This window comes from Aerococcaceae bacterium DSM 111021, from assembly GCA_020112395.1.
Lineage (GTDB): Bacteria > Bacillota > Bacilli > Lactobacillales > Aerococcaceae > Ruoffia.
On the sequence record JACCEK010000003.1, the window covers coordinates 1 to 115,343 of the forward strand.

Genomic DNA, 115,343 nt, shown 5'->3' on the forward strand with positions numbered 1-115,343 from the left:
ACAATGTGTGGTGATGGTAGCAAGAAGGATACACCTGTTCCCATGCCGAACACAGCAGTTAAGCTTCTTAGCGCCGATGGTAGTTGGACTTTTGGTCCTGTGAGAGTAGGTCGTTGCCATGCATTGTATGTTATTCCGCAATAGCTCAGCTGGTAGAGCGCATGACTGTTAATCATGATGTCGTAGGTTCGAGCCCTACTTGCGGAGTAGGTTAAATCGGAGAGTTGTCCGAGATGGCCGAAGGAGCACGATTGGAAATCGTGTGGGCATTTAAAAAGTGTCTCAAGGGTTCGAATCCCTTACTCTCCGTTTGAAAATATGATATACTTATGGTCCGTTGGTCAAGTGGTTAAGACACCGCCCTTTCACGGCGGTATCACGGGTTCGAATCCCGTACGGATCATTAACAATTTAATAACATGGAGGATTAGCTCAGCTGGGAGAGCGTCTGCCTTACAAGCAGAATGTCGGCGGTTCGATCCCGTCATCCTCCATTAGTATCATGGTCCGGTGGTGTAGGGGTTAACATGCCTGCCTGTCACGCAGGAGATCGCGGGTTCAAATCCCGTCCGGACCGTATATTAAATTGTTATAATGGCTTGGTAGCTCAGTTGGTAGAGCACTTGATTGAAGCTCAAGGTGTCGGCGGTTCGATTCCGTCCCAAGCCATCCATGGTGGGGTAGCGAAGTGGCTAAACGCGGCGGACTGTAAATCCGCTCCTTCGGGTTCGGGAGTTCGAATCTCTCCCCCACCATTGTATTATTAATGGGGAATTTTATAATGTCATCCTTTAATAGGGGCATAGTTTAACGGTAGAACTACGGTCTCCAAAACCGTCAATGTGGGTTCGATTCCTACTGCCCCTGTTTAATTAATACTATGATGGCGATTGTGGCGAAGTGGTTAACGCATCGGTTTGTGGATCCGACATTCGTGGGTTCGATTCCCATCAGTCGCCTATATATTTTAAAATATAGGTTAGAAATATATTATTATTGGGGTATAGCCAAGCGGTAAGGCAACAGACTTTGACTCTGTTACGCGTTGGTTCGAATCCAGCTACCCCAGTTCTGAAAGTACCATTATTTTAATGGTACTATTTTCTTTAACAATGGCGGTATAGCCAAGTGGTAAGGCACGAGTCTGCAAAACTCTGATCGCCGGTTCAAATCCGACTACCGCCTTTACTTAATATTATCGCGGGGTGGAGAAGTTGGCATCTCGTCGGGCTCATAACCCGAAGGTCGTAGGTTCGAGTCCTACCCCCGCAATTTTTAATTACATAATTAAACTAGAGACAATTACTTTATGCCGGTATGGCGGAATTGGCAGACGCGTTGGACTCAAAATCCAATGTCCTTTACGGGACGTGTCGGTTCGACCCCGACTACCGGTATTAACAGAATGTTGTTACATCAACGTTAAAGCACTTACCTATGCCTAGTAAGTGCTTTTTTTGTGCAGTTTTATATATTGAAGACTAATTACATTCCATGAATTAAGAAGAAAAAATTATTTTACTCAATTATGGTATGATTAAGAATGTACTTATTAAATTTAGAAAGTTGGATTGATGTGTAGTGGTAAAAGATTTTAAACAAATTCCGGTACAACAAAGCAAGTATCCCGGAACTAATAAGGTGACACTAATCCTATTAGGCTTAGTAACAGGGTTATTTAGTGGATTAATAGCGGTTGCTTATAGATATGTTCTAGCGGAGTTAGATACATTTCGCGATAGTATCTATGCAATGCCTTTATCATTTAATTATTTGTGGGTATTTTTATTAGCACTTATATTTAGTATTATCATAGTTTATTTATTAAAGTGGGCACCTTTGTCTGGGGGATCTGGAATCCCTCAAATTCGTGGTGAGTTATTAGGGAGAGTATCCATGAATCCTGGACCAACTCTTATTAGTAAGTTCCTTGGAGGTTCCATGGCTAACCTCATAGGGTTAAGTCTTGGACGTGAAGGCCCATCCATCCAATTAGGTGGTGTTATGGGTAAAATCGTGGGTAAATTATTTAAAACGGATAAGTTAACGACTAACTACTTAATAACAGCAGGAGCGAGTGCGGGTTTGTCTGCTGCTTTTAATGCACCAATAGCGGGTACTTTATTTACATTAGAGGAAGTATATGGATCATTCTCACATTACTTATTGTTACCAAGTATCGTTGCAAGTATTACAGCAAATTTTGTATCTTTTACACTTTCAGGTAAAATTCATTCATTTTCATTTAGTGTTTCTCAAACAATTGAGATGAAAGATATTGGCTGGGTAGTGTTAGTCGGTCTGTTTTCCGGTGTGGTTGGAATTTTATTCAATCGTATTATGGAGTGGACACGGCGTTTTTTTGTTTGGACACGTCTAAAACCTATCTATTTAATACCGATTATCTTTTTGCTGACAGTAATCGTTGGTATTTTTCAACCTGATTTACTTGGAGGAGGGCACCATTTAGTTGAACACATGGTTGCAGCGCCAATTAGTGTAAGTATGTTAGGTTTCTTACTAATTGGTAAGTTGATATTCACGAGTATATCGTATAATAGTGGTGTTCAAGGTGGTATTTTCTTACCTGTTTTAGTGCTTGGAGCGATATCTGGGCTGTTAGTTTTTCATTTGAGCGGTTTAGAAGCGGTTTATATGGTGAATTTTATTATATTAGGCATGGGGGCAGTAATGACATCGGTTGTTAGAGCACCTATTATGTCTATTGTCTTAGTGTTGGAGATGACTGGGTCATTTACTCATTTAATTATGTTATCATTCGCTTCAATTATTGCTTTTATTGTGGGAGAAACAAGCCAGACGGAGCCTATATATGTAACTTTATATAACAACTTGATGAATAAAATACACCCTAAAACAGAGGAAAAAAGCGAATTAATTGTATCTTACTTTACAATAGAGCCTGAAAGTCCTCTTGTAAACACGACACTTTCACAACTTGATTTTCCAACGAATTTACTCATTGCCGAAATTGAACGGGATGACGTCGTTATACTTCCAAAAGCAGATGATCAAATTAATACACTGGATACTTTATTAGTACTTCACAATGCTGTTGACACTGAACGGGTATTCGATTATTTTACGCATACAGGCCAATAAATATTAATATTCTATATTAAAGTGAAGAAATACTGTATAATAGTATAGATAAATTAGAGTTTTGTTTACTTATTGAATGAGTAATCTATATTAAGGAGTAATATGTATGACAACAGTAAAGGTAAGAGACTTAAAGAAAAGTTTCGGAACGAATGAAGTTTTAAAATCAATTAATTTAGATGTCGCTTCTGGTGAAGTGGTATGTATCATTGGACCATCAGGTTCAGGTAAATCAACATTACTACGATGTTTAAATCGCCTTGAAGAAATTAATGGCGGAACAATTGATATTAATGGAATTGATATTAGCAGTAAAAGTGTAGACATCAATAAAGTTCGTGAAAACATCGGTATGGTATTCCAACACTTTAATTTATTCCCACACTTAACAGTGAAAGAAAATATTACACTGTCTCCAGGGGAATTAAAAAAATTAAGTAAAGAAGAAGCGAATACTAAAGCAAGTGAATTGTTACACCAAGTAGGGTTAGCGGATAAAGAGGATGCTTATCCAAGCTCATTATCTGGTGGTCAAAAACAACGTGTGGCGATGGCGCGAGCTTTAGCAATGGATCCAGATATCATGCTTTTCGATGAGCCAACTTCTGCATTAGACCCTGAGATGGTTGGAGAAGTGTTAAATGTTATGAAGGATTTAGCTACTCAAGGTATGACCATGGTTGTTGTAACTCATGAGATGGGCTTTGCCAGAGAAGTTGGTGACCGTGTTGTGTTTATGGATGGTGGTTATATTGTGGAAGAAGATATTCCAGATAATATTTTTACTAATCCAAAAGAGCCTCGTACTAAAGCATTTTTAGACAAAGTATTATAACATTACACACTTATTCTATGTGTCTTCTCTTTTTTTAAGGGAAGGCTTTTTGTTTTTCAGTATATAGATATGTATATATTTGTTAGGCTATCTACAATTTTACATCTAAAATATATTTTAGATACTATTAAATATATTTATGTTAGATTTAATTACACAGAATGACACAAATAGGTTGCGAAACAAGCCCTATTTCGCGTATAATTGGTATTGTTAAAATAATATGAGAGAAGCCTCATTCAATATTAAAATTAAGGAAAGTTGGAGTGAAACATGAAATTTTTAAAATGGTTATCTTTGAGTTTAATTGTTATGTTAACCACACTCGTTACTACACCGGTAATGAGTACAATTGTACAAGCTCAAGACGATAATGAACCTTACATTATCGCTACAGATACAACATTTGCACCGTTTGAGTATCAAGATGAGAATGGTGATTTTGTTGGGATTGATATGGACTTGTTAGCGGCAATTGCCGAAGATCAAGGATTTGAATATGAGATTCGAGCACTTGGTTTCAATGCTGCTTTACAAGCCGTTGAGAGTGGTCAAGTTGATGGTATGATTGCTGGAATGGGAATCACTGAAGAACGTCAAGAAACGTTTGATTTTTCAGATCCATATTACGAAGCAGGTGTTCAATTCGCAGTATTAGAAGATAGCGATATTGAGAAATTGGAAGATTTAGAAGGACACAACGTTGCTGTTAAGACAGGAACAACTGGAATGGCAGCAGCTGAAGCAGTTGCTGATGAGTATGGTTTTACTATCTCAACCTTTGAAGATTCGGTTAATATGTATGAAGACTTAAATGCTGGTAACTCAGTAGCGGTAATTGAAGATTACCCTGTAATGGCTTATGCTGCTGAAACGGGTGGGATTCCATTACGTTTCATTGGTGAACAGATGGAAGTAACTGATTACGGCTTTGCTGTTCGTAGTGGTGAGAATCCAGAATTGATTGAGATGTTTAATGATGGGTTAGAAAATGTTCGAGAATCTGGTGAGTTTGATGAAATAATTAGTACTCACTTAGGTGACCTTGATACGACAAATCAAGAAGCAAATTCAAATAATGACGAAGAGTCTGATGAAGAGGTCGTTGTTGCTGATCCTGACACAACATATGTGATTGGTACCGATACAACATTCGCGCCGTTTGAATTCCAAGATGAGAATGGTGATTTTGTTGGAATTGATATGGATTTATTAGAAGCCATTGCCCAAGATCAAGGTTTCGATTATGAACTACGTCCACTTGGCTTTAATGCTGCATTACAAGCATTAGAAGCGAATCAAATTGATGGAATGATTGCTGGAATGAGTATTACAGATGAGCGACGTGAGAGTTTCGATTTCTCAGAAACGTATTTCTCAGCTGGAGTACAATTCGCAGTATTAGAAGATAATGACATAGAATCACTTGAAGATCTTGATGGAGAGAATGTTGCTGTTAAGACAGGAACTCAAGGGATGGCAGTGGCAGAGTCAGTTGCAGATGAGTACGGATTCTCAATTACGACATTTGAAGACTCTGTCAATATGTATGAAGATTTACAAACTGGTAATTCAGCCGCAGTGATTGAAGACTATCCAGTTATGGCTTATGCTGCTGAAACAGGAGGCATTCCACTTCGCTTTATTGGTGAACAGATGGAAGTTGCTGATTATGGATTTGCAGTTCAAAAAGATGAAAATAGTGATTTGTTAGCATTGTTCGACCAAGGTTTAAATAACTTAAAAGATTCTGGGGAATATGATGAGATTATTGCTACTTATTTAGGCGATACATCAATCGATTCTTCCCAAGATTCAGCAGATGCAGTTGTTGCTGATCCAGACCGTACTTATATTATCGGAACCGATACAACATTCGCGCCGTTTGAATTCCAAGATGAGAATGGTGATTTTGTTGGAATTGATATGGATTTATTAGAAGCAATTGCCGAAGATCAAGGCTTCAATTATGAGATTCGTCCACTTGGCTTTAATGCTGCATTACAAGCATTAGAAGCGAATCAAATTGATGGAATGATTGCTGGAATGAGTATTACAGATGAGCGACGCGAGAGTTTCGATTTCTCAGAAACGTATTTCTCAGCTGGAGTACAATTCGCAGTATTAGAAGATAATGACATAGAATCACTTGAAGATCTTGATGGAGAGAATGTTGCTGTTAAGACAGGAACTCAAGGGATGGCAGTGGCAGAGTCAGTTGCAGATGAGTACGGATTCTCAATTACGACATTTGAAGACTCTGTCAATATGTATGAAGATTTACAAACTGGTAATTCAGCCGCAGTGATTGAAGACTATCCAGTTATGGCTTATGCTGCTGAAACAGGAGGCATTCCACTTCGCTTTATTGGTGAACAGATGGAAGTTGCTGATTATGGTTTTGCTGTTTCAGCAGGCCAAAATAGTGAATTGCTTGCTTTGTTTGACCAAGGATTAAGTAATGTCCAAGCGTCAGGTGAGTATGAGACAATCATTTCGACTTATTTAGGTGAAAATGAAACGGCGAATGAAGAATCTAATTCTAATGGTGGATTCTTTGGCTTAATCGAACAAAATGGGCGCGCTCTACTTAGCGGACTTTGGACTACATTGTGGATCACACTAGTTTCATTCGCAATTGCAGCTGTCATTGGAATTATCGTTGGTTTAATGCGTACGTCAGGTAATATTATTTTATCTTTCATTGCGCAAGTATATATTGATTTAATGCGTGGTACACCGATGATTGTACTTTCATTCTTTGTATACTTCGGTATTCCTCAATTAACAGGATGGCAGTTTGGAGCAGTAGCAGCGGGTATTACAACATTAAGTATTAATGCGGCGGCTTATATTGCAGAGATTGTGCGAGGTGGTATCAATGCTGTTGATGAAGGACAGAATGAAGCAGCTCGAAGTTTAGGGTTAAATAATGGGATGACGATGCGTCGAATTATCTTACCTCAAGCATTCAGAATTATGATTCCATCATTCATTAATCAGTTCGTTATTACGCTGAAAGATACGTCGATCTTATCGGTAATTGGATTAGTAGAATTAACTCAAACAGGTCGAATCATTATTGCTCGTACGTACCAATCAGGGGCTATGTGGTTGATTGTTGGTTTAATGTATATTATCTTAATTACAATCTTAACTAAGATTTCTAATAGACTTGAAAAGGATGTGTAACCAATGGCAGAGGTAAAAGTAAAAGGGTTAAAGAAAAGCTTTGGGAATAATGAAGTTTTAAAAGGCATTGACTTGCATGTAAACTCAGGTGAAGTAGTATGTATTATTGGGCCATCTGGTTCAGGTAAATCTACGTTATTACGTTGTCTGAACCGTTTGGAAGAGATTAACGGTGGAGAAGTGAACATCAATGGCGTAAATATTAGTGTTAAAGAAACAGATATTAACGTTGTTCGCAAAAATATCGGAATGGTTTTCCAACATTTTAATTTATTCCCGCACTTAAGTGTTAAAGAGAATATTACTTTAGCACCGGTTGAATTAAAATTATTAACTAAAGCAGAAGCGAACGAAAAAGCACTTGCCTTATTAAACCAAGTTGGTTTGGATGATAAAGCAGATGCGTATCCAAGTTCGTTATCTGGTGGGCAAAAACAACGTGTGGCAATCGCACGTGCATTAGCAATGGATCCAGATATTATGTTATTCGATGAGCCTACGTCAGCACTTGACCCTGAGATGGTTGGGGACGTATTAAACGTAATGAAAGATTTAGCAGCTCAAGGTATGACCATGGTAGTTGTAACACATGAGATGGGCTTCGCTCGTGAAGTTGGAGACCGTGTTATCTTTATGGATGGTGGGTATGTTGTTGAAGAAGATCTTCCTTCAGTACTATTCACTGATCCTAAAGAAGAACGTACTAAATCCTTCTTAGATAAAGTATTAGTATAATCTATTAGTAAGTAAGGTAGCTTTCGAGCTACCTTTTTTAATTGAAAAGACTTAACGATTATTCACAAAAAATGTTGACCAATTAGTCAAATATACTTGTTGTTTAAGCGATTCTCAACTACAATATATCATGATATAAAGGAGCGATTGAATATGAAAAGTAGTGTAGAAAATGTAATGAGTTATAAAGATATAAATATACCTGAGGAGAAGTTAACGATTGAAATCCCATCTTGGGATGCAGTAGCCCAACCGTTAGTTGACCAGGCCCGTAGACAATATGAAGAGATGATTGGTGAACCTGTCGATGAATTGACTAACGAAATGGTCGAAGCCTTAACATTACCAGGTGTCCAAACGATTCACCAATTAAAACAAACTGGAATGGACGTGTATCAACGTAACCAAACACAGTTACAGTTTTATAATGAAGTTCTTCCATTTGTCTTAAATTATTATGCAGAGAACTCGAACGTTGTATTGAACAGTTCAGAACGCGACGCTTATGTTTCTGATTACCTAGTTCAAGTAAATGCTTATGCAGATCAATATAATATGCCATTAGAGCAATATGGTCGAGAGCAATTAAAGTTAGAAGGTAATATAAAGGAGCAACTAGAGAAACGTGCTGAAGAAGATTTTATCTTTAAAGTGATTGCTCATCGTGTTTTTGAAAACCAAGGTGGACGTCTAGATGAATCAGCTTATGAACAATTCATTCATCGTAATGTCGTTCAACAAGGAGCGGACGAAATCGAATTAAGAGAAAAATTCCCATACCAATCATTCAAAGAAATGATGCCTGAAATGTCATTATCACAAGACATTTTTGAACATTTTAGCAAATTAATTAAGTTTAAGATTAATCCAGATTCAATTTTACGCGTATAAGAATATTAATTAGATACTATTTAAGAGCTTGTAATAGTGCTAATATGGAATTAAATGTAAATAAGAAAGGAGGGTTGTATTGGAAAAAGAAAAAATTAAGCGTTACGGTATTATTGGTGGTATTGCAATGGGTGCTGTCATTTTATTGTACGTCATCTTTTCCTCATTTTGGCAACCCTTAATGAATCAATCTGCAAGTTCTTTGTCGAATCAATTCAGTCAAGCCGAAGAGATTACACCTGCCGAACTTGTTGCAGAACATCGTTATGACAAACTGCACTTACAACCGACTGCGAGTATATTAATTGAGAGTTTAAAATCTTCTGTAGTGAATGTAGGGGTAGCAAACCGTACAGAGACACCGTTATTAACAGAAGTTGCTGAGAATGATCAAGAGCTGATACCGGAAGAAGAATTACCGGAGATAGTCCCTTGGTTTTATTTTAGTCCGAATGTGGCTGTTGTCTCACCAACATCATATGCAAACCAAGAACGGTTGTTAGAAAAAGAGAGTCTTAATGATTTTGCTTGGTATGCATATAATGATACGGAGTTATTATACCGTAATGAAAAACCTTATACTGGTTGGTATAACTTACCTGGTGAGGGTTGGTTTTACTTTCTAGAAGGAGCACAACAAGATATTGGCTTTACGATGGATGAAGCGTCAGAGCTGATAGCGCATCGTAATTTACTGTTAACTTTAGTTCCAATAGATGATGTCGACTTCTTCTTTATTGAGCGTCCGTATGAGTATACGCATATGAGCGAAGTGACACCAGTTGATTATAATATTCTTTATAAAGCAACCGATTCGATTATTCTTACTGCTCCACCAAAAACTCAGGAATCTACGATGATAACGACAACCGAAGGGTTCTATGATATGCCGATGGAAGTTGTCGAAGAGTATAGTACATTTGGTGAAGAGTGGTTGCATGTTTATATCGGTTATGAAGAATTAGGTTGGGTTAAAAAGGACGATACATCTCAAGATTATGTAGAAACTTATTATAGTGAACGTGAACTACTTGATACAATGGAAGCAGTGATTTGGGAAGAGATTGGAATGATTAATGCGAACGTTGGGGCATCATTCATTAATAATGAAACGATGGCTCAAGTAGATATTAATAATCAACAGTTCTTTCCAGCTAGTACCCAAAAAATTTATGTGCTAGGTGAAGTTTACCATCAGTATAAGACCGGAGAATTAACACCTGACACATATGTTACGATGACTGACTGGGATAAAGTGCCTGGTGCAGGTATCATCCAAGGTCAACCAAGCGGAAGTATGTATACTGTGAATGAGTTAGTTGATCTTGTGACTATTTATAGTGATAATACAGCAGCGAATATGTTAATTGATGTTGTAGGTGGAGGATACATTATTAACCCGCATATCCATCAATTAGGGTTATACGAAACATATGTAAATGGTAAGTATTATAGTGATGATACTTACTTTACAACCACACCTCATGATGCAGCACGTTACTTTGCGTTATTATATAATAACCAAGTCAATGGTGCACCTTGGGATGAGATGTTAATCAATAAGTTAACGATGAATACGCATAATTTTTTACGTCAGTATATTCCTTATTCGACAAGTTCTTGGAATAAGTCTGGGCTAGGTGAAACAGAACAAAATGATATTGCAACCTTTGTGACACCATATGGGTCATACTCTCTTGCAGTTTATACTGCTTATCCAGGGGATTATGATGCGATTTCAGATCAATTAGGACGCTTATCTCTACGCGTACATGACCTGTTTAATGAGTTAAGATCGCAATTATGGATCACTGTTGAATAATGTAGGATGATATCAAGCAAGTGCCTTTAAGGTGCTTGCTTGTTTTTTGCATGGACGGGCATTTAATCCTAACGCATGAAGAATAGCCTTTTGATAATTTTTATATTGACAATGAACTCACTGATTCTTCATTTTCTTACGAAAGTCTAATGCTTGATATCGCCTTTAAGAAAACGGTTTGATATAATAGATTAAATCGAAAAGAAGGAAGTGATACCGTGAATCAACGTGAGAGTATATTGAAATTAATTGAACAAAATAGCCGGTTGGAGCCAAGTGAAATCGCTACGATGCTTGACTTAGAAGAAAATATCGTTGTAAAAATGATAAATGAATTAGAAGAAGAAAAAGTAATTATTGGATACCATACTTTGATTAACTGGGATAAGACTGAAGACGAACATGTCTCAGCCATGATAGAAGTTAAAGTAAGCCCGCAAAGAGGGCAAGGTTTTGATCGAGTTGCGAATTTAATCTATAATTTTCCAGAAGTGGAAGCAATGTACTTAATGTCGGGCGGATATGATTTTTCAATTGAATTGAAAAAAGCACCGATGAAAGAAATAGCACGTTTTGTAACGAGTAAATTATCAGTTATTGATGAAGTGCAGTCTACAGCAACGCATGTTATTTTGAAAAAATATAAAGATCACGGAACATTATTTGAGAATGATGATGAAGATCGTAGGATGGCGGTTTCTTTATGAGAGATTTCGTGAATGAACACGTTAAAAAAATAAAGCCTTCTGGTATTCGCCGTTTTTTTGATATAGCGAATGAAATGGATAATGTTATATCATTAGGAGTGGGAGAGCCAGATTTTGATACCCCTTGGCATATTCGCGATGAAGCGCGCGAGGCATTAAGTCGAGGGAAAACCTTTTATACAGCTAATGCTGGATTGATTGAATTGCGAGAAGAAATTGTCGCAAGACTAACTAAAAAACATGGCTTAACTTACGATCCTAAAGAAGAAGTTTTAGTAACAATTGGGGGAAGTGAAGCGATTGATATGGCACTTCGTGCGACAGTTTGTGCAGGAGACGAAGTGATTTATTTAGAGCCGGGGTATGTATCCTATCTGCCTTGTATAGAGTTATCAGGTGGCGTGCCTGTTCCAATAGCACTCAAGGAAGAGAATCAGTTTCGATTAACACCTGAAGAATTGGAAGATGCTATAACGGATAAGACTAAGATTGTTATAATGAATTTTCCGAATAATCCAACGGGTGCAATTTTGGAACAAAGTGATATCGAGGCTTTATCAAAGGTTATTATTAAGCATGATTTACTTCTCATCACGGATGAAATTTATGATGATTTGACTTATACTGGCAGTGCGCACGTGACACTTGCAGGTGAACCTGGGATGAAAGAGCGTACGATATATATTAACGGCTTCTCTAAAACGTATGCGATGACTGGTTGGCGACTTGGTTATTGTTGCGGGCCACAGAGCATCATGGAACAGATGATTAAGATTCACCAGTTCACTATTATGGCTGCACCGACAATTAGTCAATATGCAGGAATCGAAGCGTTAAAAAATGGTGATGAATCTGTGGAAGAAATGCGACAAAGTTATAATCAACGTCGACGTTATCTTTTAAAGGAGCTTCATCGAATTGGCTTAAGCTGTTTTGAACCGTTGGGGGCTTTTTACATCTTTCCTAATATTCAGGAATTCAATCTGACTTCTGATGATTTTGCGACACAACTTTTATTGGAAGAACGTTTAGCTGTCATACCAGGCTCTGCTTTCGGAGAAAGTGGGGAAGGATTCATTCGGATTTCTTACGCTTATTCAATTCAAGAGTTAAAAGTAGCGATTGGACGGTTAGAACAATTTATTCTGAGATTAAGAGAGAAAGCATACTACGGTGTGCAGTAATAAAAAAAGCCTGTTATGAGATAGAAAAATCATCATAACAAGCTTTATTTTAAATAATAATATATGCTTTTAGTTTGGATAACGTAACGGCATGAAATGAATAAAATTATATTCAATTTTATGACACTTGTAATAAGTATTTAGAAAGACTAGTAAGTGCATATGTTATTAAGTTGTTAAGTCAATCCTTGAATGACATTGATAGCTTTTTCATTTGTTAAGCTGTAGAATATTTTTGTGCCTTTACGATTATAATCAACTAACCCAACTTGTCTCATTTTACTAATATGTTGAGAAACTGTTGACTGTGGCAATGATAAAGCATCTTGAATGGCACCAACATTCATAACACCATTTTGTAATAAGGTTACAGCGATATTATAACGAATAGGATGTGCAAGCACCTTTAAGATATTGACAGTGTCGTTAATGTTACTTGTATTAATATTATTTTTTTTCATTTGTTTACCGCCTTTCAGATAGAATAAAACTCACTATTTTATTTTAGCATTTTTTCAACCTATTACAATATATTATATATTAAACTTTACATTAATTTCATTATAATATGTTAATATTCATAACATGAATATATGTTTATTGAAGTAACAAACTTATCAAAAATAGTTAGATGGAGGATTTTATGACTAAACAAAACGGACCATTACCAACACGTGATTTATTGAAAAAAGAAGAGACTTGGGATTTATCTTTACTTTATGCAACCCAAGAAGAGTACGAGACTGCTAAAGAATTATTTAAAGATCGAGTTGAGGCGTTCAATACGAATTATAAAGGTAACTTAACGAGTGTTGGTAGCATATTAAGCGCGTTAAGCGAGTATGAAGTAATCAATTCAGAATTGAGTAGAATTGGTCACTACGGCTTTTTAGGCTATGAAGTAGACAAGCTTGATTCAAATAATGAATCCAATGCTGTCAAATTAGGTCAGTTGAGCGAGTGGGCAGGGGTGAGATTATCTTTCTTCAACTCTGAATTCGCGAACTTATCTGATGAGATGTTAAATGAATTAACTGTTACTGAAGAAGGTCAAAAGTATAAAGGCTATATTGATCTAATTAAATATAATAAGCCAACCATGCTAGATCCGATTATTGAGGAGACATTGAGTAGCTTATCGGGTTCACTTTACAATCATAGCGATATGTATAGTGCTGTGAAATTTCAAGATATGGTTTTCCCAGACTTTGAAGTAGCTTCAGAGACATATAGTAATTCTTTTGCTGGATTTGAGCAGGACTTTGAAGGGCATATGAATAAAGAAATACGTCACGCTGCTTGGGAATCATTCCATCAAGGGTTAAGCAATCATCAACACACAGTTGCAGCCAACTATATTAATCATGTGCAAACTGAGAAGAAGATGGCTAGTTTACGTGGATTCGATTCAGTTTTTGAGTACTTATTGCACGATCAACAGATTACGCGTAAAAGTTACAATTTAATTATTGATACATTAACAACTGAGCTTGCACCAGTCTTTAGACGTTATGCTCGCTTATTGAAAGAAGAGCAAGGGCTCGATAAAGTGACGTTAGCTGATATTAAGATGCCTTTCTCAAAAGCTGAGCCGATGACAGTCAGTATTGAAGAAAGTCGTGAGATGATTGAATCGGCTTTATCAGTTCTTGGTGAGGAATATATGGGGTATGTGAAGCAGTCCTTTGATGAGCGCTGGATAGATTATCCAATGAACCAAACCAAATCTACGGGTGGTTTCTGTGCCACTGTTGCGGATGGACCTTCTTATATATTGCTTAACTGGACTGGTTTATTAAGTGAAGTCCTTGTATTGGCTCATGAATTAGGTCACGCGGGCCATTTCCAATATATTAATAAAAATCAATTGAGCATTACACCAGAACCTAGTTTATATTTCATCGAAGCGCCATCTACAGCGAATGAAGTTGTGATGTGCCAGTATTTATTGAACCAACCGATTGAGGATGATGCGAAACGTGCTTTAATTGCTGAATTTGTGACGCGTACTTATTTCCATAATATGGTGACTCATTTATTAGAAGCGGATTTTCAACGTAAAGTATATGAAGCCGTTGACAATGAAGAAGTACTGAATGCACCTCGCTTAAATGCTTTCTTCAAAGAATCATTGGAGAACTTCTGGGGAGATGCTGTTGAAATTAATGACGGCGCAGAATTAACATGGATGCGTCAACCGCATTATTACATGGGCTTATATTCATACACATATTCAGCAGGGTTAACAATCGGGACCCAAGTTGGTCAAAAGATTGCAGCAGGAGATCAAGAAGCGGTTGAAGCTTGGTTAGATAATTTAGCAGCGGGAGGAACAAAAGATGCTCTTGAATTAGCATCAGCTGTTGATGTTGATATGTCTGAAGCATCAGCTATTCACCAAGCCATTCAATTTGTAGATGAATTATTGGATCAAATCGAAGAGCTTGCTTAAGTTACAGTTGTGTTACAAAAATGGAGTTATGCAACAAAAGAGTTAAGGGTCATTAACAGATGGCCTTTAGCTCTTTCTTTATATTTGAACTTGAGTTAATATATCATAAGTCATCAAATATGATATTTAATTATTTTAAATATAAAGGGGTATTACATAAATGAGAAAATCACTAAAACTTGTGGCAGCTACAATTGCAGTTTCTGCTTCATCAATGGCGATCAATAGTGCTGAAGCACAAGTCATCGGTGATAACGAAGCATCAGGGACTTGGACCGAGCGTTCAATCGTAGATGTTGCCGATTCAATAAATAAAGAAATTTCTGAAACAGGTAAATATACAATTCAATGGGGAGATACTTTATCAGTTATCGCAGAAGCATTAGGGCTATCTGTTGAAGAAGTAACAGTATTAAACCAACTTGAAAATCCTGACTTAATTATTGCAGGATCAACATTAGCATTTAATGAAGAGCACCATCAAGTGACTTTCGCTAATGAAGATACAGGTGAAGAAGTGACTTACTCAACTGAGACTGGTGAAGAAGTTGAACCAGCAGCAGTTGTTGAAGAAGTTGAAGCAGTAGAAGAAACTGCTCCAGTAACTGAAGATGGATACGTTCTAAACACAGTTGAAGAATGGATTGTCCCTGAAGTTGAAGCCGCTGAAACAACGGAAGAATTATCTGATTATGCATCTGAAACAGCAGAAGTTTCTTACCCAGAAAGTTTAATCACTTGGGAAGATGCAATTGCTGAAGAAGAAGTAGTTGCTGAAGATTTAATCGTTGAAGAAGCACCAGCTGAAGATTTAGCAGTTGAAGAGCCAGTTATCGAAGAAGTTCCTGTAGTAGAGGAAGAAATCGTTGAAGCTCCAGTGGTTGAAGAAGCACCGATTGTTGATGCTATTGTAGAAGAAGCACCAATCGTTGAAGAAGTTGAACAACCAACTTACGAAACTGATTTAACCGTCCCAGAAGAAACTCAGCCATGGGAAGTAGTAGAAGAAGAACCAGTTTACGAAGAACCTGCAGTAGTGGAACCTGAGATTGTTGAACCTGTTTATGAAGAACCGGTAGTTGAGGAACCTGTTTATGAAGAGCCTGTAGTTGAAGCTCCAGCAACTGGTGCAGTAGATTACTACTCAGCTAGCTTAGGATCAATGCCAGAAAACGCGCATTTATCTGAATCTGAATTAGCAGCTAAGTTGGAAATCCGTCGTCGTGAAAGTACTCATAACTATGATGTATATAGTGTATCAGGTAACCATTATGGTGCTTACCAAATGTTAGACTCATACTTCAGTACTTACGGATATGGTGACACATCACCAGCCAGTCAAGAAGCAGCAGCAAACGGCTACGTTGCATCACGTTACGGTAGTTGGCAAGCAGCTTTAGCTCACCATAACAATAACAACTGGTACTAAAATTTAATATTAATTAATAAGTCGAGGTAACGAGTGATAGTTATCTCGACTTTTTTGTGTATTTGTAAATATAATGTCAATGATGCCTGAGATAATTTGGATAAGCACGAAAGTGGCATCCAACTTTTCGCGCCAAATGAAATTAGGTTTGACCACCAACTAAATAGATAGCGTTTATATTTTATAAATTAATGTTTGTCTTTTAGCTTGAGATAATGCTAGAATATTTTTAGATATAAGACAAAGGAGATTTTTGAATGAATCACAAAACGGTTATGGAATTTCATGGAGGATTAGATACGATTGGGGGTAATATTATCTCGTTAGAGTATAATGGCTATCGTATTATTACTGATTTTGGAGCGGTTGTTGGTGTAGATATCGACGAGCTTTCTTATAATAAAAATACACAAGCATTATATACCGAAAGTAAATTACCGAAAATCGAAGGTCTATACAGAGAAGAAGCATTGGAAGAAAATTCTGCTTTGAGTTACGAATCATCGGATTTAAAGACAATTGTGTTAATTTCACATTTACATTTAGATCATGTAGGAAGCTTGGCTCACTTGCACCCAGATATTCCCGTGTATGCAACAGAGACAGCAGTAGATTTGTATCATTCACTGAACAAGCATCATTTTTTACCCGACTATCCGGTTAATTGGACTCCAGTGAAAACAGATGAAACATTTAAGCATGGTGAATTCTCACTAACGTTCCATTTAAGTGATCATGACACAGAAGGTGCAGCAAGTATCTTTATTCAAGCACCTGATGTGAAGATAATTTATTCAGGAGACTTGAGATTAAGTGGCTTCCATCCCGAAAGAGTCATGGATACAACTATTAAAGCTAAAGCGTTTCAACCGGACATCTTATTGTTAGAAGGAACGACATATAGCTTCAACGAAGCGATTCAACCGTCTCAACTAGATAAAGCTTTAAAACCATTCATTGAACCATTGTATAGTAAGACTGAATTTGGTTTAATGAGAGATGTCCGCTCTTTAATCGAAGGGTCTGACCAATTAGTAGCTTTCAATGGCTATCCACAAAATATTGAACGTGTGGTTCAACTTGCACATGTATTTAATGAATATAAGCGGACTTTAGTACTGCAAGCAAGTCTTTATAATCTAGCTCACGAATACATTAAAGACTTAGACTACGTTGCGCCATTAGCGACTGAAGAATCAAGTTTTGGAATCACTTTCCAACAAATTCAAGCTAATCCAGAGCAGTTTGCGATTCAAATTGATGAGTATACTTACGAGCAATTATATACTTTACCAAAAGGTATTTTACTGCACTCTAATGGGGTGCCGTTGGGTACATTCATGGAAGGTTACGAAACTTACATCAGAGGATTACACGACAATGGATGGCGTATCATTGATGCTGGTGTATCAGGGCATGCGTCTAAAGAAGATTTATTAGCTATAGCTTATACAATCAATGCGAAAGTAACGGTTCCTTGGCATACGAAACTTCCACAGCTTTACAGTGAAGCACTTGAAGCCTACGGTGTTACGACTTGGCTACCAGAATATAGAAAACAATATTCAGTCGATTCAATAGAAAGTAAAGCAATATAGAGGAGAAATGTAATGAGTCAACAAATTGTACGTTTAATTGTAACGAGTGATACGCATGGTCATTGGTTGAACCGACCAGAGAATCCAAATGCTTCCTTGTTCAATACAGCAACATGTATTCAAAATTTAAAAGAAAAAGAGTCAGATGTGACGTTGACAATTGATTTAGGGGATTTTATCCAAGGGTCTTCATTCGCTACTTATTTAAGTCAAGAACGTAAAGAAGGCAATGTGATTGCAAGAGCGATGAATGCGATTGGCTTTGATTACCAGTTGATTGGGAATCATGAATTTAACTTTGGACAAGATTACCGTGATGAAATTATTCAAGCCTTGGACGCGAAGTTATTAGTCAGCAATATTATTGACGAAAAAACGAACAAGCCATTCCTTGGCGAACCTTACGATATTATTGAGAAAAATGGAATTAAAATCGGGATTGTTGGTGTCACAACATCTTATATTCCAAACTGGGAATTGCCAGCTCATTATGAAGGGCTACGCTTCGATGATGCGTTTGAAACAGCGAAGTACTATGTTGACGTTGTACGTGACCAAGTGGATCTCGTTATTCTAGCTTATCATGGTGGATTTGAACGTGACCTTGTCAGCAATGATCCTTTAGAAGAATTAACAAAAGAAAATCAAGGTTCAGAGATGCTAGCAGGAATTGAAGGTGTAGACGTCTTACTAACCGGACACCAGCACCGTGAACTAAATCAACAAGTGGACCAAACCTATGTGATTCAACCAGGTTCAGTCGGTGAGATAGTCGCTGAAGTGGAGATCACATTAGATGACGACAAACAAGTCTCATTCATGAACGGGACACTCCATAATACGGATCACTGTAAGGCTGACGATACATTAAGAGAAGTGATGCAACCAGAGATTACTGAAGGGAACACTTGGTTGAATACAGTACTCGGAGTGGCACCTTTAAATCAAGTGGCGAATAATCCATTGGAAGCACGTATTAAAGGCCATCCATTTATTGAATTTTTAAATCAAATTCAATTTGATGAAACGGGTGCAGATTTTAGTTCGGTTGCTTTAGTCAATGATGCGTTCGTGAATTTCCATGGTGAGATTACGAATGAAGTGTTACTAAAGAGCTATCCCTTCTATAATTTAATCGCAAAAGTAAATGTGATGGGTAAAGATTTATATGAAGTGATGGAGTTTAACTTAGAATATCTTATTGTTAATAATCAGAATCAAATTGATGTGAACCCAGAGTATATCCAACCAAAACCAAAACATTATAACTTTGATGTCTACAGTGGAATGACAACAACGGTTGATATCACTCAACCTGTAGGCCGACGCGTTAAAAGTATTATCAATGACCAAACTGGGGAATTGATTGACGAGCAAGCAACTTATAGTGTGGCCTTATCTCAATATAGAGCTGTAGGTGGGGGAGACTTTAAGTGGTACGGCAAAGAAAAAATTGAGTCCATCTCAACAATTGACATTGCTACAATAATGAAAGAGGCACTGAAAGATTACTCAGAAGATAGATGGAATCAAATTAATTCAGACTATCAACATGTCACTTGGCAGCCCGAATTAAAACTAGCTGACATGAGTAACGCATTAGAATAATTAGAATACAATTATTTTTTATTGAATTTACATAAAATTTACAGTAGCTTGGTATACTGAAATAACTTGATAAGAATGAGGTGTAAGTGTGCAAGTAAGATTTGAAGATGTAACGCTTAAATTTGGTGACAAAACGGTATTAGATAAGATTAATTTCACATTACCTAGTAGTGAGCTAATATCATTTTTAGGCCCAAGTGGTAGTGGGAAGTCAACAACGTTGTATTTAATTTCTGGTTTATTAGACGCTACTGAAGGAAAGATTTATTTCGATGATGTAGATGTAACGAATTTAGACCCTGTAAAACGTGGTGTCGGTTTAGTTTTCCAAAACTATGCGCTTTATCCACATCTAACTGTATTAGAAAATATTATGTTTCCATTAAAGATGGCAAAAATGAATAAAAAAGAACGCCGCCGCATCGCAACAGAAATGGCTGAATTGACTAAGATCGGGGATCAATTAGATAAATATCCGCGTCAATTATCTGGTGGACAACAGCAACGTGTAGCTATTAGTCGTGCTTTAGCAAAATCACCATCGATTTTATTGATGGATGAGCCGTTAAGCAACTTGGACGCACGTTTACGAATTGAGATGCGTGAAGAAATTCGCCGTATCCAAAAAGAGACAGGTGTAACGACTGTATTTGTAACGCATGATCAAGAAGAAGCGTTAAGTATTGCCGATCACGTTATGGTATTAGACGATGGTGAAATCCAACAAATGACAGACCCTGTTACTTTATACGAAGATCCTAAAAATATATTTATTGCTAAATTCATAGGTTCACCAATTATAAATGTATTTGGAAAAGAATCTAGTAGTATCAACAAGAATCACAGATACTATAAAAAAGATTGGTTCCAATTTGGAATCCGCCCAGAGCATTTAGTAGTAGGTGACGAAGAGAATCACTTGCTAAGTTCAACTGTTGAGCGCATTGAACGCGTCGGTAAAGATATCACTATACATCTAATTAATGGATTGGAAAAATTCATTGTCTCTGATGTAGATGTTGAAGGAATGAGTGTAGGAGATACACTGTACTTTGATGCGGATGAAGCCCATGCCCTATATTTTGATATAGAAGGGAATCGCCTGGAAGGCAGGGATATTGAATGAATAAGAAAGCAACAGGAAAAAGTACATTAGTTTCATTACTTTATTTAGCACCTGCGTTGATTTTTATTGGAATTTTTACAATTTATCCTATATTTAAATCCATTGATATGAGTTTCTATACAGACTTTAATATTTTCACGGGTGAAATTAAAGCGCGTGGAATGGAAAATTATCAAGAGTTGTTAACTGATCCTGAATTCTTCGAAGCATTAAAGAATACAGCAATCTATGTTATTGGTGTGGTGCCAGCATCGATTATTATCTCGATGTTTATTGCCGTATTATTGAATTCGGTACCTAAATTCCAAGGGTTCTTCCGATCAGTCTATTTCTTACCATTTGTTACGAGTACGGTTGCTATATCCGTTGTTTGGAGTTGGTTATACCATTCTAGGTATGGGCTGATTAACTATATTCTAGGAATTTTTGGCGTAGATGCTATCAATTGGTTAGGAGATCCAGATAATGCGATGTTGTCTGTGATAATTATGGCCATTTGGAAAGGCTTAGGTTTTAACATTCTACTTCTGCTAGTTGGTTTAAATAATATAAGTGATAATTATTATAAAGCAGCAAAAGTAGATGGCGCCGGAGTGTGGGCAAGATTTACTAATATTACAATTCCACTCTTAAGACCAACATTATTCTTATTATCTGTTGTTGGAACAATCAATTCATTCAAAGTATTTGATGAAGTATTTGCGCTATTCAATGGGCGCCCTGGACCTGCTGGTTCAGCGACAACAGTTGTTTATTACTTATTTAGAAAATTCTACGAACAATTCAACTATGGTGTCGCAGCCGCGTCAGGTATTGTCTTATTCCTGATTGTTTTAGGTATTACAATCATTCAATACCTTGGTAATCGATACTTTGAGAAGCGAGGTGGGTAATCGTGAAGAAATTCTTACAATTATTTTCAATCTATTTAGTGCTTTTTATAGGCGGTCTTTTAATGGTGTTACCATTCTTTTGGATGGTTTCAACAAGTTTGAAGTCCGCTGGAGAAGCCATTGCGATGCCACCATCTTGGTTGCCTAGCAATTGGCTATTCTCAAACTATGAAGAAGCGCTTGCTGCAGCACCTTTTGCCCGTTACTTTTTAAACAGTGTGATCGTAACTGTCGCATCCACTGCGGGTGAATTATTTACTAGCATACTGGCAGCCTTTGCCTTTGCTAAACTTAAATTTTGGGGTAAAGATTTAATATTTTTAATATTGCTAGCTACTATGATGGTTCCAGGTGAGTTGATGACCATCCCAAACTTTGTTACTTTGGCTAATTGGGATTTAGTTAATACATACTGGGCATTAATTATCCCTTGGTTGGCGAGTGTATTCTCGATCTTTACTCTGAAGCAATCGTTTGAATCTATACCGGATGCATTGTATTATTCTGCTAAAATAGATGGAAGTAGTGATTGGCGTTTCCTTTGGGAAATGATGGTTCCACTCTCTCAATCATCTGTCGTTGCAGTGATTATTCTGAAGGTTATCGGAAGCTGGAACTCATTCATGTGGCCACTGATTGTGACGAATGATACGAATCTCCGTACGTTACCTGTCGGACTTCAAGCATTCACAACGGAAGCTGGAACTAAATTTGAGTTACTAATGGCTGCTTCAACGATTGTTATTGTCCCTATGGTTATCATCTATCTATTGTTGCAACGTTACATTATTCAAGGTATCTCGAACTCTGGACTAAAAGGTTAGTCGATAAGTATACATCCTCAGGAGGGAATTATTTAATGAAGAAATTTAAATTAGCGATTGCTGCTTTAGCGGCATCAATGTCAGTTAATGTGTTTTCACCATTAACAGCACAAGCACAAGAAGAGCCAGTAGAAATCTCGTTCTGGCATGCAATGAATGGTCCACACCAAGACATGATTACTGAATTAGTTGAAGGATTCAATGGTTCACAAGACCAATACGTTGTTGTTGAACAAAACCAAGGCGACTACAGTAGTTTACAACAAAGTATTATGGCATCTGGTGTTTCAGGTGACTTACCAACAATGTCTCAATTAACAAACTCTAATACCCCTGATTTTCGTGAGCAAGGGTTATTAACTTCATTAGACGCTTACTTAACAGATGAAAATGGCTGGACTGATGAATTAAAAGATGGAATCTTTGAAGGTTTCATGACGGGTGTGACTTATGATGATGGTATCTATGCGATCCCATTCTCAAAATCAGTTCGTTTAATGTTTGTTAACCAAGACTTATTAGACGAAGTTGAAGCGGAAATTCCAACAACTTGGGCAGAAGTCCAAGCGTTAGGTGAAGCAATGGATGAAGCTGGACTTGAAGAAGAAGCCATGGGATTAGAAAACTCTATCTCTATGGAAGTTGAAACAATGGCCCGTCAAAACGGTGCTACTTGGGTTGCTGATGATTTATCAGAAGTAGAAATCGCTTCTGAAACAGCGATTGAACCTGTTCAATTTGTTAAAGACTTAATTGATAACGGACACGCTCGCCAAGCTGGTGAAGATGGATTCATGTCTGGACCATTCTCACAAGGTGCAAGTGCTTTATACATCGGTTCTTCAGCAGGATTACCACACGTATTACCTGGAATTGAAGAGAACGGAATTAACCTGACTACAGCTGAGCTTCCAGTATTCAACGATGGTGAAAAGTTAACTTTATTCGCTGGTAATGATTTAGGTGTGTTTGAATCAGCTTCAGAAGAAGAGCGCGCGGGTGCAGCAGCATTCTTAGCTTACTTATTAGAAGGCGAAAATACTGCTAAATGGGCAATTGGAACAGGTTACTTACCAATCACTCAAGCAGGACTAGATTCTGACTTATGGCAAGATTACTTAGCTGAAAACCCACTTGTAGAAGCGGCTTCAACAGAGTTAGACTACGGTCAATCTCAAGTTCCTTATGTAGGATCTTCAGAAGTATTTAGCGAAATCGAATTAGCTATCGAAAACATCATGATTAATGATGCGGATATCCAAGCAGAGATGCAAGGGATTGAAGACTTAGTAAAAGGTCATATCGGCGTAGAGTAATCTACTAACCGCAACAATAGAATAGATAACAAATGCACCTACTTTTTTAAAGTGGGTGTTTTTTTATTCAACGTATATGCATCAGATGAATTTTAAGATAAGTGGTTTCACCATATGTGCATTTTTTCAATATTGAAAAAAGATATGGCTATATTTATGTTTATTTCTGCTATAATAAGTCAATAAATCGTATGATGACTTAACAAGGAGAAAATTATGAAAAAAGAAAAAATATTTTACGGTTGGTGGATAGTGATTGCGATATTAACAAACGTCGCGTTATTAGGACCAGCTGCAGTTGCACTTGCGAACCTTTTCCAAACAGCAGTAACAACAGAGTTCGGAATTACTAATAGTGCCTTTGCGATTAATAATATGATTGTTTTAGGAATCGGGATATTCATATCGCCGATCGTGTCAAAATACTTAGCAGGACCTCACTTCAAAAAAACGTATTTAATGGGTATAGCTTCATATATTATTGGATTAGTAGGATATAGTATTTCACAGAATATTTACATGTTTTATTTCTTCTCATTGTTTATAGGTATTGGCTTTATTACGTCTACAATGATTCCTGCGAGTCTTTTAATTAACAATTGGTTTGTTGAAAAAAGAGGATTAGCATTAAGTATTGCACTTTCAGGTCTAGGTGTAGGTGGGTTTGTTTTAAGTCCAGTTATTACAATTTTAATTACGAATATTCAATGGCGAATGACTTACTTAATCTATGCCATTACGATTGCTGTAGTGGTTATACCTATTACAATTTTTCTATTAAAGTTCAAACCAGAAGACATAGGCTTACAAGCTTTAGGAGCAGAAGAGGCTAATTCAAAAACTAACTCTGGTGAAAATGTAAATGATGGCAAAGTATCATTATCTGTTAAAGATTCAAAGACAAAACTCTTCTTTATCGCCTTAATTGGTGGATCATTAATTATCGGACTCGTTAATAATGGTGGATTAGGACAGTTCCCACCCTCAATTACAATCCAACATGGTCCGGTATTTTCATCAATTATTGTATCATTGTATTCAATTGTTGGTATTGCAGGTAAACTAATTTTAGGGCAAGTGACAGATAAATATGGTGTTCGAGTGAGTGTCATTTACACAACAATTGGTATTGCGATAGCATATTCATTGATGATGTTCTCAGATGTACAATTAAACGTATATCTAATGGCAATCTTCTTTGGAATTTCAAACGCGAATGCAACAGTTCTGGCACCATTACTTACGAACTCTATATTCCCGGCAAAAGAGTACTCAGGTGCATTTGGGTTTGTTCAATCGGGTCAACAATTAGGTATGGCCATTGGGTCACTAGCAGTAGCAGGAATTGCTGATGCTAGTGGAGGTTATACAGCTTCATGGCTTGTTATGGCAATCCTTGGGTTAGCAGGAGGCTTATCGTGGTTAGTAGCCATCTCTAATTCTAAAAAGTATGTTAAATAATTAATAAAAACTTCGAAACTCGATTAAGTGAGTTTCGAAGTTTTTTTGTATATATTTGTATGTACAAAAAAACCTCCGAAGCTCTTGATAGAGCTTTAGAGGCATAAAATTAAAATGAAGCCATGACAATAAAGTTCAGGATGAATAATCCCATTGAAATCCATAGAATCGGGTGAACATCTTTCGCTTCGCCTTTAACAATCTTAACGAGCCCATAAGTAATGAATCCTGCTGCAATCCCGTTAGAGATTGAGTAAGCAAGTCCCATAAACACTGAAGTAAAGAAGGCTGGAACGGCTACTGAGAAATCAGACCATTCGATATCAGCAAAGCTTGAAACCATTAAGATACCAACAATTATTAATGCTGGAGCTGTTGCAGCAGCTGGAACAATACTAATAACAGGCGCTAGGAATGCAGCAAGGATGAAACAAATAGCAGTCGCAACTGAAGTTAATCCAGTACGTCCACCCGCTCCAATACCAGCAGCTGACTCAACGAACGTCGTTGTGTTTGATGTACCAAAGATAGCACCAAAGACTGTACCTACTGAATCGGCGAATAATGCACGGTCCATCTTAGATGTAATACCTGTTGAATCTTCTAATTCTTTAATATCTTTATCTGTGAAGATTCCAGTACGACGGCCAGTACCAATGAATGTACCAATTGTGTCGAACACATCCGCTAAACTAAATGCAAAAATCGTCATAATAACAACAGGCAGTTTAGTAATATCTGAGAATAGGGATGGTAGCCCGGCTGATGTAAAGATAACTAAAAAGGTTTCTTTAAATTCAACGAAAGCAGCGCCTAATGTATTTTGAGAAAAATCAATTGTTGATAAATCAACTAAACCAAAGACCATTGATAATAAAGTCGTTGCAATAATACCAATTAGAATCGCGCCTTGTACATTCAAGATCATTAAAGCGATTGTAATGAATAGACCAAAGACAACAATTAGGACAGTTGGTTGAGTTAAATCAACTAACTCAGGTAAAATACCTCCACTTGTTACAACGGATTCAACGACACCGTTGATTTCTGATCCGCCAGGTTGTCCGTTTACCGAAACGATGTTTGTCACATCAGAAGTAAATTGTAATAGACCTGCGTTTTTTATACCTAAGTAACCAATAAATACACCGATACCAGCAGAAATAGCATGCTGTAAAAACTCTGGAATCGCTAGAATTAACATTTTTCGTACTTTTGTAACGGTAATTAAAACGTTAATCAATCCACAGATAAATACCATTGATAAAGCTTCTTGCCAAGTAAAACCTAAGGCAAAGACAACTGTATAGGTAAAGAAAGCATTTAAGCCCATACCTGGCGCAAGTGCGTAAGGGACATTTGCGAATAGTCCAATAAATAATGTCGAGATAGCTGATGCAAATAATGTCGCTAGAAACACTGCCTGAGATGGCATTCCAGATAATGCTAAAATACTAGGGTTAACAAACACAATGTAAGACATTGCTAAGAAAGTTGTAATACCTGCCACAATTTCTGTTGAAAAAGTTGTGTTATGTTCTTCCAACTTAAAAAAACGATTTAAAGCGTTCATTTTCTTCCTCCTAAAATATGTATATTACGCAAGTTAGTATATCAACTGCGTCAAGATATTCATAGACTGAAACAAACGTTTAGTGGTTATTAATACTTCAATGTTCGTGTTTTTTAATTTGTATGGATATGCGACTGAGAATTGAGTACAATAGTAGTCTGCCTATTATTCAACGAATAATAACTCAATGTATAGGTGAGTCATTATATACTGATTCACAACTATGATATAATATTTTATATAAAGGAAGAAGGTGACTTGGCATGACAAAAGATAATGCCTTTGTAATTGGAGATATACATGGCATGTACCATTCGTTAGAGGTCATGTTATCTCATTGGCGCCGAGAAGATGAGCAATTAATATTGATTGGTGATTATATTGATCGAGGTCCTAATTCAGATTCTGTGCTTAAGACGGTAAGAGAGTTACAAAGTGAGCACGGTGCAATTCTTATAAGAGGGAATCATGAGCAGTTATTCCTAAATTACTTACTTAACCCAAAAAAAGATTGGAAACTATACAAACAAAACGGCGGAGCGACAACTATTTCTCAGCTATTGAAACTCAACGTAGAGGAAGTTGAAGAAGGAGATCCTGAGGAAGTGGCTCAAAGCCTGCTTTCTCAAGAGCCATGGCTTGTCAGTTGGCTAGAAAGTTTAGTGTATTACACAACTTTTGGGAATCATATTATTGTTCACGCAGGTGTTGATTTTAGCAAATCAGATTGGCGTTTTACATCTTTACATGATTTCTTATGGATCCGTGAGGGCTTCCATTTTGAAAAAAATACGACAGGCCGTAATATCATCTTTGGACATACGCCTGTGCAAACATTACACGATACAGTCGAACCCTGGAAGCGCGATGGTAAATGGGGGATAGACGGTGGGAATGTCTATGGTGGAAGTTTGATTGGATTACGAATAGATAAAGAAAATGTCAATGACGTCATAGTACTTAGATAGGAGATATTGAATGGCAACAGTTATCGAAGCAACAGATTTAATTAAACAAATTAGTCAAGAAACAAAAATTAAACCAAATCAAGTTCAATCTGTATTGAATTTACTTAACGAGGGGAATACGATTCCGTTTATTGCTCGTTACCGTAAAGAGGTTACAGGATCATTGGATGAGGTGCAAATTCATGATATCGAGCAGAAATATACTTACGCTAAACAACTTGGTGAGCGTAAAGAAGAAGTCGTTCGATTAATCGCTGAACAAGAGAAGTTAACTGATGAGATCCAACGCAATGTTATGAAATCAACGACTCTACAACAAGTAGAAGATTTATACCGTCCTTTTAAACAACAGCGTCGTACTAAAGCGATGACTGCCAAAGAGAATGGGCTAGAGCCATTGGCGAAGTGGTTATTATCAACTCAAGCAACTGACTTAACACCAGAAGCAGAAGCTGAAAATTATATTAATGAAGAAGTCAAAACGGCTAAAGACGCCCTTTTAGGTGCGCATGAAATTCTAGCTCAAGACGTGTCCGATAACGCACAATACCGTGAATTTATCCGTAAATATACACGCTATAATGCGAAAATCGTAACATCTTTAAAAGACGAAACAATTGACGAAAACAAAGTATATCAACAATATTATGAATATAATGAGCCTTTAACATCATTGATGTCTCATCGTACTTTAGCGATTAACCGTGCGGAAAAAGAAGGCGTAATAAGCGTTAAGATTCAAACAGATGCAGAACCAGTCATTAATTATATGTCGAAACGCTTCATTCCAGAAGGACTGAATGACAGTAAGAAAGAGCTTGTTCAATTAGCAGTTGAAGATGCGTATAAACGTTTCATCGGACCTTCGATTGAACGTGAGATGCGTAATGAAGCAAGTGAAGTTGCTGGACAACAAGCGATTAAAGTCTTTGGTGAAAACTTACGTAATCTATTGTTACAACCACCTTTAAAAGGTCGTGTAGTAATGGGATTTGACCCAGCATACCGTACGGGTTGCAAGTTAGCGATTATCAATGAAACGGGTCGTGTACTTGACAAAGGTGTCATCTATCCTCACAAACCCGCTTCAGCTCAAAAGCGTCAAGCAGCAGCAGGGGAACTATTAGACTTTATTCGCAAATACGATATCGATATTATCGCGATTGGTAATGGTACCGCAAGTCGTGAATCAGAGCAATTTGTCTCTGACATCATCAGCGAAAATAACTTGAAGACGCAATTTATCGTTATTAATGAAGCAGGGGCATCTGTATATAGTGCAAGCGCAATTGCACGTCAAGAGTTCCCGGACTTCGCAGTGGAAGAACGGAGTGCTGTATCCATTGCACGTCGACTTCAAGATCCAATCGCTGAATTAATTAAGATAGATCCAAAATCAATGGGTGTGGGGCAATATCAACATGACGTGAGTCAGAAAGAGTTAACTCAACAATTAGACTTTGTTGTTAATATTACCGTCAACCAAGTTGGTGTGGACATTAACACAGCAAGTATCCAATTACTTGAACATGTATCTGGTCTAACAGCAGCAACTGCCAAGAACGTGATTGCTTTACGTGATGAGCTAGGTCATTTCTCTAGTCGTGAACAGATTAAAGATGTGAAACGATTAGGGCCTAAGACTTATGAACAAGCCGTTGGTTTCATTCGTATATTAGGTGGCGAAAATCCATTAGACCAAACTAGTATTCACCCGGAAAGTTATAAGATTGCTTTAGATATATTAGACCAAGCTGGCGTGAATGTGAATGATGTTGGAAGTGATGAAGCAATTGAAACACTGAAGACATTGAAAGCAAGCGACTTGGCGAGTCAGTACGACTTAGGAGTTGAGTCTATCTCAGACATCCTTGACGGTTTAATGCACCCAACAGCAGATGTTCGTGATGGTCAAGACGCGCCCGTACTACGCGCTGATGTATTATCGATGGAAGACTTGAGCGAAGGAATGCAACTACAAGGTGTCGTGCGTAACGTTGTCGACTTTGGAGCTTTCGTTGATATTGGTGTTAAACAAGACGGATTGATTCATATCTCAAAACTATCGAAAAAATTCATCAAACATCCTTCAGATGCTGTATCAGTAGGAGATATAGTAGAGGTTGAAGTAATTTCAATCGAACGAGACAAAGGTCGAATTGGATTGAAACGACTGTTTGATAAGTAATACGAAGAAACAGCACTAGAGATCCTAGTGCTGTTTTTATTTGTGGTAATTTTAATAATGGTGGTAGGGATAATTGTAGAATTAAATTGGTCTTGCCTCTCATATGAAAACTCATATGCTTGTTAAGGGCCTCTTGCCTCTCATATGAAAACCCATACGCTTGTTATCGGCATCTCGCGACTTATCGATACCTCATTTGGCGTGAATTTAACTAGCATACCCCAAATCTGCGCGTGCATGATTAGGCAATTAAATCAAAAAAAGACTCAATCTTGTTAGGATTGAGCCTGTATTAATTATGATGCGATCGATGGGATTTGAACCCACACATCCATAAGGACACTAGCCCCTCAAGCTAGCGCGTCTGCCATTCCGCCACGATCGCAAATTCGAATGAATCGAACAAAGATTATAATAGCATATGTTGAGAGAGTTTTCAATCATATGAAAGTGTGGTAATCTCAAAGTTATTCAACCATTCTTAAGGAGTGGTTGTTTTTTTGTTAGAGGCAATTAATTGTTATACAGTTCCTATCTGTTATAATTTATTCATAAACAACACATTCAGAAAGGATGAATCAAATGCAAAACTCACTATTATATCCAATTAATAATGTAACGCGTCGAAAGGAAAGTTTAGACGGTTTATGGCAATTTAAATTTGATCCGGAAGATGAAGGGGAGATTCAGGGGTGGAAAGACGGCTTAAAAGAAAGCATCGATATGCCTGTCCCATCAAGTTTCAATGATTTTTTTACAGATAAAAAGTCACGCGATTACACAGGAACTTTTTGGTATGAGACAGAATTCTATGCTAAAGCTGAAGAAGACTCTGACATGATCCTTCGATTTGGTAGTGCGACTCATCATGCAGAAGTCTACGTTAACGGAGTGAATGTTGGGGAACATCGTGGTGGCTTCCTTCCATTTGAATTAAATATTAATGGAGCAGTGAAGCTGAACGCCAAAAATATATTAGTTGTTAAGATGAATAATATTCTCTCTCGCACATCTTTACCAGCAGGAATTACGGATACATTAGCGAGTGGGCGAATGATTACAAAGCCGTTTTTTGATTTCTTTAACTATGCTGGGATTCAAAGAAGCGTTCATTTAATGACTGTGCCAAAGAATCGGATTTTAGACTTTGATTTGACTTATAAGTTGAGTGACAATCAAGCAGAGGTTAACTATAAAGTAAAGACGGTTAATGATGCGAATGAGACAATACGCCTTGAATTATATGATGAAGATAAGCAATTGGTGGCAGAAGCATCAGGTAGTCAAGGTGCTTTAACGGTTGATAATCCAACTCTGTGGAAAGTATTAGACAGCTATTTATACCGACTTGTGATTCGAATTCAAGAAGGCGACTCAATCATAGATGAATATGAGCAAGAAATTGGAATTAGAACAGTTGAGATTGACGGAATTAATATCTTAATAAACGGTCAACCAGTCTATCTGAAAGGATACGGTAAGCATGAAGATGCAGATATTATTGGACGTGGATTTAGTTACGCTATGAATAAACGCGATTTCGAGTTAATGAAATGGTCTGGTGCAAACTCATTCAGAACAGCTCACTATCCTTATGCTGAAGAAGTCTATCAGATGGCTGACCGCGAAGGCTTCTTAGTAATCGATGAAGTTGCTGCGGTAGGATTCTTAGAAAGTATTGTAAACTTTTTAGCTGCATCGCAAGGGACTGATGTCGATTTCTTTGAGTCGCATCCTAACTTAGATGAACTACAGCGTCATCATATTGAAGATATTCATGATTTAATCTTACGAGATAAAAATCATCCAAGTGTGATTGCATGGAGTTTATTGAACGAGCCAAGTACAACGACTGATACTGCTAATGAGTATTTCGGTCCATTATTTGCAGCTGCGCATGAATATGACCCAGAACAACGTCCACGTACTTTTGCCTTAGTGATGTTCTCAACACCAGATACTTGCAAATGCTATCACCATGCGGATTTCATTAGTATGAACCGTTACTATGGTTGGTATGTTAAAGGCGGTTCTGAGTTTGAAGATGCTGAAGTGTTATTCCGTCAAGAAATGGATGCCTGGGTAGAATTAGATTTAAACAAGCCATTTGTCTTTACTGAATACGGTACAGATAATTATATTGGTGAGTCAAAACTTCCATCTGTTATGTGGGCAGAGCAATATGAAGACGAGTATCTAGATATGTATCACCGAGTTTTTGATGATTACGATATGATTCAAGGTGAACAAATTTGGAACTTTGCTGATTTTCAAACAGTTGAAGGGCTGATGCGAGTAAATGGTAACAAAAAAGGAATCTTTACTCGCCAACGTCAACCAAAACGTGTTGCATATAAATTGAAAGAACGCTGGGAAAGAATTTAAGTAGTTTTAACCTAACGGCATCCTATCTATTTGGATGCCGTTATTTGAATTTATGAATTTTATGTTATAAATCTGTGTAGAATATTCACTAAGATTGAAATGTAAGCGTTTTAGTTATATGATTAGTATGTAGAGAAGAACAAGGATTTATAATTGAAAGGGGTGGGAAAGATGAGAAAAGCAAAATTATTAATGGTTCCACTAGCAATGTTGACACTTGCTGGTGCAATGAACACAAGTATTGGAACCGTTATGGCACAGGCAGACGAAGATTACAGCACAGGAACCGTTATTACTCATACGGTGAGACCAGGTGAATATCTAAATAAGATTGCGAACGACTACGGTGTGACGGCTAATGAATTAAGACTATGGAACCACTTAACAAGTGACCTCTTACAAATTGGTCAACAGTTGAAGATTATACCTTATACTGAAACACCACCTCCATCAGGAACAGTTCATACAGTCAAAGCTGGGGATACATTATGGCGAATCGCTAGTATTTACGGTGTAACAGTGAATCAATTGAAACAGTGGAACAATTTAACTTCTGATTTCCTATACATCGGAATGCAACTTCACGTAACAGTTCAAGATACGACACCACCACCATCTAACGGTATAACATATACAGTAAGATCTGGTGATACACTATGGAGTATCGCGAATCGTTATGGCGTTTCAGTGAATCAATTGAAAGATTGGAACAATTTGACAAGTGACTTCTTATCAATTGGCATGCAATTAAACATTAGAGGTGGAGATAACCCGCCACCATCACAAGGAACAGTTCACCATGTTCAACCAGGTGATACATTATGGAATATCGCTTACCGATATGGTCGATCAGTAAATCAATTAAAGGCATGGAACAATTTAACATCTGATTACATCTATATCGGCACATACTTAAGAGTCTCACAACCATAATAAAATTCTAACAGCGTCAAATACATGTGTATTTGACGTTTTTTTATTCAATTATTCCCATACCCTAAACATGAAACCAGCACCGACAATTTGTCAGTGCTGGTTTCAAACAACTAAATAAACGTCCGCTTTTTAATCTCACGCCAGATAACTGAACCTTTCGTCACTAGCATAATAATCAACATAATTAATCCAAGTCCAAAGGAGATCAGTGAAGGAAGATTATATTGAATCCAACCTAATAATAGAAACACAATAGGGATTAAACTCAATATTTCTGCCGCAACCCAATATAGAACATAATCACCCGGCTTCATACGGGTTAACCTTGAGGTAATTGACATACTAATTAAGGTAGAACTACAAATAATTGGGACCGCATAAGTCAAAGACCAGCCCGACCAGCCAATAGTGTAGTCTAAGTAAATACACATCAAAGATAAGATAACCAACAGATAAAGCAAACTTTTAGCTATATTGCGACGCTTACGAAGTAAAGTTAAAACGGCTAGCCACATCGTAATGATGCCAAAAATGGCACCTTGAAACCACTGAATCCGACCTTGATAAAGCAATCCAAGACCTAAAATAACAGCAACCACGACAAAAGACAGTATGATTAGAAACTGAGTAATATACTTACGATTGAATTGAAGGGGAACATCTGGCATTGAACTTGATGTAATTGGTATATCTGTATCAAGAGGCGTATCGCAAAGTGGACATTTGTCCCAATCGCCTTTAACTTGAACGTGACACTCTGGACATTTACGCATCATGATGACCTCCTAATTCTTCCTTAGTGACTTTATTAACAGTCATAGTCACGGGAATACCTTGGTCATTCAAGTGTCTAACATAATGGCGATAGATGTCCATCTCAATAAAAGGAGACGTAAACGACATCGTGAGTATATCATTATGACTAATAGCACAAAATTGAGGGCGCACCGCAATAGTATGAAAGTATACTTGATGAATCATCGGATCAACCAAATCAGGAAAACTAACTAACCCGAGATTGGATATCGCGAACGTGAGTTTTCGATTATTTAAGAAATTAACAAATTTTAAACCTAAATCTTTGATGGGTCGTAAAATAATTCGACTGATAGGGTGATACTCATAATGAATCAGCTGGCTTAGCCAACCTTCAAGTCTATCCTTTTCTAATTGGGGATCGAGTTGAGCCTTTAATTCTTCACAAATCGCTTCTAAAGAATTATCCCCATTCTCTTTGTAAGTATATTCTAACCGTGTCACCGCAAAGAAATTACGCGCGGACGTTGAAGGAAAGAATTGGCGTAAATTAACGGGTACGGATACAGCCATTGTCTCATTCCCTTGAAAATCCGTAGCCGCTTTACGAATAGATTCCATAAAGACAGCTGTAAGGTAAATAGTCAAAGAGACGTTCATTGATTTAGACTTCTTTAAAATGTCTTTAACTGGCATATCTAATTCGATAATTCGAGGGCGATAATCTGACGTATACGTTCCTTTATATCGGTAGACCTTGCTACTAGGTTTTATATCTCGTTCAACGGCTGGAAACAAGAAGTTCTTAGCTTTCGCACCAACCATTGTGACCCCACGTAGAGCAGATTGAGCGGCTTTCGAGAAGTTAAGTTGGTCTTTCCGTCTAAAGTGCCGTTCAAAACTGTCTTCGCTCGATTGGTCATGTATATAAGTTGAGACATCTACATCCTCATCCTTTAATTCAGGATGCTTCAAACTAATATATTCAGTTAATAAGTCTTGAAAGAACCACATTGCGCCTGTTCCATCGGATAATACATGGAATACTTCCAGGCTAACCCGCTTCTTCCAATACATTACACGAAACAATAAATTCCTGCGATCGAAGAAATATAAAGGACGACACGGCGTATTAGTATCCGCCTCAACTTTAGGCTTTAAGTCACTTTCTTCTAAGTAATACCAGAAGAAGCCACGACGCAACACACTGTGATAAAGTAAATTCTCTTCAAATACTTTATTTAAGGCTTGTTGCAATAAGTCAGGATCGACTGTATCTGTTACTTCAGCACTAATTCTGAATACTTTGCTGTCGCGGTTAGACATCGCCGCTAGAAATATATTGGAAGCATTGTCTAAGCGAACCCATTTTTTTCGTTGATTAACGTTCTGATTCTCCACGTATGTCACTTCCTCTCAAGCGATTCTCTAGATAATCTTTGATTAATAAGTACGTTGTATCAATAATATCTTCATTCAATGGAGCGAAAAGAAAGTTGTGCACAGTATCTTTAGCCCGCATAATATCTACCTTGTTGCCTGCTTCAAGTAGCATATACCCATAGACTTCACCTTCATCACGTAAAGGATCAAACTCAGAAGATATAATTAATGTGTCAGGTTGATTTGAGAAATCCTCGGCCATTAACGGGGCGATGTATTTGGCTTGTCTCTCATCTATATTGGGTTCATACATCTCCATATATTCCTGCATCTTCTTAGCAGTCAGCCCGTAGTCATATCCATTCTCCTCAACACTATCAAAAGGTGATTCATCATCATGACGCCAATACGTGACAGGGTTAATCAATATTTGTTTATAAGGTAATGGCTTGCCTTCGTTGCGTAGGCGCAAAGAAACAGCAGCAGCTAGATTACCACCGGCTGAATTCCCAACGATAATAATATTTCGGGCACCCTTAATACCAGTTAAATCAGGGCGTGATAATAATAGCTGAGCTACATGATAACAATCATCAAACCCAGCAGGGTAGGGATGCTCAGGTGCTTTTAAGTAATCAACCGATAACACAATGCGCCCCGTCTCATCTGCCATCCGGCGACAGTCCTTAGTATACGTATCAATATTACCTAAGACCCATCCACCGCCGTGGAAAAACAATAACAAATCATTGCTCGTTTGTTTCTTAGGACGGAAGATTCGAATTGGGATCTCATGCGACTGGTCTGCGGAATAGATCTTACGGTCTAAGTAATGGAATCGTGTCTTAGAAGGCGAGACAAATACTTTCTGTAGTTGACGCACAAATATGTAAGAATCCTGCATATTAATAGAAGGAGACGATAATAATTTTAAGGCAAAGCGTTTAAGTGTATTCATAATAATTCCTCATACTATATAGTTTTCTTAAGTGTGTCGTATATCGAGGAAAGTGTCAAGTTGTAAGTGAGAAAGAAAAGAGAGATAGAACGTATTAAAAATATGAATTAAATAGACGGAGATAGCCTGAAAGTTTTATTCGTAATATAGAATAGCTTAAGTTGGTAGGATGAGTTCGCTGATTCTATCAATATTTTTTGAAAATTACTGATTGATAATATAATATGGACAAAAATTAAAAATTTGTAATCAGCAATGTTAATATTATTTGCATCGTTACACTACATTGGTGTAGACCTCATAAAACATATAAAAACTGAAGGCAAACAACTGAACAACACTACTTAGAGGTTTATGAAACTTAAAAGAGATAAGTGGCATCTTTATTAGTAGATTAAAAAATGAGATGTTAGTTTTTAAACTTTGTTGTGTATTGATTATGCAAAAATAAAATTGAATGAGGCATGGCTTAGTGATGTGTTTTCGATAACATTGAAAACTAGTCATATTCAACCCGTCTCACTTCTATCTCCAACTTTATGCTGTTAGTATAATAGTACAAAGGAGGAGTAAATTATGGTAAGAAAAGTAATTGAAAATCAAAACGAGAAGGCAATCGAGACGTTGGCACGTATTTCTGTGAAGGACGACTTAGCAGAGTTCAAAAGTGCATTCAAAGAGAAGTATCAAAGTGACTGGGATACAATTATAGAGACTTTGAGAAGTGAAGAGCATGAAGATGGCTTAACAGCTTCAGAACACTTCTTAGAAGAATTGTTCAAAGAGAACCGTCGACAAATTGATGGATAGTAATTGAATGAAAAAACTCCACATTGAATTGGGAGTTTTTTTCATATTTTTTTATAACTAGATAATACATAATTTATAAATTATGTGTTATCTAGCTTCTTCATATTATCCAGAACAGGACTATCTTTTAACTCCAAGCCTACATGGGTATGCCCCCAACAATGCTTATTTTCAGTACGTTCTATATTACCATTTGAATGGATTACGCGACTACGTAGTAATACGGATAGGGGACAGAGTTGAAATTCATCCGACTTAATTGGCACAGTGCCAATGTCACAATACACGTTTAAATCATAGTTGACTAATATATATTTTTTGATTATTTCTTCCCATAATGGTAGTTCAATTTTAATTTTTTGGTCGTGGATTTCAGACCAACCTTTCTTAATTTCAATAGGATCCAAGATACCTCCGGTATATTCTGTTCTGATTAAGCTTTGTGTTTCAGGGCAATCATCTTCGTATTCTCCTAAATGATAAAGGACATCACCTTTCCATTCATCTTTCAATAGAAGAAGTATTACGAATAAGGACCTGTCACCGACTTGACAATGTTCTAAGAATTTTAAACCTGATCCATAAGTCAAAGGGTTTATTTCAAGTTTCTTTGTTACATTCACAAAAGTAAAATATTCAGCCATCTTACACACTCCTTTTTTGTTATATATATATACATACGTAAAAAAGGGTGGTTTCCATTATTAAGTTTTCATAAAGTTTAATACTCAAAAAAAGACAAGCTCATTTGAGCTTGTCTTGATAAGGAATTCTTTATTTTATGTCTAAACTATTATTGGTTTGCTACGTCTACAACGGCTTGTAAGTAACCAGAAGTGTCAGCTAAAGTTGAACCAGATACAACATCAGCAACATTTCCTTCTTCTCCAAGACCTTGTAATTCAGCAACAGCTTCGTCTAATTCAGCCGTTGTTTTACCTGCGGCGAATTGTGCGATGGCTTGTAAGTTATCAGCGTAAGCTACTGTTGAACCAGCGATATCAGTCATCATTTGTGAGTAAGCGTCTGAGTTCTCTAATTTAGAAACTAAAGTTACGCCTTCAGCAATCCCTTCACCAAATGCAGCATCAGCGTTTGGAACGCCAGTCCATTGGTCACCTTCAACGAATTGGAATTCGTCAATTGAAGCAGCAACAACTGTATCTCCATCAACAACCGCTGTTACGATAGCGAATGATTGGTCACCGTGAGGTGCAGCCACAGCTTGTTTTAATTCTAAGTTTGCTGCATCTGCTTCAACACCAGTAAATTCAATTCCTTCATTAGCCGCATCGACAATCGCTTGTAAGTAACCAGCAGAGTCACCTAAAGTGGCACCAGACACAACGTCAGATACATTACCATCTTCACCTAAGTCGTTTAAAGCAGTAATGCCTTCTTCAACTTCTGCAGCTGTTTTTCCTTTTGCGAATTCTTCAATGGCATCTAAGTTATCTGCATAAGTAACAGTTGAACCAGCCATATCAGCCATCATAGCAGAATAGCCTTCGCTATCAGCGCGTTTACTAATTAAAGTAAGCCCTTCTCCGTAACTTTCACCGAATACAGCGTCTGAGTTTGGTACACCAGTCCATTGGTCACCTTCTACAAATTGGAACTCGTCGATTTGAGCATCAACAATAACATCACCTTGCATAACAACAGCAACCGATGCGAATGATTGGTCACCGTGAGGTGCTAAGTAAGCAACTTTTACAGTCGTCGTTTCTTGAGCTTGGACAGCCACTGTCTCCGCAAAAGGCACAACATTATTCACTGGTGAACTAAAGGCTAAAGCAATCGAACTTGCTGACAGCAACACTAATGGTAGTAATAATTTCTTCTTCATAATAATCCCCCTTGTTTCTTTGTGTATATATTACCATGACTTGTGATTCATTGCACGTGCTATTTCGTATTTTTAATAAAATATTTTTATGAGTAGTTATTTTATGATGAAACTCTCATTAGGTTTATTGAGATGTATTTGATAAAATAAAGGGGACTAAGAAATTGGAGGAATTATACGCATGGCAAATAAAGTAACTTATCAAAAAAATCAAGAGTTTACAGGACGTGTAGAAGATATTACGTCTCAAGGACAAGGGGTCGTTAAAGTAGACCACTACCCATTCTTTATTGAAGGGGCGATTACAGATGAAGTTGTTAAATTCAAAGCAATGAAAGTCGGAAAGACTTATGGCTTCGGACGTCTAATCGAAATCATTGAAGAAAGTCCAGAACGTGTTGAGATGAAAGATCCAATCGGACGCCAAATTGGAACAATGACATTACAACATATGAGCTACGATGCACAATTAACTTATAAAGAACAATTAGTAAAGTCAGCATTTGAGCGTATCGGACATTTTGAAAACTTAGATATTCGTCCTGTATTAGGCATGGAAAACCCATGGGAATATCGTAACAAAGCACAAATCCCAGTACGTGAAGTCAAAGGGCAATTAGAGACAGGTTTCTTCAGAAGAAACACGCACGATTTAGTGCCAGTTGAGAACTTCTTTATTCAACATAAAGAAATTGATGAAGCGATTATTATTGTTAGAGATATTTTAAGACGCTACCACGTACCAGCATACAACGAAAAAGCACATACAGGTATCGTTCGTCACGTAATTGTTAAACGCGGGCACTATAGTGGACAAGTTATGGTGACTTTAGTAACAAATAAACGTAAGATGCCAAACGAAGATATTATCGTTCATGCGATTGCCAATGAAGTACCTAACGTTGCGAGCATTGTACAAAACGTTCAAACTAAACGTACGAATGTAATCCTTGGCCGTCAAAGTTTAGTATTATGGGGTCAACCTTATATCGAAGACACAATGTTAGATCTGACGTTCAGAATTTCAGCAAATTCATTCTATCAAGTGAATACGCCACAAGCTGAAGTACTATACAAAACAGCGATTGAAGCTGCTGGTTTAACAGGATCAGAAACAGTTCTTGATGCTTATTCTGGTATCGGTACAATCAGCTTGTCTCTTGCTAAACATGCAAACCAAGTTTACGGTATGGATATTGTGGAAGAATCGGTTGATATGGCGAAGCAAAATGCTAAATTAAATGGCATTACAAATGCATCGTTTGAAGTCGGAAGTGCAGAAGAATGGCTACCAAAATGGAACGAAGAAGGCATTAAATTCGACGTCGTTGTAGTCGATCCTCCTCGTAAAGGATTAGACCAAGTATTCATCGACGCGTTGATTGAACAACAACCAGAAAAAATTGTTTACGTAAGCTGTAACCCAGCAACGCAAGCAAGAGATGCACGCTTACTCGCTGACGCTGGTTATGAGATTCAATATGTACAACCGGTTGACTTATTCGGTCAAACAACACATGTTGAGGCAGTGGCTTTACTTGTGAAGGAGCAATAGCGACAGAAGAAGTAATTAGCACCGCCCATGCACGGAATCTCCAAGAAAGTAAGCGAAGCGCAACTTGATTGGCCAGATTCGGCTGTTGAGGCAGTGGCTTTACTTGTGAAGGTGTAATTTAATAATTGATTGGATATAAGCCCGCGCAAGCGGGTTTTTTTATTGGATTGAGTTATCTAGACATTTTAAGTAAATAGTGTGAGTTTACTAGGATAAGACTAGGGTTAAATTGAGCTCTGACCAACTTAATTCATTCAAACATACTCAATAGTCCCTCGCTAATATTGCGAAGGTCCGTTGGTCATTCAATAGCCCCTCGCCAGGATAGCGAAGGTCCGTTGGTCATTCAATAGTCCCTCGCCAATATAGCGAAGGCCCGTTGATCACTCAATAGTCCCTCGCCAGGATAGCGAAGGGCTGTTGATCACTCAATAGCCCTTGGCCAAGCATTATCAATAAACAGGTATCAAGTCTAAGAAAATGCTTAAGGAAGCATAGCGTGTTAAAATAAGATTAGTGTAAGTTATTTCGAAAGGAAAAGTAAAAAAGGAGGGGATTAAACTGAGTCGATTAATGGATAGTTTTAAAGAAACCTCATCATCGTTATTACCGATGGTTGGTGTTGTTCTTTTGATTCAACTTGTTTTACAACCAGTATCTTGGCTAACCATATTAAGATTTGCGATAGGTGTTGTATTTTTGCTGATTGGGTTACCGCTATTCTTGGTTGGAGTGGATATGAGTGTTGAGAAGATGGGAGATTTATTTAGTCACTACTTAATTGATAATCCTAAGAAAATAATTGCGATTATTGGGATATTTGGATTAGGTTTCATATCAAGTGTCGCGGAGCCGGATTTAACAATATTAGGTATTCAAGTCGATACGATGACCGTAGGAGCTATTGCTCAACAAGTATTTGTGATGGCCGTTTCAGTTGGAGTGGGTGCGATGCTTGCATTCGGAGTTTACCGAATTATAAAGGATTTAAACTTGCGGCATAGCTTTACTATTATCTACTTATTGATTGGAATACTGTGTCTATTTTCAACATCAGAATTTATTGCGATTGCTTTTGACGCATCTGGATCAACGACGGGTTCGATTACAGTACCGTTTATTTTAGCCTTTGGTGCCGGAGCGGCGAGTCAATCTCGTCAAGCAGATGATACGGGTGCAGATAGTTTTGGACTACTTGGTATTGTATCAACGGGTGCTATCTTCGCCGTTATATTATACGGAGTTCTAGCAGGAGTTGATTCACTTTCATCTGGTGGAGGGACTACGCAACTTGCTCTAGATAATTCATCCATTGTTATGGATTTTCTTGGAGAGTTATGGCCGTCTCTAATTAATTCAGTCATTGCGATTGGGCCTTTAGTAATTGTTTTTTTAATCCTAATTGGAACGAAACAAGTGAAAGTACCTAAGAGACGCTTTCAAAGTATGATGTTAGGGGTTGGATTAATAATAGTAGGATTGAGCTTGTTCTTAACGGGAGTGAACCAAGGATTCTTAGGAGTCGCTTCAGAGATGGGCTATGCGCTAGCAGAGAAAAGCAGTACGTGGGTTATTCTACTTATTGGTGGAATAATTGGTATGGTAAGTATTCTAGCTGAACCATCTGTCCATGTATTAAACGATCAAATTCTAGATGAGACAGCTGGTATGATTCCTAAAAGCCTAGTCACTTTTTGTCTTTCAATTGGTGTAGGTTTGTCAGTGATCTTATCACTGCTTCGTGTAACAATTCCTGGTTTACAAATATGGCATATTCTATTACCCTTAGTCATTACAGTATTAATCCTACAGTACATTGCCTCTGATATATTTGTTGGTATTGCATTTGATTCAGGTGGGGTCGCAGCTGGGACAATGACGGCAACGTTTATCTTGCCTTTTACTCAAGGAGTTGCGAACTTTGTACCAACAGCGGATAGTGTGACAGATGGATTTGGTGTCATTGCGATTGTGTCGCTAACACCGATTGTCGTATTACAATTAGTAGGAATATTCTATGACTATCAAGTGAAACAAAAATAGGAGGATGAACATTGACTAACACTGAACAATTGAGTAGTGAGTTTTACCTAATTACGATTATTGCGAAAGTAAAGCTTGCCGACAAGATTGATAATTTATTCCATACGGAAGGGACAAGTGGCGCGACCACTTACTTGGCAGCATGTTACGATGAAGATGATCGCAAAAGTATCCTTGATATGCAAGGACAACGAAAAGAAATCATTATCAAAGCAACGCACAAAGACCAGTTACAAAGTATATTAGATCATATTGAAGGTCGTTACCCTAAAAAGGATCATGGAGAAAGTTTTCTTTTTGTTACGCGTCTAGCTGGCTTAGCAGGACTAGAAGGATTTGGTGACATTGAGGATAATACGTCATTCAAAAATTTTGAAGCGGCAAGTCATCCGCCTTATAAGATGGTTACAGTTATTTGTGATCATGGTGAAGGTGAAGATTATATCGATGCAACACAAAGAGAAGATATCTTACAACATGCATTAATAAAAGGACACGGATCTGCGAAGCTATCTGAGAATTATGAAGGACGGTACTTCCAACCAGAAAAAGATATTGTTATGCAGATTGTATCTAGTGAAAATGTACAAGGCGTGCATGAATTTGCGAAGGCTTATGAAGGTATTCAATTCAGTAAAGCAGGATCGATTATTTTTACGCGTGATATTGTCTATCTACATCGCTTTTAGGAGGAGATAAAATGTGGTATTTAATCTATGCAGTCGTACCTAGTGGTCGTTCCGGGGAAGTCATTCGCTTAGCTGAACAAGCAGGTTCACAGGGTGGTACAGTTATTCACGGAAAAGGAATTGGGAGAAAGCCCAAGCGGTTCTTACACTTTGAAGTAGAGCCCATGCGCGAAATCATCTGGATTATTGTTGAGAAAGAAAAGTATCCAGAAGTGAGTCAAGTAATCTACCAAAACATGGATCTAGATAAACCAGGTCAAGGTATCGTGTTTGTAGAACCATTGAGCGAGGTTCATGGTTTAGTTAACCAAAAACCAGCTGAATAATTAAGATGAATTGAGCATCCCTTTAGGGGTGCTTTTTATTTTATTAGTTAAGTAGAAGAGAGAATGACTTGAACTTGAGTTGGATAAATAAGGTGCTAATTAACCAGATTTAACCATTATTTTTATAAATTTAAAGATAGACACTGGTTCAACATATGATAAACTAGGGGATACTATGCGAATACAAATGAATGAAGAGAAATTATTATTTAGAGGTGATTAGATGAAAAAAGAAGAATATCCAACAGAAGTATTAGATGTAAAAATTGATTATGTCGATCCAAAAGGACGAGGAGTCGTTCGTTATAGACATGCGCCAGATAGAGGGAATTTAGGAAAACAACTTCTATTATTTATTGCAAATGTGGTCCAAGGAGATGTCGTTCGAGTAACAGTAGACAACGCTAAAGGGCGACATATTGCAAGAGTCGATTATGATGAATTACTTGAAGCAGGACCGACTCGCGACTTATCGATCCCTACTCACAAAGCAGTATCGGGTGGAACGCCACTTCAGTATATGAAGTATGATGCTCAATTAGAGTTCAAGTCTGACTTGGTGAGAGAGTATTTAGAAAAAGAAGGCTTTGATACATCATTAATTAAGCCGATTATTGGTATGGAGGAGCCAAGCCGTTACCGTAACAAAATGGAACTTTCTTTTGGACAAGATGGTGAATTAGGTATGCATCAACAAGGGAATTATCGTAAGGTCATCGACTTAGAAGATTCAATCATTGCACCTAAGATAATGATTGATGTCAAACATATTGTGAGCCAGTGGCAAAAGGATCACGGATTCACAGGCTATGATAAAGATGCCCACACGGGTCTTTTACGTAATTTAATGATGCGAACGTCGTTCGAGACAGGTGAATTAATGGTTGTCGTGTATGCGACTGAGAAGCCAGACGAACATAAAGAAGCTGTGAAAGACTTAACAGAACGCTTAAGTAATGCGTTTCCAAGCTTAGAAAGTTTAGTTTGGATTGAATACACCAATATTTCAGGTCGTATTCAATCAGAAGAGTCCTTTACTTTGTACGGACGCGACTACATCTACGATGAATTAGGTGGCTACCGCTACCGTATCTGGCATGATACATTCTTCCAACCGAACCCAGTTCAAGCTGAGAAAATGGTGGACTATGCCCTTGAGATGGCTGATGTGAATGATGATATGCGCGTCCTTGACCTATTCTGTGGGGTAGGAACATTCAGTTTACCTTTTGCGAAACGCAGTAAAGAATTAGCTGGAATTGAAATTGTTGAAACTTCAATTGAGTCAGCGAAGCGTAATGCGAAAGATAATGGCTTAGACAATACTTTCTTCATGGCGAGTGACGCTCGACGCGGAATGAAAGAACTCCCAGAAATTTGGGGCCAACCAGACTTATTACTGTTAGATCCACCAAGAAGTGGTGCCGGCGGGAAAGTGATGCGAAGCATTGGAAGACTTGGAACGGATAAAGTTATCTATGTCTCATGTAATCCAAAAAGCTTAGCTGAAGACTTAGTTTGGTTAAGAGACTTTGGTTATGAATTGAAGACGGTTCAACCGATTGACCAGTTCCCACATACGCCGCATGTTGAGTCGATAGTATTGATGGAAAAGGTAAAAGGGTAATATGTTGTTATATCAGCTTTTTGAATGTGTATACCATATTCAAGGGGCTGATTTTTTAGTATAATTGGTTTGGAAACGGTTGAGATTGGGAATTATATCCAATAATTAATAGGTAGTATGTGGGAACTGGTCAACATCTTTTGGTATAAAAAAATGAATAAAATAAAATTAATCAGCCTACTTATCATGGAGTTATTCTATATAGATAAGTAGGTTAACTGTGATTAGTTAAGCCATTCCATAAAGTGAGGGAACCCATGGTTTTAAAGGACAACATGTATTGTAATTTAGCTAGATGTCAACCGAAACAGAAGCGAGTGGCTATTTATGCTCGAGTAAGTTCCAATAAAAAAGATCAGTTACGAAGTCTAGCCAATCAGGTTTCGGCCTTAACTCAGAAAGATTCCTTAGTTTAGGATTGGCGGTTAGTTGATATCTATATTGATGTAGCCTCAGCCAAAGCAAAATCAAAGCGGGAAGAGTATAACCGTCTCATTGATGATTGTCGTAATAAAAAGTAACTATTGTTCTCACTAAGAGTGTGAGTCGTTTTGGTCGAGATACGATTGAAACATTAGAGACAGTAAGATTACTCAAGGAATTAAAAGTTCGAATAATCTTTGAAAAAGAGAATATCAACACTCTTGATTCTACGGGTGAGGTGCTTATTACCATCATGCCATCTCTTGCTCAGCAAGAAAGTGAGTCGCTAAGTAAGAATATTAAGCTAGGTTTACAGTATAGGTACCAAGAGGGCCAAGTAAAATTCAATACGGCGAACTTCTTAGGTTACGATGCAGATGATGAGGGAAATTTAATCATCAATCAAGAAAAAGCAAAGGTGGTCAGGCGCATCTTTAAAGAATACCTTGAGGGGAAAGGGACGGGACGAATTGCACGAGGCTTGATGAACGACAAAATCCCAACGGGATCCGGCAAACTAAAATGGTCGGGAGATAGTATTAACCGCATTATTAGCAATGAAAAATATATGGGAGATGCCTTACTTCAAAAAACCTATACTGTGGACTTCCTCACCAAAACGCGGGTGGAAAATGACGGGACAGTCCCACAGTATTATATCGAAGACAGCCATGAGCCGATTGTTTCCAAAGAAACCTTTCATTTGGCTCAACAAGAAAAGGCTAGAAGAAGTAATTTATATTCAGGCAAATGAAAGCAGAAGCGAGTGTACCAAGGGAAGTATGCCTTATCAGGCAAAGTAATTTGCGAACACTGTGGGGATATTTTTAGACGAGTAAAATGGAACAGTCGAGGAAGTAAAGCGACTGTCTGGCGGTGTGTGACTCGCCTTATTGACCATACGCAATGTCAGGCGAGAACGGTTAAGGAAGAGCTCCTTCATGAAGCAGTAGTGGAGGCGATTAATGAGTTCATAGGAGATAAAGGTAACTACTTGAAAGTTTTGGAGGAAAATATTACCGAGGTTCTTAATAACAAATATGATGAGACAGTAGAAGATGTTGATAATCAGTTACACGATTTACAAAAGCAGTTATATCAATTTGCGAATCAGAAAGAAGATTATGAACGCATAGCAGAGCGAATATTTAAACTTCGAGAACGGAAGCAGCAACTTTTAATAGAAAATGCGACGAATGAGGAGAAACGCAGGCGACTATCGGATATTAAAGCTTTACTAAAAACACAGCATATCAAACTTGAAGATTATGATGAAAGTTTAGTTAATCGATTAGTGGCGGGTGTCGTTATTAAAGATAGAGTTATTGAAGTGGAGTTGAAAACCGGGGATTGTATTACCAAAGAAAAATATGAGAGACAGAAATAAAGAGAATGAGTATGAAATTATTGTGAAAAAATTAATGAGATGGGGGACTCTAATAATAGAAAGTGGTAATGGAATTTTATTTCATTTGTATTTGGAAGTTAACTATAAGAATAAATGGAGCAAAATAGCGTTTCGTTTCCTCATATAAGAACAAAACGCTATAAATTAATTTTTTCAATTGGAATCCAAAGTTGCATCGGAAAGTTCGTATCATCTGTGAATTTATTCGGGTAATATTCTAAATCAAACTTTCCTATATAGGTGTAACCACTCTCAGGTAAAAACTTGTTCAATATATAATTCCAAGCATGATATAGTGACTCTGGAAATCGGCCAAAACATGGTATGATGGCAAAAGTTGTGGATGGGATTAAGGTCACTTGTAGAGGTAGGTGATTAACTAACTCTGGATTTTTGATTTCCCATCCGGCCATATAAGTTAATGTACCATTGTTATTAATCCCGTAGGATACTCCGAAGCTATTACCAGTGCTAACTTTAATTAATTTATTTACCAAATTAGATTCAGTTAACTGTCTCCATAGCTTTGAAATTTCAGGACTATTAGCCGATGTATTAATTGAAAGACCAGCGACATAAAAATCGGGTAATGTGATGATTTCTAAAGGTAACTCTTTCCCACCTTGGATTGTTATTGACAACTCCAATTTATCAATAAACCTAAAGGATGCACCTTTACGTACTGCTGAAGGCGTATTTTCGTGAAATTTCTTAAATGCAGTCGTGAAAGCTTCGTGAGTTTCATAGCCATACTTCAGAGCGATTTCAAGTACGCTAAACTTAGAATGTTGTAGGTCAAAGGCAGCTTTAGATAATCTTCGTTTTCTGATGTATTCTGAAGTCGTCATATTAAAGATTACTGGGAAAATACGCTGCAAAGTACTATTTGTTAAAGATAAACCTTTACAGAGCTGATTGTAATCGATTTCGTAATCTAGATTTTTTTCAATTCGGTTGATGACTTGTACCAAATCATTCATAAAAACACTCCCTTCTTAATAATTTTATCACTGTCAAAATTTCTTGTAAATCCCTAAAATCTCGTACAAAGAATGATAAGAAAAAAATTATGCATACTATTAAACTATGATATATCAAAACAAGGAGGTAAGAGTATGGATTTATTTTACGGAGATATACCCTTATGTTACACGAAATCACTTGCAATGGCTTTGAGTTCTTATGGGTACAATATCTATCCAGAATACTTAGAAGGTATAATGGTCATGGGCAATGGTGCGAGTATCGTTAGCAATGATTCTAAACACCCTCTGGTATTCTTTGATAATGGATTGCCAGATGTGTCAATAAGTAATAGTTTAAGAATCTTGGGTTTTACTTACAAGGAGTTTTTCACAAATAGCCTGAATAATATCCAGGTGAATGAAATAAAGGAAAAACTAAAATACCTTTTAACTTATGGATCAGTTGTTGCTGGCCCAATAGATATGGGATATTTAACGTATAACCCTAACTCAATTAATCTAAGTGGTGTTGACCATTTTGTATCAATTTATGATGTGGACGAAGAGTTCGTTTATTTACATGATCCTGCCGGTTATCCATGTATGAAAATAGTATTCAAAGAATTTATTGAAGCTTGGAAAGCTAGTTTGATAGATTACAAACGCGGTTCGTTTTCAATGTGGGGTAAGTTCAAAAAAGTTAAAACTCCCAACTCTGAAAAAATATTTCATGAAGTATCCTTAATAATGAAAAAGCGATACCAAAAAGGTGAAAACAATGTTATAGAAAAATTCGCCCATGCAGTAAGAGATAATGGACTGAATCAAGAACAAAAACAAATTCTTCAGTTTTTTAGTTTTCGATTGGCTTCTGCCAGGAATTTGTATATAAGTAAGTTCTTGAAAAGTCATGATTCAAATAAATCAAAAATTAAAGAACAATTGGCTGAATTATTTGGACAAGCACACTTATCTACACTTAAAGAAGATTATTTTAATTTAGCACATACACTTGAAGAAATTGCTCAACTTGATGAAGAATTTAAGGCATTATGTTTACAAATTGAAGGAGAAGATTAGTATGGATAATAACATGAAAATTGATATAGGGACTTTACAAAGAGTCGTCATAGATAAAATGAACTTATTTTATATGGAGGTACCAAATAACCCTGAGAGCCAAAAAAAAGCCTGGCCATTATTTGAAGCACATTTCCCTTCCTTAACCGGCAGAAAAATGTTTGGTTTAGATTATGATGAAAATAAAGTATATAGAGTTTGTTCCGTAGTCCTTGAAAGTGATCGAGATGATACATATGGTTTAAACCAATTTGAGTTTGAGGGCGGAAATTATTTAAGGTTAAGACTTAAATATGATGTGCCCGAACTTTATGAGAAGATTAGCCCTGCATATGATTTTCTTTTCAGTCAATATGGGGGTCATATTAATTGGTCACTTCCAATGATAGAACACTATAAATCTAAGAATATTTTAGATATAATGATTCCTATTAATGAATGATGAAATTAACTAATGTTATATAGTCGAAATATTAATTTAATTCGATATTTTTCACCTTAAATACAGTGAAGCAGTATGTTTATTAACAAAAATTTTCAGCGGCGCAATTAACAATTAGTTCTGCCAATAAACGAATCCGAAGAAGCTAAGCATATTGGAGTGAGCTGAGTGGCTAAAGTCGTGAAGTTTTGATGTTAATAAATATATAAAAATTGCTTGAAGTAATAATTACACAATTCGTGAGTTTTGAGATAGAGCAGAAACTTGGAAACGTAGTTAAGACTCAAAATTAAGAGAGACATTTAGTTATGCTGGGTGCTGCAAAACTAAATGTCTCTTTCATTCTTTAATAAGAATGTATCTTTGTTCTAAATTAGGATGAAAATGTTTACTAAATCATGCATTAATCTATTCAGTTGTTTTTTTGTAAGTAAAATTTGAATTATAAAAATTCATAAGTACGATCTAATCAGACCAATCAAAGTAATTAAAATTATTATAATTTTACTATTAAGGGGAATGGTTTATTAAATTAAATACTGAAAGAATGACCTAGAGATTCTTCCAAAAACAAAATCTAAAAGATGTATTCGACTTCTATAAAGATAAAGAGGAATGTAAATATTTATTGCATGAACCATGAGAAGAGGGTACTTCAATAGAGTTATTTAATGAGAAACTGAATAATAATGAACTAAACGAAGAAAAGATGTTGAATATAGCATGTGAACTTAAGGGGAAAGTTATAGGAGAAATCTCTGTTTGGTATACTGTTATGAGAAATACGTTAGAGATTGGGTTTGTTTTCAATCCAGTATACTCAGGTAGAGACAATGTAGGTGAAGCAGTATGGTATATTTATTTTCAGAACATCTTGTTCATCGAATCCAAGCGGTACTAGATGCAAGGAATTTAGCCTCTACGAAGCTTTGCAAGCGATTGAATATGCCACAAGAAGCTCACTTCATTCAAGATTTCTGGAGTAAAGGTGAATGGAGGGACAGTTATGTCTATACAATGTTGGTATCTGAACATATTGTCTAGATAATATCTAAACCACACCCCAATCTAATAATTATCAATTAATACGTGCCCAACATGACATGTTGAGGCGGTAACACTACTTGTGAAAGAGCGTTAGCGACAGAAGAAGTAGATGTTCTGCCCATGCACGGACTTCCCAAGAAGCCAAGCCGATAGGCGCAGTCTGATTGGTAGAAGTCGTCTGCTGAGTGTTTAGTATTGATGCAAAAGGTATCTCCCTAGAACCTTGATACAATAAGATTATTAATTAAAACAGCCTCACGGTATGCTAATATTAAAAGGAGTAAACTTAGTTTAAAGATTAAGTGACTCCTTTTTATTATGCAAGCAGGGGTATGTCTGTGGATACTAGTTAATAAGAATAAGGGTGTTAGGTTGGATAGGAAAATTATCAAACTTATGAAGAAAGTAGTCAGCACGTGAGTACTGGTACACTTACCATTCATTATAGAGCTTTTATATAAGCTTGAGTTCACAGCCTACATTGATCGTTTTGAACATGTAGGCGTATGTTTGTTTTAAGTTCCTTATGTGACTTTAGCAGTTATGACGGTATCGGTCATCGTCGTTTATCTAGTTGAATTTCTTTTAATCTAATTAATAGACTCAGTATATAAGCTTTTCGCTGACTTACTGAGTCTTTTGCTTTATTTAAAAATAGTGACTAAAGCTTGAATAGCTTGATCAATTTCATCAAGCTCTAGCCCACCATAACCTAAGATATAACTTTGGTCGAACTGGTTCTTTAATCTAGCGTAGTGGTTGACCGGTTGTAAGCGGATCTTATTTTCAGCTAGCCTAGCTTGAATCACGTCAGTCGGCGGAATCTCACCCTCAATGGTAATAATAAAGAAAAGTCCAGCCCCTGCTTGTTTAATGGTTAGGGGTAGTTGGATTCGGTTAAGCGCTGCTAGAACTGCTTTTTCCTTACGACGGTAATTAGTCCGCAGGCTATTAATATATTTAGGAAAATGGGCAGAATTGAGAAAATCAGTCATTAAATATTGCTCAAAGCTGGAAATACCACTGGTTTTTAATTTAGCTTGATGGAATTTTTTCATTAATTTATCGGGTAAAACTAAATAAGACATCTTAAAAATTGACCCCATACTTTGACGAAAGGCCCCTAATAAAATGACTCGCTCTTGGTCGTCCAGACTAGTCAAAGCAGGAACAGGACGGCCCTTAAGGCGGAACTCATTATAGTAGTCATTTTCAATAATATAACGGTTTTCTGCCTGATAGGCCCATTTTAATAAACGCTGACGTCGACGCATCCCCATGATAATGCCAGTGGGAAACTGATGGTTGGGCGTAGTAATCACGATGTTAGCTAAGGTAGTCTCCAAATCTTTAACTGAGAAACCATATTTATCAATCGGAATTCGAATAGTCTTTTGCTGATAGTCTGTAAAGAGATCTAAATTTTTATAATAGCCAGGATCTTCTAAGGCATAAATCGCATCTTCTAATAAGGCAAATAGAGTCTGTAAGCTAGCCGTATGACCACCTGTAATGATGATATTATCAGCTGAAGTCATCACTCCCCGGTATTTACGTAAATAATTAGCAATAGCCAAGCGTAAAGAGAGAGCACCCAAGTCATCTTTTAAATTACAATTAACCACGCTTCTTGCTAGAGCTTCGGGTGCATACTGCAATAATTGTTTGGGATTTAAAGTAGACATATCACGGTTGGCAAAGTGAAAATCATAAGTATATTGGCTGGCTTCACTTATTTTAGAATGCTCATGTTTTGTCGACTTTGTCTCAATTTCCTCAGAGGGCAACATATCAATTTCTAGTAAATCCACATAATAACCAGATCTTTCCCTCGGTACTATATAGCCTTCATCTGTCAGTTGGTCATATGCGTTAATGACCGTATTAAGGCTGACTTTTAAATGATCTGCCAAGGCCCGCCGTGAGGGTAGTTGGTCACCACTTTTTAAATGCCCTTGGGCAATTTGCCGGATGACTTCATCGACTATTTGTAAGTAGAGGTGTTGGTCTTCGTTAAAGTTCACCGTAATCATACTTTTCCTCCTCTCGTGTTATCCATTATACAATAAAAAAACTATTTGGACCCATAAAAATATCCATTTTTGCATCTTAAGAAACATCCAAAAGACTGTTAAAGTGGAGACAATATTTATAAAGGAGCAATCAAAATGAAACTATCAATTGAAGAAGTACATAAACAATTAGCTGGTGGCGTCATCATGGACGTGGTAAATGTAGAGCAAGCTAAAATTGCTGAAGCAGCTGGTGCCGTAGCGGTCATGGCTTTAGAAAGAGTTCCTGCAGACATTCGATCTGCTGGGGGTATTAGTCGGATGAGTGACCCTCAAATGATAAAAGAAATTCAAGCAGCAGTTTCTATACCAGTCATGGCGAAAGTAAGAATTGGTCACTTTGTCGAAGCTCAAATCTTAGAAAGTTTACAAATTGACTATATTGATGAGTCAGAAGTTTTATCAGTAGCTGATCATGTTTATCATATTGATAAACAACCATTTGAAACACCTTTCTTTTGTGGAGCTAGAGATTTAGGTGAAGCTTTACGCCGTATTCAAGAAGGGGCTAAAATGATTCGTACTAAAGGTGAAGCAGGAACGGGGGATGTCAGTCAAGCGGTTAGTCACTTAAGAAAAATCCATGAACAAATCCGCTATGTGGCTTCGTTACAAGATGATGAGCTCTTTAACCAAGCTAAGGAATTAGGCGTCTCTTATGATTTATTAAAGCGAGTCCATGATACTGGTAAATTACCTGTGTTGAACTTTTCGGCTGGCGGGGTGGCAACACCAGCTGATGCGGCTTTAATGATGCAATTAGGTGCTGAAGGAGTTTTCGTTGGTTCAGGTATTTTCAAATCAGGTAATCTAGAAAAACGTGCCAAAGCCATAGTTGAAGCAGTAGCCAATTACAAAGATGCTGCCAAATTAGCCGAAATCTCAACTGATTTAGGCGAAGCGATGGTAGGTATTAATGAAGACGAAATTAAAGTCATCATGTCTAACCGTTAATCATTAAAAACAAGGGCTTCAAAAGTCAGTGGGCTTGGTCTACTGACTTTTTTTATTTTGTCCTATAATTTTACTATTTGCTCTCATCACTAAGTTTGAATCCTTATTTTTACCTGCACTGTAACCATCGAATTCTCTATTGATGAGATCAATAAGTAAACATATGTAAAGCCATGTATTTGCTACTTTTACACATGTTAAATCATTTACCAATGCCCTCCATTGGTTGTTCTCTATTAAAAGTGCGATTTAAATGATTTTTCATTAGCTTCTTTTGGATGATGTTTATATTTATCTTTTGTATAAACAGAAACTAGATTATATTTCTTTATGACACGACCAATCTTTCGTCTGGATACAGTGAAACCCTTATCAATTAAATTAATCTTAATTCGTCTTGTACCAATGCTTTTTCTATTCGAATTAAACGTATCTATAATCATATTTTCTAATTCTAAATCATCATCTTTTTGGCTTTGAGTATTTCTTTTTATTGATTCTTAATAAGTGCTTCTTAGTATTTTCAGGACTTTACACATTGCTTATACCGAATATTGATGTGCATACTTTTGAATGATTTCTATGAGGATAACTAGGCAAGACTAGACGAAGTAGTATCTGAAGAAAGAATAATAGGAATTGAGAAGGCTGCTACAGCTCTTTACGAAGATGAAGTTGATGAAGAGAGAATCTACAAAATAAAAGTGTATCAAAATCGGGTACACAGGGCATTTCAGAATGTGTTGTAAGGAGACTAAAACCTTGCAAAACATTTATTTTTATAAGTGTTCATATGGCGAGAAACTTGGTGTTTTAAGTAACAATAAGCTCCAAAACGAAATTGAACAAAACACAACTTTTTTAACAAAGCCTACAATAAGGGGTTTATAGCACTTTACTAAACGATACGAAATACCTTTCGATGGTTTGAATAGGGAGAAATTAAACCTGTTAATTGATTATGAGCGATTTCGTGACGGTCAATGATCAACGATGCGGTTGGTCGGGGATATCACTTTTTAGTGAATAAATCCGGATTGAATAAAGATAGTACACTGACTTAATAAGTTATTTATTTCAATTGAAATAAGGAAACATCCGTATAGATTATATTCAAACATTAGCAAACGCTTTAATGTTTGAATATTTATAAATTAAACATTAAGTGTAGAGTTTTCTAAAGAAAGGTTGTATAGTGAGTTTATAAATGAGGAGGACGGGTATGAATAAATATCAAAGACATGAAGCAATCATTCGATGGGTGAATGAACAAGGAACTGTCAGGGTTTCAGAGATTGTGTCTCGCTATAATGTGTCAGATATGACAGTGAGAAGAGATTTAGAAGAATTAGATGATCAGGGGCTATTAAAGAAAATCCATGGTGGGGCTCGTAGTAATAGTGCGTTTCAATATAAGGAAATCGCGCATGAAGATAAATTTGATAAGAATACGGACCAGAAACGATATATAGCTCAAAGAGCCTCTGAATTAATTGATGAAGGGGATGTAATCTTTATTGGGCCAGGAACGACCACGGCTTTGTTAGCAGAGGTGATTAATTACCAAGCCCTGTCGGTTGTAACAAACTGCCTTCCCATCTTTAATATTCTATTAAAGAAAAAGTCCGAGACATTCCATGTCTATCTACTCGGTGGTGAGATGAGAAGTGTCACACAGTCGTTTGTAGGTGAGATTACGAATATGTCTTTGGAGAATATGCGGTTCGGGAAGATGTTTTTTGGTGGTAATGGTGTTAAAGACGGGATTGTCATGACGTCATCTGTCGCAGAAGCGTACACTCAAAAGATGGCATTAGAGCACTCGGTAGAGAGTTATTTGTTATTGGATTCGTCAAAGGTTGGGAAAGAGGATTTCTCTAAATTATGTCACTTATCTGACCTAACAGCGGTAGTTATGGAAGAATCTAATGAGGATAAAAAACAAGCAATTCAAGTATACACAGAATTAATTGTTTAACTAAACACACAATACTAAAGTAAACTCCTTCTAAACTCAAGTCAGTTGAGTTTAGAAGGTTTTTTTTGCATACCAATAAAAAAGTTTTATGACAATAAAGTTGATTAAATCAACGTTTAAACAATTAATAAACACTATTTAAACAATTAATAAACACTTTTTAAACAATAAACGTTTAAAAAATTTTGACTTTTTTTAACATTCGTGATATATTATATGTATAGTAAAACAGAAAGCGTTTTCTACTATCGGACGGAAAAAGGCAAAGCAAAATTAGCAGACATAAAGGAGCAATAAGATGAAAGTTATATTGGGTGCGGATAGAGACGGTAAACAGTTAAAAGAGATTGTGAAGGCCCATCTATTAGATGAGAACTATGATGTGATTGACGTCAGTGAAGAATTAACAGCTGACTTTGTAGATACTACTTTAGCTGTTGCGAAGAAAGTGAACGAAGAAGAGAGACACTTAGGAATTGTCATTGATGGGTATGGCGCAGGGAGTTTCATGGTTGCGACTAAGATTAAGGGGATGGTTGCAGCTGAAGTCTCTGATGAACGATCTGCTTATATGACGCGTGAACATAATAATTCAAGAATGATTACCATAGGAGCCAATATTGTAGGACCTGAATTAGCAAAGAATATTGCTACTGAATTTTTATCTGCAGACTATGATGGTGGACGCCATCAAGTGCGTGTAGACATGTTGAACAAGATGTGTTAATTAAATTAACTGGAGGAGAAAAAATGAAAATTGCTATTGGATGCGACCATATTGTAACCTATGAAAAGATTGCTGTAGTTGATTATTTGAAGAAACAAGGCTATGAGGTCCTTGACTTTGGAACATATGACAATGTCAGAACACACTATCCTATCTACGGGAAAAAGGTGGGAGAGGCTGTAGCGAGTGGCCAAGCAGACCTAGGGGTTTGTATCTGTGGTACTGGTGTAGGAATTAATAACGCCGTAAATAAGGTAGCAGGTATCCGTTCAGCTTTAGTTCGTGATATGTCAACAGCTATCTATGCAAAAGAAGAATTGAATGCGAATGTAATTGGTTTTGGTGGCAAGATTACGGGTGAATTACTCATGTGTGATATTATTGATGCTTTTATAGCAGCTGAATATAAAAAAACAGACGAAAACAAAGAATTAATTGCCAAGATTAGTCATTTAGATCATGCAGAAGTAGACCAGACAGACCCAGATTTCTTTAAAGAATTTCTTGAAAAATGGGACCGTGGCGAATACAAAGATTAGATGAGGAGGTGACCTTATGTCAATCTTAACTGTCACAATGAATCCATCCGTGGATATCGCTTATCAATTACCAACATTCAAATTAGATGATGTGAATCGAGTGAGTAATGTGAATAAGTCTGCAGGTGGTAAAGGCTTGAATGTAACCAGAGTCTTAAAAGAAATAGACGAGGATCTTACAGCAACTGGATTAGTAGGAGGAGATCTTGGGAATTATATTAAGTCTCAATTAGACCAAGGAGCTATTCATCATGACTTTTACCAGATTAAGGGAAATACAAGAAACTGCATTGCTATCTTACATGAAGGACTGCAGACAGAGATTCTTGAATCAGGTCCGACCATCTCAGATGTAGAGGGAGAAGCCTTTAAAAATCATTTTGAAAGCTTACTTAAGGATGCTGAAGTTGTGTCAATATCGGGTAGCACCCCTTCAGGCCTAGCAACAGATTACTATGTTGAACTCATTATGATTGCTAATGCTAAGGAAGTCCCAGTGGTATTAGACACCTCCGGAGAAAGTTTAAGACAAGTTCTATTATCTGGACATAAACCAAAAGTCATTAAGCCTAATGTGGATGAATTATCACAATTACTAGGCAGAGAATTAGATAAAGATTTAAATCTATTAAAAGAAGCACTGCAAGACAGCTTATTCAATGGTGTGGAGTGGGTCATTGTCTCACTCGGTTCTGAAGGTGCTTTTGCTAAACATAATGATTTGTATTACAAAGTAGACATTCCAACCATTGATATCGTGAATCCGGTTGGATCAGGTGATTCGACTGTAGCAGGAATCGTATCGGGAATCACTCGTAATTATGACGATGTGGCATTGCTGAAACATGCGAACGTCTTAGGAATGTTAAATGCTCAAGAAGAAATAACAGGCCATGTTAATTTGAATAACTATGAGGCCTTATTCAATAAAATTCAAGTTAGAGGAGTATAAAAATGACTAAACTAGATTACCTAAACAAATTGACTGATGATAAGGGCGTTATCTCAGCCCTAGCCTTTGACCAACGTGGTGCTCTAAAGAGAATGATGAGTAAGTATCAAAGTGAGGAGCCAACCGTTGAACAGATTGAACGATTAAAAGAAATTGTATCAGAAGAACTTACACCGTATGCGTCATCAATTCTACTTGATCCAGAATACGGTCTACCAGCTGCGAAAGTACGTGATGATAATGCTGGATTATTACTAGCCTATGAAAAGACTGGATATGACGCTACGACGACCGATCGTTTACCAGATTGCTTAGTAGAATGGTCAGTAAAACGCATTAAAGAACAAGGAGCAGATGCTGTTAAGTTCCTACTTTATTATGATGTGGATGGTAGTGAGTTTGTTAATCTTCAAAAACAAGCCTACATGGAAAGAATTGGTTCAGAATGTGCGGCAGAGGATATTCCATTCTTCCTTGAAATTCTTACATACGACGAAAATATTGAAGATAACGGAAGTCTTGAATTCGCAAAATTGAAAGCGCATAAAGTGAATGGTGCGATGAAAGTATTCTCTCAAGATCGCTTTGGAGTTGATGTGCTTAAAATGGAAGTGCCAGTGAATATGAATTATGTAGAAGGATTTGCGAGCGGAGAAGTATTACATACTCAAGAAGAGGCCAAAGCAGCTTTTAAAGAACAAGATGCGTCAACAGACCTACCTTATATCTATCTAAGTGCAGGTGTAAGCGCTAAATTATTCCAAGATACTTTAGAATTCGCTTATGAAGCCGGTGCGAGATTCAATGGTGTATTATGTGGACGTGCAACATGGGCAGGATCTGTTCAAGTCTTTATTGAACAAGGGGAAGAAGCGGCTCGTGAATGGTTACAGACAGAAGGAAGAAAGAATATAGAAGACCTAAATGAAGTCCTTAATCGTACTGCAGTAGCCTGCGACTTTGGGTTATAATAAAGGTATTCTGGAAAAAGGAGGAACTAACATGAACAAAGATGAAGTGGGAATGATTGGCTTCGAAATTGTTGCCTATGCAGGAGAAGCACGATCTAAACTATTAGATGCTTTGAACAAAGCAAAAGATGGCGACTTTGACGAAGCTGAGAGACTTGTGGCAGAAGCTGAAGAAGGGATAGTTGGTGCACATAATGCTCAGACTGATCTTCTTGCTAAAGAAGCATCTGGCGAAGAGATTGAATACAGTGTCATTATGATGCATGGTCAAGACCATCTGATGACGACCATACTACTTAAAGATCTAATTAATCACTTAATTGGATTCTATAAGAAAGGCTAGGGTAAAGATATGAATACATTAATTGCTCAAATTGAAAAAGCCAAACCTTTCTTCGAGAAAATTTCTCGTAATATCTATATTCGTGCTATCCGTGATGGTTTTATCGCGGGTATGCCAGTCATTCTATTCTCTAGTATATTTATTCTACTAGCCTATGTGCCAAACGCATGGGGATTCCACTGGAGTCCTGAAGTAGAGAATTTCTTAATGGTCCCTTATAACTATTCTATGGGAATCTTAGCTTTCTTTGTATCAGGGACGACAGCAAAGTCATTGACCGATTCTATGAATCGAGACATGGAATCAACTAATCAGATAAACTATATCTCAACTATGCTAGCAACGATGGTAGGCTTCTTATTGATGGCAGCCGATCCTGCCCAAGAAGGTGGATTCTTAACGGAATTCATGGGGACGAAGGGGCTAATCACAGCCTTTATCGCTGCATTCGTGACGGTCAATGTCTATAAAGTATGTGTGAAGAATAATGTGACGATTCCAATGCCAGAAGAAGTCCCACCTAATATATCTCAAGTGTTTAAGGACTTAATTCCTTTTACTGTCTCAGTGGTTATCCTTTATGCGGTTTCGCTATTTGTAAGAAGCACACTGGGCGTAAATGTTGCTGAATCTATTGGTACCTTACTTGCGCCTTTATTCCAAGCAGCAGATGGTTACTTGGGGATTACCCTTATCTTTGGTGCGTATGCATTCTTCTGGTTCATTGGGATTCATGGTCCTTCAATTGTTGAGCCAGCTATTGCAGCTATTACCTATGCCAACATTGATGTGAACTTACAATTACTACAAGCAGGTGAACATGCGGATAAAATCTTAACATCTGGAACTCAGATGTTCATTGTCACACTGGGGGGTACTGGTGCAACGCTTGTTGTTCCATTCATGTTTATGTGGATGACTAAGTCTAAGCGTAACAAAGCCATTGGACGCGCGTCTGTTATACCCACATTCTTTGGGGTGAATGAACCTATCTTGTTCGGGGCACCCATCGTCTTGAATCCTGTATTCTTTGTGCCATTTATCTTTGCACCGATTGCCAATGTTTGGATCTTTAAATTCTTTATCGATGCCTTAGGAATGAATAGCTTTACAACGAATCTTCCTTGGACAACACCAGCACCGCTTGGTATCTTGTTAGGAACGAACTTCCAAGTCTTATCCTTTGTCCTGGTTGCCGTCTTAATCATCGTGGATGTCTTAATCTACTACCCGTTCTTGAAGGTCTATGACCGTCAGATTCTAGCGGAAGAAGAGTCAGGAGTATCATCGTCTGATGAATTAAAAGCCAAAGTTGAACAGAGCTTTGATACACGTAAAGCTACAGCGATTCTTGAGAAGAGTCAAGTTGAAGAGACTACAACAGTGAAAGCGGAGCCTTCAACAGCTGTTAAAGCGACAGAATCAACTAATGTACTGGTACTATGTGCAGGTGGTGGAACGAGTGGACTTTTAGCCAATGCCTTGAACAAGGCTGCCAAAAAATATGATAGACCTATTAAGGCTACAGCTGGAAGCTATGGAGCACACCGCGAGATACTTCCTCAATATCAATTTGTTATTCTAGCACCACAAGTAGCTTCTAATTATGAGGATATGAAAGCAGAGACGGATAAGTTAGGCATCAAGCTGGCTAAGACAGCCGGAGCGGAATATATAGCATTGACGCGTGATGGTGAAGGTGCTTTAGCATTTGTTGAAGAGAATTTACAATAAGGAATCGAGGCTAATTAATGAAAACATTACCAAAGAACTTTATTTTCGGAGGGGCAACTGCGGCTTATCAAGCAGAAGGAGCCACCAAGACGGATGGCAAAGGGCCTGTTGCTTGGGATAAGTATCTGGAGGATAATTACTGGTATACTGCGGAACCTGCAAGTGATTTCTACCACAAGTATCCCGTTGATCTTCAGCTTGCGGAAGAGTTTGGTGTGAATGGTATTCGAATCTCTATCGCTTGGTCACGAATCTTTCCAACGGGTTATGGAGAAGTGAATGCAAAAGGGGTTGAATATTACCACAATCTATTCAATGAATGTCATAAACGACATGTGGAGCCTTTTGTAACACTCCATCACTTTGATACACCGGAAGCACTTCATTCTAAAGGTGACTTTTTGAACAGAGAAAACATCGATCACTTTGTCGATTATGCAGAATTTTGCTTTAAAGAATTCACTCAAGTAAAGTACTGGACTACTTTTAATGAAATCGGACCTATTGGGGATGGGCAATATCTGGTTGGTAAATTCCCGCCAGGTATCAAGTATGATCTAGCTAAAGTCTTCCAATCACATCATAATATGATGGTTGCCCATGCAAAATCGGTCAAATTATATAAAGAAGCGGACTATAGCGGTGAGATAGGTGTAGTGCATGCCTTGCCAACTAAGTATCCTCTAGACCCAGAGAACCCTGAAGATGTACGTGCGGCGGAGTTAGAGGATATCATCCATAATAAATTCATCCTGGATGCGACTTATCTTGGAGAGTATTCTGAGAAAACTATGGATGGTGTGAATCACATACTTGAAGTGAACGGTGGACAGTTAGACCTAAGAGATGAAGACTTTGAAGCTTTAAAAGCTGCCAAAGATATGAATGACTTCCTTGGAATTAATTATTACATGAGTGATTGGATGAAAGCCTTTGAAGGTGAGACAGAGATTACACACAACTCTAAAGGAGATAAAGGTGGATCTAAATATCAGATTAAAGGTGTCGGCCAGCGAGAATTTGATGTTGATGTCCCTCGTACTGATTGGGATTGGATGATTTATCCTCAGGGCTTATATGATCAGATTATGCGCGTTAAAAAAGATTATCCGAATTACAAGAAAATCTATATCACTGAGAATGGATTAGGCTATAAGGATGATTTTGTTGATGGAACTGTCTATGATGATGCACGAATTGACTATGTGAAACAACATTTAGAAGCCATTTCAGATGCGATACGAGACGGCGCTGTGGTTGAAGGATACTTCATCTGGTCTCTCATGGATGTCTTCTCTTGGTCTAATGGCTATGAAAAACGCTATGGACTATTCTACGTAGATTTTGAGACGCAAGAACGCTATCCTAAGAAGAGTGCCTATTGGTACAAAGAACTTGCAGCAACTCTAGAAATTAAATAATGACTTAAAAGGGAGACGCGGGTCTTCCTTTTTTTATTTGTCGACTAAGTTAGAAAGTTAATTTTAATAGATATTAATTAAGAAACCTACTAAGTGAATCTCTGTGAGTTTGTGACGGTCAATCCAAAGAAACTCCCCCCATGCCTCGGCTTGGGGGGAGTGTACACTAACTAACCTATCTCGGTAAAGGTAATAAACATAAACATAAAGCCAACAATAATCAGTGTCACTGCTGTGACGACGAAGCCAATCTTAATCATTGGCCCAGGCTCGGCACCTTTAATGTACAGTCCAACAGTCCATGTGGAAAGAGAGTCAAGGTTGAACAGGATTAGCACACCGACCGTAAACAAACCAATGAAGTAAGCAATGGCTAGCCAAGTGCGAGACCAGTAGGCGTTGTTGCGCGCCTCAATCAAACTAGCCCCATTGCGAATTAAAACGCTGAGGTTGTTGTTGCTGATTGCGTCACTGTCGGAAGCTAGAGTATAGAGTGGGCGTCCAGCGGAGTCTTCGCCATCTACTGTAAAAGCTAAGTCCTGCCCATCCACTGTGACAGTCCGGTCCGCTATATTCACCATAGCAGTCGGCACGAACATGAAGTCTTGGTTGATGTCGCTAGTAATGGCGTTATGGAATTCTAAGGCTGACTTGGCTAGTAATTGTTGCTCGGACATATTGACGAAGAAGGGCGCGCTGGTCACACCGGCATCATCACCGTATTCACCACCCTCTGCATTTTCATCAATATACTGGTCCAAGCGCTCCAAGACTTGATTGTGACCACCACTGAGGTAGATCTCGTAAGCCTCAGGGACGGTGGCGCGGATGGGGGCGTCGGCTTTGCTTTTGGTATAGGCTAACAAGAGGGCGGGGGCTAGGATGAGAATGATAAGACTCAAAATCTTTAGTTTTTTAGTCATTGTCGGATCCTCCTCTATTGTAGATGACCTCGCCATTTTGGGTTATAGTCTCAGCAATTAGGTATAGAACTCGGCCTCCAGAACCCGCATCCGCTCTTATAACGCCAAGGCTGCGTCCATCAACTGTCACATTCCCTTCAAGTATAGGGAGACTATTGCCTTCAAGGTAGATAATGAAGGAGGCAAAATAATCATTGTCGTCAACTTGAAGGGTCTTCCAATTTCCAGAACCTAAGTCGGTTATGATCTCGCCCGTCACTTGAATTTCCTCTTGGTAGTGGGGCATGTTGACTTGGTGGTCGTCTAGTAATTGTCGGTAGATTTCCTTCTGATCAGTTTGATTAATGACCACTTGCTCATCAATCTGGTAGTCGGCGTAGATGCGGTCTGGATTATTCAACCGGTCTACAGTAGCTAGGTGGTGGACGTCTTCGTCAATCCGGACGTCTTGGGCCTGGTTGCTAGGGACGGAGTCGAAGTAGTAGGTCTCGGGGTCTTCAAGTTGAGAGGTCGGAATCTGTAGGGACATGCTGAGGGTGTTGTCAGTATAGCCGTTAGATTGGACGTGTATGCGGCCCATCTCCACATCCTCTCCCGCTTGGAATTTTTCATAGGCTAATTCGATAGCTTCCTCGTCTAAAGTCGGATCGAGTAATTTCCCGAAGAAATGGAAGTAGCTTCGCGTCATCTTATCATAATAGAGGTTGTAAGACTCGTCGAAGGTGTCGAAGCCATTAGTGAAGCGAATCTCTAGGACATTCCGCTCACCAGTCAAGCCAGAGAAAATGTAAAATTCATTCAAACGGCCAGCTTTGGCCATTTCAGATGGGTAGTAATAGACGGTGTTGCCCCACGCATCGAGGTGGTCCTCTGTCAGCTCGAAGCCAAAAGTCTGGCTTAATTGGTCCAGAATGCGATTGATATAGGCACGGTCGACAAAGACTTCTTCGCCTTCATAATCGGGGGAGAAGATATCCGGGGAATCCCCTTCTAAATCATAGAAAGAGTTAGTGAGATTCACTGTGTCAGCATTGTTATAAAGCGACAGCGGGAAATGGTAAGAGACCTCAATATAATCATGATTGTGATGACGGTGATGCGAAGCATCAAAGCTATGACCTGATAGCTCAATCTTGTCTGTCGAAGTGGAATCCTCAACCCAAGGGGCATAGACTTCACGTAAGTTTGCCTCAGAGATCGTCGGATCCACAAGATGAACCAGACTGACAAAAGTATCAAAGTCCAAAGACGGATTCGGCAGTATATACTGATAGATATAGATAAGGTCACGGTTTTCATCCATCCCCGAAAAGAACCCAACCATTACGTCCTCATCCTCAATCGGAACTAGTGCAGGATAGCGATTGTTCCTCTCCATGGCCTCCAGGACAAAATCCTTAGAAATCTCCACCTCAAAGTCCTCAATCACTTCATTGTACAAACGGTTTGTCAAGCCAGACCCAGAAAAAGGCACAGGCGCGCCTTCATAATCCTTCCTAAAGACAGGAGATAGAGACTGAGCCTCCGCCCTTTGAATAGGTATTAAAGAAAGTAAAAAGCACAGTAAGATAATCTTCTTCATCATTTCACTCCTCAAAAAATCATCCAAGTGATTACTATATTAACCACCAGAGAAAAAAGCAAACAATAACTTGATTATAATATAATAATAAATGAAGGTTGGGGCAAGTGATATGCATAGGGGAGGGTGAGAAAGAAATAAATTGTAGTTAGAATAAAAAATCGAGATGAATTAAATTATTTTTGAATTGTCAATATAAGCTAGACAAACGTGAGTCATTTATGTAATTTGAAAATACTTCCAAAGGTGTTTGATAATTTAATGATTTTCTAGCAAGGTGACCAAACTCATCTTTAAATAGAGGGTAGTCTTTTTCTCTTTCAGAGATATTTCTTTTGAACGCTTGTTTTCCCCGTCGTTCTTGGTGTTCGTTTGACTTTCTCTTGCCTTCCATAGGGAGTGTTGTGATATCAAAGATGCCATATTTAAATCGACGATATAAGGTTCTCATTGAACAACTGATTGGCTGCTCAAAACATCCAATGATGACGTCTGGTGGCCATCCTTGAGCAACTTTTTCTTTAATATACTTCGGTTCCTTTTTAGGTAAAGTGATTTTATGTCTACTGCAACATTTTTTATTTTTTTGTAGTATTTGTAGTAATCGATCGCTGGGTTACCTTTCTGCTCTTTCTATTACAGTAGGTTCAGTAGCTCATGAAATTAATATTATGGAGCAATCACTAGACTTTCATAAAAAAGAATTATGGACACCGATAGCTGATGAAAATGAGCCACCTTCTTTTACACGAGTTGGTCCGGATATTAATAATATGTTAAAACCAGAAGTTGTTCACTATGGTGGTAACATGATATTGCGAGAAAGCGGTGGACACATTACAGAAAATACGGGTGGTAAGCTACCTTTATTGTCAAACTTACCAATGGAAAGATTATTTACATACGATGTGGGTTCTAGTTTTTCAGCACTTATGGTTACAAATATACTTGGGAAAATTGCAAATAAATATCCAAATGGATCTGCTAATTTGTTGAAAAACCTATTGTTACCACTACTAGATTATCTGAAATTAAAAATGTTAAAGGGACTAATACCGATAAGAAGAAGTTGCACTTTAGCACATCAGGTTACGGTTTACCACACTATAAGAATACTATAGCGTCCTTTGATAAAAGAGTAGTTTTATTGGATGAAGCTACATTGGATAAAACAAGATTCAAGTCTATTCTATTGATGTTCCAAAGCTTTTTTCGAATCCAAATGTCATAAAATGGTGCCAGTGGCGCTAACATTCAATCCACCAACAAGAATGACTCGCGGAGATAGTTATTTAGGAAATCAATTGGAGTTTAAATTATTCCATACGTTAGACTCTGATATCATTGTAAATAAATTTGCTGAAGTAGATTTAAGTGATGAGGAACAACTTGCAAATGTGATTGATAAAAAATATGAAATAGTTATGGATCCGGGAATCGATACTCGTAAAAAAGGATGCCATCAAAAAGGTGTAAAAGAGTATAAGAGGGAACCTCAAAATATACCTACTTCGTCCTTTACACTTGTTATAATTAATTCAAATAAATGGATTAATGATCTAAATTATACTCAGGATTATTGCGTGTCTATGGTGATTGAACATATAGAGGAAATTAAACTTTACAATAAAATAATAAATACTATTCAATCAAGAGTTAGAATTCGATAATATTTACTTTTGACCTGTTCCCACGAACGTACGAAATAGTCGACATGTTACCGCATACGACCATTTCACCAAAAATCGCAAATACATCAATTCTATCAACTCGTCCCATGTTCCGCCCATGCACGGATTTCCCAAGAAGACAAGCAAAATGAGCAAGCTGAGTGGCTGAAACATTGTATGTTTAATGGTATAATTCATGAGGGAACAAAGTGACTTCATAAACGTTGGTTTAGAAAGCATATGAGTCATGTGAAAAGAATATGAAAGTTGGATGTTTTATATGAAGCAATTTATTAAACATTCCCCCTTGGCTTTGGCCAAGTTGATGTGTTTGTGTGAAAACCACCAATTCTAATAAACATATTGAAAGGGGAGGCTTATGGAAATAATTATATCTTCAATGTTAGTTTTTATCTCTACGTCCATCGATTATTTGGTTGTTTTAACGATTCTTTTCTCTACCATGAATACTGGTAAACAACGATCAATTTATATTGGCCAATATATTGGAACGGGGTTGCTCGTTGGCTTTAGTCTCATTGCAGCGTACTTCCTGAACTTTATTCCACAAGATTGGGTGATCGGGTTACTTGGTTTACTTCCTTTGATTCTAGGGATTCGGGCTATCTTCATCGATGAAGATGTAGATGAAAAGGACTTGGAAGAAAAGATGTCGCATAGACAGTCAGAAGTTGCGAGTGTGGTTGCTCTGACCATTGCCCTTGGCGGAGATAATTTGGGAATTTATATTCCTTACTTTACTGGTATGTCCTTCCAGGAAGTCATTGTTGTGATCCTTGTTTTTATCATTGGGATTTTTATCTTATGTTATTTATCCAAACGACTGGCTTCGGTTCCTATGATTGGTGAAGTAGTTGAGCGTTACGAAAAAGTCATCGTACCAGTCGTTTTCATCGGCTTGGGTATTTTTATTCTGTTAGAGAATGGTACGATTCAACATCTTTGGTCACTGATTGCATAGAATTTTAAGCAGCTTCACGGATAGTAGAATATACCATTAAAGTAGATAAAGTTGAGCTGAAAGCTGAGATACAATACAACTGAGATGTCAAAAAGACACAGAGTGATGCAAAAAATTTGCATCGTTCTGTGTCTTTCTTTGTCTGTACTAAAAATTAGTCGTTAATGGCTTTGTATATTACGTCAGTGTACGTGAAGTTAAACAAAAGGTTCAAGATGGCGTCATAATGGTCTCTGCTCATACTGTTTTTAAAGTTTTCATAATCATTAATCTGAGAATTCCCAATGCAACAAATACAAGTTCGACCTATGTGTGCACCTTTTTCTGGCTCTTTTGTACAAACTAAAAAAATCAAATCATGTTCATTTGCATCGCCAGATTGACTCCTACGAAACCTGAAGTGAGGCATAACCTGCAACTCATCTAACCCATTCACAAACTCATTAAAACGAATACTCTTTTCTGGTAACAATACAACCACTCCTAGTTATTTATTCAATTAAAAAAAGCACAACGAGATTCGTCGTGCCAAATAACTGGGTTAGACTCATCTTTCTCTTTCGAGTTGGATTTAGCACCTTGCCGTCGGTAGGTTGCTGAAGCGTCATCGGGCCAATTCCCTCTGCTTACTCTGGATAAGTTGTGATTTTTAATTGTATACTAATAGTAACATAAAAAATATTTTTGACGAGTAATATTTAGTGATAAGTCATTTATATAAAGAAGTGAAAATAATGTGGTATGAGGATGAAGCTTTGATCAATTTATCTATTCGACATAAAGATGCTATGGATAATAAAATTGTTACTGAAATAGAAGAAATATCATTAGACAAAGTATATTGGGAAGGACTGTCTAATTCAACAATAGTTAATTATTCTAACCTTCTTTCAACTTTAGGTAGGATACCATCAGCAATTCAGAAAACTATAAAAGTTGCAGTAACTGGATTTAGTATGGCAGTAGGAAACTTAGACGGTTATTTAAAACATTATGTCCAGTTAGATTATAATACAGGGCATAAGAACTTCTTTTTATATGAGATGCGTCTTTTATTGAAATTTGTTACCGAGAACAAGGACAGCAGTTTATACCCACAAGCATCAGAGAGGTTTCAAAAAGAACTGGATGATGGATTAAATTTTTTTGAGGGAGTAACCATTCAATCGCTAGATCTTAATGATATTTTATTGTTTAGAGAAGAGATATCAAAACTGGAAAGTATCAAACAGTTTAACCTTTAATACACTTAACGATTATGACACATCAAATATTAGAGATAATGATGTTTTACATTTCCCAAGTATGATTCGTCCGATATCAGAAAAACAACTTATATTTGATGGAATATCCAATAAAAAACATATTTTTCAGATGGAAAGGTGTATCTTGTAAATTTACATGATTATCGAGTATATGGAATGAACATAGACAAAATTAAGGCAGGGTATAGAGCAATTTATTCACACTTTGACCGGATAGCTTATTTTCTTAATGAATATTACGAATTTGGGATCCCTCGTAAATTTGTCAATTTCAAAAAATATTTGGAACGCAACTACAAAGAAAAAACAAACAGGGAAAGTAATGATATTAATAAACGTTTGGATGATAACTACCTTGTTATTTATCCAAATGATTGGCTTCGGTTTTGCTTGTTTAATAGAAAGCTAGCGTATTTAAATTGAACGTCTGAAATAATCATAGATATAATTCAAGAGATAATAAGCAATGTAGCATATATCAATACATTTGCTTGGAAGTTTGCTAGTATATATAGAGAAAAAGCAAAGGGGAGGAGTAAATTATGACATATTCATATAAATATATTGTGATAGGTGGCGGAATGGCTGGAGCGAATGCAGCGATTGAAATTCGTAAGCATGACCCTGAAGGCTCATTATTGATTGTCACACGGGAAGCTGATAAGCCTTACCACCGTCCACCTTTAAGTAAAGAATTCTGGACAGAACCAAATTATCCAAAAGAGTCTATCTACTACGACTTAATCAATGATAAGTCGATTGATTTCTTAATAGAGACCACAGTTAAACGAATCGATGCAGATTCACAGGCTATCGAAATTGAGAATGGTGAAGTCTACCAATATGATAAGTTGCTTTATGCCCTTGGTGGTGACCCTAAGTGGATTGATGGCCCTGAGAGTGAGCGCGTCCTTGCGATTCGAACTCTAGAAGACTACCGCGCACTACGTCGCTTAGCCGATAAGGGGAGAAAAGTAATTATCGTTGGTGGTGGCTGGATTGGGGCAGAACTTGCAGCTGGTCTAAAGGTTAATGATCTCGATGTGACGCTTATTTTTCCAAACGACACACTAAACGAAAAGCGTCTTCCGCTAATACTTGCAAAGAAATTTCAACAACGCTTTATTGATCTTGGAGTTGAATTGATTAACAATGCTTATGCTGATAGTTACAGTGTAGAGGGCGATCAAGTGCATCTAAAACTAGAGGATGGGCGTGAGTTTGCCGCAGATATACTTATATTAGGTATTGGTGTCCAGCCAAATCTTGACTTAGCAGAAGCAGCTGGCCTAGAAATTGGCAATGGTGTCATTGCTGATAAATATTTACAGACTTCTAACGAAAACATCTATGCCGCTGGTGATATCCTTAATTATCCAGACGTTATTATTGGACGAAATCGCTTCGAACACGAAGACCAAGCAGAACATTCTGGTCAGACAGCAGGGCGTAACATGACGGGGGCTAAAGAAGCTTATAGTCATGGTGCACCGCTATCATATACGGATGTTTTAGATATTTCTATTGAAGGTGTCGGTGAACTAAGTCGTAACCATGATGATGCGATTATTGAAGAAGTTGATGGTGGTTATATTGTTTATTATCTCTTTGAAGGGAAACCAACAGGCATTTTGACATATAATGTGAAAGTCGATCTGGATAAAGCCCGTGCCATTCTTGCTAACCCACCAGAAAGCTCTGAGGGGCTACGAGGATCGTTAAAGCCTTTGTGACTAATTAGTAGCTTTGAAACAGCATTGAAAGAGAGACTCAACAACAAGCCTTTCAGGCATGCTGTTGAGTCTTTTTTGGTGCTTGGAATTTATTTGTATTCTTTTTTTACAATCCTATGCCTCATGCTTGTGGAAGTTGAATTTTAAAATCAAATTGATATGAGTATTTATGAAAAAGCAATGATTGAAAATCGTCAAAATGATGAAAGTATTTCCCATGAAGAAATGAAGCGAGAACTTGGACTATGAAATAAGGAATCGAAAACCCAAGGTTAGTTGGTAAGTCTTTAACTGGTAATTTTAGTGGGCAGTGGCGTTACAGGATTGGTGATTATCGCTTAATTTGTCACATCGATGACAATGAACTAGTTATATTATCTTTGGAAGTAGGGCACAGAAAAGATGTTATAAATAGTTATTGATTAAAAGGCTTTTTTTAAATTTTGGATAAAAGTTGGAACGAAATAGTTTAAGCTCTTTTTTAGTAAAATTAATATGATAGAAATGGTAACGTAATCATCCGTTAGAGTCTTGATTTTATACAAAGACGAGGCTAAACTATATGAAGATATTTACATCGTATTAGTAAAAATTATAGAAAAGAAGGTTATAGTATGATAATGAAATTTATGAATAGAATTCCGGCAGGGAATTTTATTGTGCCACTAGTTATTTCAATGGTCTTATATACATTTTTCCCTAACTTATTGAGAATTGGGACAATTACGGAGTCATTCCTTTCAGCAGATGGATCAAGCTTTGTTATTGGAATGTTATGTTTCTCATCAGGGACAACCATTAAGTTGAACGACTTAAAAGATCTTATTAAGTTTCAAGGTAGCTTAATATTAGTTAAAATGATCCTATCCTTAGTTTTAGCATTTGGATTTTTATTCATGTTTGGTTTAGAGGGAATTTGGGGTATTTCAGGATTGGCTTTTGTAGCTACAATTATATCTACAAACCCAGCTGTTTATGTTGCACTTTTAACTGCGTTTGGTCGTGAACGCGACGCGGGAATTTATCCTTTCGCTGGAATTATAGCACTTCCGATTTTACCATTGATTGTTATGAGTGTATTTGCTTCAGGTGGTTTAGCAGGTGTGAATTGGATGCCAGTGATTTCAGTATTTGTTCCTTTATTTTTAGGGATGATATTAGGGAATATTGATTCATCATTCTCAGACATTTTTGCAAAATGTTTACCAGCTCTTTTAATGTTATTAGGATGGACTTTAGGACAAGGTATGAACTTTATTGAGGCCATTAAATCAGGTGTACCAGGTGTCTTAATGACTGCATTCTTCTTAGTTGTTACTTTACCTGTTGTTTTTATGTTTGAGAAGCGAGTACTCAAAGGGGAAGGATATTCATCAATTGCTTTAACAACTATTGCTGGAGTTTCAACATCAACTCCCGCAGCTGTTGCAGTGGCACTACCTGAATTACAACCTTATGTTACTTCAGCTACAGCGATTATCTTAACAGGTGTTGTTATTACATCTATAGTAGCACCATTTTTATCAGCGAAATTAGCCAGTAAACGTGGCGACACTTTTTAATAGTTTATGGGAAACGACACAATGTTTAAACATATTGTGTCGTTTTTTTGATGTTTACTCAATTCACGGCTTTTGTTGTTGATTGCTCGCAATGATATAATTTAAACAGAATAGGAGGCTTTACTATGCGCTATGTACTTTTACTAAGAGGTGTTAATGTAGGTGGTAAGAATAAAGTGGTGATGGCTGACTTAAAAAATAATCTTGAAGTAATGGGATACACTCATGTGAAATCATATATTAATAGTGGCAATGTGTTCTTTAATAGTGAGGATGCAGTGGAAGAGATGAATGAAAACCTTCACACTCATTTCAGTCATACTTATGATTTTGAATTGTTATTCGTCATCCTTGGTGCTGATGAGTTTATTCAGGAGTATCACAATCTACCTGAATGGTGGCAAGATGATTTCGCCCGAAAAGATGTTCTGTTTTACACTGATTCTATTGATAAAGCCGCTTTGAGACAAACGATTGAGGCTATGAACGTTGGTGACGAGATTATTTATTTTGGAGAACTTGCTGTTTACTGGGGGAAATATTCGGAAGCAAGTTTCAAAAAGACTGCTTATGCGAAATATTTAATTCGGACACCATTCTACAAAAAAATGACGATCCGCAACGGGAAAACATTCGAAAGAATATACCAGATGCTATTAGAGTAATCACTAGTTGGAGTGCTATGACTGTATCCGCTACTTGTTTATTGTTATACTTCAGTTAATTAAATGCGGTTACATTAAGGAGCTGAAGTATATGAAGGGGCCAGATAAGGATAAATTATATCCTAATAGACTCATTAAATCAGTGTGTTATATAAAAAATCTACCCAAAAGGGCGAATGTAGAAATAGGAGATTATACGTATTATAGTGATAATACGAGGTCGCCCGATAATTTTTATGAGAACATTGAACATCATTATGATTTCTTAGGTGATAAACTAATTATTGGAAAGTTTTGTGCGATTGCGGAAGGTGTTAAGTTCATTATGAATGGCGCAAACCATCGTATGAATAGTGTAACAACGTATCCGTTTAATATTTTTGCTTCGGGTTGGGAAAAGGTGACGCCGACTGTCGAAGAGCTACCTTTCAAAGGTGATACAGTTATTGGTAATGACGTTTGGTTGGGTCAACATGTAACAATTATGCCGGGGATTACAATAGGGGATGGTGCGATCATTGCGGCCAATTCAACTGTTGTTAAAGACATCGAACCTTATTCCATATACGGTGGAAGCCCCGCAAATTTTATAAAGAAACGATTCAGTGATGAGACGATTGAGTCATTGCTAAAACTGCAATGGTGGGATTGGGATGAGGATAAATTATTTAATCATTTGGAGATGTTGACTTCATCAGCTGGGTTAAATGAAATAACAAAACATATTGAGAAGGATAGTCATTAATTCTTCCATCTTCAAGGAGATGAAGAAGCAGGACAGGTCTTTCTAGGAGAAGCACCAGAGATTATGGAAAATGATCACTGGCAAGATATTGAAATAAACTAAACAAAAAAACCGATGTGTCTGCTTTAGACTCATCGGTTTTATTTTTTTACTCAACCATTTGATATTCAATCCAAGTTTGTTGTTCGACATTTTGTAATTCATTCTTTAAATCAGGTAGTGCAAGTGAAATGCCACCGTCACTATTATAGAAAAGATAAGCAGCGTCTGTACCTGAACGGTAATTAGCAGTTTGTCCAAATATATTTAAGTTTGTCTGCGCGAAAACTTCTCTATATTTTGCTTCATCAAAATGAGCAACATTTATTTTATTTACAATATCATTATTTATTGTTACATCATAAGTGGCAGGGTCATTTGCGATACTACCTTGATAAGAGAGTATGCCAGAGCGAAAGTCTATTTCGATTTGTTTAAAATTTGGGTAATGAGATTCGAATAAACGTCTTCCATTCATTTGAGACATATCAACATAGTACTCAGCCTCTGGATTGGCGATGATGGTAGATGAACTTGTACCAGCATTTAGACTATCGATATAGTCATAAAAATGCATAGGAAGATTCATTTTTTCTGCATTTGACCACCCACCTGGTAAGTATCCTATTACAGCATTTCTAAATGCTTGACGATTACCAGGTGTATAGTTATGGTGATTTTTCAAAATAATATCAATAATTGTATCAAATACTTCTTGAGCTTGTTCATAGTTAAAACTATCACCAAGAATTGATGGAGCTTGTAACTCTTGAATGACAAAATCTACATCAATATAGTCAGTTAGATTGTCTGAACTAACGGTGTCTTCTGAACTAGTAGGATCATTTGAACCTAGTATTTCAGGGTATAAGGTCGAAATAAAATTCACAGTGGTTGAAGGATCCCCACCCGTCGGCATACTTGTTTTATGAAGGACGAGAGTATTAAAGTATGCATCTTCTGGCAATGCTGCTATTTGCTCATCAGTAAAGTTATGGAATTCACCGTAGCCATATTCAATGACAGATTTAAATTGTTCTACTAAATGTGGATTCGCTTTGGCATATTCTACTGCCTCATCGTAGGAAAGAATCCTCATATCAGATGCTACCACTTCCGTATCGTTAGTTTGTGGTGGTGTTGAGTTGTTCGTATGATCAAACAATTCAGTTGTAATATCAAATTGTCCATCATCACTGACTTTATTTTCTAAGATAATTCCCGTATGTGGCGCTAAGTAAGTGGTGTAAGTGTAGTTATCAATCTGTTTTTCTAAAACGACAACATTTTGATAGACGGTATCTAAATGCGTAAAAGAATCTAAAATATCAACAACGAAGACAGGTTCATCTTGGTAATAGCCTTGATAAAAGACTTGACCAGCAGTTAATGTACTAGGTAGGATAAGTGACTGATATGTATCTGTCGAATCAGAATGATATCGGTAATCAATAGATGGATCTTCATGCGGGAAATAGGCTAATTCATAAATTCCGTCATCTTGAATTTGGTAAACATAGACGGTATTTGTTGCGTTATTATCAAAATTAAATTGATAAACATTCGCTTCGTCCGCAGGGTAATTACGAATCACTTCGTAATCATCAAACTCCATAAAATCAGCGACATGATTATAAGCATCATGGAAATAATAAGGCGCATAGTTAGTGCCAGCTACAGTTGTAGTAGCTTGAGCGACGGGCATTTGAATCGAAAATAGGAACAGATAAGTGATGAAACTCAAAATGAATGAGCGCTTTTTTTTCATTTAGTAAACTCCTTAAGTGTTATATTGCATTTATTATAGCATATGTTTGAATATGAGGGACATGAGTAATAAAATAAGAGTGCAAAGGTCAGGGCACTAGTCAAACGGTCATAAAAGCAATGAATAAGGACTAAAAAGATGGAATTATACAGTGTAAATGGAAGTATCTCGGCAGCAGACGGCAAACGAAGGAGCTGTTAGCTTACTTATTAGAAGTAGCTAGTATGAGTTTAGGCAATGAAGAAATTTATTTTGGCAAGTTAGCTGTTTATTGAGGGAAATACGACGAAGCCAGTTACAAAAAGACGGCGTATGCAATATACTTAGTAAAGTCCCTATTTTATAAGCAAATAACTGTTCGAAATGGAAAAACATACGAAAAGATATATCAAAAACTAATGGAAAATTAAATGAAGGCAGGTAAAAAGATGAAATTATTAGTATTAGGTGGAACTAATTTCTTTGGTAAAAAAGCCGTTAAAAAATTATTAGATAATGGACACGATGTTACAATCGCAACGAGAGGGAATAAGTCGAATCCATTTCAAGGACGGGCTGGGCACATTACTTTAGATGCAAGGGACAAACATCACGATGGCTGGACTGAGGTGTTAGACCAGAAATGGGACGCTGTCTTTAATAATGTGTGTTATACAGCTGATGATGCGCGTATAATGGTTGAGAAGTTTACGAATGTTATTGACCAGTTCTACTTTACATCTTCAATGGCAGTTTATAGTGGAGATATTGATGGGTATACAGAAGCGGATTTTGACCCATACACATATCAGATTGACCCTAACAAAGAAGTAAATTATGGAGAAGGGAAGCGTCAGGCAGAGAAAGTGCTGTACACTGAAGCACCATTTAACGTGACAGCCTTCCGTTTTCCAATTGTATTAGACTTGGATGATTATACAGAGCGACTGCATTTTTATGTTGAAAAAGTTTTGAACAATGAAGTGATTCACTTTTATAGTCCTGATGTAAAAGTAAACTATGTCAAAGGAACAACAGCTGCCGATTCAATTGTTTGGGCGATTGAAAACCAACAGGAAGGCATCTTCAATATTAGCTCACGCAATGCGGTTACCGTAGAGACATTCATCGCTTGGTTAGAAGAGATGACGGGACGCACAGTTAACGTAAATTATACGGATGACAGAAAAATTGAATCACCATTTAGTACGGTTCATGATCAATATCTTCGCTCAGATAAGATTGAGGAAGCAGGTCTTGACTTACATAATTTAGAAGATTGGTTGAAACCATTAATCCAAGCAATTGCAAAAGAAGGGTAGAGATATATGTCGATTACCATTAATATCTACTATTCAGGTAAAGAAGGGAACGCTAAGAAGTTTGCACAAAAGATGCATTCAAAAGGGATTGTGGATGCAATTCGAGAAGCTGAGGGCAATCTCAGATATGAATATTTCACTCCATTGAAAGATGAGACAACGATCCTATTAGTGGACACCTGGACCAATCAACAAGCGATTGATACCCATCATGCTTCCTCAATGATGCAAGAAATTATTGATTTACGAGAGAAATATGACCTAACAATGCGAGTTGAACGTTACACTTCTGATGAAGAGGGTGTACCAGAGTCTGATAAAAAGTTTATAAGAGAATAATAAAACAGCCTGTTGCTAAATTTTGTTGGTAACAGGCTGTGTTTTTTTACGCATCCCACTGGTATTTTTTCATATCGACATGATTTGTGTTTTTAAATTCAACACCTTCTTCTAACAGAAGTTCTTTTTGATTGAGGAAAGATGGAGCAAGTCTTCCTGCGTGATTGACAACACGGTGACACGGGTACTTGCCGTAATAACTTGACTGACTCAGAACTTTACCAACGAGGCGCGCATTTTTATCGCGTCCAATAAGTTTGGCAATTTGTCCATATGAACTCACTTGACCCTTAGGGATTTCTTCAACAACAGCTAATATTTCGTAGATTAAGTCTTCAGACATTTTTGCAGGCATATTGACAACTCCTCTATATCGCATTTAAATATAATATATCATAGACACTCAGTGTATTTGGTAATTTTTAACACTTACGTTATAATACCCCTAATAATAGAAAAGCAAAACATATTAAGAGCAAGTGTGAACTTGAAAGATAAGATATGATTATTGATGCGCACTTTTTAGTAACTAAGTGACGCTTTTTTTATTGACATGAATAAAAGAATATATTGTGTAATGGAGGGATAGATTCTTGACTACATATTACGGGGATTCAAGTTCGAATCAATTGGTACTAAAAAATCTACCCAACCTTGACGATTCAAGAGATTGAGAAAAGTAACAAGCACATCGATTGAAAGGATGATACGATGATTGAAGTAGCTAAGAAGTATGGTATACATTTAGTAGAGAATACGTTAAAAGACGTCAATATGGGACTTGATTTTCAAGTCATTATTGGACAAGACCATAGCGGACAAGAGTGGATTTTACGTGTTCCAAGGCGTAAAGAAGTCTTCTTAAAAGCTCAAGCTGAGAAGAATATTTTGGAGTTGGTTAATCAATGGACTGACTCGGTTCAAGTACCAAACTGGGAAGTGTTTACGGAAGAACTAGTCGCTTATAAATCCCTAGCAGGACAACCAGCTGTCACAACTGATGCAACAACTCAAGAGAACACGTGGGTATTCGAAGTGGATAATGTACCAACTGAGTATACTGAGAGCTTAGGTAAAGCAATGGCTGATATCCATTCGATACCTTCAGAAAAAGTTGATGAAGCTGGACTGAAAGTTGAACCAGCAGATAATTTAAGAATAATTATGAAAGAGCGAATGAGTAGAGTCAAAGAAAACTATCCTGTTCATGAAAAACGTTGGCAACGATGGGAAAACTGGTTAAATCAGACTGATATGTGGCCTAAGGAAACCGGCTTTATTCATGGTGACTTGTATCCTGGTCATATTCTGATTGATGCTGAATCGAAAGTCTCGGGAATAATAGATTGGACAGAAGCAAAACATGCGGATGTATCCAATGACTTTACCGCCCATTATTTATTGTTCGGAGAAGACGAACTCGTGAAGTTAATTAAAGCGTACGACAAAGCAGGCGGTTATACATGGCCTAAAATGAAAGAACATATTATTGAATTACTATCAACACAAGCAATTACCATTGCAGAATTTGCTGAAACATCTGGTTTGGAAGCTTACAAGCAAGCTGCAAAGGACATGTTGAGTCAAGAATAATTGATTCAGAGAAAGAGGAATTAGATGCAAGATTACTTAATAACAATAGAAATGTTTATGATTGTACTAATTGGCTTCATGAATATTTACACGTGCCATCTTTACTATCGAGATAAGCAATATTCACAAACGAATCAATATAGAATTTCAGAACGAAAATTATTACGATCGAGTTTTTTGCTCGGCGGTATCGGAGCATTTTTAGGAATGCGTATCTTCAGACATAAAACAAAACACCTTAAATTCCAACTATTAATTCCAGTTGCAGCTATTTTCACTTTAGCTGTGTGGAGTTGGTTGATTTTTGAAATAGTTCGAACGATTTAACTATGCATTCTATCGATACATAAGATATTTGCTTATTTTTAAATTTTTAAAATGGAAATCACCTTTTTTTACGTATATATATATGAGGTGATTTTATGGAGAAAAATATTGAACTGATCCATTTGGAATATTTAGAAAAAAGATTCCTTGCTCTGGATACGAGTAAACTAAAAAAATTAAAATATTTAACTCGTGGCTATCAAGGCGAAGCAGAATTCTTACTTTGGTTCAAAAAATTTGGGAGTGAACATGCCAAGATAATTCCTAATTATTGGTTTCACGATGGGAAGACGATGGAGTCCGACTTTCTTATAATGACTGAAAAAGTATGGTATACCGTCGATGTTAAGAATTTTGATGGAACGTTCGAGTATAAAAATAACGAATGTTGGCTGAACGGTTATTTGTTTGATGAAAACTTTTTTCATACGATGTCGACTCGCGTTCGCAAACTACAACGCATAGCTCAAGACGTGTCTCGCAATATTGAAGTCGTAGGAGCAATGGTATTTATCAATGAACACTGCGAATTGAAAATTGATAGCCAAGTGGACTTTGATATCGTGACTCGCAATCAATTAAAAAACTATTTAACAACAGTCAAGCAATATCGTCCATTGTCTACTGATTATAATAAACAAATTGACACTGTACTGGATCGTTACAGAACAACAAATCCATTTCGACCAACTGGACTAAAGCCAGTAGAGTTGGATAAACTAAGGAGAGGGATTTGTTGTTATAACTGCTCAAGTTATAGTATTCAAATAACCAAAAAAAATATCAAATGTAAGCAGTGTAATTTTGATGTTCTTAAGAGGGAAGGCGTTATCGAAGCTGCTCGCCAATTACGATATATTTTTATCGATAATCCTGAATTTGTAACGACTGATAGTGTTTGGCGATTTTGTGATAATTTGATTAGTAAAAATACTATAAGGCGTGCGCTGACTAGTCAATATGAAAGAAAGTCTAGCGGAAAGAGTACGTATTACGATATACCGATTTCTAACTGATTCTAGAATTATATTTAGTTTGCTTGCCAGTCATACCAGCATTCATATGGGAGTTAAGCAGCGCTAGCCTATCATACCAGCATTCATATGGGAGTTAAGCATCGCTAGCCTACCATACCAAATTTCATATGGGAGTTAAGCGCCGCTAGCCTACCATACCAAATTTCATATGGGAGTTAAGACGTGTTTGCCTACCATACCAGTATTCATATGGGAGTTAAGCATAGCTAGCCTACCATACCAGCATTCATATGGGAGTTAAGCATCGCTAGCCTACCATACCAGCATTCATATGCCGGCAATCATTTCAGATTAAACTAAAAACACCTCATTCTACCGAAAAAGTAGAATGAGGTGTTAATTTAATGAATATTATTCTGAGTCTTCCATCCCCATTTGTTGTTTAAGACGAGTTAACTCGTCCTCAACAGCAGCAGATGTATTTGAAGCGTATTTTTCTTCTAAAGCTTTAGCTTGGTCAATTGGTTCTGAGTTTAATTCTGACATAGCATTCGCTTCGTCTAACATACGGTTAGCTTTATCTTCCATACGTTCGAAGTTACCAATGGCACTTTCAGATTGAGTAACGCTACTTGTTGCATCATTAATTGTTTTCTGCGTTTTCGCCACTGACATTTTACCTTTGATCATTGAACGACGTTGTTTCAATGTATCGATATCTTTAGCTAATTTGTCGTGCATTTGACGCATTTTCACTGCATTTTCGTGAGCAGCCGCATAAGCTGTTGCGAATCCTGCGCCGACATTCTCAACTTCTTGCTTCTTAGATAAGAAGATACGTGCATCATCTTCATTACCAGCTTCTAAGGCTTTCTTAGCTAACTCTTCGTATTTTTTCACTTCAGCTTCGTTTTCATCGACTTTACGTTTGCTACGTGTTTCTTCAGCCATGACGCTTGCTGTACTTTCTTTAACTTCAGCTAAGTCTTCAAGCATATCACGTAAGTATTGATCGATCATTTTTTCTGGGTCTTCCATACGATCGATAATAGAGTTAATGTTAGCACTGATAATATCTGTAAAACGGTTTAAAATTGACATAGTTTATTCCTCCATAAATGTGTGTTTTATTCGTCACTGTATTTTTTCGCTAATTCATCTGCTTCTGATTGAGTTCCAAACGTATCGATTGGTTTATTCAACATATCTTCCGTTCGTTTTGCTTGGATAGCTTCTTGTTCTTTACGTTTTCGCCACCATAAGAAGAGGATTCCGACTAAGATAATCCCGCCGATGACTAAGAAGACTGGGATCCACGGTGATGTGGTCACTTCCATAATTCGGTCAGCTGCGTCACGGAATGACTTGCTAAAGAATTCAGACGTGTTCAGACTCATGTCGTAGTAGTAACGATCAATATAATCTAATAAGATATCTGCTGCTTCTCTGTCTATTACTTGATCTGCTTGAGTACCGGTAACATAGTAAGTCGTATAGTTACTAGGAGACCCTTCATAGAACATCAACAATAAGTGAGCTTCATCTGTAAATAATTCATCATATAGCTCGTTAGTATATTCTTCAACTTCGTTCATAGAAGCATTACTTGAACCATTAATCTCAGTTGTAATATAGACATGAGGCTGTACGCCTGTTTCATTATAGAAGTGACGTAACCCATCGACCATGACTGTTTGATTTTCTACCCAATTTGCATCATCTGTATAATAATCCGTCTCATTGACTGAACCTGCTGGAAGTGGCTCACGTTCAACGGTTGAGCGTGTGATGGATGACTCGGAGTTACCTGAATTACCAGAATTCCCGCCGCCTCCAAAAATCATTGGGAGTAAGAAAACGGCAATAAAACCAATCACAATGAATGTAATTAAAGTACTACCACAACCACCGCCGCCACCTCCAGAAGGACCGCCACCAAAGTTTCGTCTTCTGCGGTTAGAGCCCCAAGAGTTAAAGATTGGACCAGTTCGAATCACTGGGCGTGAATTATATGAACCACCCCAGCCACCGCCACCGCCCCAGGAGCTACCACCGCGACTACTGCCACCGAATGATCCACCGCCACGTCCACTTGAACTGCTGCGACCGCCACCGCCACGAGAGCCACCGAAGCCACCACTGCGACCTCCGCCGCCACCACCGCGGCCTCCACCTCTTGCCATAGACATCCCTCTCTTCTTTCGATTACTAACTTAGTTTCTTAATTTCAATATATCATAAAGCGTTACCATCAATCAATTTAGAAGCCTTCTAACAGTCGTTTTCACAATATTTGACCCAACTCGTAGTTAAATATAAAATGAATAAGTATAAATAAAGAAAACGAGGAGAATGACATTGAAATTAATCTCATGGAATATTGATTCGCTAAACGCTGCATTAACAAGTGACTCAGCTAGAGCGGAATTATCAAGAGCTGTATTAAATATTATTAAGGATGAAAATCCAGATGTAATTGCGATTCAAGAAACGAAATTATCAAGCAAAGGACCGACTAAGAAGCATTTAGAGATACTAGAAAAAGACGTATCAGATTATACAATTGTTTGGAATAGTTCAAAAGAGCCTGCACGTAAAAGTTATGCTGGAACGATGTTTTTATTTAAGAACCATCTAACACCTATTGTGACTTATCCAGAGATCGGTGCACCAAGTACAATGGATGCGGAAGGGCGTATTATTACACTTGAATTTGAAGAGTTTTTCATTACACAAGTTTACACGCCAAATGCGGGATCTGGTTTAGTACGTTTGGAAGAGCGTCAACAATGGGACATAAAGTATGCTGATTATTTAGCTAGTCTTGATGAGAAAAAACCAGTTATTGCAACGGGAGATTACAACGTGGCTCACAAAGAAATTGACTTGAAGAATCCAAAGAATAACAAACGTTCAGCTGGTTTTACAGATGAGGAGCGAGAAGGTTTCACGAATTTACTGAACCGTGGCTTCACAGATACATTTCGTTATATTCATGGAGATGTCGAAGGCGTTTATACTTGGTGGAACCAACGTGCCAAAACGAGTAAAATCAATAATTCTGGGTGGAGAATTGATTATTGGTTGGTAAGTGATCGCATTGCTGATAAAGTATCGAAGTCAGAAATGATTGATTCAGGTGTACGTCAAGATCACACTCCGACGTTGTTAGAGATTAATATATAAAAAGTTAATTTATATTAAAATTATTATTTTGACGTGGTAATGAAACTGTTCTTGAAAGAACAAATGAAAATACACCCCCAATTAATTTTTGGGAGTGTATTTTTTTTGCAATGAATTCTCGTTGATGCGGAAATCGTTTGTAATCTTATAAAGCACTCAAACCGCGTTTTAAATCATTGATTAAATCATCAACATTCTCAATACCAATCGATACACGAATTGTTTCTGGTTTCACGCCACCAGCTAATAATTCATCATCCGTTAACTGACTATGAGTCATTGAAGCAGGGTGTACAACGAGTGATTTCGCATCCCCGACATTGGCTAAAAGTGAGAATAGATCTAATTGTTCAATGAATTTGACTCCACCTTCATAACCACCTTTAACTCCAAACGTAAAGATAGATCCAGCGCCTTTAGGCAAGTACTTTTCTTTCAAGTTATAATAAGGACTACTTTCTAACCCAGCATAGTCCACCCATTCAACATTCTCGTGACTTTCTAAGAATTTCGCAATTTTCTCTGCATTCTCTACGTGACGTTCAACACGAACATGTAATGATTCCAACCCTTGAATAAGTAAGAATGCATTAAAAGGAGATATCGCTGCTCCAGTATCACGTAGTAAAGTTGCACGGATTTTTGTCGTATAAGCTCCTGGACCAAACGTTTCTGCAAAAGATATACCGTTATAAGTTGGATCAGGTTCTGTTAAGCCTGGGAACTTATCATTTTGAGCCCAATCAAACGTTCCACTTTCAACGATAACGCCTCCGATTGATGTCCCATGGCCACCAATAAATTTCGTTGCTGAGTGAACAACAATGTCAGCACCAAATTCAATCGGGCGTAATAAGTAGGGCGTTGCGAATGTATTATCAACAATTAAAGGAATCCCATTCTTATGTGCAATCTTCGCCAAAGCTTCAATATCTTCAATGTTCCCGGCGGGGTTACCAATACTTTCTACAAATACCGCTTTTGTATTATCTTGAATAGCTGCTTCAACATTTGATAAATCACTCGTATCTACAATCGAAACATCAATACCAAATTTTTTAAATGTATGTTCAAATAGATTATGCGTACCACCATACAAGCTTGCCGTTGCTACAATATGGTCGCCATGGGAAGCAAGCACTTGGATAGCGTAACTAATTGCAGCCATTCCTGAAGCAACGGCTAAGCCGGCTGTTCCGCCTTCAAGAGCGGCAACACGAGCTTCAAAAACACCTTGAGTTGGATTCCCGATACGTGTGTAGATATTACCACCTTCCGCTAATGCAAAGCGGTTGGCACCTTGCTCAACATCATCAAATACATAGGCAGTTGTTTGGTAGATTGGGACTGCACGCGAACCTGTCTCATCGACTGTATGGCCTGCGTGTACCGCGTTTGTTTCAAAACTATATTCTTGTGTCATAATATATCTCCTCCATAATTTTAAATATAAAAAAAGCTTCCATCCTTGCATTGTCTGCAAAGGATGGAAGCTTGTCGCTTATCCATGGTACCACCTTAATTCGCTACACTATCACTAATGTAACCTCACTGAGTACGTTCTATCGTTGAATTATACTCGCTCACTGTAACGGGTGAACCCGAATAACCCTTACGATTAACCGCTTGAGTTACTATTGCTCAAAGACCATTTTCATCTATTTCCCTTGACCTACTTTCACCACACATAGGCTCTCTATACAAGTTGTTTAAACTACTTATCTTATCAGTGCTTATTTATTCTAATTTATTTAACCATATGTTAATCTTAATCTCATTAAATGTCAAGGGAATAAATAGGTTGTCTTAATGAAATTTTCTGAGATAATAGGAAAGTAAAAATAAATGGGGAGAATGATTTAATGACAAATAGAACAAAGCTACGTTACTTTCTAGTAACGATGATCGTCTTATTGACAGTACCTATGCAGTCTATTGGGGCACTTGAAGTGATTGATACTCAACTAATTGAACCATTTAAATCGGATTTAACGGTGGAAGAATTAGTTGAAGCCTTACCAGAGGATGCATCAATCGATGAGCCTAATTTAATGTTAATTAATCGAGATAACCGTTTGGAAGCTGACTTAGAGATGGAATTTGCATGGACAGGTACTGGGAATTCATACAATGCAAATATTGTTGATCCGTTCAATTCTTTGATTACAGCTGCTGAAGAAGCAGGCTATTACTTTGAAACAGTATCTGCTTACCGAACAATGGCTTTTCAAGAAGCAAACTTTGCGGGTCGTTATAATATGTATCTGGCTGAAGGATACAGCGAAGCCGATGCCTTCTATATGACTGATATGTTTGTTGCTCCGGCAGACGCCACTGAACATTCAACTGGACTGGCCTTTGATTTGTTGGGAACAGATTGGCAAGAATATGGACGCGACTTACATCAAGCCTACGGACAATACGGTTCCGCTATATGGTTAGCAGAGAATGGCCATGAACATGGTTTTATCTTACGTTACTTAGAAGGAAAGACTCATATAACAGGTTATGAATATGAGCCTTGGCATATTCGATACGTTGGAAAAGATCATGCTACTTTTATGTTTGAACACGGTCTGACATTGGAAGAATATATAGCCTTAATTAATTTGAAAGAAACTACGACAGAATAAGGTTTGAGAGGTACTTCATTAAAAATGAAGTGCTTTTTTTGTGTTTTTAAAAAATAAATTAATGGAAATGACCTTAAATTACGTATATATATACAGGGTAAAATTACTCAAAAAAAAATTGGAGGCATTTAATTATGATTATGACAGAAAAAGGCAATTTATTACTTAACTTAGATAAGAAAAAAATCATGGATCCAGCGGACCTAGTATTTGTAGGCAATAGTAGTTTATATTTGTTAGCATTTGTCCACGAAGAGTTTGGGAATCCATTTCAATATGAGTTATTCCATTTATTAATGAATCAGTGGAAAGGCGATCGAATAACGTTGGTTCAAGATACTGAGGAAGCTAGGAGTTATCTGACACAAGACGAAAAATTTACATACCATAGAAATTATAAATACAAATTAAGACGTCGGATTATCAAAGAGGGTATGGTGACCAGAGTGACGATAGAACCTAAAGAAATGAAGCGTTGGGCAAGAAGATGGCAAGCTTTTATTAATCAATATGTCCTAGTTAATTATGACTCACATTTGTTTATAACGCTTGATAAAAGATTATATAAACAAACCCAGCAAATGACTCCATACTTTGTATTAGCAACAGCGGAGAACCGAAAAGAGTCTGGAGGGAGTTGGTCAACACATCGAATTGGAGTAGAACCAATCGGAACCGAAACATTTGATGCAGGTGATTACTTTGAGATGTTTCGATTAATTGGTAATCAGTCAGCTATAAAACTCAGTAAAGAAGACTCAGAAAGAAAATTAGGTCTTAGAGATTAGTAGGTGCTAATAACTCATGCTTTATTCAACAATATATGGTAAAATATTGTTACATAAATAAAGGAGGGGTTTCAGCATGGATAACTTACCTAACTGTCCACAATGTCAGTCTGAATATACTTATGAGGACGGCGCTGTATTTGTATGTCCCGAATGTGCACACGAATGGACTGCAAGTGAACAACAAGCAGCTGAAGAAAGTAACATGATTAAAGATGTTAATGGGAATGAGCTAGAGAATGGTGATACAGTTGTTGTTGCGAGAGATTTGAAAGTTAAAGGCTACAAACAAGCCATTAAACAAGGGACGAAAGTGAAAAACATTAGATTAATCCTTAATCCTGCCGATGGACACGATATTGATTGTAAGATTGACGGATTTGGAGCGATGAAACTAAAGTCAGAATTCGTTAAAAAAGCATAATATATATAAATACCTCACTTATAAAGTGGGGTATTTATTTAATCAAAAAGGGGAAATTAAGTTGTTGAAATGTTTTCTATTGTTACTATGCATATTCCTTCTTGTTGGTTGCAGTTCATCAGAAAATCCGATGCCTGATATTGAAGAAGAGAGTCAAAGTGAGTTAACAGTAAGCAAAGTAGAACAACCAACCACTCAAGGATTTTCACAAAATAATATGGCTGATGCTCAGATATTATTGAATATCCTAATGTTGTCTTAACAAATGGACAAGGAAATGTGGATGAGTTTCTAGCTACGATGAATTTGCGAATGAATGGAGCAAATATCAAGCATCGATTAGTTGATAGCAAGACAATACTCGTGAAGAATTGGTCTGTGATATGTCTCAAGTTCAATTATTATTCCCTCAAACTTCAATATACCTCACTGAAAGATTAAGAATGTGTTAGAATAATATAAAAACAGTGAGAATCATCAAGGAGGAATTGTGAATTGGAAAAAGTGAAATTGGTCATAGCGATGTTAATAGTGGGAACAATTGGGATTTTCGTTCATTATATTCCGCTGCCGTCAGCTGTTATTGCAATGTTTAGAGCAATCATTGGGACACTATTCTTATTAGGAGTTATCACTGTAAAGAAAAGTAAAATTAATTGGCCGGCAGTTCGCAAAAATGCAAAGTACTTAATTATTTCTGGAACGGCGATTGGCTTTAATTGGATTTTCTTGTTTGAAGCTTATCAATATACAAGTGTAGCGGTGGCAACTTTATGTTATTACATGGCACCAGCATTTGTTATATTACTCGCACCCCTTGTACTAAAGGAAAAGCTGACTGCATTTAATGTCATTTGTACGTTGGCGGCTTTGTTTGGAGCAGTGTTAATTTCGGGAGTATTTGGAGGAAGCCATGCAACTTTAGTTGGAGTTGGCTATGGACTCGCTGCAGCGATACTGTATGCATGGATTATGATTTTGAACAAGTTGACAAAAGGCTTATCTGGTTTAGAGCTTACTTTTTTCCAATTATTAGTATCAGCCTTTGTGATGATCCCGTATGTGCTGATTACTGAAGACTTAGGCGCAGTAAACTTTACACCATCGATTATTTTACTACTCCTTATTGTAGGAATTGTCCATACTGGCTGGGTTTATCAGTTATTCTTCTCAGCTTTGAATCAATTACCAGCTCAAACATCGTCATTACTAAGTTACGTCGACCCAGTCACAGCAATTATACTTTCAGCGTTACTTCTCCAACAACCCTTCGGGAGAATTCAAATCATCGGAACAATATTTATTTTAGGCTCAGCGATATTGAATGAAGTTTTTAGCTTTAAAAAGCAAGCATCATTAGTAGCAGAAACCGACACCATCATATAAAACATCTTTTAAAATTAAATATAAATGATAAAACGACACTAATAAAGACTATATTAGTGTTTTTTTGTGTTAGTCATATAAATAATAAAGATATAACTTGACTTAATTATTAGAGAAAGGTAAGATTAATGAAAATATAATAATACATGCAAGGAAAAAAGATAGTAATTGTTATGAAAGAGAATTTGCGGTAGCTGAAAAGCAAAGCATAACAACCTATTCTGACACATCCTTTGTTAGTGGTATATACCCGGTAGTTCCGTTATAGCTGGAGTTTATTTAAAACTCCCAGAGGCTACTTTTGTGAGATTGTAGCGAAGTGAAGGTGGAACCGCGTTTCGACGTCCTTTAATCCTAAGTGGATTAGAGGACGTCTTTTTTTATACTCACATTATTATGTATCAGAAAAATGAAAGTGAGGGTTTTGGATGGAAAACACACCAATACTGAAACAGATTAATTTAGCTAATCAATATTTGAATCTTATTTCTGACGCAGGGTATCAACTCATTGACTTAAATATGGTTGAACCTTTTCAAGTTGAAAGTAAAGATTATCATCCTGATAATATCGTTTTTGAACGGAATCAACAGTTGTTCTCGTTACGAAGTGACTGGACACGAAGTATTTTGAATTATAATAATGCCTTTCAAATATCTCAACAAAAATTTGGTTACTTTGGGCCTGTTATTCGACAATCTAAGACTTATTATCAAGCTGGCGTTGAGTTATTTCAACCTAGTATGACAGATATGGTGCAAAGTATAAATTTGCATTTAAGTTTTGTTGAAGCATTACTTGAAACACGATTCACTGTGATTGTTGTCAATCATGATCTCTTGCTTGATATGTATATTGAATTACATGAATTATCTGAAGAGGTGAGGGCCTTAGTCATCGATAAAAATTTGTCCACATTAAGAGAATTATTAGGCAACGAGCATCCATTTTATCAATTAATGATTCTACCCGTGAGTCAACAGTTTGATCATGTTGATAAGCAGTTTGGAACGAGCAAACCGATGCAAATGATTCATTCTCTAAAAGAAACACTGCGAACACCTGAGACGCGTTTTATATTAGATTTATCATTCAGATCACCTCAAACTTATTACAATGGCTTTTATTTCCAAGCCTTTTTGGGTGAAAACACCCCGGTTCTTTCAGGTGGGCAATATGCGGATGGCGCTTTTGGGATTGGAATCAACTTGTCGACGGGAGGCTTATTATGATCACGGTTGCACTATCTAAAGGACGTCTATTTAAAGATTTTATTGAATTTTTAGAAGCGAGCGATTTAACTCACTATGCGAAACCATTACAAGAAAATGGGCGCTATTTATTTAAAATCGTTGACGATGTGAAGTTTATTTTTGCTAAAGGGGCCGACGTTCCGACCTATGTTGAACAAGGTATAGCAGACTTAGGGATTGTGGGACAAGATATAATCACTGAAAATCAGTTTAATGTATTGAATGTATCCGGACTTCCATTTGGTAAGTGCCGTTTAGCGATTGCTGGGGCTCCGACGTTAAAGCAACATGAGATTAAGACTGTGGCGACAACATTTACAAATATTACGCGCCAATACTTTATTGAACAACGCCAAGATGTAGAATTAATCCATCTGCATGGATCGGTTGAGTTGGCTCCAATATTAGGCTTAGCCGATGCGATTGTAGATATTGTTCAAACAGGTACAACATTGAAAGTGAATAACCTTGTTGAACATAATACGATCATGTCGATACATGCCCGACTTATTGCGAATAAGCAGTCGTTCTATACTAAAGAAGATGTAATCTATCAATTTATTAAAGAGATTGGGGTGATATAGGTGAATGTTCAAGAATTTATTAAAACCTTTCAAAAAAATAAACAAGATACGAATGTAAATCAAATCGTGACGGTTCAAACGATTATTGATCAAGTGAAAAACCAAGGGGACGAAGCACTATATGGATTAACGAAGCGGTTCGATAAGGTAGATCTAGATACATTAAAAGTTTCACCTGAACAGATGAAAGCAAGTTGGGAATCGTTAGATAAAGAATTACAAGATGCGTTGATTATTGCTAAAGAGCGAATTGAAGCTTACGAGCGAAAGATAATGTATCAAGATCAAATAGGAGAAGAGTTAAGTTATGTCTATCGACCTTTAGAAGGCGTTGGGGTTTATGTACCTGGTGGGACAGCACTGTACCCGTCCAGTGTTTTAATGACAGTGTTACCAGCTGTTGTAGCCGGTGTAGAAATGATTGTAGTCACAACGCCAGTATATGAGCCAACTAATGTGACATTTGCAGCACTTTATTTATGTGGTGTAACTGACCATGTTTATACGGTAGGGGGAGCTCAAGCGATCGCTGCTTTAGCATATGGGACTGAAACGATTCCAAAGGTCGACAAAATTTGTGGACCCGGAAACATCTACGTGGCGACAGCAAAGCGATTAGTTTTTGGAGATGTCGGTATCGATAGTATTGCTGGACCAAGTGAAATCTTGTTGTATGTCGACGAAACAATACCGGTAGATGCGGTTGTTTACGATATTTTTGCCCAAGCAGAACATGATAGTAACGCGCGAACATTTCTATTATGTGAGTCACAAGTCTTAAGTGACCGAATTAAAACTCGAATGCAAGACTTAATAGACGAACAAGAGCGAAGCAACATTATTAAAGAATCAATCGCGACTAACCATTATTCAATTGTTGACCAAAAAGAACAGTTAATTGACGTTATCAATTATATTGGGGCAGAACATGTTTCAATTCAACATAGTGATCAAGATGCGATTGTTGAAGCGGTTAATTATGCGGGAGCTGTATTTAAAGGCTTCTATTCTATGGAAGCAATCGGCGACTACGTGGCTGGGCCATCACATGTTTTGCCAACCAATCAAAATGCGCGCTTCAGTCATGGATTGAATGTGAATGATTACCGTACGAGTCACGCCATTATTGCGATAAAAGAAGAAACCTTTAATGAGATAGCTCCAGCAGCCGAAAAAATGGCTCAAAGTGAAAATTTATATTGTCATAAGCGTTCTATATCGATAAGGAGGGATGTTTAATGTCTATTTTTATCAATCGAAATATAAGTCCAAAGCGACCTTTAAGTGATGAGCAATTAGTTGAAGTAGTCAAGCAAACGCCACTTCATCAATATCCGGATCAAGAATTAAACCGGTTCAAAGAATTGTATGCGAGTTATCATTCACTCAATACAGCTGAGCTTGAGTTGGCTAATGGTTCCGATGAATGGTTGCAAAAACTAATGATTCAGTTTGGTCAAGAAGGTGTGTTGACTGTGAGCCCTGATTTCTTTATGTATGAAGATTATGCTAGACAAATTAAACGACCATTTTGGCGAGTAGAGAGTGATGAGCAGTTTGAATTTGACTTAGACAATGTTCTAAGAGATATTCAAAAACGACGTCCATCTTTAATGATTATCTCAAACCCACAAAACCCAACTGGCATTCAATTTGGTGAAGAATTCTTGCAAGACATTGCCGATGCGATGGAAGCTATTGGAGGCTATTTCGTTATAGATGAAGCATATATTGAGTTTGGCGACGAGTATAAACGACCAGATAACAGCAACGTTATTATCGTCCGGACTTTGAGTAAGATTTATGGATTGGCGGGTTTAAGAATTGGGGTAGCCATTGCGAAAGGGAAGACCTTTGAAACATTAGTTGAAATTAATCACCCGTATCCCATTAACAATCTAGCCTTGAATATTGCTAATGAATTATTCTCAAATGTTGAGCAATTAGATGAATGGGTGGCTTATCAAAAAGAGTGCCAACAAGCATTAATCGCAAGCTTTGAGACAGTAAGTGATGTGATGACGGTCAAGCCAACTAAAGCCAATTTTGTCTTAACTTATGGTGACAAGGCAAAGGACTTGAGTGAATTCTTAAGTGAAGCCGGATTTATAGCAAGAACGTATGATGCACCCAACTTAAAAGACGTTGTCCGCTATTCGATATTAGAATTGGGCCACTACGAGAAGTTCAATCAGTTATTAAAGACTTGGAGGAAGCAAATTGATTAAAAAAGAACGAAATACATTAGAAACTCAAATCAAATTGGAACTCGCTCAATCTCTTTCTGAAGGGGAAGAGGATAAAGGGATTCAAACAGGCGTAGGATTCTTAGACCATATGTTAACACTTTTTAAGTTTCACTCAAAGTTGCATATAAGTGTAGAAGCTAATGGAGATACAGAAGTAGACGATCACCATACGGTTGAGGATATCGGGATTTTATTAGGTGAAGCCATTCGAGATTATTACCAAGCATTAGAGAGTTACCAACGTTATGGGTCATTTTACTTGCCAATGGATGAATCCTTAGCTCGTGTTGTTTTAGATTTATCAGGTCGTCCGCATCTTAACTTTAATGCTGCACTATCAAAAGAAAAAGTGGGTACATTTGATACAGAGTTAGTTGAGGAATTCTTTAATGGGGTTGCGATGAACGCACGCATGACTTTACACATTGATTTATTGAAAGGCGGCAACACACACCACGAGATTGAAGCTATATTTAAAGGTTTTGGCCGAGCTTTAAAAATAGCACTTGAGAAAACCAATACCGGTGTACCTTCATCTAAAGGACTTATAGCATAAAGGAGAAATAAGAATGAAAATTATTCCTGCAATTGATTTAATTGATGGGCAAAGTGTACGACTGACTCAAGGAGATTACAGCGAGAAGATGATTATGCCAAAAACACCTCAAGAAGCGGTTGAATACTATAGTCAATTTCCTCAAGTTGAAAGAATTCATGTTGTTGATTTAATCGGAGCAGCAGAGCAAAAAGCGGTTGAAACATCGATGATAGGAGAGTTAAAGAAGTTAACAGATTTACCATTAGAACTTGGCGGTGGTTTACGCTCACTAAAAGTAATCCAAGATTATGATGAATTAGGCATTGATTACTTTATTCTAGGATCAAGGGCAATTATGGATGTGCCTTGGCTGAAGAAAATTGTCGCTCACTATCCTGGACGTATTTTTGTTGGGATTGATGCACGCGAGGAAGACATCTATGTTAATGGATGGAAAGAGAAAAGCGGGCGTCAAATTGTGGAATATGTTGAAGCCATTGAAGATTTGGACATTGCTGGAATTATCTATACAGATATCAATCGTGACGGAATGGAGCAAGGTCCAAACGTTGAACGAACTGCGAAGCTCAACCAATCGACACGCCATCTTGTTGTAGCAAGTGGTGGTGTAAGGGGACAAGTAGATTTGTCAGAGTTGGAAGAAGCCGGAGTAACTGAAGCGATCGTCGGAAAAGCGGCGCAGAATGATGATTTCTGGAAAGGACTCAACTAATATGAAAAAAATAATACCATGTTTAGATACTCGCAATGGACGATTAGTAAAAGGCGTTAACTTTGAGAATGTAAAAGAATTGGGTGACCCTATAGAATTCGCCCAAAAATACGACCAACAAGGAGCAGATGAACTCGTTGTGTTAGATATAACGAAAACAACCGACGGACATCAACTCCGAACGCAAATGATTCAAGATATAGTCAGTAATATTTCCATTCCTTTAACAGTTGGCGGGGGTATTGCTAGCTTAGAAGATATTAAAGACGCTATTCAAGCGGGTGCCAGCGCAGTAGGAATAAATTCCGCGGCGGTTAGGAACCCAGAGTTAATTAATGAAGCATCAAAAGAATTTGGTTTTGAAAGTATCGTTATAGCGGTTGATGTGGCTTACGTTAATGACAAAGAAGACTACTTTGTCTATACGCAAGCAGGCCAAAAGCAAGAACCTATCCGTGCATTCGAGTGGTTAGAAGAGTGCCAACAACGGGGGGCAGGTCGATTGTTAATTACAAGTATTGACCATGATGGTGTCAAAGGCGGGTTCGATATACCATTTCTTAAACGAGCCGCCCAACTCGTTGATATACCTATTATAGCAAGTGGGGGAGCAGGTAGTAGTCAGCATTTTATTGAATTATTTAACGAAACGAATGTTGAATCGGGCTTAGCTGCTTCGATATTCCATCAAAATGAAGTGGGTATCAAAGAATTAAAACAAGCCATTCAAACAGAAGGGATTGAGATTCAAATTGACTGAAATCAATTTCAATAAAGGGGACGGTTTAGTTCCAGCGATATTGCAACATTACCGAACAGGGCAAGTATTAATGCTTGGCTATATGAATCAAGAAGCCTATGACCAGACTCGAGAAGATGGCGTTGCTTGGTTCTATTCCCGTTCAAAAGCACGCCTTTGGAAAAAAGGAGAATCGAGTGGTAACGTACAAAAAGTTATAGATATAGTACTAGATTGTGACCAAGATACGGTTTTACTTCAAGTGGATCCAGTAGGGCCAACGTGTCATACTGGCCAGACAAGTTGCTTTGGGGAAGAGAATTTTACCCTTGCGACTTTGGAAGAAACTATCTCAGACAAGATTGCAAACCCTCAAGAAGGCTCATATACTAAATATTTGATGGATGAAGGACAAGATAAAATCCTCAAAAAATGCGGAGAAGAGATGACTGAAGTGCTGATTGCGTCAAAAAATAATGACAAAGAAGAGTTAATTAATGAATCGAGTGATTTATTTTATCATTTAATCGTGCTACTCCAAAAAAAAGGTGTCAGTTTAGCAGATGTAGAGGCTCAATTAAAGGAGCGTCACGGAGTTAAACAAACATACTCAGTGCGAGATGAAATTGATGAATGGTAGAGGAGGAAGTGACGTGTACTTTTACGATCAGCATTGCCATACACACTTATCTTTCGATAGTGAAGAGCAACCAGAAAACTATATCGCCCTAGGTCAGAACGTTTTAACACTGACTGAACATCTGGATTTGGAAAACCCTGTGAATAATGGGCGAGATGATATACCGAATTTTGACCAAATGGTTGCTTGGCAAAAGAATATGAAGGAAGACGATGTTCGTTTGTTACTCGGTGTAGAAGTTGGTTATGTGCCTGGACAAAAAGAGCGGCTCAACGAAATTTTAACAAGGTATGATTTTGATATTAAACTATTAAGTTGCCACCAAAATCGTGTATATGATTACATGGATACTGAGTCAACGAATCCAAAGGTCGAAGCAGGTTTGGTTATGATGGACAACTATGTTGATCAATTACTGGAAGCTGTCACAGAATTTACAGATGTTCAAATTATGACTCACTTTGATTATGGCTTTAGAGTTCATGATGTAAGTCTAGACACAATCAAGAAGAAGTATACAGAGAAGTTTGTTGCGATTTTTGAACAATTGGTTAAACATGATATTGCATTCGAGTTGAATAGTAAAAGTATTGTAAAATACGACAAAATTGAACTCTACAAATGGGCCATACCACTTTACCAATCTGTAGGAGGAAAGTTATTTACACTCGGATCAGATGCACACAATGCAAGTGAATATATGCTTGGATTTGATGAGCTGCGAGCACTATTGAAACGGTATAACGTTCATGAAGTTGCGTTATTTGAAAAAAACAAAATGAACTTGGTTGAGTTAGATGAGTTACAATTTATAAATGCTAAATAAAACAGATGCTTCCTTAGATTTTAAGTAAGGAAGCATCTGTTTTTGTGTTTGAATTTTGAATGTGAGTGAGAATTCGCTTTGCGGGTTGTCGTGGGAATCACGATAACCCGCAAATCGGTTACCGGGTCGTCGTAAAATTGACGATAACCCGCAAATCGGTTAGCGGATCGTCGTGGGAATCACGACAACCCGTAAGCAAACTTTATTCAATCCCAACCAACACATTTTCAAAAATCTTCAAAGCTTCATTAATCTCAGCTTCAGATACATTTAGTGGTGGTAAGAAGCGTACAACATTGCCTTTTGCGCTAATCAGGAGTAGTTGTTGCTGGTAACACTCCGTAATAATCTCGTCGACTGCGTGTTTGAATTGGACGCCAATTAGCAAGCCTTTACCTTTGATATCTATAATCGAATGATGCTTATCTTTAATTTTTCCAAGGCCTTCAACCAATTGAGTGTGGCGTAAATTAACATTATCAAGAAGTTTTTCTTCATGAATGGTATCTAAGACAACGTTAGCACAAGCAGTAGCAAGGGGATTACCACCAAAAGTTGTCCCGTGATCGCCAGGCTGAAAATGATTAGCAATTGAGTCTTTAGCAAGTAAAGCACCTATCGGGAACCCGCCCCCCAATCCTTTAGCTAAGGTAACAATGTCTGGTTTCAATGCGAATTGTTCAAATGCGAACATCGAACCTGTACGCCCAATCCCAGTTTGAACTTCATCAATAATGACTAGAATATCTTCGTTTTGTTGCAAAGTATTTATCGTTTCAACAAAGGCTTCTGAGATTGTGTTGACTCCACCTTCACCTTGAATCACTTCTATAATAATCGCACAAGTTTGTTGTGTAACAGCTTTCGTTAACTCCTCACTATCATTGAATGTTACGTATTTAAAGCCAACTAAATTTGGTGCGAAATCTTGATGCATAGAGTCTTGTCCTGTAGCAGATAAAGTTGCGATCGTTCGACCGTGGAAAGATTGCTTGAGACTAATAATTGTAGTCGCATCATCACCTTTTGTCTCTCGTCCCCATTTTCGGGCTAACTTAATGGCTCCTTCATTCGCCTCTGCACCAGAATTAGCAAAAAATACTTTGCCTAAACCGGATAAGGAAGTTAACTTTTCAGCCGCTTCGATGGAAGGGGTGTTCCAAAATAAATTCGACGTATGTATCAGTTCATGACCTTGATCTGTAATTGCTTGGTTCAACTTTTCATTGGCATGGCCTAATGAATTGACCGCAATACCAGAGATAAAGTCCAGATAGGTCTTGCCATCTATATCCGTAAGATACGTTCCTTTACCCGAAACCATTACTTTATCAGAACGATTATATGTATTCATTAAGACGTTCTGTCCACGATTGGACCATGTATTTGTTTGGTTCATTTTACTCCTCCTCTTTATTATCATGAGATAACATCGTACCGATACCCATATCAAAAAATAACTCTAAAAGTAGCGAATGGTTCATTCTTCCATCGATGATATGAGCTTTGTTGACACCATTGTTAACCGCTTCTATACAGCAATTAATTTTGGGTATCATGCCTTCTGTAATAGTACCATCTTCGACCAATGACTGTGCTTCTAGAACAGTCAGCTTAGATATCAAGGAATCAGGATCTAAGCTATTTGTTAATAAACCTGGTGTATTGGTTAAGAAGATTAACTTGCTTGCCTTTAAAGCGGTCGCAACCGCACTAGCTACTTGGTCTGCATTAATATTGTAACTATGACCATCTGGTCCTATTCCAACAGAAGAGATGATTGGGACATAGTCTGCATCGATTAAATGATTTAACAAGGTGACATTCACTGATTCGACATCACCAACGTAACCTAAATCAATTGGGGAGGCTAGGTTATCTTGGAAAACTTCTTTTTTTGTTACTTTTAGTAAATGGTCATCGAGTCCAGATAAGCCTATGGCATTCCCACCCATATGATTGTAAGTTCTGACAATATCATTGTTGACAGAGCCAGATAAAACCATTTCAGCGACATCCATCGCTTCTTGACTCGTTGAACGAAGCCCGTCAACAAAATGACTTTCAATCGATAACTTATCTAACATCGTCGAGATAAATGGGCCACCTCCGTGAACAACAATAGGAATCATACCCACGGATTTCATCATGAGAATATCTTGCATAACGGAGAATTTCAATTCCTCATTAATCATCGCATTGCCTCCGTATTTGATGACAATAATGTGCTTTCTAAACCGATTGACATAGGGAAGAGCTTCTACTAGAACGTCAATTTTATCTGTGTAATTCATGGTCTCACTCCTAAGTATGATAGTCAGCGTTTATGTGAATATAATCATGAGTTAAATCGCACGTCCAAACAGTTGCTTGGCTACCGCCTAGATTCAAATCAACACTGATCTCAATATCTTCAGCAGATAATATTTTTTTAGCTAATCTTTGACTAAATTCATTGAAAGCGCCGTGTTTGCATGGTTGTACTGAGCCGAATTTTGACTCGAATAATATATCGATTTGCTCTGGAATAATAGATGTGACGCCGCTATTACCAACGGCTGATATGATGCGACCCCAGTTAGGATCCTCGCCAAAGATAGCTGTTTTGACTAAATTGGAAGTTGCGATGGCTTTTCCAACCGCTTTAGCATCTTGTTGACTCATTGCTCCTAGTGTTTTAATTGTAATAGATTTAGATGCGCCTTCTCCATCTTGAGCCATCATCTTAGCAAGATCAGCGCAGACTGTTGTGATTAAAGATTGCAAGTGATCCAAGTTCTCATCGGATAAAGCGATTGTTTTCTCCCCAGTAGCACAAAGAAAGACTGTATCATTCGTACTTGTGTCCCCATCAATCGTCATACTATTGAAAGATAAATCAACGGCTTTTTTCAAAAGTGTGTACAACGTATCTTGGTCACATGCGATATCTAATACAATGTATGACAACATAGTACCTAAGTTAGGGTGAATCATGCCTGAACCTTTGGCTACGGCACCTATATGGACTGTTTGACCATCAATGTCCATGGAATAAGCAGTCTCTTTTGGGACAGTATCTGTAGTCATAATGGCCGTAGCAACTGAGTGACTTGAATCAGATTGTAAAGACTCAACTAGCCGCTCCATATTATCATCAAAGGGCTTAAACTCAAGAGGCGCTCCAATCACGCCTGTAGAACTTACAAGCACTTCATGAGGTGTGATATCTAATTCATTTGCTAGCAATTGAATCACTTTGTGCATTGTCGTTTGACCACTGTCACCATTACAAGCATTCGCATTCCCACTGTTGATTAAAATCGCACTAAATTCACTGTACTGACTCAACATGTGCTGCCCATAAAGTACTGGCCAGGCTTTAACTAAATTTTGGGTGAATACACCTGCTACAGTCGCCTTATTAGGAAAATAAATTAAAGCGAGGTCATTCTTACTTGCGTCCTGTTTGAACCCTGCATGAATTGCAGTGCTTTGTACATTAGTGACGGCTTGCAGACCATTGTTTGAATACTTCATTGTGTCTATCTCCTTTAATATGAATTAAGGGGTCATCCCTGAATGAGTTAAACCCGTTGTCTCTTCAAGATCGAACATCAAGTTCATGTTTTGAACTGCTTGACCAGATGCGCCTTTGACTAGATTATCGATGACTGAAAAGATAATAATACGACCAGTTCGCTCGTCGAGTTTAACTTGTATGTGACAGTGATTTGATCCCCGAACAGCTTTTATCGTCGGTAACATATCTTCGTCTAATAGGTGTATAAAGGCTTCGTTGCCATACTTCGCTTCAAATATCTGACGCAAGTCTGCTTCGGTCACTTTAGACGATGGTTGTGCATAAATTGTTGAAAAGATTCCCCGTTCAGTCGGTAGTAAGTGGGGGGTGAATTGTACTTGGATAGTTGAACCAAACTGAGATAACTCTTGTTCAATCTCAGGAATATGTCGGTGACCCAACGGGTTATAAGCTTTAAAATTATTTCCAGCCTCACTGAGTAAATTATCCACGTTTGCGCTTCTGCCTGCACCACTGATGCCGGTTTTACTATCGATAATAATTGAAATAGGGTCAATGACTTGCGCTTCAACGAGCGGTGAAAGAGCCAAGAGAACACTGGTTACAAAACAACCAGGATTAGCGACAATGTTTGCAACTTTTAGAGCATCTCGATTGAATTCACTTAAACCGTAAACTGCAGTGTTGATTAATTCTGGTGCTGTATGTGTCACTTTATAATGTGTTTCAAAAGTATCTATATCTAGTATCCTGAAGTCAGCCCCTAAATCAATAATCTTGACTTGGTCCCCGAGCTCTTTAGCAAGAGTCATAGAATGTCCATGGGGAAGGCAGATGAATACAACATCACTATCTGCTCGAATCCGTTCAATATCCAATGACACGAACGCTTTATCTTTCAAATAACCCGTTAGAAAAGGGAAAAGATGCGATAATTTTTGACCTACTTGTTTTCGAGCAGTTAAGTGTTCTAGTCTTACTTCAGGGTGATTTATAAGTAACCGTATCAACTCTGACCCGGTATAGCCGGTTGCACCAATAATACTGACATGAATCATGTTTGTTCCTCCTTATTGTATAAAAAAAAGCACACCCATCTCTTGTTAGAGACGAATGTGCATCCGTGGTACCACTCTAGTTTGAAAATCAATGCTCACAAAAGATTTTCCTTAGGGGAATGATAACGTTATTCAAACGAAGATACCTATATATCTTTTTTCAAAAGTGCGGTTCAATTTATCTTACATATCGGACTTTCACCCTCTCCGACTCGCTTTGAATCCAATAAATTTACTCTCTTTTGAACGAGAAAAAAATATTATAAACTTGGAATAAATAAGTTCCCGTTTGTTGCAGCCATGATGGCTTTGATTGAATGTAATCTGTTTTCACCTTGATCAAATTGTTTAGCATACGATGAGCGGAAAACTTCATCCGTAACTTCTAATTCAGTTATGCCAAATTGTTCAGCGATGTTTACACCATTTTGTGTGTTTTTATCATGATAAGCTGGCAGACAATGTAAGAATATCGCATCATCATTCGCGAGTTTGAATAAGTCCTGCGTGACTTGGAATGGCTGTAATAAGTTGATACGTTCTTCAAAGAGATCTTCTTCACCCATCGATACCCAAACATCTGTATATATCGCGTCGCAATCTGTTACGGCAGCTTCAATATCATCCGTTACAGTAATGACCGCTCCCGATTCTTTTGCATAATTTTGAGCTTCTTTGACAAGAGCTTCATCCGGGAAAAGTTCCACTGGGCTGGCAACCGTATAGTTCACACCTAAGATAGCGCTCGTAATCATTAAGCTGTTGGCGACATTATTTCGTCCATCACCACAATAAACTAAGTTCAAGCCTTTTAATTTATTAAAGTTTTCTTTCAATGTCATAAAATCCGCGATCATTTGAGTAGGGTGCCATTCGTCTGTTAATCCGTTCCAGACTGGAACACCTGCATGTTTCGCTAACGTCTCAACGTCAGCTTGTTTAAACCCTCTAAACTCAATACCGTCATACATACTCCCTAATATTTTTGCGGTGTCTTCAATGGATTCTTTCTTACCCATCTGCATGTCTTGGACACCGAAATAGTCTGGTTTCGCTCCCAGATCACTTGATGCAACCGAGAAGGCTGCACGAGTACGTGTTGAAGTCTTTTCAAATATCAGACAGATATTTTGTCCTTTTAAGTATTCATGTGGGATATTCTTTTTCTTTAAAGTCTTTAAATGTATTGAAAAATCAATTAGATAATTTAACTCCTTAGCGTTAAAATCAATTTCTTTTAAAAAACTCTTTCCTTGAAACATAGCTTCATCTCCTTAAAATTATTATAAAAATGTTTTAAAAAAAGCCCACCTCTAAATTATAGAGGCGGACGGATCCACGGTACCACTCTAATGATGGCGTACTTAATACATACATCCAACACTTGAAGTTATAACGTAACGACCGTTCTAAGCTACTTAATTCACCGAGAAATCCAAACAATGCGGTTCACAAATGCTTAAGGTAGCTCTTTCAGAAATCGTCTACTCTCTGTTCTTAAGGTAATTTGTTACTCTTTGCTTCATTGACTTAATATATTTGTTGATTATCTTATATTTATCGAGAGGCAAAGTCAACTAAAAGATTAAAAATAAATAAGATTATTTACTATTCACTCATTTTAATCTTAACTTAAACGATTTTCATCAAATACACGAATATTAAAAACATTCCATATAAAATCGTATTCATTATGTGTTGCTAATCTAAACATATCGTGTATAATTCAATCAAGTAATATCTTTAACTAGCGTCCTGTGAGGCGAAGAAGGTATGTTCAACTGGTATCTCTATTAGAGGACCTCTTCTTTTCGCATGCACGCGTTTAAGGAGAGGTCTTTTTTTTGGGAGGTTAAACAATGGTAAAAGTAGTTATGAACGAAATGGAAATGAACCGAGCTTTGACACGTTTAGCGTATGAGATGATTGAGCATCACAAAGGAATCGAAAATATTATTCTTGTAGGTATTGAAACAAGAGGGGTGCATCTAGCAAAACGATTAGGTAAACGTCTAGAAGAACTTGAGGGAAAAGTCCCGGTCGAAGCAATTAACATTCAAGCTTACCGTGATGATGTCAAGCACACAGCTGAGAAACCCGCTGAAGCGATTGATTTAACAGGGAAAAAAGTAATATTAGTCGATGACGTTCTCTACACAGGAAGAACGATTCGTGCTGCCATGGATGCTTGTATGGACCGAGGACGACCGTCAGAGATTTCACTCGCGATATTAGTAGACAGAGGTCACCGAGAGTTACCTATCCGTCCAGACTATATCGGTAAGAACATACCTACTTCGAAAGAAGAACGTGTCAATGTTCTTGTCATGGAGATTGACGGCAAAGATGCTGTCCAACTATCATAAATTATCAATTGATTTTCACTTTAATTGGATCCGAGAGACCATAAGCGAAAAGGCCTTTATTTAGGTGCGCTTAGTCTTCGGGACTTGGCGCACTTTTTTTTGTAGGGAGGAATAGTATGAGAAATTTTTTATCCGTAGAGCAGTTTCAAAATAATGAATTTTTAGACTTAGTTAAACGTAGTATTGAATTTAAGGATGGCCGTGCAAAGTACAAGAGTGATGCGACAGCTGTTAATATGTTCTTTGAGAATAGCACACGAACAAAACATAGCTTTGAAATGGCCGAACATCGGTTACAAATGCATCAAATAAATTTTGATGTTGGAAGTTCTTCCGTTAAAAAAGGAGAGAGTCTATATGATTCAGTCTTAACGATGGAAGCCATTGGCGTCGATGTCGCTGTGATTCGCCATCCAGACCGTCACTATATGGATCAATTGATGAATTTAAAGATCCAAATTATCAATGCGGGAAGTGGGAGTGGTCAACATCCATCGCAGTCGTTACTTGATATGATGACGATTTATGAAGAGTTTAAAACCTTTGAAGGACTTAAAGTTGCAATCATTGGAGACTTGGTTCATTCTCGTGTAGCCATGAGTAATATGACTTTACTCAACCAATTAGGGGCAGACGTTATCTTTGCGGGTCCAGACGATTATTTTGAATCGACTTTCGAACAATATGGAACACGCATGAGTATTGATGAAGCGGTTAGGGAAGCAGATGTTGTGATGATGCTTCGAGTTCAGCTTGAGAGACATGGGACCGATGAAGAGCAGTTCAAGAAAGCAGATTATCACGCTCGATATGGACTCACACGAGAACGGTACAAGACGATGAAAGACACGGCAATCATCATGCATCCGGCACCAGTGAACCGAGATGTTGAATTAGCTGATGAATTAGTTGAGTGCGAAAAAAGCCGCATCGTTCAACAAATGTCGAATGGGGTTTATGCACGCATGGCCATATTAGAATGGGTATTAGAAGGGAAAAGATTATGACATTACTTTTGAAAAACGGACGTATTGTGAGTAAAGAGAATCATTTAGAGTTAATCGATATTCTTATTAAAGATGGAGTTATTGCCGAAATGGGACAAAACTTAAAAGGTGAAAAAGTTATTGACCTTGAAGGTAAGTTACTCGCACCCGGTCTAGTTGATATTCACGTTCATTTTAGAGAGCCCGGTTTTACTGATAAAGAAACAATACAAACGGGCTCAAAAGCAGCAGCTCGTGGGGGAGTGACGACCGTTTGTGCGATGCCAAACACGAATCCAATCCCAGATACGAAAGAAAGATATCAAGAAATTCAAAATATTATTGATCATGATGCTGTTGTAAAAGTGCATCAATACGCTCCGATTACTAAAGAGTTGAGAAGTGATACGTTAGTCGATATGAAGGCAATGGATGCTTTTGCGTATACAAATGATGGTGTAGGCGTTCAAACAGCAAAAACAATGTATGAAGCGATGGTCTTAGCGGAAAGTTTAAATAAACCAATCGTCGCTCATACAGAAGATGAGAGTTTATTGTATGGCGGTGTCATGCATGAAGGTGTACGCAATAAAGAATTAGGCTTGCCTGGAATTATGGGGATTGTTGAAAGCTCTCAAATAGCTCGAGATATTCTCCTTGCGAAAGAAACAGGCGTTCATTATCATGTCTGCCATGTTTCGTCAAAAGAATCTGTCGCGGCAATCAGAGAAGGCAAACGACAAGGTGTGAAAGTTACGGCAGAAGTAGCACCGCACCACTTGATATTGAATGAATTAGATATAGTGAGTGATGATGCGACATTCAAAATGAATCCACCTTTACGTAGCCAAGAGGATCAACAGGCTCTCATCGAAGGACTCTTAGATGGTACGATTGACTTTATAGCAACGGATCATGCTCCGCATACGTTCCAAGAGAAAGCCCAAGGCTTTGTAAAATCGCCCTTTGGTATTGTCGGAATTGAAACGTCCTTTGCATTAATGTATACCCACTTTGTTATGACAGGCGTGATGAGTTTAGAGTTTTTAATCCAGCGAATGAGTCATATTCCAGCATCTTTATTCAAATTAGATGCAGGCGAATTAGCAATCGGCCAACCAGCTGATATTTCAGTGTTTGATCTAGATAAGGATTATACAATTCAACCGGATGACTATGTATCCAAATCAAGTAACACACCGTTCAATGGTACGACAGTCAACGGAATGTGTGTATTAACATTAGTAGATGGTAAGGAAGTTTGGAATAATTTATAAGCGCTTGGGAAGAAGCAAAAATCATTGAGGAGAGATAATATGAATCGTTTGGAAGTTAATTTACCAGGTATAAACTTAAAGAATCCAATTATGCCAGCATCAGGTTGTTTTGGATATGGTGATAGTTTTGCAAAACATTATGACTTAGGCATACTCGGTGCATTGATTATTAAGAGTACGACTCTTGAAGAACGTATTGGTAACCCAGCCCCACAATATGTACATAGAGATAGAGATGTACTTAATTCAGTCGGATTAAAAAATCCTGGCGTTGAAGCTGTGCTACAGGAAAAATTACCATACTTAGAACAATTTGATGTGCCAATTATTGCGAGCGTTGCGGGGTCAACTGAAGAAGATTATATCGAGATGTGCCAAAGAATAGGAACAGCTCCTAATGTGAAAGCCATTGAGTTGAATATATCATGTCCGAATGTCAAAGAAGGGGGCGTCGCTTTTGGTACGGATCCAGAAGTGGCAGCGCGTTTAACTCGCCGTTGTAAAGAAGTGACTCACTTGCCAATCTATGTAAAATTAACACCTAACGTGACAGATATCGTCCAAATTGCTAAAGCAGTTGAAGAAGCAGGTGCTGACGCAATCTCAATGATAAATACTATCACGAGTATGGCTTTTGACCTTGAATCACGCAAACCAATACTGGGTAATCTCACTGGTGGTTTATCTGGGCCAGGGTTGAAACATGTTGCTTTAAGAATGGTGTATCAAGTGTCACATGCTGTGAACATTCCGATTATTGGCATCGGGGGTATTTCTACAGTAGAAGATGTTCTTGAAATGTTGATAGCTGGAGCATCAGCCATCCAAATTGGAACAGCTAATTATGAAAACCCATTAATCTGTAAACAAATCATCGATGAATTGCCACAAAAGTTAGAAGAGTTGGGAATCGAATCTATTCAAGCACTGATTGAAGACGTTCAAAGTAATCGAATCTAATATTAAGTTTATGGAGGGAATCCAGGTTGAATTCTTCGAAGACGATGATTCGGACGATGACGAAGAATAAATTTAATAGTAAAAGAGGTGTCATTGATTGAGAAATCACTGGCACCTCTTTTTTTGATTGTATGCATTTATTTTACAGAATCAATCGATTGATACCCAGTTTATTAAGTATAACTATACTGATTTAATTGCATCGTTAACTTGTGAGTCACCGGATAAGACTTCGAATTCTTTCTTGATTGTATTATCATTTTCTAAAACAGCAACTAATGCTCTGGCAACATCTTGACGAGGGATTTCATTGATTTCTTGTCCCATGCCAACTTTAATATTTCCTGTTCCAGATTCATTCACTAACACACCAGGATGAACGATAGTCCAGTCTAAATTAGTTCGGTTTTTTAACCATTCATCTGCATAATGTTTTGCGATTGTATAGATTTTTAATGAATTATCTTGATCAATTTCTTCACGCCCCGTACGGAATGTACTGACCATAACAAAACGCTTAACGCCAGCTTGCTCTGTGGCAATCATTGATTTTATTGCACCGTCAAGATCAATCTTAATAGTGTCATCATAACCGCTACCTCCAGCACCTGCACTAAATATAACTGCATCCACGTCTTTAGCCGCTTCTGCTAATTCATCAACTGAGTTTTTTGTTAGGTCTAGAAGAACTGTTTCGATTCCACGTTCTTTAAAGAAACTTGCTTGTTCAGCCTTACGTATCATCGCTTTTTCTTGAATGTTTTCATGATCTTTTACCAAATCAGCAAAATGTTTAGCAACCTTACCATTTGCACCTATAACTAATACTTTCATTAAAAAACTCCTTTCGAATGACTATTGAGCTAAGTATTTAATCATCATTCATCTTAACAGTATCTAAATTTGAGTTCAAAGAATTGGATTATATAAATAAGGATATAGTTCTTTGAAAAACAAGTATAACTAGTCTTATTCCAGTGAGAGTGATTCGCTAACCTTAGCGGCATCAAGTGCCTCGGAAAAGGGCGATCTTATGATTACAGCGAATGTCCTACTAATAGGAAAAGATGCGACTAACTTCTGCTGTAACAACGAATGACTCGAGTTCTAATAAAGGGCCTTTTATGTTAAACTATTCAAGTATGAAAAAAATTACACGTGAAGAAAGGGAGTATTTTGTGCAGTTAGAAGCGTCATTACAGGAGCATTTTGGTTATTCAACTTTTCGCCCTGGGCAAAAAGATATTATAAATACGATATTATCTGGACAAGATACTGTAGGTATTTTACCAACAGGTGGGGGTAAGTCAGTTTGTTACCAACTTCCAGCATTAATATTGCCTGGATTAACTGTCGTCATCTCACCACTAATCTCCTTGATGAAAGATCAAGTAGATACATTGACACAACAAGGTATTCAAGCGGCGTATTTAAACTCGACCATTTCAAGTGAAGAGTTTCAAGATATTATCCAACAATTACGCGATAGAACACTAAAGATGTTGTATGTTGCTCCAGAGCGTTTGGAGAATCCAAGTTTCCAAGCGTTTTTGAGCAAGCAAAATATATCACTGTTCGCGGTAGATGAAGCACACTGTGTGTCACAATGGGGATTTGATTTCCGGCCGAGTTACCGTAACATTACTCAGTTTATAAACCAATTACCTCAAAGACCACGTATTGCAGCCTTTACAGCAACAGCGACGAAACGGGTACAAGAAGATATTGTTGCTCAATTAGAATTGGAACAACCGGGTGTGTTCATTAATTCGTTTGACCGACCGAATATTAAGTTCACAGTATTGGAGCCTAATAACCGATTAGTCACTTTACATAGTTTAATTAATCATGACGAGGCCATCGTTATTTATGCAAGTACACGTAAACAAGTAGATAAGTTACATCTAGAACTCAAGCAACAAGGTTATGCGGTAAGTAAGTATCATGCGGGGATGGAACATAATCAAAGACAACATGCTCAAAATGAGTTTATCAATGATGAAAGCAATATAATCGTGGCAACAAATGCATTTGGTATGGGGATTGATAAGACTGACGTTCGTAAAGTGATACACTTTAATCTACCTAAAGATCTGGAAAGCTACTACCAAGAAGCTGGGCGTGCGGGTCGAGATTCGTTAGATGCCGAGGCAATTCTTTTGTATCATTCACAAGATATTATGACGAATAAGTTCTTGATAGCTCAAAGTAATGATGAATTAGCGCACCGACGCCTTGAGGTCATGATTCAATATGCGAGTTTCACCGGATGTCTAAGAAACTTTATCTTACGTTATTTTGGGGAGTTTCCAAAAGATGCATGTGGGAACTGTTCAAATTGCCTTGGAGAGATGAAGCAAATTGATGTGACTAAAGAAGCCCAAATGGTTTTATCTTGTATGCTTAGAATGAAACACCAGTTTGGAATGACGATGATCATTGATGTTTTACGTGGGAGCCGTAATCAAAAAGTTCTAGACAATGGGTTTGATTCTTTATCAACGTATGGCATTATGAAAACATATTCTGTGCAACAAATCCGAGATATTATCTCGTCGCTCTTAGCTTACCAATATATCGGAGTCACGGAACACCGAGGGTTATTTGCGACAGAAGCATCAAAAAAGCTTCTTATGGGTGAAGCGACATTAACAATCAAAGAACGCAAATATCTACAAGCTACCACAACATCTTCAACTCGCTCAGCGTCTAAGAATGTTAACCAAGATCTTTATGAGCAATTACGTCAAGTTCGTACACAACTTGCTCAAGAAGAGAGCATGCCAGCGTATATTATCTTTTCAAATAAATCGCTTGAAGATATGGCAAGTAAAATCCCTAATAATTATGAAGAATTTCTTCAAGTTGAAGGGGTTGGGTCAGTGAAAGCTGAGAAGTATGCCGGTTATTTCTTGCCTGTAATTCAAGAATACACGTCTGCGAATCCATCAGCAAAAAGTCAAGTGGCTACTCAAGAGGATGAATCACAACGAGTGGCATCGAATAGACAAAGTTTAAGTGGGCAATCGAGTTATTCTCAAAGTGCGAAGTATGCTGAACGAGGTCTAACACCATATGAGATTGCGATTGAACGAGGGATAACTGAATCCACTGTGTTGTCGCATTTGACGCAAGCTGCGGAGCAAGGAGATCTTGAAGAGTTTGATGCGGATGTGTCATCATATATTAAGAATCAAATCAAACAAGCAATCCGAAGCGTAGGAACCGATTCTTTGAAAGATATCAAAGAAGCTTTACCTGAAAAGATAAGTTATGAAGATATAAAATACGTCCTCATTGACTACTTAGTAAATAATATTTAATAGAAAGCACGCATATAGAGGGCTATAAACCCTGAATACGCGTGCTTTTATTGTTCTGTTGCTAACTTTTTAAATTGAGTTATGGGACTTTTACCTCTTTTTAATTATTCGGAATCACCGCAAAAACTTCAGCTGGGAAACCAGGTGAGTCTTTAATATGTGGAACCGTAACAAAGATGATGCCACCAACGGCAGGGACTTGATCTAAATTAGCTAATAATTCTACTTGGAATTTATCTTCAGCCAACCAATAGTATTGTGCGTCTAAGAAACCTTGTTCAAAAGCGTCAACACCACTATCTGTGTTTAAAGTCTCATGTCCAATTGCAGTTATTTTACGTGTACGACTTAAGAATTCTAAAGCTGGAATTGACCAACCGGGTGTGTGTTCAATCCCTTCGTCATCTTTATTCACGAATGCCTCTGGGTCATCAAAGCGTTTAAACCAACCACTTGAGAAGGCAACAAAACTACCTTCAGGAATTTGGCCGTACTTTTCTTCAAATTCTTGGATGTCTTCGACCGTTACAGCATAACCTGGATTCTCTTTCACTTTATCTTCTAGATGAATAACGTAAAGAGGTAACACACGTTCATTTTGTGGGATATCATCTAAAGTTCTCTTCCCCTCAGCAAAATGACTTGGTGCGTCAATATGTGTTCCGTGAGAAGAACCAATAGTATATTCAAGTGAATGAACACCATCTTGTTCCATTTTTGAAATTTGATTCTCTTGAAGTGGGTTAAAAGTATGATAAATTGGAATTCGATCATTCACTTCATGAGTTAAGTTAACCCATTTGTAACCTTTCAAATCTAGTAGTAATTGATGTAGTGCATGCATTTGTATCACTCCTATGATTGTTATTTACTTAATTTTACTGATTAAAAATGATAAAATCAATGCAAACGCCATCATTGAGTAAATCAAAGGAAAAGGAGTCACATTATGACATATTTAAAAGTTGAAATATTTGTGCCAACAAGCTATATTAAAGAATTAATTACAGCACTCAACCAAGCTGGGCTGTTGAAAGATGGGAATTATGATTATTGTTATTCATACACACCTGTCAAAGGTCATTTTAGACCCCTTGACGGGGCGAAGCCTTTTATAGGGGAAGTTGGTGAAATCGAAGAGGTTGATGAGTTGAAAGTTGAGTTTAGAATTAAAGCTACTGATAAAGAGCTTGCGGAGTCAATCATTCTTGAGAAGCATCCTTATGAAACACCTGTGTTTAATTTTATTGAGTTGGTTTAAAAAATGAGAAAATGTTCCTGGAAAATTTGCCAGGATAAAAAAAGGCTCAACAATGTGGAAAAAATTACCACAATTGCTGAGCTTTTTGTTACTTTACTACTTAAATACGTAATCCAAAACTTCAACGGCTTGATCCAATGTCTCAACAGTCACATTCGCTTTATTTGATAACTCTTTAAGAGAATGAATTAATTCAGAAGGTCGTACGATTATCAAAGGTTTGTTTTGGTTGATGGCAGTTGTTGCGTCCATCGCTGTATTCCATTGACGGTATTGATCACCGAATAGTGCTATAACAAGATCCGCCTTATTCATTAGAATTTGAGTACGGAAATTATTAATATCTGAGGCAGCATTATCACGGTAATACTTATTAGGTTGTTCACCTAAGATTTTTTCACCAATGGCATCCGATGCATCGTGGTCTGTTTGAGGTGCCACAAAGTCGATATCTAACCCCTTAGCAACAGCTTTCTCCTTTAATTCTTCACGCCAGTTATCATGAATTTGACCAGCTAAATATACAACTAATTTCATATTTATACCCTCCATTTAATTCTATCATATCGAAATAGCGAAAGGGTTGCTAATAATATACTCAAGATTTTTTAAAAATAAGGAAACAGTTGTGTTAACTATGAAACAGCGGATTTAGAATAGAAAAATGTTAATTATAATAAAAATGGTTGACAATAAAAGGCTTTGACTGTTATTATTATTAAGATATTAAGTTTCTAAATAAGAAAGAGGGATTGTGTTGTCTGAAGTTGGTAAAAAACCATATGGTACTGTTTTAATAAAAGCTGATCAAATACTTGGGGTACTGTCACAATCAGGAGAACCCTTAACAATGAATGATATATCGAAGCATGCGGATATTACGTTATCAACGACTTCCAAAATATTAGACACACTAATATTACTTGGTTATGTGCGTCGTGATGAGACGACAAAACGCTACGCTTTAGGAGCAACGCTACTACAGTTAGCGAATGCTGCTTTCATGCATTTTGATATTGTTAGAGAATCGCATCCAGCTTTAAAGCATTTATATGAGCAATTTGGCGAAACAGTTCACTTGGGACTTTTTCGAGACAATCAAATCTTGTATATTAACAAAATTACGAATCCAAGCAGTAAGCACCAAACACTCTCAAGGGTTGGTAATACACAGCCATTATATTGTTCAGCGATGGGGAAGGCGACGTTAGCTACTTTTGATAAAACGATTCAAAATCAATACTTTGATTCGGCTGTATTAACGCCACGGACACCTCACACGTTGACAGATCCTGCTGATTTAATGGATCAAGTCGCAGAATCAGAAAGAAAAGGTTACGCTATTGATGACCGTGAATCAGAAGAAGGAGTCTTTTGTGTAGGGGCTGCTATTGTGAATCCAATCGACCGTAATCACTATGCCTTTAGTGTTAGTGTACCTTATTATCGATTGACAGATGAGATGAAGAAAGACATGATTGAGGCTGTAACTAAAACAAAAACAATTATTGAATTTCAACTTGAATCTTATGCAGATTAATAAGTAAGCCAAAAAACTGTACATAAACTGTACAGTTTTTTTGTTTAAGAGTTTTCTTAATAAGAAAGTGATATTGAAAAAAAATATACTTTGTTTTAATAACATTCACGTTAGTAGGGATGCATCTAAATTATATTGCTCTTATTAGAGTCATTACACCACAAAATGTAAAGGGATTGTGTCACTTTCATATTACGCTAAGCTGAGATATACTAAACCAACTAATTAATTATAGGAGATGAGATAAGATGAATCGAAAAGAAAATATAAGTTCTATCTTATTAGGCTTTATAATCGTTATTTTAGGGATAGCTCTCGTTTTCTTTAAAGAATCATTTGTATTCCTTCTAGCTGAAATAATTCAAATAATACTTGTTCTAGTTGGTCTTTGGAAATTAATCAGTGCTTTTGTTATAAGACGAGGTAAAGATGAATCATTAATAAAGAGTATATTTGTTGGTAAAGCACTTATTTATATAATTATTGGATTATTCTTTGCGAGTCGTGTTGAATTTACAACTGGATGGTTAATTTTCTTTATTGGTTTGTATCAACTTGCGATGGGAATAATCGGGTTAATATCCTATCTATTGCTAAGGCGAGATAAAGTAAGTGATATTAATAGTCATTTACTTATCGCAATGATTCATTTTTTATTTGGTATGACTAGTATGTTTGGCTCCTACCGAATAACAAATACATTATTCCGTTTAGGTGTGTATTTAATCTTTATTGGATTAACGACTATAAACGACGGAAGACAGTTACTAACGCAAAATTATAAAATCAAAAAACACAGAAAACGAATACGAATTCCCTTGCCGGTATTTATTGAAGCGATTATACCGAACAATGTTATGATAAGATTCAACGAAAAACTTAGTGGGGATGAAGGCTTGCTTTCAAAAACTCCATCAGAAAGTTTAGCCCATCATGATTATGATGAAGACGCCTTAGTTCATATTTTAATTCATGTTGGTGCTACCGGTTTTGATAAGATTGGTCATGTTGATGTGAGTTACAAGGGGAAAGTATATTCATATGGTAATCATGACGTTGAATCGCATCGAATTGCTGGGACGATAGGGGACGGTGTCCTTGTAATTGCAGATGAGAAACCATACTTAGAATTTCTTAGAAGCAGAAGAACAAGTGTCTTTCGGTTTGGTATTAATTTAAAAGAAGACGACCTTCAAGCATTTAAGATTGAATTAGAAAACATTTTAAAATACAGTACCCGATGGGATATCAGGACTGAGAAACAACGTAAAAGCTTTATGGGTATGGTTCTGGAAGTAACTAAAGGTCAAGCGTATAAATTTAATCAAGGGAGATATAAGACTTATTTTGTTCTTGGAACAAATTGCGTACTATTAGCAGATGAATTACTTGGGAGTAATGGTATCAATATTATTAACTTAACGGGAATATTAGCACCGGGTACTTACTACGATTACTTTAACAAATTATTCTACACACCTGGTACGAATGTCGTATCTAAAATGTTAGTCCATCCGAAGTTAGATGAACCGCTCGTTGAAATTAAGCAAGCAACGCAAAAAGTGAAAAAGAATAAATAAAAAACCTAACCATAATCTGTGATAGATTGGTTAGGTGTTTTTTTACTTACTTGGGAAGATTGCTTCTAAACGATAAATTCGATTACCCCTTGAAGAGAATTTCTCTTCATATTCAGTCATGATGTTACCTTCGTAATCTGACTTGTGTAAATCAAGCCAAACTTGTTTAAAGTACATACCATATTCAGACATACTCGCTAGAGAATGTTCAAATAAACCTTGGTTATCAGTCTTAAAATGAACTTCTCCATTTTCTGGTAAGATCGATTCGTATTGTTTTAAAAATGTTGATGACGTTAAACGTCGTTTAGCATGACGTGTTTTTGGCCATGGATCACTAAAGTTTAAGTAGAGTAGACTAATTTCACCTGGTGCGAAGTATTCGCTTAAATCGCTCCCATCACCATGTAAAATTTGTACGTTTGGTAAATCTTCTTCAATTTGTTTATCTAATATAGTCACGATAACACTTGTTTGAATTTCGACGGCAATATAATTTATCTCTGGGTGAACTTTAGCCATGTTCATAATAAATTGACCTTTTCCAGATCCAACTTCAATATGTATGGGTTGTTCTTTTTTGAAGCGTGATTGCCATTTACCTTTGTACTCAGCTGGAACAGCAGGTACATATTGCGGGTGGTCATTTAATTTGTCTTGTGCCCAAGGTTTGTTACGTAAGCGCATAGTATATTTACTCCTTAATCAATTAAGTCTTCGTATATTGTTTTTAATAATATTATGTATTCATTTGTTTTATGTTGACGGTCTTCAAGGAAATATTGTTTTATCAAAAATAGACAATTCATCATACTGTACCATCGAACACGTTTGTAGAAAGAATTGTTAATTGGATAATCATATTGTTGGAACCAACCCATCCACTCACTGGGAGCAAAGTAATGGACAAGAATCATCGTAATATCACTCAATGGATCAGCTACTTTAACACTTTCCCAGTCAACAAGGTAGAGATGATCGTCATGACTTTTTAAGAAATTATTATGATTTAAATCACCGTGGCATACAGTCCGTCGTACTTCATAAAAATCTTTGTCGATAGCATCTTCCATATGTCTAACTACTTCATTCAAAAAATGATGTGAAGCGAGTTGTGGAGATAAGTCAATGAAATAAGTATTGATGAAATCAAGAGGATGATAGTTGCGCTCGCCCATTCGTTTCAGCATGAGTAATAGATGATCGGAGCCATGTATTTGACGAATTAATTCAATTACTTCTTTAGATCCCATGTCGTCCTTTGTTAGTAAGCGACCTTCTGTCCATTCCTGTGCGGTGAAAGTATCGCCAGAATATGTTCTCTGAGTCCACATTAATTTTGGGGCGATGCCTTCAGCAGATAGAGCTGCAATAAAGGGAGACGTGTTTCGTTTAAAGAAAACTTTTTCATCTGATTTTATGCCCATGTAAGCATCACCTGATGCACCTGCAATAGGGTGAAGCTCCCAATCGCCTTGTTGGTTATACATTGAATTTTCTGCCTCCCCCAAAACTAACTTAAAAAATCACAATACAGAATATTTTACCATGTTAAGAAGTAGGGTCAATCCTTTTTTAACCTTTGTGGTTAATTAAATAGTAATCTATCAATTCACCCGTGTAAATATCACTTGCGAATTGATATTGGAAACGACCCTCGTTATTTTCTATGGTTACGCCACCAAGGTATACTAGAGGCTTATCTTCAAACAAGTCATATT

106 protein-coding genes, 14 tRNA genes, 1 rRNA gene, 2 pseudogenes, 1 riboswitch and 1 other annotated feature (1 of these 125 running past the window's edge) are annotated in these 115,343 nt (G+C 37.4%); of the genes and pseudogenes, 93 read left to right on the forward strand and 30 right to left on the reverse strand.

Annotation, left to right across the window (positions count from 1 at the left end):
* Positions 1-6: 6 nt before the first annotated feature.
* From rrf to HYQ40_09750, 22 genes are all read left to right on the forward strand, one after another.
* A 5S ribosomal RNA gene (gene rrf, locus HYQ40_09645) occupies positions 7-122 on the forward strand.
* Positions 123-134: 12 nt separating this feature from the next.
* Positions 135-207, forward strand: a tRNA-Asn gene (locus tag HYQ40_09650).
* An 11-nt stretch (positions 208-218) separates the two neighbouring features.
* Positions 219-309 (forward strand) — tRNA-Ser (locus HYQ40_09655).
* A gap of 22 nt (positions 310-331) precedes the next feature.
* A tRNA-Glu gene (locus HYQ40_09660) sits at positions 332-403 on the forward strand.
* Between the two features lie 18 nt (positions 404-421).
* Positions 422-494: transfer RNA gene (locus tag HYQ40_09665), tRNA-Val, on the forward strand.
* Positions 495-504: 10 nt separating this feature from the next.
* A tRNA-Asp gene (locus HYQ40_09670) sits at positions 505-577 on the forward strand.
* 19 nt (positions 578-596) lie between these two features.
* A tRNA-Phe gene (locus tag HYQ40_09675) sits at positions 597-669 on the forward strand.
* 5 nt (positions 670-674) lie between these two features.
* Positions 675-755, forward strand: a tRNA-Tyr gene (locus HYQ40_09680).
* Positions 756-796: 41 nt separating this feature from the next.
* Positions 797-867: transfer RNA gene (locus HYQ40_09685), tRNA-Trp, on the forward strand.
* Positions 868-886: 19 nt separating this feature from the next.
* Positions 887-959: transfer RNA gene (locus HYQ40_09690), tRNA-His, on the forward strand.
* A gap of 38 nt (positions 960-997) precedes the next feature.
* A tRNA-Gln gene (locus HYQ40_09695) sits at positions 998-1,069 on the forward strand.
* Between the two features lie 45 nt (positions 1,070-1,114).
* Positions 1,115-1,185 (forward strand) — tRNA-Cys (locus tag HYQ40_09700).
* 14 nt (positions 1,186-1,199) lie between these two features.
* Positions 1,200-1,272, forward strand: a tRNA-Met gene (locus HYQ40_09705).
* A 39-nt stretch (positions 1,273-1,311) separates the two neighbouring features.
* A tRNA-Leu gene (locus HYQ40_09710) sits at positions 1,312-1,397 on the forward strand.
* 184 nt (positions 1,398-1,581) lie between these two features.
* Positions 1,582-3,123 carry a ClC family H(+)/Cl(-) exchange transporter gene (locus HYQ40_09715; protein ID MBZ6528041.1) on the forward strand — a complete coding sequence of 514 codons (1,542 nt, stop codon included), beginning with the start codon at positions 1,582-1,584 and terminating at the stop codon, positions 3,121-3,123.
* Positions 3,124-3,229: 106 nt separating this feature from the next.
* Positions 3,230-3,958 (forward strand): amino acid ABC transporter ATP-binding protein, encoded by a 729-nt coding sequence (locus HYQ40_09720; GenBank protein MBZ6528042.1) that lies wholly within the window; start codon positions 3,230-3,232, stop codon positions 3,956-3,958.
* A 969-nt stretch (positions 3,959-4,927) separates the two neighbouring features.
* The gene (locus HYQ40_09725) at positions 4,928-7,150 is read left to right on the forward strand and encodes an ABC transporter substrate-binding protein/permease (GenBank protein ID MBZ6528043.1); all 2,223 of its coding nucleotides are present in this window, start codon (positions 4,928-4,930) and stop codon (positions 7,148-7,150) included.
* Positions 7,151-7,153: 3 nt separating this feature from the next.
* Positions 7,154-7,885 (forward strand): amino acid ABC transporter ATP-binding protein, encoded by a 732-nt coding sequence (locus HYQ40_09730; protein ID MBZ6528044.1) that lies wholly within the window; start codon positions 7,154-7,156, stop codon positions 7,883-7,885.
* A gap of 153 nt (positions 7,886-8,038) precedes the next feature.
* Complete coding sequence (locus HYQ40_09735) at positions 8,039-8,776, forward strand: hypothetical protein (protein ID MBZ6528045.1); 738 nt, start codon at positions 8,039-8,041, stop codon at positions 8,774-8,776.
* A gap of 79 nt (positions 8,777-8,855) precedes the next feature.
* Positions 8,856-10,598, forward strand: coding sequence for a serine hydrolase (locus HYQ40_09740; protein ID MBZ6528046.1), 1,743 nt, complete (start codon positions 8,856-8,858; stop codon positions 10,596-10,598).
* 290 nt (positions 10,599-10,888) lie between these two features.
* A complete protein-coding gene (locus tag HYQ40_09745) occupies positions 10,889-11,305 on the forward strand; it encodes an Lrp/AsnC family transcriptional regulator (protein ID MBZ6528047.1) in 417 nt (138 codons plus the stop codon).
* Positions 11,302-12,489, forward strand: coding sequence for an aminotransferase class I/II-fold pyridoxal phosphate-dependent enzyme (locus HYQ40_09750; GenBank protein MBZ6528048.1), 1,188 nt, complete (start codon positions 11,302-11,304; stop codon positions 12,487-12,489). Before HYQ40_09745 ends, HYQ40_09750 begins: the two co-directional genes overlap by 4 nt.
* A 176-nt stretch (positions 12,490-12,665) precedes the next feature.
* Here the strand turns inward: HYQ40_09750 and HYQ40_09755 are convergent, their stop codons facing one another.
* Positions 12,666-12,950: a helix-turn-helix transcriptional regulator gene (locus tag HYQ40_09755; GenBank protein MBZ6528049.1), complete on the reverse strand. Its 285-nt coding sequence runs from the start codon at positions 12,948-12,950 to the stop codon at positions 12,666-12,668.
* Positions 12,951-13,132: 182 nt separating this feature from the next.
* On the opposite strand from HYQ40_09755, the gene pepF reads away from it, so the two are divergent.
* The 9 genes from pepF to HYQ40_09800 all read left to right on the forward strand — a co-directional run bounded on the left by pepF (position 13,133) and on the right by HYQ40_09800 (position 25,196).
* Positions 13,133-14,941: an oligoendopeptidase F gene (gene pepF, locus HYQ40_09760; protein MBZ6528050.1), complete on the forward strand. Its 1,809-nt coding sequence runs from the start codon at positions 13,133-13,135 to the stop codon at positions 14,939-14,941.
* Positions 14,942-15,101: 160 nt separating this feature from the next.
* Positions 15,102-16,370 carry a LysM peptidoglycan-binding domain-containing protein gene (locus HYQ40_09765; GenBank protein MBZ6528051.1) on the forward strand — a complete coding sequence of 423 codons (1,269 nt, stop codon included), beginning with the start codon at positions 15,102-15,104 and terminating at the stop codon, positions 16,368-16,370.
* Positions 16,371-16,627: 257 nt separating this feature from the next.
* Positions 16,628-17,968, forward strand: coding sequence for an MBL fold metallo-hydrolase (locus HYQ40_09770; protein ID MBZ6528052.1), 1,341 nt, complete (start codon positions 16,628-16,630; stop codon positions 17,966-17,968).
* Between the two features lie 12 nt (positions 17,969-17,980).
* Positions 17,981-19,576 carry a 5'-nucleotidase C-terminal domain-containing protein gene (locus tag HYQ40_09775; GenBank protein ID MBZ6528053.1) on the forward strand — a complete coding sequence of 532 codons (1,596 nt, stop codon included), beginning with the start codon at positions 17,981-17,983 and terminating at the stop codon, positions 19,574-19,576.
* Positions 19,577-19,664: 88 nt separating this feature from the next.
* Positions 19,665-20,702 (forward strand): ABC transporter ATP-binding protein, encoded by a 1,038-nt coding sequence (locus HYQ40_09780; protein ID MBZ6528054.1) that lies wholly within the window; start codon positions 19,665-19,667, stop codon positions 20,700-20,702.
* Entirely contained in the window at positions 20,699-21,595 is an 897-nt protein-coding gene (locus HYQ40_09785) for a sugar ABC transporter permease (protein ID MBZ6528055.1), read from the forward strand. Before HYQ40_09780 ends, HYQ40_09785 begins: the two co-directional genes overlap by 4 nt.
* A 62-nt stretch (positions 21,596-21,657) precedes the next feature.
* Entirely contained in the window at positions 21,658-22,419 is a 762-nt protein-coding gene (locus HYQ40_09790; protein ID MBZ6528056.1) for a carbohydrate ABC transporter permease, read from the forward strand.
* 35 nt (positions 22,420-22,454) lie between these two features.
* On the forward strand, positions 22,455-23,735 hold the full coding sequence (locus tag HYQ40_09795) for an ABC transporter substrate-binding protein (protein ID MBZ6528057.1): 1,281 nt from the start codon (positions 22,455-22,457) through the stop codon (positions 23,733-23,735).
* A 216-nt stretch (positions 23,736-23,951) separates the two neighbouring features.
* Positions 23,952-25,196 carry an MFS transporter gene (locus HYQ40_09800; protein ID MBZ6528058.1) on the forward strand — a complete coding sequence of 415 codons (1,245 nt, stop codon included), beginning with the start codon at positions 23,952-23,954 and terminating at the stop codon, positions 25,194-25,196.
* A 109-nt stretch (positions 25,197-25,305) separates the two neighbouring features.
* Here HYQ40_09800 and HYQ40_09805 read toward each other — a convergent pair whose 3' ends face one another.
* Positions 25,306-26,769, reverse strand: a complete 1,464-nt coding sequence (locus HYQ40_09805; protein ID MBZ6528059.1) for an NCS2 family permease — start codon at positions 26,767-26,769, stop codon at positions 25,306-25,308.
* Between the two features lie 263 nt (positions 26,770-27,032).
* Between HYQ40_09805 and HYQ40_09810 the strand changes: the two genes are divergently transcribed.
* Both HYQ40_09810 and HYQ40_09815 read left to right on the forward strand, forming a co-directional pair.
* The gene (locus tag HYQ40_09810; GenBank protein MBZ6528060.1) at positions 27,033-27,737 is read left to right on the forward strand and encodes a serine/threonine protein phosphatase; all 705 of its coding nucleotides are present in this window, start codon (positions 27,033-27,035) and stop codon (positions 27,735-27,737) included.
* A 10-nt stretch (positions 27,738-27,747) separates the two neighbouring features.
* A complete protein-coding gene (locus tag HYQ40_09815) occupies positions 27,748-29,925 on the forward strand; it encodes an RNA-binding transcriptional accessory protein (protein MBZ6528061.1) in 2,178 nt (725 codons plus the stop codon).
* Positions 29,926-30,227: 302 nt separating this feature from the next.
* Here the strand turns inward: HYQ40_09815 and HYQ40_09820 are convergent.
* Positions 30,228-30,310 (reverse strand) — tRNA-Leu (locus tag HYQ40_09820).
* Positions 30,311-30,507: 197 nt separating this feature from the next.
* Here HYQ40_09820 and uidA point away from each other — a divergent pair.
* Together uidA and HYQ40_09830 are read left to right on the forward strand one after the other, a co-directional pair.
* Entirely contained in the window at positions 30,508-32,310 is a 1,803-nt protein-coding gene (uidA, locus tag HYQ40_09825) for a beta-glucuronidase (GenBank protein MBZ6528062.1), read from the forward strand.
* A 171-nt stretch (positions 32,311-32,481) separates the two neighbouring features.
* Positions 32,482-33,243: a LysM peptidoglycan-binding domain-containing protein gene (locus tag HYQ40_09830; GenBank protein MBZ6528063.1), complete on the forward strand. Its 762-nt coding sequence runs from the start codon at positions 32,482-32,484 to the stop codon at positions 33,241-33,243.
* A gap of 113 nt (positions 33,244-33,356) precedes the next feature.
* Here HYQ40_09830 and HYQ40_09835 read toward each other — a convergent pair whose 3' ends face one another.
* The 3 genes from HYQ40_09835 to HYQ40_09845 are packed head-to-tail and all read right to left on the reverse strand — an operon-like array spanning position 33,357 to position 36,343.
* Entirely contained in the window at positions 33,357-34,022 is a 666-nt protein-coding gene (locus tag HYQ40_09835) for a hypothetical protein (protein MBZ6528064.1), read from the reverse strand.
* Positions 34,012-35,328 carry an alcohol acetyltransferase gene (locus HYQ40_09840; protein MBZ6528065.1) on the reverse strand — a complete coding sequence of 439 codons (1,317 nt, stop codon included), beginning with the start codon at positions 35,326-35,328 and terminating at the stop codon, positions 34,012-34,014. The genes HYQ40_09835 and HYQ40_09840 overlap by 11 nt, the downstream gene beginning before the upstream one ends.
* A gap of 55 nt (positions 35,329-35,383) precedes the next feature.
* Positions 35,384-36,343, reverse strand: coding sequence for an alpha/beta hydrolase (locus HYQ40_09845; GenBank protein MBZ6528066.1), 960 nt, complete (start codon positions 36,341-36,343; stop codon positions 35,384-35,386).
* Positions 36,344-36,919: 576 nt separating this feature from the next.
* On the opposite strand from HYQ40_09845, the gene HYQ40_09850 reads away from it, so the two are divergent.
* A complete protein-coding gene (locus HYQ40_09850) occupies positions 36,920-37,153 on the forward strand; it encodes a hypothetical protein (protein MBZ6528067.1) in 234 nt (77 codons plus the stop codon).
* A gap of 80 nt (positions 37,154-37,233) precedes the next feature.
* Here HYQ40_09850 and HYQ40_09855 read toward each other — a convergent pair whose 3' ends face one another.
* Together HYQ40_09855 and HYQ40_09860 are read right to left on the reverse strand one after the other, a co-directional pair.
* Positions 37,234-37,797 (reverse strand): hypothetical protein, encoded by a 564-nt coding sequence (locus HYQ40_09855; GenBank protein ID MBZ6528068.1) that lies wholly within the window; start codon positions 37,795-37,797, stop codon positions 37,234-37,236.
* A 149-nt stretch (positions 37,798-37,946) separates the two neighbouring features.
* Positions 37,947-39,002, reverse strand: a complete 1,056-nt coding sequence (locus tag HYQ40_09860; GenBank protein MBZ6528069.1) for a peptidoglycan-binding protein — start codon at positions 39,000-39,002, stop codon at positions 37,947-37,949.
* Positions 39,003-39,183: 181 nt separating this feature from the next.
* On the opposite strand from HYQ40_09860, the gene rlmD (HYQ40_09865) reads away from it, so the two are divergent.
* The 7 genes from rlmD (HYQ40_09865) (at position 39,184) to HYQ40_09895 (ending at position 47,052) form a co-directional block, all read left to right on the forward strand.
* Positions 39,184-40,557: a 23S rRNA (uracil(1939)-C(5))-methyltransferase RlmD gene (rlmD, locus tag HYQ40_09865; GenBank protein MBZ6528070.1), complete on the forward strand. Its 1,374-nt coding sequence runs from the start codon at positions 39,184-39,186 to the stop codon at positions 40,555-40,557.
* Positions 40,558-41,130: 573 nt separating this feature from the next.
* A complete protein-coding gene (locus tag HYQ40_09870) occupies positions 41,131-42,600 on the forward strand; it encodes a DUF1538 domain-containing protein (protein ID MBZ6528071.1) in 1,470 nt (489 codons plus the stop codon).
* Between the two features lie 11 nt (positions 42,601-42,611).
* A complete protein-coding gene (locus tag HYQ40_09875) occupies positions 42,612-43,289 on the forward strand; it encodes a hypothetical protein (protein ID MBZ6528072.1) in 678 nt (225 codons plus the stop codon).
* A gap of 11 nt (positions 43,290-43,300) precedes the next feature.
* Positions 43,301-43,615: a P-II family nitrogen regulator gene (locus tag HYQ40_09880; protein MBZ6528073.1), complete on the forward strand. Its 315-nt coding sequence runs from the start codon at positions 43,301-43,303 to the stop codon at positions 43,613-43,615.
* A gap of 223 nt (positions 43,616-43,838) precedes the next feature.
* A complete protein-coding gene (gene rlmD, locus HYQ40_09885) occupies positions 43,839-45,242 on the forward strand; it encodes a 23S rRNA (uracil(1939)-C(5))-methyltransferase RlmD (protein ID MBZ6528074.1) in 1,404 nt (467 codons plus the stop codon).
* A gap of 541 nt (positions 45,243-45,783) precedes the next feature.
* Positions 45,784-46,419 (forward strand): recombinase family protein, encoded by a 636-nt coding sequence (locus tag HYQ40_09890; protein ID MBZ6528075.1) that lies wholly within the window; start codon positions 45,784-45,786, stop codon positions 46,417-46,419.
* 12 nt (positions 46,420-46,431) lie between these two features.
* The gene (locus HYQ40_09895) at positions 46,432-47,052 is read left to right on the forward strand and encodes a recombinase zinc beta ribbon domain-containing protein (protein ID MBZ6528076.1); all 621 of its coding nucleotides are present in this window, start codon (positions 46,432-46,434) and stop codon (positions 47,050-47,052) included.
* 158 nt (positions 47,053-47,210) lie between these two features.
* Here the strand turns inward: HYQ40_09895 and HYQ40_09900 are convergent, their stop codons facing one another.
* Positions 47,211-48,053, reverse strand: coding sequence for an AraC family transcriptional regulator (locus HYQ40_09900; protein ID MBZ6528077.1), 843 nt, complete (start codon positions 48,051-48,053; stop codon positions 47,211-47,213).
* A 135-nt stretch (positions 48,054-48,188) separates the two neighbouring features.
* Here HYQ40_09900 and HYQ40_09905 point away from each other — a divergent pair, with 135 nt between their 5' ends.
* From HYQ40_09905 to HYQ40_09915, 3 genes and pseudogenes are all read left to right on the forward strand, one after another.
* Complete coding sequence (locus tag HYQ40_09905) at positions 48,189-49,118, forward strand: DNA repair protein RadC (GenBank protein MBZ6528078.1); 930 nt, start codon at positions 48,189-48,191, stop codon at positions 49,116-49,118.
* 1 nt (position 49,119) lies between these two features.
* Entirely contained in the window at positions 49,120-49,560 is a 441-nt protein-coding gene (locus HYQ40_09910) for a hypothetical protein (protein ID MBZ6528079.1), read from the forward strand.
* 526 nt (positions 49,561-50,086) lie between these two features.
* Positions 50,087-50,604: pseudogene (locus HYQ40_09915) on the forward strand (GNAT family N-acetyltransferase).
* 647 nt (positions 50,605-51,251) lie between these two features.
* Here the strand turns inward: HYQ40_09915 and HYQ40_09920 are convergent.
* A complete protein-coding gene (locus HYQ40_09920; protein ID MBZ6528080.1) occupies positions 51,252-52,640 on the reverse strand; it encodes a PLP-dependent aminotransferase family protein in 1,389 nt (462 codons plus the stop codon).
* Between the two features lie 135 nt (positions 52,641-52,775).
* On the opposite strand from HYQ40_09920, the gene pdxS reads away from it, so the two are divergent.
* Positions 52,776-53,633, forward strand: coding sequence for a pyridoxal 5'-phosphate synthase lyase subunit PdxS (gene pdxS, locus HYQ40_09925; GenBank protein ID MBZ6528081.1), 858 nt, complete (start codon positions 52,776-52,778; stop codon positions 53,631-53,633).
* Between the two features lie 335 nt (positions 53,634-53,968).
* Here pdxS and HYQ40_09930 read toward each other — a convergent pair.
* Positions 53,969-54,172, reverse strand: a pseudogene (locus HYQ40_09930) (transposase).
* Between the two features lie 683 nt (positions 54,173-54,855).
* On the opposite strand from HYQ40_09930, the gene HYQ40_09935 reads away from it, so the two are divergent.
* From HYQ40_09935 to lacG, 8 genes are all read left to right on the forward strand, one after another.
* Positions 54,856-55,611: a DeoR/GlpR transcriptional regulator gene (locus HYQ40_09935; protein MBZ6528082.1), complete on the forward strand. Its 756-nt coding sequence runs from the start codon at positions 54,856-54,858 to the stop codon at positions 55,609-55,611.
* A 298-nt stretch (positions 55,612-55,909) separates the two neighbouring features.
* Entirely contained in the window at positions 55,910-56,338 is a 429-nt protein-coding gene (gene lacA, locus HYQ40_09940) for a galactose-6-phosphate isomerase subunit LacA (protein MBZ6528083.1), read from the forward strand.
* 23 nt (positions 56,339-56,361) lie between these two features.
* A complete protein-coding gene (gene lacB / locus HYQ40_09945) occupies positions 56,362-56,877 on the forward strand; it encodes a galactose-6-phosphate isomerase subunit LacB (protein ID MBZ6528084.1) in 516 nt (171 codons plus the stop codon).
* Between the two features lie 16 nt (positions 56,878-56,893).
* Positions 56,894-57,829: a tagatose-6-phosphate kinase gene (locus tag HYQ40_09950; GenBank protein MBZ6528085.1), complete on the forward strand. Its 936-nt coding sequence runs from the start codon at positions 56,894-56,896 to the stop codon at positions 57,827-57,829.
* Between the two features lie 2 nt (positions 57,830-57,831).
* Positions 57,832-58,800 carry a tagatose-bisphosphate aldolase gene (gene lacD / locus HYQ40_09955; protein ID MBZ6528086.1) on the forward strand — a complete coding sequence of 323 codons (969 nt, stop codon included), beginning with the start codon at positions 57,832-57,834 and terminating at the stop codon, positions 58,798-58,800.
* Positions 58,801-58,831: 31 nt separating this feature from the next.
* On the forward strand, positions 58,832-59,143 hold the full coding sequence (locus HYQ40_09960) for a PTS lactose/cellobiose transporter subunit IIA (GenBank protein MBZ6528087.1): 312 nt from the start codon (positions 58,832-58,834) through the stop codon (positions 59,141-59,143).
* 9 nt (positions 59,144-59,152) lie between these two features.
* Positions 59,153-60,877, forward strand: coding sequence for a PTS transporter subunit EIIC (locus HYQ40_09965; GenBank protein MBZ6528088.1), 1,725 nt, complete (start codon positions 59,153-59,155; stop codon positions 60,875-60,877).
* 17 nt (positions 60,878-60,894) lie between these two features.
* Positions 60,895-62,298 carry a 6-phospho-beta-galactosidase gene (lacG, locus tag HYQ40_09970; GenBank protein ID MBZ6528089.1) on the forward strand — a complete coding sequence of 468 codons (1,404 nt, stop codon included), beginning with the start codon at positions 60,895-60,897 and terminating at the stop codon, positions 62,296-62,298.
* 170 nt (positions 62,299-62,468) lie between these two features.
* On the opposite strand, the gene HYQ40_09975 is transcribed toward lacG, so the two are convergent.
* Both HYQ40_09975 and HYQ40_09980 read right to left on the reverse strand, forming a co-directional pair.
* Entirely contained in the window at positions 62,469-63,221 is a 753-nt protein-coding gene (locus HYQ40_09975) for a hypothetical protein (protein ID MBZ6528090.1), read from the reverse strand.
* Positions 63,214-64,803 carry a hypothetical protein gene (locus tag HYQ40_09980; protein ID MBZ6528091.1) on the reverse strand — a complete coding sequence of 530 codons (1,590 nt, stop codon included), beginning with the start codon at positions 64,801-64,803 and terminating at the stop codon, positions 63,214-63,216. The genes HYQ40_09975 and HYQ40_09980 overlap by 8 nt, the downstream gene beginning before the upstream one ends.
* Positions 64,804-65,474: 671 nt before the next feature.
* Here HYQ40_09980 and HYQ40_09985 point away from each other — a divergent pair.
* The 3 genes from HYQ40_09985 (at position 65,475) to HYQ40_09995 (ending at position 67,455) form a co-directional block, all read left to right on the forward strand.
* On the forward strand, positions 65,475-65,924 hold the full coding sequence (locus HYQ40_09985) for a S8 family serine peptidase (GenBank protein ID MBZ6528092.1): 450 nt from the start codon (positions 65,475-65,477) through the stop codon (positions 65,922-65,924).
* 111 nt (positions 65,925-66,035) lie between these two features.
* Positions 66,036-66,473, forward strand: a complete 438-nt coding sequence (locus HYQ40_09990) for a hypothetical protein (GenBank protein MBZ6528093.1) — start codon at positions 66,036-66,038, stop codon at positions 66,471-66,473.
* Between the two features lie 379 nt (positions 66,474-66,852).
* Positions 66,853-67,455, forward strand: a complete 603-nt coding sequence (locus HYQ40_09995) for a CadD family cadmium resistance transporter (protein ID MBZ6528094.1) — start codon at positions 66,853-66,855, stop codon at positions 67,453-67,455.
* Between the two features lie 154 nt (positions 67,456-67,609).
* Here the strand turns inward: HYQ40_09995 and HYQ40_10000 are convergent, their stop codons facing one another.
* Entirely contained in the window at positions 67,610-67,927 is a 318-nt protein-coding gene (locus tag HYQ40_10000; GenBank protein ID MBZ6528095.1) for a hypothetical protein, read from the reverse strand.
* Positions 67,928-67,999: 72 nt separating this feature from the next.
* Positions 68,000-68,097, reverse strand: a riboswitch (SAM riboswitch).
* A 92-nt stretch (positions 68,098-68,189) separates the two neighbouring features.
* On the opposite strand from HYQ40_10000, the gene HYQ40_10005 reads away from it, so the two are divergent.
* The 7 genes from HYQ40_10005 to vat all read left to right on the forward strand — a co-directional run bounded on the left by HYQ40_10005 (position 68,190) and on the right by vat (position 73,425).
* Entirely contained in the window at positions 68,190-68,699 is a 510-nt protein-coding gene (locus HYQ40_10005; GenBank protein MBZ6528096.1) for a hypothetical protein, read from the forward strand.
* Positions 68,700-68,837: 138 nt separating this feature from the next.
* Positions 68,838-69,143 (forward strand): hypothetical protein, encoded by a 306-nt coding sequence (locus HYQ40_10010; GenBank protein MBZ6528097.1) that lies wholly within the window; start codon positions 68,838-68,840, stop codon positions 69,141-69,143.
* Between the two features lie 119 nt (positions 69,144-69,262).
* Positions 69,263-70,453 carry an FAD-dependent oxidoreductase gene (locus HYQ40_10015; GenBank protein ID MBZ6528098.1) on the forward strand — a complete coding sequence of 397 codons (1,191 nt, stop codon included), beginning with the start codon at positions 69,263-69,265 and terminating at the stop codon, positions 70,451-70,453.
* Positions 70,454-70,710: 257 nt separating this feature from the next.
* Positions 70,711-70,875: a type II toxin-antitoxin system RelE/ParE family toxin gene (locus HYQ40_10020; protein ID MBZ6528099.1), complete on the forward strand. Its 165-nt coding sequence runs from the start codon at positions 70,711-70,713 to the stop codon at positions 70,873-70,875.
* A 192-nt stretch (positions 70,876-71,067) separates the two neighbouring features.
* Positions 71,068-72,015 carry a 2-keto-3-deoxygluconate permease gene (locus HYQ40_10025; protein MBZ6528100.1) on the forward strand — a complete coding sequence of 316 codons (948 nt, stop codon included), beginning with the start codon at positions 71,068-71,070 and terminating at the stop codon, positions 72,013-72,015.
* A gap of 125 nt (positions 72,016-72,140) precedes the next feature.
* Positions 72,141-72,680, forward strand: a complete 540-nt coding sequence (locus HYQ40_10030) for a DUF1697 domain-containing protein (protein MBZ6528101.1) — start codon at positions 72,141-72,143, stop codon at positions 72,678-72,680.
* A 91-nt stretch (positions 72,681-72,771) separates the two neighbouring features.
* Positions 72,772-73,425 (forward strand): Vat family streptogramin A O-acetyltransferase, encoded by a 654-nt coding sequence (gene vat, locus HYQ40_10035; GenBank protein ID MBZ6528102.1) that lies wholly within the window; start codon positions 72,772-72,774, stop codon positions 73,423-73,425.
* 148 nt (positions 73,426-73,573) lie between these two features.
* Here the strand turns inward: vat and HYQ40_10040 are convergent, their stop codons facing one another.
* Positions 73,574-75,232, reverse strand: a complete 1,659-nt coding sequence (locus HYQ40_10040; protein ID MBZ6528103.1) for a hypothetical protein — start codon at positions 75,230-75,232, stop codon at positions 73,574-73,576.
* Positions 75,233-75,660: 428 nt separating this feature from the next.
* On the opposite strand from HYQ40_10040, the gene HYQ40_10045 reads away from it, so the two are divergent.
* Complete coding sequence (locus HYQ40_10045) at positions 75,661-76,533, forward strand: NAD-dependent epimerase/dehydratase family protein (protein ID MBZ6528104.1); 873 nt, start codon at positions 75,661-75,663, stop codon at positions 76,531-76,533.
* Between the two features lie 6 nt (positions 76,534-76,539).
* Positions 76,540-76,872: an antibiotic biosynthesis monooxygenase gene (locus HYQ40_10050; protein ID MBZ6528105.1), complete on the forward strand. Its 333-nt coding sequence runs from the start codon at positions 76,540-76,542 to the stop codon at positions 76,870-76,872.
* Positions 76,873-76,918: 46 nt separating this feature from the next.
* Here the strand turns inward: HYQ40_10050 and HYQ40_10055 are convergent, their stop codons facing one another.
* Positions 76,919-77,227 carry a methylated-DNA--[protein]-cysteine S-methyltransferase gene (locus HYQ40_10055; protein MBZ6528106.1) on the reverse strand — a complete coding sequence of 103 codons (309 nt, stop codon included), beginning with the start codon at positions 77,225-77,227 and terminating at the stop codon, positions 76,919-76,921.
* Positions 77,228-77,583: 356 nt separating this feature from the next.
* On the opposite strand from HYQ40_10055, the gene HYQ40_10060 reads away from it, so the two are divergent.
* The 3 genes from HYQ40_10060 to HYQ40_10070 all read left to right on the forward strand — a co-directional run bounded on the left by HYQ40_10060 (position 77,584) and on the right by HYQ40_10070 (position 79,808).
* Positions 77,584-78,465: a macrolide 2'-phosphotransferase gene (locus HYQ40_10060; GenBank protein MBZ6528107.1), complete on the forward strand. Its 882-nt coding sequence runs from the start codon at positions 77,584-77,586 to the stop codon at positions 78,463-78,465.
* A 78-nt stretch (positions 78,466-78,543) separates the two neighbouring features.
* The gene (locus HYQ40_10065; protein ID MBZ6528108.1) at positions 78,544-78,792 is read left to right on the forward strand and encodes a DUF1294 domain-containing protein; all 249 of its coding nucleotides are present in this window, start codon (positions 78,544-78,546) and stop codon (positions 78,790-78,792) included.
* Positions 78,793-78,887: 95 nt separating this feature from the next.
* Complete coding sequence (locus HYQ40_10070; GenBank protein ID MBZ6528109.1) at positions 78,888-79,808, forward strand: NERD domain-containing protein; 921 nt, start codon at positions 78,888-78,890, stop codon at positions 79,806-79,808.
* A 372-nt stretch (positions 79,809-80,180) separates the two neighbouring features.
* Here the strand turns inward: HYQ40_10070 and HYQ40_10075 are convergent, their stop codons facing one another.
* On the reverse strand, positions 80,181-80,870 hold the full coding sequence (locus HYQ40_10075; GenBank protein ID MBZ6528110.1) for a PspA/IM30 family protein: 690 nt from the start codon (positions 80,868-80,870) through the stop codon (positions 80,181-80,183).
* Between the two features lie 26 nt (positions 80,871-80,896).
* Positions 80,897-81,658, reverse strand: coding sequence for a hypothetical protein (locus HYQ40_10080; GenBank protein ID MBZ6528111.1), 762 nt, complete (start codon positions 81,656-81,658; stop codon positions 80,897-80,899).
* A gap of 463 nt (positions 81,659-82,121) precedes the next feature.
* Here HYQ40_10080 and xth point away from each other — a divergent pair, with 463 nt between their 5' ends.
* Positions 82,122-82,955 carry an exodeoxyribonuclease III gene (gene xth, locus HYQ40_10085; protein ID MBZ6528112.1) on the forward strand — a complete coding sequence of 278 codons (834 nt, stop codon included), beginning with the start codon at positions 82,122-82,124 and terminating at the stop codon, positions 82,953-82,955.
* 145 nt (positions 82,956-83,100) lie between these two features.
* On the opposite strand, the gene HYQ40_10090 is transcribed toward xth, so the two are convergent.
* Positions 83,101-84,378: an O-acetylhomoserine aminocarboxypropyltransferase/cysteine synthase gene (locus tag HYQ40_10090; GenBank protein ID MBZ6528113.1), complete on the reverse strand. Its 1,278-nt coding sequence runs from the start codon at positions 84,376-84,378 to the stop codon at positions 83,101-83,103.
* 56 nt (positions 84,379-84,434) lie between these two features.
* Positions 84,435-84,694, reverse strand: a binding site (T-box leader).
* A 123-nt stretch (positions 84,695-84,817) separates the two neighbouring features.
* On the opposite strand from HYQ40_10090, the gene HYQ40_10095 reads away from it, so the two are divergent.
* From HYQ40_10095 to HYQ40_10160, 14 genes are all read left to right on the forward strand, one after another.
* Complete coding sequence (locus HYQ40_10095) at positions 84,818-85,588, forward strand: M15 family metallopeptidase (GenBank protein MBZ6528114.1); 771 nt, start codon at positions 84,818-84,820, stop codon at positions 85,586-85,588.
* Positions 85,589-85,722: 134 nt separating this feature from the next.
* A complete protein-coding gene (locus HYQ40_10100; GenBank protein MBZ6528115.1) occupies positions 85,723-86,376 on the forward strand; it encodes a hypothetical protein in 654 nt (217 codons plus the stop codon).
* A gap of 76 nt (positions 86,377-86,452) precedes the next feature.
* Positions 86,453-86,800, forward strand: coding sequence for an alkylphosphonate utilization protein (locus tag HYQ40_10105; GenBank protein MBZ6528116.1), 348 nt, complete (start codon positions 86,453-86,455; stop codon positions 86,798-86,800).
* Positions 86,801-86,861: 61 nt separating this feature from the next.
* The gene (locus HYQ40_10110) at positions 86,862-87,062 is read left to right on the forward strand and encodes a hypothetical protein (protein ID MBZ6528117.1); all 201 of its coding nucleotides are present in this window, start codon (positions 86,862-86,864) and stop codon (positions 87,060-87,062) included.
* A gap of 260 nt (positions 87,063-87,322) precedes the next feature.
* A complete protein-coding gene (locus HYQ40_10115; GenBank protein MBZ6528118.1) occupies positions 87,323-88,186 on the forward strand; it encodes an EamA family transporter in 864 nt (287 codons plus the stop codon).
* 428 nt (positions 88,187-88,614) lie between these two features.
* Positions 88,615-89,418, forward strand: coding sequence for an ATP phosphoribosyltransferase regulatory subunit (locus tag HYQ40_10120; protein MBZ6528119.1), 804 nt, complete (start codon positions 88,615-88,617; stop codon positions 89,416-89,418).
* Positions 89,415-90,023: an ATP phosphoribosyltransferase gene (locus tag HYQ40_10125; GenBank protein MBZ6528120.1), complete on the forward strand. Its 609-nt coding sequence runs from the start codon at positions 89,415-89,417 to the stop codon at positions 90,021-90,023. Before HYQ40_10120 ends, HYQ40_10125 begins: the two co-directional genes overlap by 4 nt.
* Positions 90,024-91,262 (forward strand): histidinol dehydrogenase, encoded by a 1,239-nt coding sequence (hisD, locus tag HYQ40_10130; GenBank protein MBZ6528121.1) that lies wholly within the window; start codon positions 90,024-90,026, stop codon positions 91,260-91,262.
* Positions 91,262-92,251: a histidinol-phosphate aminotransferase family protein gene (locus HYQ40_10135; protein ID MBZ6528122.1), complete on the forward strand. Its 990-nt coding sequence runs from the start codon at positions 91,262-91,264 to the stop codon at positions 92,249-92,251. The genes hisD and HYQ40_10135 overlap by 1 nt, the downstream gene beginning before the upstream one ends.
* A complete protein-coding gene (gene hisB, locus HYQ40_10140) occupies positions 92,244-92,828 on the forward strand; it encodes an imidazoleglycerol-phosphate dehydratase HisB (GenBank protein ID MBZ6528123.1) in 585 nt (194 codons plus the stop codon). Before HYQ40_10135 ends, hisB begins: the two co-directional genes overlap by 8 nt.
* 13 nt (positions 92,829-92,841) lie before the next feature.
* Complete coding sequence (locus tag HYQ40_10145) at positions 92,842-93,543, forward strand: 1-(5-phosphoribosyl)-5-((5-phosphoribosylamino)methylideneamino)imidazole-4-carboxamide isomerase (GenBank protein MBZ6528124.1); 702 nt, start codon at positions 92,842-92,844, stop codon at positions 93,541-93,543.
* Between the two features lies 1 nt (position 93,544).
* The gene (gene hisF, locus HYQ40_10150; protein ID MBZ6528125.1) at positions 93,545-94,303 is read left to right on the forward strand and encodes an imidazole glycerol phosphate synthase subunit HisF; all 759 of its coding nucleotides are present in this window, start codon (positions 93,545-93,547) and stop codon (positions 94,301-94,303) included.
* On the forward strand, positions 94,296-94,922 hold the full coding sequence (locus HYQ40_10155; protein ID MBZ6528126.1) for a bifunctional phosphoribosyl-AMP cyclohydrolase/phosphoribosyl-ATP diphosphatase HisIE: 627 nt from the start codon (positions 94,296-94,298) through the stop codon (positions 94,920-94,922). Before hisF ends, HYQ40_10155 begins: the two co-directional genes overlap by 8 nt.
* Before the next feature lie 13 nt (positions 94,923-94,935).
* Positions 94,936-95,748, forward strand: a complete 813-nt coding sequence (locus HYQ40_10160) for a histidinol phosphate phosphatase (protein ID MBZ6528127.1) — start codon at positions 94,936-94,938, stop codon at positions 95,746-95,748.
* Between the two features lie 202 nt (positions 95,749-95,950).
* Here the strand turns inward: HYQ40_10160 and HYQ40_10165 are convergent, their stop codons facing one another.
* The 5 genes from HYQ40_10165 to argF form a co-directional block, all read right to left on the reverse strand.
* The gene (locus HYQ40_10165; GenBank protein MBZ6528128.1) at positions 95,951-97,147 is read right to left on the reverse strand and encodes an aspartate aminotransferase family protein; all 1,197 of its coding nucleotides are present in this window, start codon (positions 97,145-97,147) and stop codon (positions 95,951-95,953) included.
* 1 nt (position 97,148) lies between these two features.
* A complete protein-coding gene (argB, locus tag HYQ40_10170; protein MBZ6528129.1) occupies positions 97,149-98,042 on the reverse strand; it encodes an acetylglutamate kinase in 894 nt (297 codons plus the stop codon).
* Between the two features lie 10 nt (positions 98,043-98,052).
* The gene (gene argJ, locus HYQ40_10175; GenBank protein MBZ6528130.1) at positions 98,053-99,267 is read right to left on the reverse strand and encodes a bifunctional glutamate N-acetyltransferase/amino-acid acetyltransferase ArgJ; all 1,215 of its coding nucleotides are present in this window, start codon (positions 99,265-99,267) and stop codon (positions 98,053-98,055) included.
* A 24-nt stretch (positions 99,268-99,291) separates the two neighbouring features.
* Positions 99,292-100,329, reverse strand: coding sequence for an N-acetyl-gamma-glutamyl-phosphate reductase (locus HYQ40_10180; protein MBZ6528131.1), 1,038 nt, complete (start codon positions 100,327-100,329; stop codon positions 99,292-99,294).
* A gap of 260 nt (positions 100,330-100,589) precedes the next feature.
* Entirely contained in the window at positions 100,590-101,591 is a 1,002-nt protein-coding gene (argF, locus tag HYQ40_10185) for an ornithine carbamoyltransferase (GenBank protein MBZ6528132.1), read from the reverse strand.
* Between the two features lie 597 nt (positions 101,592-102,188).
* Here argF and pyrR point away from each other — a divergent pair.
* The 4 genes from pyrR to HYQ40_10205 all read left to right on the forward strand — a co-directional run bounded on the left by pyrR (position 102,189) and on the right by HYQ40_10205 (position 105,918).
* Positions 102,189-102,695: a bifunctional pyr operon transcriptional regulator/uracil phosphoribosyltransferase PyrR gene (gene pyrR, locus HYQ40_10190; protein ID MBZ6528133.1), complete on the forward strand. Its 507-nt coding sequence runs from the start codon at positions 102,189-102,191 to the stop codon at positions 102,693-102,695.
* A gap of 116 nt (positions 102,696-102,811) precedes the next feature.
* On the forward strand, positions 102,812-103,702 hold the full coding sequence (locus HYQ40_10195; protein MBZ6528134.1) for an aspartate carbamoyltransferase catalytic subunit: 891 nt from the start codon (positions 102,812-102,814) through the stop codon (positions 103,700-103,702).
* Positions 103,699-104,958: a dihydroorotase gene (locus HYQ40_10200; GenBank protein ID MBZ6528135.1), complete on the forward strand. Its 1,260-nt coding sequence runs from the start codon at positions 103,699-103,701 to the stop codon at positions 104,956-104,958. The genes HYQ40_10195 and HYQ40_10200 overlap by 4 nt, the downstream gene beginning before the upstream one ends.
* A 39-nt stretch (positions 104,959-104,997) precedes the next feature.
* A complete protein-coding gene (locus HYQ40_10205) occupies positions 104,998-105,918 on the forward strand; it encodes a dihydroorotate dehydrogenase (protein MBZ6528136.1) in 921 nt (306 codons plus the stop codon).
* Positions 105,919-106,101: 183 nt separating this feature from the next.
* Here the strand turns inward: HYQ40_10205 and HYQ40_10210 are convergent, their stop codons facing one another.
* Positions 106,102-106,752: an SDR family oxidoreductase gene (locus tag HYQ40_10210; protein ID MBZ6528137.1), complete on the reverse strand. Its 651-nt coding sequence runs from the start codon at positions 106,750-106,752 to the stop codon at positions 106,102-106,104.
* A 233-nt stretch (positions 106,753-106,985) separates the two neighbouring features.
* Between HYQ40_10210 and recQ the strand changes: the two genes are divergently transcribed.
* A complete protein-coding gene (gene recQ, locus HYQ40_10215) occupies positions 106,986-109,241 on the forward strand; it encodes a DNA helicase RecQ (GenBank protein ID MBZ6528138.1) in 2,256 nt (751 codons plus the stop codon).
* 100 nt (positions 109,242-109,341) lie between these two features.
* On the opposite strand, the gene HYQ40_10220 is transcribed toward recQ, so the two are convergent.
* Positions 109,342-110,085: a cyclase family protein gene (locus HYQ40_10220; GenBank protein ID MBZ6528139.1), complete on the reverse strand. Its 744-nt coding sequence runs from the start codon at positions 110,083-110,085 to the stop codon at positions 109,342-109,344.
* A gap of 105 nt (positions 110,086-110,190) precedes the next feature.
* Between HYQ40_10220 and HYQ40_10225 the strand changes: the two genes are divergently transcribed.
* On the forward strand, positions 110,191-110,502 hold the full coding sequence (locus HYQ40_10225; protein ID MBZ6528140.1) for a hypothetical protein: 312 nt from the start codon (positions 110,191-110,193) through the stop codon (positions 110,500-110,502).
* A 96-nt stretch (positions 110,503-110,598) separates the two neighbouring features.
* Here the strand turns inward: HYQ40_10225 and HYQ40_10230 are convergent, their stop codons facing one another.
* Complete coding sequence (locus tag HYQ40_10230; GenBank protein MBZ6528141.1) at positions 110,599-111,039, reverse strand: YtoQ family protein; 441 nt, start codon at positions 111,037-111,039, stop codon at positions 110,599-110,601.
* Positions 111,040-111,259: 220 nt separating this feature from the next.
* On the opposite strand from HYQ40_10230, the gene HYQ40_10235 reads away from it, so the two are divergent.
* Positions 111,260-112,042, forward strand: coding sequence for an IclR family transcriptional regulator (locus tag HYQ40_10235; GenBank protein MBZ6528142.1), 783 nt, complete (start codon positions 111,260-111,262; stop codon positions 112,040-112,042).
* A 248-nt stretch (positions 112,043-112,290) separates the two neighbouring features.
* Positions 112,291-113,622: a DUF308 domain-containing protein gene (locus HYQ40_10240; GenBank protein MBZ6528143.1), complete on the forward strand. Its 1,332-nt coding sequence runs from the start codon at positions 112,291-112,293 to the stop codon at positions 113,620-113,622.
* Positions 113,623-113,664: 42 nt separating this feature from the next.
* Here the strand turns inward: HYQ40_10240 and trmB are convergent, their stop codons facing one another.
* From trmB to HYQ40_10255, 3 genes are all read right to left on the reverse strand, one after another.
* Entirely contained in the window at positions 113,665-114,309 is a 645-nt protein-coding gene (trmB, locus tag HYQ40_10245) for a tRNA (guanosine(46)-N7)-methyltransferase TrmB (GenBank protein MBZ6528144.1), read from the reverse strand.
* 14 nt (positions 114,310-114,323) lie between these two features.
* Positions 114,324-115,112 (reverse strand): phosphotransferase family protein, encoded by a 789-nt coding sequence (locus HYQ40_10250; protein ID MBZ6528145.1) that lies wholly within the window; start codon positions 115,110-115,112, stop codon positions 114,324-114,326.
* An 85-nt stretch (positions 115,113-115,197) separates the two neighbouring features.
* Positions 115,198-115,343, reverse strand: partial view of a hypothetical protein gene (locus HYQ40_10255; GenBank protein ID MBZ6528146.1) — the 3' end only. The gene runs 205 nt beyond the window's last position; 146 of the gene's 351 nt are visible here — the last part of the coding sequence; the start codon falls outside the window, past its right edge — the gene reads right to left on this strand; its stop codon occupies positions 115,198-115,200.

Bases quoted from the DNA above. Each gene is read 5' to 3' on its own strand.
- HYQ40_09720 (MBZ6528042.1), top strand. From the start codon at position 3,230: ATGACAACAGTAAAGGTAAGAGACTTAAAGAAAAGTTTCGGAACGAAT.
- HYQ40_09725 (MBZ6528043.1), top strand. From the start codon at position 4,928: ATGTTTAATGATGGGTTAGAAAATGTTCGAGAATCTGGTGAGTTTGAT.
- HYQ40_09730 (MBZ6528044.1), top strand. From the start codon at position 7,154: ATGGCAGAGGTAAAAGTAAAAGGGTTAAAGAAAAGCTTTGGGAATAAT.
- HYQ40_09735 (MBZ6528045.1), top strand. From the start codon at position 8,039: ATGAAAAGTAGTGTAGAAAATGTAATGAGTTATAAAGATATAAATATA.
- HYQ40_09745 (MBZ6528047.1), top strand. From the start codon at position 10,889: ATGCTTGACTTAGAAGAAAATATCGTTGTAAAAATGATAAATGAATTA.
- HYQ40_09750 (MBZ6528048.1), top strand. From the start codon at position 11,302: ATGAGAGATTTCGTGAATGAACACGTTAAAAAAATAAAGCCTTCTGGT.
- HYQ40_09755 (MBZ6528049.1), bottom strand. From the start codon at position 12,950: ATGAAAAAAAATAATATTAATACAAGTAACATTAACGACACTGTCAAT.
- pepF (MBZ6528050.1), top strand. From the start codon at position 13,133: ATGACTAAACAAAACGGACCATTACCAACACGTGATTTATTGAAAAAA.
- HYQ40_09765 (MBZ6528051.1), top strand. From the start codon at position 15,102: ATGAGAAAATCACTAAAACTTGTGGCAGCTACAATTGCAGTTTCTGCT.
- HYQ40_09770 (MBZ6528052.1), top strand. From the start codon at position 16,628: ATGAATCACAAAACGGTTATGGAATTTCATGGAGGATTAGATACGATT.
- HYQ40_09775 (MBZ6528053.1), top strand. From the start codon at position 17,981: ATGAGTCAACAAATTGTACGTTTAATTGTAACGAGTGATACGCATGGT.
- HYQ40_09785 (MBZ6528055.1), top strand. From the start codon at position 20,699: ATGAATAAGAAAGCAACAGGAAAAAGTACATTAGTTTCATTACTTTAT.
- HYQ40_09790 (MBZ6528056.1), top strand. From the start codon at position 21,658: ATGGTGTTACCATTCTTTTGGATGGTTTCAACAAGTTTGAAGTCCGCT.
- HYQ40_09795 (MBZ6528057.1), top strand. From the start codon at position 22,455: ATGAAGAAATTTAAATTAGCGATTGCTGCTTTAGCGGCATCAATGTCA.
- HYQ40_09800 (MBZ6528058.1), top strand. From the start codon at position 23,952: ATGAAAAAAGAAAAAATATTTTACGGTTGGTGGATAGTGATTGCGATA.
- HYQ40_09805 (MBZ6528059.1), bottom strand. From the start codon at position 26,769: ATGAACGCTTTAAATCGTTTTTTTAAGTTGGAAGAACATAACACAACT.
- HYQ40_09810 (MBZ6528060.1), top strand. From the start codon at position 27,033: ATGACAAAAGATAATGCCTTTGTAATTGGAGATATACATGGCATGTAC.
- HYQ40_09815 (MBZ6528061.1), top strand. From the start codon at position 27,748: ATGGCAACAGTTATCGAAGCAACAGATTTAATTAAACAAATTAGTCAA.
- uidA (MBZ6528062.1), top strand. From the start codon at position 30,508: ATGCAAAACTCACTATTATATCCAATTAATAATGTAACGCGTCGAAAG.
- HYQ40_09830 (MBZ6528063.1), top strand. From the start codon at position 32,482: ATGAGAAAAGCAAAATTATTAATGGTTCCACTAGCAATGTTGACACTT.
- HYQ40_09835 (MBZ6528064.1), bottom strand. From the start codon at position 34,022: ATGATGCGTAAATGTCCAGAGTGTCACGTTCAAGTTAAAGGCGATTGG.
- HYQ40_09840 (MBZ6528065.1), bottom strand. From the start codon at position 35,328: ATGTCTAACCGCGACAGCAAAGTATTCAGAATTAGTGCTGAAGTAACA.
- HYQ40_09845 (MBZ6528066.1), bottom strand. From the start codon at position 36,343: ATGAATACACTTAAACGCTTTGCCTTAAAATTATTATCGTCTCCTTCT.
- HYQ40_09850 (MBZ6528067.1), top strand. From the start codon at position 36,920: ATGGTAAGAAAAGTAATTGAAAATCAAAACGAGAAGGCAATCGAGACG.
- HYQ40_09855 (MBZ6528068.1), bottom strand. From the start codon at position 37,797: ATGGCTGAATATTTTACTTTTGTGAATGTAACAAAGAAACTTGAAATA.
- HYQ40_09860 (MBZ6528069.1), bottom strand. From the start codon at position 39,002: ATGAAGAAGAAATTATTACTACCATTAGTGTTGCTGTCAGCAAGTTCG.
- rlmD (MBZ6528070.1), top strand. From the start codon at position 39,184: ATGGCAAATAAAGTAACTTATCAAAAAAATCAAGAGTTTACAGGACGT.
- HYQ40_09870 (MBZ6528071.1), top strand. From the start codon at position 41,131: ATGGATAGTTTTAAAGAAACCTCATCATCGTTATTACCGATGGTTGGT.
- HYQ40_09880 (MBZ6528073.1), top strand. From the start codon at position 43,301: ATGTGGTATTTAATCTATGCAGTCGTACCTAGTGGTCGTTCCGGGGAA.
- rlmD (MBZ6528074.1), top strand. From the start codon at position 43,839: ATGAAAAAAGAAGAATATCCAACAGAAGTATTAGATGTAAAAATTGAT.
- HYQ40_09900 (MBZ6528077.1), bottom strand. From the start codon at position 48,053: ATGAATGATTTGGTACAAGTCATCAACCGAATTGAAAAAAATCTAGAT.
- HYQ40_09905 (MBZ6528078.1), top strand. From the start codon at position 48,189: ATGGATTTATTTTACGGAGATATACCCTTATGTTACACGAAATCACTT.
- HYQ40_09910 (MBZ6528079.1), top strand. From the start codon at position 49,120: ATGGATAATAACATGAAAATTGATATAGGGACTTTACAAAGAGTCGTC.
- HYQ40_09920 (MBZ6528080.1), bottom strand. From the start codon at position 52,640: ATGATTACGGTGAACTTTAACGAAGACCAACACCTCTACTTACAAATA.
- pdxS (MBZ6528081.1), top strand. From the start codon at position 52,776: ATGAAACTATCAATTGAAGAAGTACATAAACAATTAGCTGGTGGCGTC.
- HYQ40_09935 (MBZ6528082.1), top strand. From the start codon at position 54,856: ATGAATAAATATCAAAGACATGAAGCAATCATTCGATGGGTGAATGAA.
- lacA (MBZ6528083.1), top strand. From the start codon at position 55,910: ATGAAAGTTATATTGGGTGCGGATAGAGACGGTAAACAGTTAAAAGAG.
- lacB (MBZ6528084.1), top strand. From the start codon at position 56,362: ATGAAAATTGCTATTGGATGCGACCATATTGTAACCTATGAAAAGATT.
- HYQ40_09950 (MBZ6528085.1), top strand. From the start codon at position 56,894: ATGTCAATCTTAACTGTCACAATGAATCCATCCGTGGATATCGCTTAT.
- lacD (MBZ6528086.1), top strand. From the start codon at position 57,832: ATGACTAAACTAGATTACCTAAACAAATTGACTGATGATAAGGGCGTT.
- HYQ40_09960 (MBZ6528087.1), top strand. From the start codon at position 58,832: ATGAACAAAGATGAAGTGGGAATGATTGGCTTCGAAATTGTTGCCTAT.
- HYQ40_09965 (MBZ6528088.1), top strand. From the start codon at position 59,153: ATGAATACATTAATTGCTCAAATTGAAAAAGCCAAACCTTTCTTCGAG.
- lacG (MBZ6528089.1), top strand. From the start codon at position 60,895: ATGAAAACATTACCAAAGAACTTTATTTTCGGAGGGGCAACTGCGGCT.
- HYQ40_09975 (MBZ6528090.1), bottom strand. From the start codon at position 63,221: ATGACTAAAAAACTAAAGATTTTGAGTCTTATCATTCTCATCCTAGCC.
- HYQ40_09980 (MBZ6528091.1), bottom strand. From the start codon at position 64,803: ATGAAGAAGATTATCTTACTGTGCTTTTTACTTTCTTTAATACCTATT.
- HYQ40_09985 (MBZ6528092.1), top strand. From the start codon at position 65,475: ATGGAGCAATCACTAGACTTTCATAAAAAAGAATTATGGACACCGATA.
- HYQ40_09990 (MBZ6528093.1), top strand. From the start codon at position 66,036: ATGGTGCCAGTGGCGCTAACATTCAATCCACCAACAAGAATGACTCGC.
- HYQ40_09995 (MBZ6528094.1), top strand. From the start codon at position 66,853: ATGGAAATAATTATATCTTCAATGTTAGTTTTTATCTCTACGTCCATC.
- HYQ40_10005 (MBZ6528096.1), top strand. From the start codon at position 68,190: ATGTGGTATGAGGATGAAGCTTTGATCAATTTATCTATTCGACATAAA.
- HYQ40_10015 (MBZ6528098.1), top strand. From the start codon at position 69,263: ATGACATATTCATATAAATATATTGTGATAGGTGGCGGAATGGCTGGA.
- HYQ40_10025 (MBZ6528100.1), top strand. From the start codon at position 71,068: ATGATAATGAAATTTATGAATAGAATTCCGGCAGGGAATTTTATTGTG.
- HYQ40_10030 (MBZ6528101.1), top strand. From the start codon at position 72,141: ATGCGCTATGTACTTTTACTAAGAGGTGTTAATGTAGGTGGTAAGAAT.
- vat (MBZ6528102.1), top strand. From the start codon at position 72,772: ATGAAGGGGCCAGATAAGGATAAATTATATCCTAATAGACTCATTAAA.
- HYQ40_10040 (MBZ6528103.1), bottom strand. From the start codon at position 75,232: ATGAAAAAAAAGCGCTCATTCATTTTGAGTTTCATCACTTATCTGTTC.
- HYQ40_10045 (MBZ6528104.1), top strand. From the start codon at position 75,661: ATGAAATTATTAGTATTAGGTGGAACTAATTTCTTTGGTAAAAAAGCC.
- HYQ40_10050 (MBZ6528105.1), top strand. From the start codon at position 76,540: ATGTCGATTACCATTAATATCTACTATTCAGGTAAAGAAGGGAACGCT.
- HYQ40_10055 (MBZ6528106.1), bottom strand. From the start codon at position 77,227: ATGCCTGCAAAAATGTCTGAAGACTTAATCTACGAAATATTAGCTGTT.
- HYQ40_10060 (MBZ6528107.1), top strand. From the start codon at position 77,584: ATGATTGAAGTAGCTAAGAAGTATGGTATACATTTAGTAGAGAATACG.
- HYQ40_10065 (MBZ6528108.1), top strand. From the start codon at position 78,544: ATGAATATTTACACGTGCCATCTTTACTATCGAGATAAGCAATATTCA.
- HYQ40_10070 (MBZ6528109.1), top strand. From the start codon at position 78,888: ATGGAGAAAAATATTGAACTGATCCATTTGGAATATTTAGAAAAAAGA.
- HYQ40_10075 (MBZ6528110.1), bottom strand. From the start codon at position 80,870: ATGTCAATTTTAAACCGTTTTACAGATATTATCAGTGCTAACATTAAC.
- xth (MBZ6528112.1), top strand. From the start codon at position 82,122: ATGACATTGAAATTAATCTCATGGAATATTGATTCGCTAAACGCTGCA.
- HYQ40_10090 (MBZ6528113.1), bottom strand. From the start codon at position 84,378: ATGACACAAGAATATAGTTTTGAAACAAACGCGGTACACGCAGGCCAT.
- HYQ40_10095 (MBZ6528114.1), top strand. From the start codon at position 84,818: ATGACAAATAGAACAAAGCTACGTTACTTTCTAGTAACGATGATCGTC.
- HYQ40_10100 (MBZ6528115.1), top strand. From the start codon at position 85,723: ATGATTATGACAGAAAAAGGCAATTTATTACTTAACTTAGATAAGAAA.
- HYQ40_10105 (MBZ6528116.1), top strand. From the start codon at position 86,453: ATGGATAACTTACCTAACTGTCCACAATGTCAGTCTGAATATACTTAT.
- HYQ40_10115 (MBZ6528118.1), top strand. From the start codon at position 87,323: ATGTTAATAGTGGGAACAATTGGGATTTTCGTTCATTATATTCCGCTG.
- HYQ40_10120 (MBZ6528119.1), top strand. From the start codon at position 88,615: ATGGAAAACACACCAATACTGAAACAGATTAATTTAGCTAATCAATAT.
- HYQ40_10125 (MBZ6528120.1), top strand. From the start codon at position 89,415: ATGATCACGGTTGCACTATCTAAAGGACGTCTATTTAAAGATTTTATT.
- HYQ40_10135 (MBZ6528122.1), top strand. From the start codon at position 91,262: ATGTCTATTTTTATCAATCGAAATATAAGTCCAAAGCGACCTTTAAGT.
- HYQ40_10145 (MBZ6528124.1), top strand. From the start codon at position 92,842: ATGAAAATTATTCCTGCAATTGATTTAATTGATGGGCAAAGTGTACGA.
- hisF (MBZ6528125.1), top strand. From the start codon at position 93,545: ATGAAAAAAATAATACCATGTTTAGATACTCGCAATGGACGATTAGTA.
- HYQ40_10165 (MBZ6528128.1), bottom strand. From the start codon at position 97,147: ATGAACCAAACAAATACATGGTCCAATCGTGGACAGAACGTCTTAATG.
- argB (MBZ6528129.1), bottom strand. From the start codon at position 98,042: ATGAATTACACAGATAAAATTGACGTTCTAGTAGAAGCTCTTCCCTAT.
- argJ (MBZ6528130.1), bottom strand. From the start codon at position 99,267: ATGAAGTATTCAAACAATGGTCTGCAAGCCGTCACTAATGTACAAAGC.
- HYQ40_10180 (MBZ6528131.1), bottom strand. From the start codon at position 100,329: ATGATTCATGTCAGTATTATTGGTGCAACCGGCTATACCGGGTCAGAG.
- argF (MBZ6528132.1), bottom strand. From the start codon at position 101,591: ATGTTTCAAGGAAAGAGTTTTTTAAAAGAAATTGATTTTAACGCTAAG.
- pyrR (MBZ6528133.1), top strand. From the start codon at position 102,189: ATGGTAAAAGTAGTTATGAACGAAATGGAAATGAACCGAGCTTTGACA.
- HYQ40_10195 (MBZ6528134.1), top strand. From the start codon at position 102,812: ATGAGAAATTTTTTATCCGTAGAGCAGTTTCAAAATAATGAATTTTTA.
- HYQ40_10200 (MBZ6528135.1), top strand. From the start codon at position 103,699: ATGACATTACTTTTGAAAAACGGACGTATTGTGAGTAAAGAGAATCAT.
- HYQ40_10205 (MBZ6528136.1), top strand. From the start codon at position 104,998: ATGAATCGTTTGGAAGTTAATTTACCAGGTATAAACTTAAAGAATCCA.
- HYQ40_10210 (MBZ6528137.1), bottom strand. From the start codon at position 106,752: ATGAAAGTATTAGTTATAGGTGCAAATGGTAAGGTTGCTAAACATTTT.
- recQ (MBZ6528138.1), top strand. From the start codon at position 106,986: ATGCGACTAACTTCTGCTGTAACAACGAATGACTCGAGTTCTAATAAA.
- HYQ40_10220 (MBZ6528139.1), bottom strand. From the start codon at position 110,085: ATGCATGCACTACATCAATTACTACTAGATTTGAAAGGTTACAAATGG.
- HYQ40_10225 (MBZ6528140.1), top strand. From the start codon at position 110,191: ATGACATATTTAAAAGTTGAAATATTTGTGCCAACAAGCTATATTAAA.
- HYQ40_10230 (MBZ6528141.1), bottom strand. From the start codon at position 111,039: ATGAAATTAGTTGTATATTTAGCTGGTCAAATTCATGATAACTGGCGT.
- HYQ40_10240 (MBZ6528143.1), top strand. From the start codon at position 112,291: ATGAATCGAAAAGAAAATATAAGTTCTATCTTATTAGGCTTTATAATC.
- trmB (MBZ6528144.1), bottom strand. From the start codon at position 114,309: ATGCGCTTACGTAACAAACCTTGGGCACAAGACAAATTAAATGACCAC.
- HYQ40_10250 (MBZ6528145.1), bottom strand. From the start codon at position 115,112: ATGTATAACCAACAAGGCGATTGGGAGCTTCACCCTATTGCAGGTGCA.